Consider the following 115,343-nt stretch of genomic DNA (forward strand, 5'->3'; position numbering starts at 1 on the left):
CGGTGGTGGGTTGCCGAAGACGTCGACGGAGCAGGACGGTGTTCCGGGTCCGGTGATGTGGCAGCGGACGCAGAACTGGCTGCGGATCGAGTCCGGGTACTCCGGGCCGGTCGACGGTGTCCCGGGTCCCCGCACGTACGCCGCGCTCCAGCTGAACATGCGGGGCTGGGGCTATACCGGCCCCCTCGACGGCGTACCCGGAACGAACACCTGGGCCGCGCTCCAGCGACTGGCCGCGGCCCACGGCTACACCGGGCCCATCGACGGAGTGATGGGCCCCAACTCCTGGCGAGGCTTCAGCCGCTTCATCAACCAGGACGCATGGGACTGAGACCCCACCCACACCACGCCCGGCAAACCCGACAGACGGCACAGAAAACCCCCGGTCCGCAATTGTGGACCGGGGGTTTTCGCGGGTATATTGATTCTTTCTGTGCGCCCACAGAAAAGGCCCCTCACTGGGGGCCACTAAGAAGCACCGTATCCGGCAGGGAGCAATGTTGTCAACTCGGGAATTCGATGAACTGCAAAAGGAGCAGGAATTCATCGACCGGCTCTACGACCGTGTCGACGCGCTGCGTGGCGTCGCCGCGCAGCGCGTCGAGGATGCGCTGACGCCGGTCGGCAACGGCCTGCAGGCGCGTCTCGAACGCGATGTGCTCGTCGCCGAACGCTCGGGTCTGCTGGCCGCCCTGAATGCGGTGGACGGCTCGCTGTGTTTCGGCCGCATCGATCTCTCCGACGGCGCGGCGCACCATATCGGCCGCATCGGAATCCGCGAGGACGACACCGCGCACACGCCCCTGCTCATCGACTGGCGTGCGCCGGTCGCCCGCCCCTTCTACCTCGCCACCGGTCACACACCCATGGGGTTGCGCCGGCGCAGGCACATCACCACCGAGGGCCGCTCCGTCACCGAGCTGCACGACGAGATCCTCGACGTCGGGGACCGCCGGCGCACCGGATTCGAGGACCCGAGCGGCGACACCGTGCTGCTCGCCGCCGTGAACTCCGCCCGCACCGGCCGCATGGGCGACATCGTGCGGACCATCCAGGCGGAGCAGGACCGCATCATCCGCGCCCCGCACCGCGGCGTGCTCGTCGTCGAGGGCGGGCCCGGTACGGGCAAGACGGCGGTGGCGCTGCACCGGGCGGCGTTCCTCCTGTACGAACACCGTGAGCTGCTCGCCAAGCGCGCCGTCCTGATCGTGGGCCCCAACCCGGCCTTCCTGAGCTACATCGGCGAGGTGCTGCCCGCGCTCGGCGAGACCGGGGTGCTGCTCGCCACCCAGGCCGAGCTCTTCCCCGGGGTCCACGCCGGCGGGACCGACACGCCCCGCGCCGCCGCCGTCAAGGGCGGTGCGCCGATGGCGGAGGCGCTCGCCCTGGCCGTGCGCGACCGGCAGGTGCTCCCCGAGCCCGGCGCCCCGCTGGTCATCCGGCACGACGACGGGGACCTGATCCTCGACTGGGAGATCGCCTACGAGGCCCGGCAGGCTGCCCGCGAGACCCTGCTGCCGCACAACCTCGCCCGCCCGCACTTCGCGTTCCGGATCATCGACGCCCTCACCGCACAGCTCACGGAGCGCATCGGGGCCGACCCGTACGGCGGTCCCAACTTCCTCGGCCCCGACGACATCGCCCAGCTCGGCAAGGGTGTCGCCGTCAGCAAGGCGGTACACGGCGCCATCGACGAGCTGTGGCCGCCGCTCACCCCCGAGGAGTTCCTCGGCGACTACCTGGCCGACCCCGTCTACGTACCGGATGAGGACGCGGAGGCGATCCGGCGAGCACCGGGCGACGGACGGTGGACCCCCGCGGACGTACCGCTGCTCGACGAGGCGGCGGAGCTGCTCGGTGTCGACGACAGCGCGGAGCGGGCGGCCGCCGAGGCCGGGCGTCAGGAGCGGATCGCGTATGCGCAGGGCGTGCTGGAGCTGTCGAGGGGCTCGGAGTCGTTCGAGTTCGAGGACGAGGAGTCCGAGGTCCTGGCCGCCCACGACATCATCGACGCCGAGCGGATGGCGGAGCGGCAGGAAGAGGCCGATCACCGCAGCGCGGCCGAGCGTGCCGCGGCCGACCGCACCTGGGCGTTCGGGCACATCATCGTCGACGAGGCACAGGAGCTGTCACCGATGGCGTGGCGGCTGCTCATGCGCCGCTCGCCGACCCGCTCGATGACCCTCGTCGGTGACCCCGCGCAGACCTCGGAGGAGGCCGGCGTCGGCTCGTGGGAGAGGATCCTGGACCCGTACGTCGGAGACCGGTTCGAGCACGTCGCGCTCAAGGTCAACTACCGTACGCCCGCCGAGATCATGGAGCTGGCCGCCAGGGTGCTGCGCGCCCACGATCCCTCGTTCGAGCCGCCCGCCTCGGTGCGGTCCACCGGCGAGGTGCCGTGGGTGCGGGAGGCCGGGGACGACCTGGCCGGCGAGGTGGCGCGGGCGGTCCTGGAGCTGACGCCCGAGGAGGGGCGGCTCGCGGTGATCGCGCCCCGGGCACTCCACGGGGAGATCGGCGCTCCGCTGGAGGGCGTCACAGCCGGCGCCGAACCCGATCTGACCCACCCCGTGGTGCTGCTCGACCCGCGGCAGGCGAAGGGGCTGGAGTTCGACCACGTGCTCGTCGTGGAGCCCGCCCTGTTCGGGACCAGCGACCTGTACGTGGCGCTGACCCGGGCCACGCAGCGCCTGGGCGTCATCCACCGGGAGGAGCTGCCCGAGGCACTGCGCTGAACCCGCTCGGGCGGGACCGGGGCCGGTGAGGTCCAGGCGCAGCCCGCTTCTCCCGTCCTGGGCGAATACGCCGGTCGTGTCCTCCCGGCGCTGTCCGGACAGCGCTCAGTCGCGGTTCGCGCGGCGGAGCTGCGCCGAGAGGTGGTGCTGGAGCGGGCGGCCGACCGCGGCGAGGTCGTGGGTGAAGTCGAGCGTGTCGACGTCCGTCAGCGCATAGCGCCGACGGGTGGCGTCGACCTGCTTGGCCGTGGGTGTGAGGGCGACGTGGTGGGTGGCGAGGTCCACGGCGCCGTCGGCCGCGAGGCCGGTCATCATCTCCGCGACTCCGGTGGGCTGCGTGATCAGCGCCTCCACGCGCCCGTCCGGCTGCATCCGCCACCAGCCGCTCTCCCGCGCCGAAGGCCGCAGTGGGGCGCCGTCCGCGTCCAGCAGCCAGGCGCGCGCCTCGTACTGGAGGAACGGCCGTCCGTCATGGCTGAAGGTGACCTCCTGCCCGTACACGAATTCTGCGTCGAGGGTCGGATACCCTCCGCGGCCCCCACCCGTCCAGCTGCCCAGGAAACCGAGCAGGGGCTCCAACAGGGGGTGCGGTGCCGGCAGTTCGTCCGGCCGAAGGGCATCGCGATACGGGTGCTTCAGGGCCGGGTCGAACATGCGGTGCGCTCCTGGGTCGGGCCGTTGCCGGTTGGCAGCCTAACCTGGCACGGAACCGGTTCTCCTGCCACGCACGTGCCGGCGGAGCAGGCTGTCGAACCGGTCGAGCACGCCCGCCTCCTGCCGCTGGGCCCGTGGGCGGCGACCGTGCGATGGCGCACTGCGCGGTGCGTCACGGGGAGTCCGGTGTGCCGAGGTCATGGGCAGTGCCGGCGACGGCGGGCCCGCATCCGGGGGGAAGGTGGGCGACGACCAGGGCGACTGCGTCACGCGGGTTGTCAGCCTCTCCGATGTCCGCCGGTCCCCGAGGCGAGCGGGTCTTCCACCAGGTGACGCGGTATCGCCCGTTCACCGGAGTCACCACCGGAGCGTCGTGGGTGTAGGGGAAACCGGTACAGCGGCTGAAGGTGAGCGATCGGTGGCTGTGGAAGGGGAACAGGGCTCGCAGCTGCGGCTGGGCGTAGGAGGCTTCGATCAGGTCATGGTCGACAAATCGCGCCGCGGTCCGACGGTAGTCCGCCCATCTGGCCTCGGCCGCGGTGCCGCGCTCGACGCCCTCGGCGAGCGGGCTGAGGAGGATGAACGGGCATGCGGACCGCAGAGCCTCCAGCTCGGCGCCGGACTGCCAGAGCCCGGTAGCCGTGGCAGCCTCGTTCAACGTGGTCGTGGTGCCCCCGGCCCTCGCGACACCGCGTTCCCGGAAGGTCATGACGAAGCAGCGTTCCCGGATACCCAGGCGGACGCCCGTCGTCCGGCCGTCACTGTCCGCGCGGGCTGTTGACCAGCTCCGTCCAGTGCCTTCGTCGGGGAGCACCTCGCATCGATATCCGGCCTGGTGAACGGCGTTCTGCAGGGCGATCCGGAGCGTGCCGTCCTGGCCGAGTTCAGGGTAGAGACTGACGGGATGCGGGGCTGGCTGAGACGTCACGTCGCGTCCTTCAGTCGGTACCGCCGAGGGGAGCGGATCTCTGACACCGTGCATGAGCGGCCGGACGGCTCCACGATCCGGCGGAGCACCCGCCGAGGCCCGGTGGCCCCGTGGTGTGCCGGGCCGGCCCGTGTGGGGGCCGGCCCGGCACCTCACGCTCAGACGAGGTCGAACCGGTCCAGGTTCATCACCTTGTCCCACGCGGCGACGAAGTCCTTGACGAACTTCTCCTTCGCGTCGTCGCTCGCGTAGACCTCCGCGACCGCACGCAGTTCGGAGTTCGAACCGAAGACGAGGTCGGCGCGGCTGCCGGTCCACCGGACCTCGCCCGTGGCGGCGTCGCGGCCCTCGAAGGTGCTCGCGTCGTCGGAGGTGGCCTTCCACGTCGTACCCAGGTCGAGCAGGTTGACGAAGAAGTCGTTGCTCAGGGACCCGGGCGTCTCGGTGAGGACACCGAGTGACGACTGCTGGTAGTTGGCGCCCAGAACACGCAGACCGCCGACGAGGACCGTCAGCTCGGGGGCGCTGAGGGTCAGCAGGTTCGCCCGGTCGAGCAGGAGGTACTCGGCGGGGAGCCGGTTGCCCTTGCCGAGGTAGTTGCGGAATCCGTCGGCGGACGGTTCCAGCTCGACGAACGACTCCACGTCCGTCTGCTCCTGCGACGCGTCGACGCGGCCCGGGGTGAAGGGGACGTCGACGGCGAACCCGGCGTCCCCGGCGGCCTTCTCGACGGCTGCGGCGCCGGCGATCACGATGAGGTCGGCGAGCGAGACCTGCTTGCCGCCCGACTGGGCGGAGTTGAAGGCCTCCTGGATCCCCTGGAGGGTGCGCAGCACCGTCGCCAGGCGGTCCGGGTCGTTGACCTCCCAGCCGTTCTGCGGTTCGAGGCGGATGCGTGCGCCGTTGACGCCACCCCGCTTGTCGCTGCCGCGGAAGGACGAGGCGGATGCCCACGCGGTGGAGACGAGCTCGGACACGGACAGGTCCGACGCGAGGATCTGGGCCTTGAGGGAGGCGGTGTCCGCCGCGTCGACCAGCTCGTACGTCCGGGCGGGAAGCGGGTCCTGCCACACCAGGGTCTCGGCCGGGACCTCCGGACCGAGGTAGCGCACGACCGGGCCCATGTCACGGTGCGTCAGCTTGAACCAGGCGCGGGCGAAGGCGTCGGCGAACTGGTCCGGGTTCTGGTGGAAGCGCCGCGAGATCTCCTCGTAGGCGGGGTCGAGCCGAAGCGACAGGTCCGTCGTCAGCATCGTCGGCGCGTGGGTCTTCGACGGGTCGTGCGCGTCGGGGACCGTACCGGCACCGGCGCCCTCCTTCGGCCGCCACTGGTGGGCGCCCGCAGGGCTCTTGAACAGCTCCCACTCGTAGCCGAAGAGGATGTCGAAGAAGCTGTTGTCCCAGGTGGTCGGGGTGTCGGTCCAGATGCCTTCGAGACCGCTGGTGATGGTGTCGGCGCCCTTGCCGGTGCCGTACGTGCTCTGCCAGCCGAGGCCCTGCTGCTCCATCGGGGCGGCCTCGGGGTCGGGGCCGACGCTGTCCGCCGGGCCCGCACCGTGGGTCTTGCCGAAGGTGTGCCCGCCCGCGATCAGGGCGACCGTCTCCTCGTCGTTCATCGCCATGCGGCGGAACGTCTCACGGATGTCGCGGGCCGCGGCGATCGGGTCCGGAGTGCCGTTGGGGCCCTCGGGATTGACGTAGATGAGGCCCATCTGCACCGCGCCGAGGGGGTTCTCGAGCTCCCGGTCACCGGTGTAGCGCTCGTCGCCCAGCCAGGTGGTCTCGGGGCCCCAGTAGACGTCCTCGTCGGGCTCCCACACATCCGCCCGGCCGCCGCCGAAGCCGAAGGTCTTGAGACCCATCGTCTCCAGGGCGACGTTGCCGGTGAGGACGATGAGGTCCGCCCACGAGAGGTTCTTGCCGTACTTCTTCTTGACCGGCCACAGCAGCCGGCGGGCCTTGTCCAGGCTCGCGTTGTCCGGCCAGCTGTTGAGCGGGGCGAAGCGCTGCTGACCGGCTCCGGCGCCGCCGCGGCCGTCACTGATCCGGTAGGTGCCGGCGCTGTGCCAGGCCATCCGGACCATGAAGGGGCCGTAGTTGCCGAAGTCGGCGGGCCACCAGTCCTGCGACGTCGTCAGCACCTCGGCGATGTCCCGCTTCACCGACGGGAGGTCGAGGCTCTTGAACGCCTCGGCGTAGTCGAACTCCTCACCGAGCGGGTTGGCGACGGCGGGGTTCTTGGCGAGGATCTTCAGGTTGAGCCGCTCCGGCCACCACTGGCGGTTGCCGCCGCCCTGGGTCGGGTGCGGCGCGCGACCGTGCGCGACCGGGCAGCCACCGGCCTCCTCTGCCTTCGGGTCGGTGACGATCGCGTCGTGGTTCTCAGTCATGGAAATCCTTCCGGACGGGGCGGATCACGGTGCTGAGGAACTTCGGACGGTGGAAAGGCCGGGCCGGGATGCCGGGGCGAACCCGTCTCCTGACGTCACGTACTTTTCCGCGCTGCTGTCCTGTCCCTTGGCTTGTAGCCGGAACCGATCCTACGATGGACATAGTCCAAGTCAATACGAACGACAGGCGTGTACGGACCTATTCGTCGGACAACGCACAGTTAGGCTGGTGGGCATGAGTGACCTGCTGCAACGGCTTCGCGCACGTGGCTGGCGGATGACCGCTCAGCGCAGGGTGGTTGCCGAGGTGCTCGCCGGCGACCACGTCCACTTCACCGCGGACGAAGTACTCGCGCGCGCCACTTCCCGGCTGCCGGAGATTTCCCGCGCCACCGTCTACAACACCCTCGGCGAACTCGTCGCGCTGGGCGAGGTGATCGAGGTGGCCACCGACGGCCGTGCCAAGCGCTACGACCCGAACGCCCACCACCCCCACCAGCATCTGGTGTGCTCCGGCTGCGGCACCATCCGGGACGTCCACCCCGCCGGTGATCTCCTGGCGGAGCTGCCCGAGTCGGAACGGTTCGGCTTCACCGTCTCCGAGGCCGAAGTGACCTATCGGGGCCTGTGCCCGGGCTGCGGCCCCGCCTGACCCCCACGGGCGGGCGGGCCGCCCGGGCGTAAGCTTCGCTCACCATGGACGCGGCGGGGGCGGAGCACATGACAGCTGGATCAGCGACGAGGTGGGCGTCTGCCCTCGACTCCGTCGTCGTGTACGCGCAGGGCGCGCTCTGCCGTCGCCTGGCGCGGGGCGGCGTGCCGTCCGACGGCCTGGTGCGTGTGACGGGGCTGCCCCGCTCACTGGACCCGGGCTCGTTGCGGGTCCGGGTCGTCGGTGAGGCGGGGGTGCGTGTCACCGAGGCCCGGGTGGAGGTCGAGGCCGAGCTGCCGGCCACGGACGCGCCGGACACGTTGCGGCGCGCGTACGAGCGGCTGAGCGACGCGTACGCCGCGGCGCTGGCACGCCGGGACCGGCAGCTGAGCGTGATCGAGGAGGTCAGGGCGCTGCAACCGGTCCCGCCGCCCCGCAAGCGGGAGGACCCGCACCGCCGCACCCCGGCCGACGCGTGGCTGGAGCTCGCCGACTTCGTCGACGAGCGGCTCACGGGGCTGCACGACCGCCTCGCCGGGCTGGAGGAGGCGCTGCGCACCGCCGAGCACGAGCTCACGGTCGCCGCCGACAGGCTCGAACGCGGCTCCACCGACGCGCCGTCAGCCCATGTGGAGGCCACTGTCTGCGCACTCCTGGCCCTGCACGGTGCCGGTGACGCGGACGGCGCCGAGGTGGAGGTGGAGCTGGAATACGGAGTGCCCGGCGCCGTCTGGGTGCCCGCGTACCGCCTCGCTCACCAGCAGGGGGACGGCAGCGGCCGGCTGGTGCTGCGCGCCTCGGTCGCCCAGCGGACCGGTGAGGACTGGAACGGCGTACGGATCGCCCTGGCCACCGCCGACCTCCGGCGCCGGACCGACCTGCCGAGGCTCCGCTCGGTCCGGATCGGCCGGAGTCAGCCCGCTCCCGCTCCCTCCGGCTGGCGCGAACCCCCGGCCGGACTCGTCGACCTGTTCCACGGGTACGACGCGGCAGGCCCCGCCCCGGAGCGGAACACCGCACCCGTGGCCGTCGCCGCCGGGGCCGGTGCCGCGCCCGCGGGTGCGGTCGGCAAGTCCTCCTTCCACCCCGGTCCGCCCCCTCCCCCGCCGTCGCCGGTGGCACCGGGCGGTGCTCCCCCGATGGCCTACGGCGGCGGGATGCCCGCTCCCGCGCAGCCGCTGACGGGGGTGCCGCGCAACATGACACGATCCGCCGGGGCCGCCCCCGCGCCCCCGGCGCCCGGTATGGCCGCGCCGCCGCCCCCTCCGGCACCGGTGGCCGGTCCGCCGCAGCCGAGCGGCGCCGAGCTCGACTACGCCGCTCTCACGCTGAGCGGCCCGGACGGGCAGGGCGGTCGCAGGGGCCGGCTGTTCCCCGGCTCCCCCTTCGACCCGGTGGCGGCCGAGTTCCGCCGCCGCGCCGAAGCGGTGGCCGCGCTGCCGCTGCCCGGTCAGGCCGTGCGGCCCCGCGAGTCGGCGGGGTCCTTCGACCACCGCTTCGATGCCACCGCGCGCGCCGACATTCCGTCGGACGGCACCTGGCACACCGTCACCGTCGGCGAGATCCCGGTCGGGCTGCGCACCGAGTACCTCTGCGTGCCGTCCGTGGAGCCGGTCGTGTACGCCACGCTGCTGCTGTCCAACGCCACCGACCAGGCGCTGCTGGCCGGTCCGGTGGAGGTCACCGTCGACGACGAGTTCCTGCTGACGGCCGCGCTGCCCACGCTGGCACCGGGCGGGGTCCGCAGGGTGGGTCTCGGGCCGGCCGAGGGCATCCGGGTGACGCACCGTACGAGCGTGCACGAGTCGACCTCGGGACTGCGCAACAACACCACCGTGCTCGACCACCGCGTCCACGTCGAGCTGGCCAACCGGCTTGCCCGGCCCGTCACCGTGGAAGTCCACGAGCGGGTTCCGGTCACCTCCGAACCCGACGTCAGGATCGAGGAGCGGGCCGACTGGACGGCACCCGACGACGGCGTGGGACCGGACCGGCACGCCCCGGGCACCCGGGTCTGGCGACGGGACCTGCCCGCAGGCGCCACCGCCGCTCTCGACGGCGGCTACGAGATCCGCATCCCGACCGGCAAGGCCCTGGCCGGCGGCAACCGCAGGAGCTGACACACCCCATGTCCACGGAACCGAAGCCGGTCGCCCTCCCCGTCACCGCCGTCACCTGCCTGGAGGATCGCGCCCACATCGAGCGCGCCGCAGTACTCGACCTGAAAGCCGGGGTACAGCGGCTGCGTCTCGGGCCGGTCAGTGCGCTGGCCGTCGACCGGACCCTCCATGCCGAGCTGGCATCCGGTCACCCCGCGACCGTGCTCGACGTGCGGATCGTCCGCGACTGGACGCCGCGCGAGCCGTCGCCGCCCACGGCCGACGACTCCGCCCTGCGCCGGCGCGTACACGTCCTCGAAGAGGAGCAACTGGCCCTGGGACAGCGCCGCGACCGGCTCCACGCCCGCCTCGGCCTGCTCGACCGTCTCGCCTCCGATCTGCTGCGGGAGATCGGAGAGGGCGCCGGGTCCGGCGAGACGGAGCGGGAACGCTGGACCCGCGAGCTGGACCGGGTCGACGCCGAGCGGGACACGCACGGTGAGGAACTCCGGACGGTGGAGGTCCGGTTGGCCTCGCTCACCGCCGAACTCTCGGACGTGCAGCAAGCAGTGTGCCTCTCGGAGGAGGAACCGGCCGAGCTGGTCGGCCATGTCGAGCTGACCGTGGAGGCCGCGGTCGCCGGGCCCGTCGGGCTGCGCCTGACTCATCTCACCCCGTGTGCGCTGTGGCGCCCCGCCTACCGGGCCGTGCTCGAAGGGGACTCGCTGACGCTGGAGACCGACGCGATGGTCTGGCAGCGCACCGGGGAGGACTGGTCCGGTGTACGGCTGACCTTGTCAACGGCCCGCTCGGCGCTGGCGACCGAACCGCCACGGCTGGACGAGGACCGGCTGACGCTCAAGGACCGCTCCGCGGCGGAGCGCCGCACGGTCGACGTCGAACTGCGCGAGGAGGAGATCGGCACTCTCGGGCCGGCCTCGGTGCTCGGACTGCCGGGGGTGGACGACGGCGGCGAGACGCGGGTGCTGCGGTCCCCCACGCCGGTCTCGGTGCCCGCCGACGGCCGCGCCCACCGGGTGCGTCTCTCCGCGTTCACGGCGACCGCGCCCAGCGAGTACGCCTGCTCTCCGGAGTTGTCCCCCCTGGTCACCCAGGTGGTGCGGTTCGACAACCTGTCCGGCCACGCGCTGCTCGCCGGACCCGTGGATCTGGTCCGCGGCAACGGATTCAGCGGCCGCGGCACGCTGGACTTCACCGCCCCCGGCGCCCCCGCCGAACTGGCCTTCGGCAGCTGCGACGACTACCGGGTGGTCCGCCGTGCGACGGAGTCCCGCGACTCGGCCGCCCTGACCCAGCGGACCGTGGTCACCCGCACGGTCCGGCTGAACCTGTCCCGGTTCTCCGCCCCCGGGGAGCGCGGCGACCGGGTGGTCGCCCTTCGGGAGCGCGTTCCCGTCTCCGAAGTCTCGGCGGTGACCGTACGCGTGCACAAGGACTCCTGCTCCCCGCCGCCCGACGTGATCGACGCCGAGGGCATCGCCCGCTGGGACGTCGCCCTCCCGCCCGGCGGCCGGCGCACGGTGACCCTGGTCTACGAACTGTCGGCGAGCGCCAAGGTCACCGGCCTCTGAGGCCGGGGCAGGCCACCGCACACCGGCGCGGCGGCCTGCCGCCCCCGCCCCTCAGGACGGCGGCATCGACGCCCGTTCCGCCTCGCTGCGGAGCACACAGAACTCGTTGCCCTCAGGATCCGCCAGGACCGCCCAGCCGGCGCCGTCGGGTTCCCGGCGATCGGTGACGAGGGTGGCACCGATACCCAGCAGCCGCTCGACCTCCTCCTCGCGCGATGTCGTCGGGCGCAGGCACAGATGCACCCTGTTCTTGATCGTCTTCGGTTCCGGCACCTGGTTGAAGTGCAGCAGCGGACCCACCGGCAGCATCACCTCGGTCTCCAGGGCGCCCGGTTCGTCCTCCGGATGCAGGGGGCAGCCCACGACCTCGCTCCAGAACCGGGCCAGGGCGTAGGCATCCGCACAATCGATCGCAATGTTCTGCACTACCGAAATCATGGGGACGAGCCTGCCCCAGACCGCACCGTCCGCACCACCGCGTCGCGCCGGAACTCCGTCGGCGCAGCGGACGACGCCGCATCCGGCGACCCGGCCGTGTGCCCCGTACACGCACAGGGCAGGATCGTTCTCCGGGCGCCGCTGCCGGGAGCCGCCCCCGGACCGCCCAGGTCCGCCCCCGCCCAGCCCAGGAGAACGCATGCCCCTCGACGTCCCCGCGCTCCGCGCACAGATTCCGGCCCTGACGGCCGGGTCGGCCCGCTTCGACGCGCCCGGTGGCACCCAGACCCCGCAGCCGGTGATCGACTCGGTCGTGGACGCCCTGTCCCGGCCGCTCGCTGTGCGGGGCACGCAGAACGAGGGCGAGCGGAACGCGGAGGCGATCGTGGCCGGTGCGCGGTCCGCGCTCGCGGACCTGGTGGGTGCGGAGCCGCGCGGCATAGTGTTCGGACGCAGCTCCACCCAGCTGACCTACGACCTGGCGCGGACCCTGGCCAAGGGCTGGGGCCCGGGCGACGAGGTGGTGGTCAGCCGTCTCGACCACGACGCCAACATCCGCCCCTGGGTGCAGGCGGCCGAGGCCGTCGGCGCGACGGTCCGGTGGGTCGGCTTCGAACCGGACAGCGGGGAGTTGCCGCCCGCCCGCTTCGCCGAAGTGCTGTCCGCGCGGACCCGCCTGGTCGCGGTCACCGGGGCGTCCAACCTGATCGGCACCCGCCCCGACCTGCCCGCGATCGCGGATCTCGTCCACCGGGCGGGTGCCCTGCTGCACGTGGACGCCGTGCACCTGGCAGCCCACGCTTCTGTCCGGCTGGACGCACTCGGCGCCGATTTCCTCGTCTGCTCGCCGTACAAGTTCCTCGGCCCGCACCTGGGCGTACTGGCGAGCCGCCCCGAGCTGCTGGAGACCCTGCACCCCGACAAGCTGCTGCCGTCGACCGACGCGGTCCCCGAGCGGCTGGAACTGGGCACCCTGCCCTACGAGTTCCTGGCCGCGGCCCGGGCCGCGGTGGACTTCCTGGCCTCGCTCGCCGCCGGCGCCGACGGCACCCGCCGGGAGCGGCTGGCCGCGGCGTTCGAGGCGATCGAGGCCCACGAGGACGCTCTGCGGGACCGGATCGAGAAGGGTCTGTCCGCCCTCGACGGTGTCGTCGTCCACTCGCGTGCGGCCCGGCGCACCCCGACGCTGCTGGTGACCTTCCCGGGCCGGTCGGCGGCGGACGCCTCGCGGTTCCTGGCGGAGCGCGGGGTCGACGCGCCGGCGGGCTCGTTCTACGCCCTGGAGGCCTCGCGCCACCTGGGGCTGGGCGACACGGGAGGGCTCCGGATCGGTCTGGCCCCGTACAGCAGCGAGGAGGACGCAGACCGGCTGCTGGAGGGCCTGGCCGCCTTCCTCGCGGGGACCGCGCGCGGCTGAGCCCGGACCCGTACCGCCCGCCCTCCGCGGTCGCGGAGGGCGGGCGCGGGCAACGATGGCCGTGTCCTGACCCCGCCACTCGACCTGCCGGATGTCACACGCTTGGATGGTCACCGGCCGAAGGGCCGGTCGCGCACGATGTCCGAGTTGCACGGAGCCTGCGAAACGGAGCCGATGGTGGAGTCTGGGATGGCGACGGCCGGGGTGACCCTTGCCGACCGGTACACGCTTCGACGGCTGCTGGGACGCGGTGGCATGGGAGAGGTCTGGGAGGGCCGGGACGCGGTGCTCGGTCGCGAGGTCGCGGTCAAGGTGATGCCCGTCGCGCGGGACACCGTGTCGGAGCGGCGCTTCCAGCGGGAGGCCGAGATCCTCGCCGGGTTACGGCACCCGGGGATCACGGTGGTGCACGACGCGGGCCGCCACGACACGTTTCGCTTCATCGTCATGGAGCTGCTGACCGGCCACGACCTGGCCCGGCTGCTGGCCGAGCACCCCGGGCACCTGTCCTTCAGCCGTGTGGTGGATCTGACGAGCCAGACCGTCGACGCCGTGGCGGCGGCCCACCGGCACGGGGTGGTGCACCGCGACCTGAAGCCGGCCAACCTGTTCGTGCAGGCGGGCGACCGAGTGAAGGTCTGCGACTTCGGCATCGCCCGGGTCGCCGACACGTCCGAGACACTGACCTCCACGGGGCCGGTGCTCGGTACTCCCGCGTACATGTCGCCCGAGCAGCACCAGGGGCGGACGGCGGACGCGCGCACCGACCTCTACTCCCTGGGCGTCGTGATGTTCGAGATGCTCACGGGCATCCTGCCGTTCCCCGTCGACCAGCCCCTCTACGCGTTGATGCGCCAGCACGTGGAAGTCGTCCCGCCCCGCCCCGGCGCCATCCGTCCCGGCATACCGCGCGAGTTGGAGAAGCTGGTCATGGGGCTGCTGGCCAAGGATCCCGCACGACGGCCGGACACCCGGGAAGTGGCCGCGGGACTGGCGGAGCTGGCCACCCGGGACTCCCTGCCGACCGCGGCCGCCGGGTCCGTGCGCGGTTCCCGGCACGACCGCGGCCGTCGGCCCCGGACACCCACGCTCGCGGCCAACCCGGCGCAGGACGACACCGCGAGCCTCGCGTTCGGCCTGCTCCGTACCCTGAGGAGCGCGTCCGGCGGCTGCGTCGACGCGTTGGCGTTCAGCCCGGACGGTCGGGCTCTCGCCACCAGCCACAGCCAGGCCGGTGTCCGTCTCGTGGACCCGCGCACGGGCAGATTGCTCCACCGCCTCGCCGGGACCGAGGAGCGCGTCCACTCCCTGGCGTTCAGCTCCGACGGCCGCACACTCGCGACGGGGGGCGAAGGTCCGGTGGTGCGCCTGTGGGACGGCCGTGGGGACGCGCTCAGGGCGCAGCTCACCGGGCACGCGGGCACCGTCACATCCGTGGTGTTCGCTCCGGACGGTCACACCCTCGCCGTCGGCAGCTACGCGGCGCTGCGCCTGTGGAACGCGGACACCGCGAAGCACATGACCGACCTGCCCGGCGCCACGGGCCCGGCAGCGTTCAGCCCCGACGGCCGCCTCCTCGTGTCGGGCGGCGCCGAAGGCCTGGTGCGCCGTTGGAGCCCGCGTTCCGGCAAGTCGCACCGTCCCCGGTCCCTCAGGCCCAACGGCCGGGTCCGGCTCCTCGCGTTCGGCCCGGACGGCCACGGCATCGCCGCTGTCTGCGCACCGCTCGTTCCCCAGGACAAGGGGCTGGTCAACGTCCTGGACACGCGCACCGGGCGGGGGCACCGCCGGCTCACCGGCCACACCGACGACGTGGCCGCGCTGGCCTACAGCCCGGACGGCAGGCTGCTCGTGTCCGGCGACCACGGGGGCACGGTCATCGTCCGGGACGCCCGCTCCGGCGCGCAGCTCCTGATCCTGCCCGAGCGGTCCGAGCGGGTCCGCGCGTTGGCCTTCAGCCCGGACGGCGGAACGCTCGCCGTGGGCGGCTTCGACGGGAGCGTCCGCCTCTGGGCGACCCGTACCTGAACCGCTCGGACCGGTACGGCGGGCGGGGTGTCGAGCAGTGCCCAGCCCGCCGTACCGGTCTGCGTCTCAGCTCGGTTCGGCTCGCTCGGCTCAGCGCGAGCGTCGAGGCGTCAGCCGGAACGAACCCTCCGCCGAGGGGAGTTGCACCGTGTACTGGCGCAGGTAGGTGTCCAGGAACGGCGAGCGGGCGCCGGCCGTCGCGATGTCGTTCGCCGGGTCGGCCAGGGCCAGGGCGAGCCGGGCCCCCTTCACCGTGATCGTCTCGCCGGAGGGGGTGTCCCGCCAGGAGCCTGTCTGGATGGAACCGATCTCCACTGCCAGGGCGTGCCCGGCGGCCAGTGTCCAGTCGGTGGCCTTGAGGTCGACGGTCAGCCGACCCGTGCCCACCAGGGACACCTGCTCGTCGAACATGACGGCCTTCCCGTCCGGGCCGACGTCGTACAGCTTCACCATGACGTTGCCCCCGCCCTTCGCGGTCAGGGACAGCCGCGGGGTGCCCGTGACGCGGACAGCCCGGGTGACCGGTTCGGACCGTACGAAGAAGCTGGACGTCACCTCACCGGCGGCCTGAAGCCCTGCCGCACCCGCGGCGAGTGTCTTCGGTGCGGCCGGGTCCAGGGAGGGGGCGTTCTCCAGGTCCCACTCCCCGGTGGGCTGCGCAAAGGGCCGCAACGCCGGACCTCCGTCCTCGGCGGCGGCCCCGCGCGCCGACGCTCCCCCGTCGTCCACGTACGCACCGCTGCCGAGCGCGACGTTCACCGGCCGGGACTCCCCCGGCCAGGTGCGCTGGGCACGCCAGGTACCGGTGGAGTCCTCCACGGAGTAGGCCGGGTACGAGACCGTGGGCCGCTTGCCCTTGAGGTACTGGTCGTAGAAGGAGAGGGTCTCGTCGTACCACCCTTCGCGTCCCATGGAGAGGCGGCCGTCGGAGGTGCGGTCGCCGCCGCGGACGTGTTCCCACTGGCCGAGCCAGCCTCGCTCGGGGCCCTTGTGGTTGTCGAGGTACTCCTCCATCTCCTCGGGCTTGGTGTTGTTCTCGATGAAGCCCTGGGTGACGAAGAGCGGAGTATCGGTGCCCTTGGCCTTCCTGGCCAGGTCGCGGGAGGTCCAGTAGCTGCTCCGCTGATCGACCGTCCGGTAGCCCGCGGCGTTCTGGGTGAGGCATTCCGGATGGGCCTGCTCGTAGGCCGCGTTGGCCCGGTAGCGGGCGTCGTCGTCCGCCAGCGCGTCGAGCGTGGCGATGGAGTTGTACGCGTTGGCGGTGCCGGTGACGTTGGGGCGGGGCACCCCGTTGGAGTAGATGTACTGGTACATGTCCCAGACCGGTTCCTGCGCGACGACCGCCTTCAGCGCACGCTGGTCGAGGTCGTTGCCGATGAGGCCGGTGGAGGCGTCGTAGGACTTTCCGTACATGCCGACGGCGCCGGTGGACCACGACCGGTCCGCCGCCCAGTCGACGGCCGCGCGGACGTCGGCCTGTTCACCGGGGCCCGCCCAGTCGAGGCAGCCGGTGGAGCCGCCGAAGCCGCGCAGGTCCACCATGACGAAGGCATAGCCGTGGGCGAACAGGTCCGTGCCCTCGATGAAGTCCTGGAAACGGGACGAGGGGCCGCTGTGACTCCAGCCCTCGGGGCCGGTCTGCCCGGAGTGCCCGAAGTAGGGGCCGACCGACAGGATGACGGGGACGCGCGCCGCCTTCGGCAGACCTTCGGGGAGCAGGACGTCGGCATGCAGTTCGGTGCCGGAGTGATCCGACGAGGGGAAGTAGTGCTGTGTCCAGACGGCCCCTTCGGGGACCCGGTCGTTCTCCTCGTGGGTGACGGGGTCGGAGGGAACGGCGGCGCCGCGGACCGCGGCGGGCTCTGCCGCCGCGGCGAGGGTGACGGGGCCGGCGAGGGCGCCGGTCAGTGCGAGGGTGGTGACGAGGACCGAGGCAGCCAGGGCTGCCGCGCGATGTGCTCTCACATGCTCCTCCGGTGTGTGGTGAGCCATGGTGCGGTGGTGCCGACCCCTGCCGGACCGCGGCCCGCGGCCCGCGGTCCGCCGAGGTTGCGTCAGGGAGCGCGTCACACGTCCACAGACGGGCGCGGACATGTCAATAACTCGACGTCGAGCGAGCCTATGATCACCACGTTCACGGATCAACGCCCGCGCGTGTACGTCTTGTTACCGATGGGCGGGCCCGCGAGTCCGGGCCGTGCCCCGCCGACGATGCCTCCCGGTCGCGGCAGAACGTCAGTCACGCGACAGATGTGGCGTTCTTCCAGCGGCGTCAAGCTCGCTTCAGGAAGCAGTCACGACCGATCGCGAGGAGGGCTCATGCGACGCCCCAGCCACCTGACCCGGCTCAGCCCCGTGGGCGACCTGTGGGACTGGCAGCGCCTGGCCGCCTGCCGAGGCATGGACAGTTCCGTCTTCTACTCCCCCGCCGGGGAACGCGGCGGCCGGCGTCACGCACGGGAGGAACGCGCCCGCCGGATCTGCGACGGCTGCCCCGTCCGCCGGGAATGCGCTCGCATGGCGCTCAGGCACAAGGAGACGTACGGCGTGTGGGGAGGCCTGTCGGAGGCGGAGCGCGATCGTCTGGGATGACGGGCGGTCATGCCCGCGCCGGCCGGCGCGCCGCGGCCGATCAGCGACGGCGGTCCGGCGACCACGCGGCGGACGAGGCGGAGGAAGCCGTCGTGCAGCACGGGACGGACGCCGGGGGTTACGGCCGTGGCCCCGGCGGCGGGCGGTGGCCGGGGCCGGCGGCGCAGCCGGACTGGCTCCGGGCACCGCCGCCGGGCCGTCAGATCTTGAGGCCCAGGGCCCGGTACACGTTGATGTCGGCGTCGGTGGCGTCGTTGATGTCCTTGTACCTGACCTTCTCGATGTCTTCGAGGCCCGCCAGGTAGGCGTCTTCGGGCTGCCCGGGCACCGGAGCGGCGTCGTCCGGACGCCAGTGGTGCACCGGCACGACTCCGGGGGTGGCGAGCTCCGGTCCGGCCTCCGTGAAGAAGCGAAGTGCAGGACCGCGACGAGGCACAGCGCGACGGGGCGGATGAAGTCCAGGGTCCGCGCGGCCTGTTCGAGGATCCGTGCCGGGCTCGTCAGGTCCGCGTCGATGCAGTCCGTACGCCCTTCGGGACCGCTGGTGAGCAGGGCGTGGGCGAGGACGACCGGATCGTTGTCGACGTGGACCACCCGTGTTTCGGGAGCCGTGTTCAGGATCCCGGCGGTGCGCCGGCTCCGGCGGACGGGTCACCGTCCGGGTCCCCTGCCATGAACTCCGCCACGAGTGATGCCGGATTGGCAGCCGCCGTCAGCCGGAACATCGTGTCCGGGTCGAACATGTCGTAGAGGATCACCGGAAGCGGCTGCCCCAGCGCCTCCACGATCCGCCCGCTCCCGTGGAGGCGCCGGGCCGCCCCGACGCACACCTCGTAGAACCACGCGCCCAGCAACTCGTCGCGCTCGCCGGACTCGTCCTCGTCCTCGTACCAGAGCCCCCGGCGCTCCGCTTCCCGCCGGTGCGCCGTGACACCTTCCGGTTCACGCCCGACGACCCGCACGCCTTCGAGCCCCGTCTCGGCGAAGTAGGCGTAACTCCAGCGCGCCTCCCAGGCGTCCACCGCGGTCCGCGCCACCTTCGCGGCGTCCGCCTCGGTCGTGTAGCCGACCGCTACGTAAGGAAACCTCGGATCCTGATCGGTACTGTCGATCCGGAACGTCAGCGCGTAGATCCCGGCCTCGGCCGGGAACTCTCCGACGACTTCACCGACGACCCGTTCCACATGCCCTGCGAATGTCATACACCCCTCCTTGACCAGGTCAAGGATGACAGGGACGGATCACGTAGAAACACGTCTCCTGCCGGCCCGGCCACGATTCCGTCCGCCGACGGTTTCTCCGGCCTCGCGGCGAACGCCCGGGGCACCGTCCCTCCCCCGGGTTCCGATCGGCCCGCCCGGACTCGGCAGGAGGCGGCAGCGCGGAGTCGTCGCTGTCGGTCCGCATGGTGCTTCGTTGCCGGATCACCCCACCAGGTCCGGGGCGCGCAACATCTCGGACGGGATGCCCCAGGCGTCGACGAGGTCGACCGCGAGGGGCCGTACCTTGCGGCAGAGGCCGTTCACCTCGCGGCTGATCGCCTTGGAACGCTGGACGGTCAGGCGGCCGTGTTCCATGAACCAGGCCCGGTCCGCCTCGATCGTCGACAGGGCGAACAGATCGCACAACAGGCTCAGCGCGACCTTGTTGCCGCTCTCGGGCAGCGCGCGCACCTTGTCGACGAACGCCTCCAGCACCAGCCGCTCGACGTGCGCGTGGGCGACCGCGATGACGTGGTCCTGCACCTGCGAGAAGACGGCGCCGGGGTCGCGCTTCTGGTCGATTCCCCGCTTGAGCCGCCGGGCCACGCCGGCGAGCATGTGCTCCTCGCGGTAGCGGAGCATGGCGAGCTGGTAGTCCGAGTCGAGCAGGCCGGCCTCCTGGTCCCATTCGTCGCCGCCGGGCAGCAGGTCACGTACCCGCTCCAGCAGCTTGTGGGCGGAGGTCTTCTCGATGACCGTCTCGACGGCGAGGCCGGCGACGTAGCGGACCATGCCGAGCTGGTCCAGGTCCTCGAACTCGTCGGCGTAATGGGTGAGCAGCCCCTTGGCCACGAGCTGCATCAGGACGTGGTTGTCGCCCTCGAAGGTGGTGAAGACATCGCTGTCGCCCTTGAGCGCGGCGAACCGGTTGACGGTGAGGTAGCCGGCGCCGCCGCACGCTTCGCGGCACTCCTGGATGACCCGCGTGGCGTGCCAGGTGGCCAGGGCCTTCGTCCCGGCGGCCCGTGACTCCAGCCGGCGCCGCGCCTGCGCGTCGTCCTCGATGCCCGAGAACACGTCGTGCAGGTGCGTGCGCACGACGTCCTGCGCGAAGTGCAACGCGTACGTCCGCGCGATGAGCGGCAGCAGACGACGCTGATGCAGGCCGTAGTCGAGCAGCAGCATCTCCTCCGCGTCCGGGGCCGCCTTGAACTGCCGCCGCCGCACGGCGTACTTGGTGGCGATCGCGAGGGCCACCTTCGCGGCGTTGACTCCGGCGCCGCCGACGCTGACCCGGCCCTGCACCAGGGTGCCGAGCATGGTGAAGAAGCGCCGGTCGGGGTTCTCGATCGGGCTCCGGTAGACGCCTTCCACGGTGACGTCGGCGAACCGGTTGAGCAGCGCCTCGCGGGGCACCCTCACCCCGTCGAACCGGATGCGGCCGTTGTCCACGCCGTTGAGTCCCATCTTGCGGCCGTCGTCCTCGATCGTGACGCCGGGCGCCGCCTCGCCGCCGGCCCGGATCGGCACGACGAACGCGTGCACGCCCTCGGACGTGCCGCCCACCTCCAGCTGGGCGAAGACGACCGCCAGCTCGGCGTGGCGTGCCGCGTTGCCGATGTAGTCCTTGCGCGCCTGCTCGCCCCGGGTGGTGATGACGAACTCCTGGCGGGCGGCGTCGTAGCTCGCCAGGGTGCCGAGCGCCTGGACGTTGGAGCCGTGCCCGGTCTCGGTCATCGCGAAGCACCCCATCAGCTGCCCGGTGATGAGGTCCGGCAGATAGGCGTCGTGGTGACGTTCCGTGCCCAGGTGCAGGATCGCGCCGCCGAAGAGTCCGAACTGCACGCCGACCTTCACCAGCACCGACAGGTCGCCGAAGGCGAGCGTCTCGAACGCGGCGATCGAGGCTCCGATGTCGCCGCCCCCGCCGTACTCGGTCGGGAAGCCCATCCCGGTCTGGCCCGTCGCGGCCATCTCGACCACGAGTTCACGCACCCGCTCGCGAAACGCGTCCATGCCGAGCACGTCGGCCTCTTCGAGAACGGAGGCATACGTCACCAGGTTGGTCCGGACGAGATCGCGGATTTCGGCGTAGTCGCCGTCGAGCACCCCGGTCAGCGCCCGGACATCGATCTCGGGCCGCACGTAGCCGCTCGCGGGTGTGGAGGTGTTGTCATTGGCCATGTCCTGTCGCTACCCCGCCCCGGGACGATCAAGCGGCGGCGAAGAGGCTCACGGCCCGGGATCCGGCCCGGGCCGCGCGCACGCACGCGTGGTCCGGGCCGGGCAAACGCCGGGTCAGCAGGCGCCGAGGTCCTGCCAGACCCCCCATTCACCCGTGGTGCCGGGCGTCTCGTTCTGCGTCCACCACTTGGCCTTCCACGTGTGGCCTCCGTACGAGACGGTGTTGCCGGCCGTGTAGACGGCACCGCTGTTCCACACGGCAGCGGTGCAGCTGCCGCCCGGCGGAGGGGTGGTCGGCGGTGTGGTGGTCGGCGGGGTGACGCCGGCGAACCTCACCGAGTACTTCGCGAAGTCCCAGTCCGACTGGGCCACACTGCTGCACGTGCCGGACGTCTTGCCGTTGTTGTCGGGCGGAGTGCACTGGCGGTCGCGGTTGAGGGACCAGAAGGTGAAGCGGTCCATGTGGTGGCCGGTGGCGTAGTCCAGCACCGTCTGGAAGTCGGCCTGGCCGAAGTACTCACCGGTGTCGCTGCGGCCGTTCATGCCGGAGAAGCCTTCGTGCGCGTACGCGGTTGCCTCGTCCCATCCGAAGGTGGACCGGAGGATGGAGTTGAAGTTCGTCAGGGCGCCGGTCTGGGCGGCCGCGCCGTTGAACCCGCCGTCGAAGGGCATGATGGAGAAGTTGTTCGGTGTGAAGCCCTGGGCCTTGGCCTCGTTGAGCATCTGCTTGCCGAACCAGCCGGTGCCGTCGGCGGTTCCCGCGGTGGTGACCGAGACGTAGAGGCCCGGGTTGTTCTGCTGAAGGATCTTGGCCGCGCCGATCTCGCGGGCGATGGCGGCCGTGTTCTCGTACTCCGGCTCCTCCAGGTCGAAGTCGATGGCCTTCAGCTGGTACTTGGTGATGACCTGCTGGTAGGCGGCCGCGGTCGACGCCGCGTCGGAGCAGGTCTGGCCGAGTTTGGTCCCTCCGTATCCGCCGATGGAGACCGACACGTCACCGCCCTTGGCTCGGATGGCGCCGATGACGGATCCCACCGCGGTGTCCGTCGAGACCGGCGACGTACCGTCCCAGGTCGGGCTGCAGCCGCCCCCGTTGGGAGCGAGGACGAACGCGAGCTGGAAGCCCTTGAGGCCGGTGGCATCCATGATGGCGCCCGCGTCCGGCGGGTTGTTGTCGTGCGGCATCAGATAGGGCGCGGCGGCGTACCACCGGTTACTGAGCGCCGTGGCGTCGGCGGACGCACCCGAAGCCTGCTGCGCGGCGAAGGCGGCGAGTCCCGCGGTGGCCAGTGCGGCGGTGGCGGCACCACAGAGCAGCGCGCGAAGACGCTTCATGGAGACTCCTGTCGGAAGAAGGTGCCGCCAGAATCGAGCGATGACGCATGCACGTCAATGCGTTGGCCTAGACCATTGCCCGCTCTTGAAGATTGGCGCGCGGAGGCGGGCGGCGCCCGCGCTCCCCACGGGGCCGAGTCGCGCTCCGCCGCACACCCCGCCCGGCCGCCCTTCCCAGCGGCCCCGCACCCCCGGTGTCACTCCCCCAGGGAGTACGCACCGTCCACGTGTACGGCGTTGATGCCGCTGATGTGCCGCGCGCCGCAGCGGTCCTGCGGGAGGACGAGCTGCGGGCCCGCGCGGTCGAGCGGGGTGCCGTCGATCGTCACGGCGAGCAGCACCCGGGCCCGTCCGAAGTCGGGATCGATCTCCGCCCAGGACAGCAGGGCGCGATGGCCGTCCGCGCCGGACACCGCGATCAGGAAGCGCAGCCGGTCCTTGCGGCGGGCCGGGTCAAAACCGGGCCCGGCGCCCACGAGCACATCATGCAGCAGCGGGCCGGTGAAGCGGTGGCGCCGGGTGCCGCTGGTGGCGCACTCGAAGCTGACGCCGGCCTCGTGCTGCGGCCAGGCGAGCAGATCAAGAACCGTCAGACGGGCCGGGCGGGCCAGGTCGCCGCTGAGGACGAGTTCCGGCACCACGCCGGGGGCCGTGCCGGCAACCGAGAGGGACTGACTCACGGGCTACCACCTCCCGGGTGACCGTACCCGCACGCCCTGCCCGTACAAACGCACATACCAGCCACGACAATCACGATTCCGACTCATGCAATCCAACAGGAGACTTTTCCCTTGCATCTGCGGAAGTATGATCAGCGCATGCGCACCCCCGACCGGGGACGCCGCGCCTTCCCGGTGTCAGCGCCGACACCGTGAGGCGCCCGGCCGACGACGGGGAACCCACCGGGCCGTTCCGGACGGTGGCACCGGTCAGCCGTGAGTCGGTTGAGGAACCGGCGCCGGAGCCCGGCGCTCCGGCGATTGCCGTGATCAAGTCGGCCGACATGGCCGTCGAGAAGCCGTAGAGGGTTCGCGAGGACCCCAGGCGATGGTGTCCGTCAGGACAAGAGGGAGCAGACCCGTGATGACCCGTACCGCGCGCCGGACCCGCCGGACCCTTCAGGTGGCCGGCGCAGGAGCCGCCGCCCTGCTGGTGCTGAGCGCCTGTTCGTCGTCCGACGACACCTCGTCGACGACCTCGGACTCCTCGGCGTCCGCCTCGTCCCAGAAGCTGTCCGGGACGGTCACCGTGTTCGCCGCCGCCTCTCTCAAGGAGAGCTTCACGGCCCTGGGGAAGCAGTTCGAGGAGGACCACCCCGGCACGACGGTCACCTTCAGCTTCGGCGGCAGCGACTCCCTCGCGGCGAGCATCACGGGCGGCGCTCCGGCCGATGTCTTCGCCGCGGCCAGCCCCAAGACGATGAAGATCGTCACGGCCGCCGGGGACGCCTCGGGCACGCCCGCCACCTTCGTCCGCAACCAGCTGGAGATCGCCACCCTTCCGGGCAACCCCGACAAGGTCGCCTCCCTCAAGGACCTCACCGGGTCCGGCCTCAAGGTGGTCCTCTGCGACAAGGAGGTGCCCTGTGGCGCGGCTGCTCAGAAGGCCCTCGACGCTGCCGGGCTCAAGCTCACGCCCGTCTCCTACGAGCAGGACGTGAAGTCGGCCCTGACCAAGGTCGAGCTGAAGGAGGCCGACGCGGCCGTCGTGTACAAAACGGATGTGCACGCGGCGGGTGACAAGGTGGAGGGCGTGGACTTCCCCGAGTCGGCAGACGCCATCAACGACTACCCGATCGTCCAGCTCAAGGACACGAAGAACGCCGAGGCCGCCAAGGCGTTCATCGCTCTGGTGCAGTCCTCCGACGGCCAGAAGGTCCTGACCGGGGCCGGGTTCCTCAAGCCGTGACGAAGTCCGACGGGTCCGGTGCCGCGACCAGCTCTCTCCGGGGCGGGCCGCGGCGCCGGCGTGTCCGGAAGGGCGGCAGCGGAGCCGTGCCGCTGCCCCTTCTGGTGCCCGCGTTGCTCGGCCTGGCGTTCCTGGTGGTGCCGCTGATCGCCCTGCTCGTACGGGCTCCCTGGCGCAGCCTGCCCGAGCTGCTCACCAGCGCCGAGGTATGGCAGGCGCTCCAGCTGTCGCTGGTCTGCGCCACGGCCGCCACCGCGGTGAGTCTGGTCATCGGTGTGCCACTGGCCTGGCTGCTGGCCCGCGTCGAGTTCCCCGGCCGCGGACTCGTACGGGCCCTCGTCACCCTGCCCCTCGTCCTCCCTCCCGTGGTCGGCGGTGTGGCCCTGCTGATGGCCCTCGGGCGCAACGGCATCGTCGGGAAGTCCCTGGACGACTGGTTCGGGATCACCCTGCCGTTCACCACGGCGGGAGTCGTGATCGCGGAGGCGTTCGTCGCGATGCCGTTCCTCGTCATCAGCGTCGAGGGCACCCTGCGCGCCGCCGACCCGCGCTTCGAGGAGGCTGCCGCCACGCTCGGCGCCTCCAGGTTCACCGCGTTCCGCCGGGTCACGCTGCCGATGATCGCTCCGGGCATCGCCGCGGGCGCTGTGCTGGCCTGGGCCCGCGCCCTGGGCGAGTTCGGCGCGACGATCACCTTCGCCGGCAACTTCCCCGGCCGTACCCAGACCATGCCGCTGGCCGTCTACCTGGCACTGCAGAGCGATCCGGAGGCGGCCATCGCCCTCAGCCTGGTCCTGCTCGCCGTGTCCGTCGCCGTGCTGGCCGGCCTGCGCGACCGTTGGATGACAGCAGGATGACCCCGCACCCCGATTCCGCCACCGGCGCCCGCTCCGGCGCATCCGAAGAGGGCCTCGACGCCCGTCTCGTCGTCGAGCGGGGTGCCTTCCGTCTCGACGTGACGCTGACCGCCGCGCCCGGCGAGGTCGTCGCCCTGCTCGGCCCCAACGGCGCCGGCAAGACCACGGCCCTGCGCGCCCTCGCCGGCCTGACGCCGCTCACCGATGGTCATCTGCGGCTGGACGGAAAGGCGTTGGACCGTACGCCGCCCGAGTCCCGCCCGGTCGGTGTCGTCTTCCAGGACTATCTGCTCTTCCCCCACCTCACCGCTCTGGACAACGTGGCCTTCGGACCGCGCTGTCACGGCGTGTCCAAGGCCGCGGCCCGAGCCCAGGCCGCCGAGTGGCTCGGCCGTCTGGGTCTGGCGGACCACGTCGGCGCCAAGCCGCGCAGGCTGTCCGGCGGCCAGGCCCAGCGGGTCGCCCTGGCCCGGGCGCTGGCCACCCGCCCACGCCTGCTGCTGCTGGACGAGCCGCTGGCGGCGCTCGACGCCCGCACCCGCCTCGAGGTCAGGTCACAGCTCCGGCGGCACCTGGCCGATTTCGAGGCCGTCGCCGTTCTGGTCACGCACGATCCGCTGGACGCCATGGTGCTGGCCGACCGCCTGGTCGTGGTCGAGGACGGCCGGGTCGTCCAGGAAGGCGCACCGTCCCACATCGCCCGCCACCCGCGCACGGACTACATCGCCCAGCTGGTCGGCCTGAACCTCTACCGGGGCACAGCCGACGGCCACACCGTCCGGCTGGACGCCGGCCCCGGCATCAGCACCACGGAGGCCATGTCCGGCCCGGTCTTCGTGGCCTTCCCGCCGAACGCGGTCACGCTCCACCGCGACCGGCCCGCCGGCGCCAGTGCCCGCAACCTCTGGCACTGCGAGATCGCGGGCCTGGAGACCCACGGGGACCAGATCCGCGCCGACCTCACCGGAGAGCTCCCGCTCGCCGCCGACCTGACCACGGTCGCCGCGGCCGAACTCGACCTGCACCCCGGCGCCACCGTCTGGGCGACGGTGAAGGCCACACAGACCCACGCCTACCCCGTCTGAGGGCGCGCCGCAGCGGCGGGACGAGCCGGCCCCGCCCTCACACGGCGGCGCCGCGGCGTGTGCGTGAGGCGTAATGCCCCGCGATCCCAGCGCGTGACCGAGCGGAAACCGGATCTTTCTACGGTGCTGGTCATGGGGTCGGCCACCGCACACCGCACCGGCCCGCTCAAGCGGCAGCAGGCCGGAAAGTGGGGGTTCGGTGCCAGCTGGCTCGAAGAAGGACGGGGTCCGTACGGTCTGTTCGTACTGCGGGGTCGGCTGCGGAATCGTGCTCGACATCACCCGGGACCCCGCCGACGGGCGACGCCGGGCGTCGAAGGTGTCCGGGGACCAGGACCATCCCACCAACGCGGGCCGCCTGTGCACCAAGGGCTCGACGAGCGCGGACATGATGGCCGCGTCCGGGCGCGCCGCCAGGGCACTGGTGCGCGCGGAACGGGGCGCCCAGCCCGCCGAGGCGCACGTGGACGAGGCGATCGCGTCGGTGGCCGGCAGGCTGAGGACGATTCTGGACGAGCACGGGCCGGACGCCCTGTCCTTCTACGTGTCCGGGCAGATGTCCCTGGAGGCGCAGTATCTGGCGAACAAGCTGGCGAAGGGCTTCGTCCGGACGAACCAGATCGAGTCGAACTCGCGGTTGTGCATGGCTTCGGCGGGAACCGGCTACAAGCTGTCGCTGGGCGCTGACGGCCCTCCCGGCTCGTACCAGGACCTCGATCACGCGGACGCGTTCTTCGTGATCGGCGCCAACATGGCCGACTGCCACCCGATCCTCTTCCTGCGCATGATGGACCGGATCAAGTCGGCCGGAGCCCGGCTGATCGTCGTCGACCCGCGCCGCAACGCCACCGCCGACAAGGCCGACCTCTTCCTCCAGATCAAGCCCGGCACCGACCTCGCCCTGCTCAACGGCCTGCTGCACCTCCTGGTCGCGAACGGCCACACCGACGAGGCGTTCATCGCCGAGTTCACCGAGGGCTGGGAGGAGATGGCCGATTTCCTCGGGGACTACCCGCCCGCGAAGGTCGCGGAGATCACCGGCATCCCCGAGTGCGACATCCGGCAGGCCGCACAGTGGATCGGTGAGGCAGGTGAGTGGGTGAGCTGCTGGACCATGGGCCTGAATCAGTCCACGCACGGCACCTGGAACACCAACGCCCTGGTCAACCTGCACCTCGCCACCGGCGCTCTCTGCCGCCCGGGCTCCGGGCCCCTCTCCCTCACCGGCCAGCCCAACGCCATGGGCGGGCGGGACATGGGATACATGGGCCCCGGCCTGCCCGGTCAGCGCTCCGTCCTGGTCGAGGCCGAGCGCGCCTTCATCGAGGACCTGTGGAGGATCCCCGAGGGTTCCCTGCGTACCGAGGTCGGACGCGGCACGGTCGAGATGTTCGAGCGGATGGCCGCCGGCGACATCAAGGCGTGCTGGATCATCTGCACCAACCCCGTCGCCTCGGTCGCCAACCGCAGGACCGTCATCGCCGGCCTGGAGGCCGCCGAACTCGTCGTCACACAGGACGTGTTCGCCGAGACCGAGACCAACGCCTACGCCGACGTCGTGCTGCCCGCGACGCTGTGGGCGGAGTCCGACGGCATCATGATCAACTCCGAGCGGAACCTCACGCTCGTGCAGAGCGTCGTCGACCCCCCTGAGCAGGCACTGCCCGACTGGCAGCTGATCGCCCGGGTCGCCTGCGCGATGGGCTTCACCGACGCGTTCACGTACGACAGTGCCGAGGAGGTGTTCGAGGAGCTCAAGCGGGCGTGGAATCCCAGGACGGGATGGGACCTGCGTGGCGTGACCTACGAGCGGCTGCGCACCACACCGGTCCAGTGGCCGGCACCGGCCGTCGACGGACCGGACCGCAACCCGGTCCGCTATCTCAACGACGGTGTCAGCCAGGCCCTGCTGGAGCGCGAGGACGGTACGCGCCCGCGGCTGGCCTTCCCGACCGCGAGCGGGCGTGCGCAGTTCTTCGCCCGCCCGCACCTCCCGGCTGCGGAACTCCCCGACGACGACTATCCGTTCGTCCTCAACACCGGCCGCCTGCAACACCAGTGGCACACGATGACCAAGACCGGCAAGGTCGCCAAGCTCAACAGGCTCAACCCCGGTCCGTTCGTGGAGGTCCACCCCGAGGACGCCGACGCCCTGGGGATCACGGAAGGCGATCACCTGGAGGTCGCCTCCCGCCGGGGGCGCGCCGTACTGCCCGCCGTGGTCACCGACCGCGTCCGTCCGGGCAACTGTTTCGCACCGTTCCACTGGAACGACCTGTTCGGCGAGTACCTCAGCATCAACGCCGTCACCAACGACGCCGTCGACCCGGTCTCCTTCCAGCCCGAGTTCAAGGTGTGTGCCGTCACCCTCGCCAGGACGGCCGCCCCCGTACCTGCTGCCCGCCCCAGCACCCAGCCGGAGGCCACGCCCGTGAGCCCCGCCCCCGTGCCGGCAGCGGCCGCCGCGGACTCCCCCGTCCAGGCGCTCGCCACCCTGTTCGGCATCGCCGCACTGGCCCCCGCACCCCTGGCCGAGCACGAGCGCACCTATCTGTCCGGCTACCTCTCCGGTCTCGCCCAGGCGCCCCCCGACGGACACGTTCCCGTCCTGCCGCGGGACGCCCCCTTCGACCCGGGCCACGCTCGGTGGGTCGACGGGGTCCTCGCCGGAATGTTCTCCCGCGCCGCCCTGCCCGCCACCCCGGCCCCCGCCGCCGCCGGCATAACGGAACCGAGCCGCCGCCTGCTCATCCTGTGGGCGTCGCAGACCGGCAACGCCGAGGAGTTCACCGAGAGTGCCGCCGCCCGCCTCGCCCAGGCAGGCCACGCCCCCGAGCTGCTCCCCATGGCCGACGCGTCCCCGGCACACCTCACCCCCGATACGGACCTGCTCCTCGTCACCAGCACGTTCGGCGACGGCGACGCCCCTGACAACGGCGCGGACTTCTGGCAGACGCTGTCCGACCCGGACGCCGGACGGATGGAAGGAGTCCGTTACGCGGTCCTCGCGTTCGGCGACTCCCACTACGCCGACTTCTGCGGACACGGCCGCCGGCTCGACGAACGCCTCGACGCCCTCGGAGCCACCCGGCTCGCCCCCCGCACCGACTGCGAACCCGACTTCGAAGAGGCCGCCGACCAGTGGCTCGGCCATGTCCTCACCGCCCTGGCCACAGCCGGCGATCCGCTGCCCGTGGCCACAGGTGCGGCGGGGCCAACCTCACCCGCACGGGCCGGGTCCCTCATCACCACGGCCGTCGAGGCTCTGCCGGCGGACACCTCCGCCGCTCCGGCTCCCGCACCGGCCGGCTCCAGCAAGGCATCACCGTTCGCCACCCTGCTCGTCGGCAACAGACTGCTGAGCCTGCCCGGCTCCGCGAAGGAGGTCCGGCAGTTCGCCTTCGACACCCGCGACGGCCGGCTCGCCTACGACGCCGGGGACGCTCTCGGCATCCGGCCGACCAACGGCACCCCGCTCGTCGCCGAATGGCTCGCCCTCACCGGACTCGACCCCGGCGAGCCGGTCGACCTCGGCGACGGCGCACCCATCGCCCTGGAAGAAGCACTGCGCACCCGCCTGGACATCGCCCGCATCACCACCGGCCTTCTCCGGTTCACAGCGGAGCGCACCGGAAGCCACGAACTGAAGCGCCTGCTGCGCCCCGACAACAAGGACGCCCTCGCGAAGTGGAGCTGGAGCCGGCAGGCCGCCGACGTCGTCGCGGCGTTCCCCGTGCGGGCCTCGGCAGCGGAATGGGCGGGCGTCCTCAAGCGCCTCCAGCCCCGCCTCTACTCCATCTCCTCCAGCCCGCTCGCCCACCCCGGCGAGGTCCGCCTCACGGTCTCCGTCGTCCGCTACACGAACGAGCTCGGCCGTGACCGCAAAGGGGTGTGCTCCACCTACCTCGCCGACTGCGCGGACGACGGCCCGGTCCAGGTGTTCGTCCAGCGCTCCCCGCACTTTCGCCCACCCGCCGACCCCGCCACCCCCATGATCATGGTCGGACCCGGAACCGGTGTGGCCCCCTTCGTCGGCTTCCTCGAAGACCGCCGGGCCCGCGGCCACACCGGCCCCAACTGGCTCTTCTTCGGTGAGCAGCGCCGGGCCACCGACTTCTACTACCGCCAGGAACTGGAGGCGTACCTGGCCTCCGGCCACCTCGACCGCCTCGACCTCGCGTTCTCCCGCGACCAGCGCAACAAGATCTACGTCCAGGACCGGATGCGTGAGCACGGCCCGCGCCTGTGGCAGTGGCTCCGCGACGGCGCCCACTTCTACGTCTGCGGCGACGCGGCGCGCATGGCCAAGGACGTCGACCAGGCACTCGCGGACATCGCCGTCGCCCATGGAGGCATGAAGAACGACGAAGCCGCCGCCTACGTCAGGCGCCTGGCCGCGGACAAACGCTACGTCCGCGACGTCTACTGACGAGCCGGCACTCGGGGCGGGCACCCGGTCGCGGGTGAGCCGCCCTCAGCCGAGCAACGCGGACCGCGGCCAGTCGGCCGGCGGGTGCGGCCACCCGCCCCCGTGTTCGTCGAAGACGACCACGCGTTCCACGGCCTCGGGGGCGTCGCCGTGACGGGCCCGGTAAGCCAGCGCCATGCACAGCCCCGGGAAGACCGGCAGGTCCCCCACTGCCCACCCGTCCGGGGCGATGGCCGGCGCGTGGTCCACCAGCGCCCATGGAGCGGTCGAGGTCATGACCTCGACCGTGCGCAGGTTCGCCGACAGCCCGTGGCCGCTGGCCTTCACCACGGCTTCCTTCCTGGTCCAGCAGCGGAAGAAGGCCGCCTGTCGGTCGCTCTCGGCGAGGCCTGCCAGGAACTCGCGCTCGGCGACGGACAGGGCGAACTCGCCGATGCCGTGCACGTCGACCTCGCGGCGCTCCTCGATGTCCACACCCAGGTCGACGGTGGAGACCGCCAGGGCCCAGAACGGTCCGCTCCGCGAAAGGCTGAACCGCAGCGGTGTCGTATCCGGCTGTACGACCACGGGCTTCCCGTGAGCGGAGCTCCGACAGGTGGCGCAGGCCGCGGTGCCGAATTCGATGTCGGCGGGCGCTGTTTCGAGATACCGGGCCAAGACGCGTCGTACCGACGCGTGCGCGCCGGCGTAGTGAGCCCCTGCGGCGCCTCTCAGTGTGCGATGGCGGTCCCGCTCCCCGGGCGAGAGGAGGGCGAGGCATGCCTCCTCGGCCTTGCTCCGGGACCGGCCCACCCACACGTGAACGGCTCGGCTCGCCGTCAGTTCCCGGTGACCGTGCCGGGCGGTCTGGAAGGTCTGTTCCACCGGGGCGCTAGCCGATCGTCAGCCCCGTCACGGCACGGCCGATGACGAGGCGCTGTATCTCCGAGGTCCCCTCGAAGATGGTGAAGATCTTGGAGTCCCGGTGGAAGCGCTCCACCGGGTGGTCACGGGTGTAGCCCGCGCCGCCCAGGATCTGAATGGCCTGCTCCGTCACCCAGACCGCGGTCTCACCGGCGACCAGCTTCGACATCGAGCCTTCGGCTTTGTCGAACGCCTTGCCGTTACGGGCCATCCAGGCGGCCCTCCAGGTGAGAAGCCGTGCCATGTCGACCCGGGTCGCCATGTCCGCCAGCAGGAAGGCGATGGCCTGGTTGGCTCCGATCTTCCGGCCGAACTGCTCGCGCTCGCAGGCGTAGTCACGTGCGTACTCGTACCCTGCCCGTGCGATGCCCACGGCCATGGACGCCACCGTGGGCCGCGACGACTCGAAGGTCTTGAAGGCGGCCTGACTCCCGGAGGACCTGCCCTCCCGCGCACGGGCGAGCCGCGTGTCCAGCTGCTCCTTCCCGCCCAGCAGGCAGGACCCCGGCACGCGTACGTCGTCGAAGAACACCTCGGCCGTGTGCGAGGCCCGGATCCCGTGCTTGCTGAACTTGCGGCCCTGCGACAGACCCGGCGTGCCCGGGGGCACCACGAACGTCGCCTGGCCTCTGCTGCCCAGTGCCGGGTCCACCGAGGCGACGACGACGTGCACCGCGGCTATGCCTCCGTTGGTGATCCATGTCTTGCCACCGTTGATGACCCACTCGTCCTTCGCCCCGTCGTACCGGGCCGTGGTGCGGATCGCTCCGACATCACTGCCCGCACCGGGCTCGGAGGCGCAGAAGGCGCCGAGCTTCACGTCGTCGGCCGTGCCGAACATGGGCGGGATCCACTCCACCTGCTGTTCCGGGGTGCCGTTGGCCAGTACGGACACGGCGGCCAGGCCGGTCCCCGCGAAGGCCGTGGCGATTCCCGCATCGCCCCAGAAGAGCTCTTCGAACACCACCGGCAGGCTGAGGCCGGTCTCTTCGAGCGACTGGGTGAAGAAGAAGTCCAGGGAGTACAGACCGATCTTCGCGGCCTCCTGGATGACGGGCCAGGCGACCTCCTCCCGTTCGTCCCATTCCGACGCCGCCGGCCTGAGCACGTTCCGGGCGAAGCCCCGCGCCCAGGTGCGCATCTCGACGAGGTCCTCGTCCAGCTCCATGTTCATGATTCTCCAACCAGCGTGGGCCAGTGATTCCCGATGTCCTCGGCGGTGAACTTCACCTGGTCGAAGAGCGGTCCCTCGGCATAGAGGATGCGGGTGATCCGTCCGCCTCCGACGTTGAACACATCGCCCGTGGAACGGCAGTTCTCGTGGGAGAGCCAGGTGGCGAGGGCGCTGACCTGGTCGGTGGCGAAGAGGTCTCCGGAGTCGGGCGGGAGCATGGCCTCGGTCATCCGCGTCCTGGCGATCGGCGCGATCGCGTTCACCCCGATGCCGCGCCGGGCCCCTTCGATGGCCAGGGTCTTCGTCAGGCCGATGACGCCGGCCTTCGCCGACGCGTAGTTCGCCTGGCCGAAGTTACCGAAGACGCCCGCGGGTGAGGACGTCATCACGATGCGGCCGTAGCCGCGCTCCCTGAGATGCGGCCAGGCCTCCCGGGTCACCAGATAGCTGCCCTTCAGGTGCACGGCCAGGACCCGGTCGAAGTCCTCCGGCTCCATCTTGGCGAAGGAGCGGTCCCGGAGTATCCCGGCGTTGTTGACCACGATGTCGATGTGGCCGAACGTGTCCAGCGTCCGCGCCAGAAGGCTCCTGGCGCCTTCGGGGACGCTGATGTCGCCGGTGTCCGCGATCGCCTCGCCGCCCGCGTCGCGGATCAGGCCGACGACCTCGGCGGCAGGCCCCTGCGAACCTCCCCCGCCGTCCAGCCCCGAACCCAGGTCGTTGACGACGACCTGGGCGCCCCGCCGGGCCAGCTCCAGGGCGTGCGCCCGGCCCAGGCCGTTGCCCGCGCCGGTGACGACGGCCACCCTGCCGTGAAAGTCAAGTTCTGCCATGCCCGCCGTCTCTCCACGTCGTCGCGTCTGCCGGTCCCCTGTGCGTGCTGCCAGTCACCGGCGCTCCGACCGGCAGTGCCCGGCCCGGCGGGGCGCAGGGTGCCGGGAGGGGCGCCCTGGAGCCCTTCGGCCGGGGCCCTTCGTCCGGATCATGCGGGGCTCACTGTGTCCTGTGTCGCCCCGGAGTGCCCGATGATCAGGCGCTTGGGGCCGCGAACGTTCACATGCGACCTGTACTCGACGTCGATCAGCCGGGGTTGCTCGACCCGCTCGGCGAACGCCCGGAGCAGGAGGGCCGCTTCGAGGCGGGCGAGGGGTGCGCCGAGGCAGAAGTGGATGCCGGCCGCGAAGGCCAGGTGGGGCACCCGTTCACGGGTGATGTCGAAGTCGTCGGGACGTTCGAAGTGTGCGGGATCCCGGTTCGCCGCGGCGAGCAGGATGAGCACCACGGCGCGCGGGGGCAGGTCGTGGCCGGCGATGCGGGCCGGCTCATTCACCGTCCGGGCCGTGATCTGGACCGGGGGGTCCCAGCGGAGGGTCTCCTCCACCGCACCCTCGATGAGGGAGGGGTCGCGCCGCAGTGCCTCCAACTGGTCGGGGTGGCGCAGCAGCGCCAGCAGCGCGTTCGACGTCAGCGAGGCGGTCGTCTCGTGCCCCGCCACCAGCAGCAGACCGCACGTGGTCATCACTTCGAGCTCGTTGAGGGTGTCGCCGCTCTCCTCGATCTGCACGAGCCGGGTGAGGAGGTCGTCCTGGGGGTCGGCGCGCCTCTCGGTGATCTTCTGGGCGAAGTAGTTGGCGAACTCGTCCCGCGCGTCCCTGATGGACTGGAGCTGGCTGTCGTCGGCCTGGCGGAACGTGATCACGGGGTCCAGCACCATCGTGAAGGCCCTCGACCAGCGTTCCAGCTTCGGCATGTCCTCGTGCGGCACGCCCAGCATGTCGCTGATGATCGTGAGCGGCAGGGTGTAGGCGATCTCTCCCGCGAAGTCGAACTCCGGCTTGACCAGTGCCTTGGTCAGCAGCTTGTCGATGACGGCCTGAATGTTCGGGGCCAGGGCCGTCACGCTCTTGGGGGTGAACGCCTTCGACACGAGGCCCCGCAGCCGGGTGTGGTCCGGCGGGTTCATGGACAGGAAGGTGGGTGGCCGCAGCCGGTCCCGGCCGGTGGCCTCGCCCTCCACCACGGAGCGGTCGGTGCCGAGCCGGGGGTCTCGCAGCAGACTCGCGCAGGTGTCGTAGTCGCCCACGACCACGCCGTCCCTCCCCTGCATGGGGATCGGCTTCTCCCGCAGCTGCGCGTAGAGCGGGTAGGGGTCATGCCTGCTGCCGGCGTCCAGCAGGTCCATCAGCAGGCTGTGCTCACGTATCGTCACGTGGATTCTCCTCTTGGCTTGTAGGCGCTTGTCAGGGGGATGCCGGTGGGACGGCCGTGTGGGGCACATGCGACCGGGTGTGCCCCGTACCGCCCTGCCGGGACGCGCCCGCCGTCGGCCGACGGCGCTTGCGCCTGGCCGTCTCATGCTCGTTCGGGCACCGTTTCGCTCGTCACCGGCTGCCCGGCCCCGGATCCGGCCGTCCGCGGCACGGGCATGACCAGACCGAGCAGGGCGACGGCCACGGCGACGGCCCCGGCGGTCAGCAGCGCGTGATGGAAGTCGCCGATGCGTGCCGGCCCGTCGCCCGGCAGGATGAGGGCCACCAGGGCGACGCCGAACGCGGTGCCCAGCTGCCGGGCCGAGGTGTTCATCCCGATGGCGCCCGCCAGCCGCTCCGGCGCGCTGGACAGCAGGACGCTGCACGCGGTCCCGGTCACCACCGCGCCCATACCGACACCGACGAGCACCCCGCACGGCAGCCAGAAGTCCAGGAAGTCGGGCTCGGCGTCCAGGGCCAGCCAGGTCCACACGCTCGCCCCTGCCATCGCAAGCGATCCCGAGGCGATGGCGTACTTCGGCATGCGGGCCGATCCGATCCGGCCGACCAACAGCGCGGCGGCCCCCGCGGCCAGGGCACAGGGCGTCATCGCGAAGCCGGTCTTCAACACCGAGTAGTGCCAGACCTGGTTGAGGATCAGGACCCCGGCCAGGAGCCATATGCACATCACGATCCCGTAGAGGGCGGAAGCCCCCACGGAGAAGGAGAACGTGCTGTCGCGCCACAGGTCGACCTCGAGCGCGGGGACGGGATGACCCACCGAGCGCCGGATCGCCACCGCCACCACGACGGCGCCGCCCACGATCGAGACGGTCGTCCTGGTGTCCCCCCATCCCCAGTACTGGGCGTTGCTCACCGCGAGAACAATGGCTCCCAGACCGAGGCCCAGGAGGAGGGCACCGATCCAGTCCGGCATGCCGGCACGTCCGCCGGCCCGCTCGGCCCGCGACGACCTGCCGCCGCGGGCCGCCAGGAGCAGCAGCAGCCCACCGAGCGGGAGGTTGATGTAGAAGATCGCCCGCCAGTCGAGGGAGCTGACGAGGGCACCCCCGACCGTGGGTCCGACGGCCGCGGCCAGTGCGGTGGCGGCGCTCCAGATGCCGATCGCCCGTGTCCAGCGCGCCACCGGCACCCCGTGCAGCAGCAGCACGAGGGAGGCCGGGATCATGACCGCGGAGCCGATGCCCTGCACACAGCGGCCGATGAGCAGCGTGGGCAGGTTCGGGGCCGCCCCGCACAGTGCCGATGCCGCCACGAAGAGGCCCACGCCGGACATGTACAGAGGTCTGCGCCCGACGATGTCGGCGAGGCGTCCCGCCGGTGCGAGCAGGGCCGCCAGGGGTACGGCGTAGATCGTGATGACCCACATGACGTCGGACAACGACTCCGAAGGGAAGCCGGAACGCAGCTCGGGAACGGCGAGGTTGACCACGGTCGCGTCGAGCATCGCCAGGAACGTCGCACCGGCCGCGAGGATCGTGATCACGACGCGGCCTCCCCCCGCACCGGCCGGTGGTTCAGTCGTCATGGTGTGCAATCCCCTCGGTTGCTCAGTCACCGTTCGGCACGACGTAGATGAGGTGGCGTGCCTGCAGGGCGAGGCGCTCCTTGCTGTCCCAGATCTCCACGTCCTGCTCCAGGAAGCCGCCGGCGTAGTTCCTCGTGCTCTGCGTGAGGCGCAGCCAGCCCGGGGCGGGCTTCGCCCGTACGTACGCGGCCATCTGCACGGTCAGGGGGAACCCTGCCGCGCCCAGGTCGAAGCTGACCGGTGGCAGGACGTCGGAGGCGAGGAGCATGGCGAGGGCGTCGGGTTCGCGGCCGTCCCTGAACCGCATCCAGCCGCGCGCCACTCCCGCGCCGGACGGCCCCTGTTCGTTGGACCATCCGGTGGTGCGGGGGTCCAGCCGCAGGTCGAGGCGCTCGTGCAGCCCCGACAGGGAGAGCATCTCGGCCGATGCCGTCTCGGTGCTGACGCATTCCTCGACGGGGGGCAGGTCCGGGCAGGTCGCGGTGGTGAACACTTCGTCGTTCAGCGTGTCCAGGTCGCGGTACGTGCCGACGAGACGGACCCGTTCGGACTGCGCTCCCTTGTGGTCGGTCTGGATGAGGGAAGCCGTGCCGGTGGACAGCTGGCGTCCCTGGCGGACCACCGAGGTCTCGATCTCGACCGGTCCGGGAGCCGAGCCGCTGAGGAAGTGGGCGCTCAGCGCGAACGGGTCCACATGGGGCGAGCCCTCCTGGAGCCGTTCGCCCAGAGCCCGGGCCGCGACGGCGAGCAGCAGCCCGCCGTTCACGATTCCGCGGTTGAGCCATTCGGTGCGCAGTTCGGCCTGGAACCGGTCGCCCGTCTCCCCGACCCGGCGGACTGCCGTGCCTCGGTCGAAGTCTGTCTCGGGCTTCATCAGTGGAACTCCTGGAGGTTGATCGGCCGGGCCGGGTCGTACTGCGGGTCGGTCACCCGGCGGTCATTCGAAGGTGATGCGGAACAGGTTGGCGAAGCGCTTCTCGAAGGACTGGGCGGTGACCTCCAGATAGCGCTCGTACTTGAGGACGGTCTCCGGGCCCGCCACCGCCTCGGCGGCGGCCCGGTTCTTCTGCAGGCGCTCCAGCCAGGTCCTGATCGTGCGCCCGTAGTGGGCGCCGTCGAAGCGCACCGCGATCGGGTCGAAGATCAGCTCACTGGCTTCCAGGATCTCGGAGAGCCGGGGCGGCTCGGTCTCCGGGAAGATGTCGTCCGAGACGAACGCGATGTCGCGGATGTACGCGCGGTCGAGCTTGACCACGTTGCCCTTGCCGACCGTCTGGAGGCCCAGACGGCCGCCCGGGCGCAGCCAGGAGCGGCAGCTCTCGAAGAACGCCCGGTAGCCCGCGACGCGTTCGGCGCGTGACAGTCCCCGGCGGGCGAAGTGCTCGAACGCGCCGATGGAGATGATCGCGTCGTACTTCTCGGTGGGCCGGTGGTCCATCCAGTTCTCCAGGCGCACCTCGGCGCCGGGCAGTCCGAGGGCGCGTGCGGCGTCGGCCTGTTCCTCGCTCAGTGTCAGTCCGACGGTGGACTCCACCCCGTGGACGTCGCTCATGCGCTGCAGGAGACCGCCCCAGCCGCAGCCGATGTCGAGGACCCTGCCGCTGCCGGCGGCGTCGGTCTGCGCGACGAAGTAGTCCAGCTTGCGCAGCTGGGCGCTCTCCAGGGTGTCGCCGTCCTCCCAGAGTGCGCAGGAGTAGATGCGGTTCTCGTCCAGCCAGACCCGGTAGAACTCGTTCGACACGTCGTAGTGGTGCTGGATGGCGTCGGGAGATGCGCCGTTGTAGCTCTCCTGCGTGCCCGCTGTTCCCATTCCCTCTTCAACCCTTCGTTTGATTGCTTCGATGTGGACGGCCGGTTCAGCGGGTCACCATCGGACGACCACGGCGCCGAAGCTCAGTCCGCTGCCGAGCCCGATGAGACAGACCAGGTCGCCTCCGTGCAGGCGCCCGGACGCCGAGGCGGCCGCCAACTGCTGAGGGATACTTGCCGCGTTGGCGCAGCCGTGCTCATCGACCGTGATCAGGACCTTGTCGTCCGGAATGCCCAGGCTCTCGCAGAACTGCCGGGTGTACGGCACCGAGATCTGACTCACGCAGACGAGGGCGAAGTCGTCCATGGTCAGGTCGTTCTCCGCGAGGAGTTTGGTGATCAGGCTGAAGTCGGTATCGGCCAGCGCCCTGAGCATCTTCATCGGCTTGACCTTGAGCCGGCCGATCTCCAGCCGTCCTTCGGCGTTGGTGGTCATCGGAGTGACCGAGGCCCGCCAGGCCCGGGAGTTGGCACCCATCCTGTGGGCGAGGACACCGGGCTCGTCACTCGCTTCCAGGAGCAGCGCGGCGCCCACGTCCGACATGGTCAGGGCGGCACAGCTCTCCACGTAGTCCTGGACACTGGTCACCGTGTTGCCGAGCAGCCGGGTCGGAGCCTCTCCGCAGGCCACCAGGATGCGCCGGTAGCTGCCCGCCCGGATGAGCGTGTCGCCGATCTCGATGGCGTTGAGGACCGAGTTGCAGGCGTTCTTGAGGTCGAAGACCGGGCAGGTCGCGCCCAGCCGCTCGGCGACGATGTGCGCTGTGGCCGGTTCGAGGACGTCGCCGCTCGCGGCGGCGAAGACGATGAGGTCGACGTCGCCGACACCGAGGCCGGTCTGATCGAAGAGGTTGTGTGCGGCCGCCACCGCAAGGTCGGACGCCTCCCAGTCCGGCGGTGCGACGTAACGGTTGCGTACCCCGGTGAACCGTTCGATCAGGCCCCGGGGCAGGTCGAGGTCCGGGTTCCGGGCGGCCATCTCCTCCTCGACGTCCGTGATGGCCAGGCGCCGCTCCGGCAGATGGACGGCCACGGCCGCGATCCGTGAGCGCAGCGTCACGACTGGTCGCTGTTCACGGCTTCCGCGACCAGCGCGGCGACCTGGGCGATGCTGCGGACTGCCGGGGCCTCGTCCTCGTCGAAGGTGATCCCGAAGTGGTCCTCGACCGCGAGCAGCCCCTGCAGCAGCTTGAGCGAGTCGACTCCCGGCAGGTCGAGGAGCTGGGTCTCGGGCGTCACCTCGTCCAGGGGGACCTTGAGGTGGTTGGCGATCAGTTCCCGTACTTCTTCGAGCACGCGTGCGTAGTCCGTGTTGCCGCCGCCGACCGTCTCGGCCGTGTGCTGGGTCACTTGGGTCATCTCCATCGCTTCGCTTCGGATCTGCTTCGGGTCGGTCTCGGGTCGTCAGCTCGGCAGCGGGGCCGGCCGGTAGTCGTTCAGCGAGCTCGCCAGCACGGCGCCCGTGGCGCCGATCTGACGCAGCCGGGACACATAGGCGGCACCCCGCATGAGCTGCTCGGCCACGTCGGCCACCGTCCGGTTCTCCACCGGGAAGAGACGGCTGTCCTTCGCCCAGTCGTTGAAGGCGCCCATGGCCGGGCCGCACCACACCTGGTAGTCGCGGACGCGGTCGGCGTCCCCGTGGACCGCCCACCGGGCCGACAGGCCCAGGTACCAGCGGAACACCAGCGCCATCTTGACCTTGGGGTCCTTGGCCGCGCGGTCGATCTGCGCGGGCTCGCGCGTACGGAGGTAGTCGGCGCACTCCCGCCACACCTCGTCCACGGGCATGCGGAACATGTCCTTCTCCAAGCGGCGCAGCTCGGCGTCCGGCAGGGCGCCGAGGCCGTCGTACGTCCGGTACAGCTCGCGCAGCCGGGAGGCCCGCATGGGGTACATGGTCCCCCTTCTGAGGACCTGGACCTCGGCCCCGATCTCGAACATGTCGGCGGCGGGCGCCATCGCGTAGTCGGCGACACCGGCACGGGCCAGCAGTTCCTTGGCCTCCGGTGACGTTCCGGCTTCCACGCAGCTCTGGTTGACCGAACCGGTCACCACGTAGTCCGCGCCCATCGCGAAGGCGGCGGCCAGCCCCTCGGGGCTGCCCAGCCCGCCGGCCGCTCCGACACGGGGCACCGACACGTAGCCGAGCTCCCTGGTGATCCGGTCCCGCAGTCGCAGCACGGCGGCGGTCACCACGGCCGCGGGGCGCCGGTCGGTGTGTCCGCCCGAGTCCGCCTCGACCGTGATGTCGTCGGCGAGCGGCACCCGGGCTGCCAACTCCGCCTGGAGGGAGCTGATCCGGCCCTCGGCCACGAGCGTGTCGAGGATCTCCCGAGGCGCGGGCCGCAGGAACAGCGCGGCGACCTCGGGCCGGGAGACCTTCGCGATGACGCGGTTGCGCGCCACGACCCGGCCGTCCTGGTCGCGTTCTAGGCCCGCCACCCGGTAACGCACCACTTCCGCGGTCAGGCCCAGGAAGGCGGAGGCCTCGACCAGACGGACCTCCCGGTCGAGGTAGAGGTCGACCGTGGCCCGCTCCAGACCGGCCTCGGCCGGGCTGTGGATCAGGTTGCAGGCGAAGGGCAGACCGGGGATCTTCGACTCGAAGACGTTGAGCGCGGAGGCGATCCTGTCCGGCGCAAGACCTGCCGCTCCGAACGATGCGAGCAGGCCCGCTTCCGCCATCGCGATGACGAGTTCCTCGGAGGCGATCCCGTTCGCCATCGCACCGGTCATATAGGCCAGCCGCACGCCGTGCGCCTCGCGGAACGCTGCCGAGCCGAGCACGGCCGACGGGAACGGCGGTACGGATGCCAGGAGTTCGAAGCCTCCTTCGTCCGCCTCCCCTCCGCCGGACACCGCGCCGACCGCGTCGCCGTCGGCGACGATGTGGCAGGTGTCCTGGAGCCGCCGCAGCTCGCCCCGCACTCCGTCGACATCGAACCTCGGGACGCGCTCCCCCTGCCAGTTCGGTATCCGGCTCACTTCTGACCACCCCCCGTGACCACCGCGATGGCGATGTCCTTGAATTCGTAGACGCGCAGTTCGCCGCGCCAGACGCTGGCGTCCGCGATCAGGAGAACCTGACCGTCCTCCTGCCGCAGCTCCTTGATGTGCGCCTCGAAGTCCAGCCGGCGGTGTGTGGTCGCGAACTCGCCCCGGTAGGTCCACTGCACCTTGACACCGGGCGCGTGGTCGAAATGCGCGTCGGGCCGCCCCCGGGCCACGTCGGTGGACATGGCGTAGGCCCGCAGGCCCGCGTACACCGTCTCCGCGCCGAGCGAGCCCGGCATCACGGGGTCCTGGTGGAAGTGCAGCGGGAAGTACCAGTCGTCCGGACTCAGATCGCGGTGGCCTCGCAGATAACCGGCGCCGTGCACGCCACCCCCGGGGACGTACGTGAAGCCGTCGAGCATGTCCAGGCGTCCGGTGCCCAGGCGCAGCGAGCCGGTCCGTGCCCGGAGCTCGTCCAGGTCGGTTTCGATGGCCGCGCCGGCCGGCAGCTGTGCCTGGTCCAGCCAGAGCGGGACGGCCTGGCCGCGGTCCAGGCCGACACTGCCTGCCCGCAGGTCGCCGGTGAAGTAACCGGAGAGCTGCTCCCCGGTGTAGAAGACCTCCCCGTCCACGGAGAGTTCCCAGTCGGCGCGGTGCAGGATCGCGCCGCCCACGGCGTCGTTGGACAGGATGTTGACCCGCTGACGGACCGTCTTCCCGCGCAGATCGACCTGGCGCAGCGCGGTGGCGTGCCCGCCGAGATTGCGCAGGTAGTACTCGGTCTCCGGGAACCTCAGAGTGGTCCCGAGGAAGTACGGTCCGAGCACCCCGGGCTGGACTCCGGCTTCCATGTAAGCGAAGTGCGGCATGTACCGCTGGTTGTTCTCGGTGAAGTACCAGCTGTCCGCCGGGACGTCGTACTCGGACTCGATCACGTCGCCGGGCTTGATGGCACCGCTGACTCCGTCGATGCGCACCACCCGGTCCACGAAGCAGAGTTCACCGCTGGGCAGCCTGGGCACCCGGGGCAGTTCGCGGCAGACCTCGAACTGCTCACCCAGCATGGCGTGGTCGCCCTTGGCCACATGAGCGACGTGCATCTCGTTCAGCAGCGTGGGCTCGTCGGACGCCCCGCGCCGGCCGAGCGCCCGCGGGGTGTGTCCCTCCCGGTCGGGACGGAACGGCGTGCCGGGCTTCTCGACGATCCGGAAGCCCACGTTGCTGATCTTCGCGACGGGCAGTTCGTCCGCGTGGACCAGAACGTCGGCGATGATGAAGGGCCGGGGCACCAGGCCGATGTCGACGATGTCGATCTCGTAGCGGATCCGGCTCGTGGCCGGGTTGATCTGGCCGCGCACCTTGGTCGTGGTGGTCAGCCCCTTGATGGGCTGGTATGTGGCGTCCGGCAGGCACAGGTGGAGGCCCGCGTGCAGCCCGTACACCTGGAGTGCCTGCATGGCACCCTCCGCGACCAGCGTTCCCGGCATCACCGGGTCGCCGACGAAGTGGCTGCTGAAGTACCACTCCTCCGGGTCGAGGCGCTTGATCGACGTGCAGGAGCCGAGGCCGTGCGCGCCGCCGGTGAGGTCCATACGAGGCACCTCGTCCACCATGAGGAGCCGGGTGGGGTTCAGCCGCAGCGAGTGGTTGGCGCCCGGTTCCTGCTGATAGCCGGGGCCGAACACCTCCGCGAAGCGGCCTTCGGTGAGCTTGGCGATGTCGTCGCCGTCCAGCTTCGTGCGGTCCGTCCTGGCCAGCGGTTTGAAGGCGGAGACCCGCGCCGCACGGCCTGACGGCTTCGCCTTCGTCCCGGTGGACTTGGCGTCGATGATGCCGCCCGCCTCGGCGAGCTCACGGTCGGTGAAGAAGCCCGCGCAGCCGTTGCGCATGGTGAAGGCGAGCTCGCCGTCGACGAAGCAGTCGTAGTGGAAGAACGTCAGGGTAGGCCCGTTGGTGCGCAGGACGTTGCTGATGTGGATGTCGCACTGGATCCGCTGGCCCTCCCGGACGGAGGAGCCGTACGCGGTGAGCGACCCGTCGAGCAGCCGGTAGACCCGCTCGCCCTGGTTCTCGAGGTCGATCCCCATGTAGCTGATGAGCACGAGGTCGCACTGGCCGGCCTCGGCGAGCACCCCGAAGGGCATCTGGCCGTCGACGCTGTACCAGGCGCCGGCGGGCACGTCGTACTCGGTGCGGATGAACGACGGTTCGAACGTGCCCAGTTCGGCGTCCAGGGCGGTGACCCTGCTGACGAAGTGGTAGGGCTCGGCGGGCAGCCGGACCCGGCGCTCGTACTGGTCGATCGGCGCGTACGCCGCCCCGAACGCCTTGCCGATCTCGCCGTTGGCGAACTCGTGCAGGTCCTGCTCGTCGAGGATCACGCCCGGCGGCTTCGTCCGCACGGGGGCCTCGGGAGCGTCCCCGGCCGGCGGCCGGGACCGCGGGACCGCGTGGGCCGCGGTCCGCTGCGGACGGCCCGGGAAGGTGATGGCCGGGTGCTCCTCGGGAGCCCTGCCTTCCGGCCGCAGCCGCTGTATCGCTGCGCGGCTCTCTTCGGCCACGGACTCTGCCACCGGAGGTCCTCCTAGAGTGATCTGACGCACGGACAGCGTCCGCTTGGTTTCCGTGGGCGGCGCGGGCAGGTAGGGCGAGAGGTCGACCGGCAGGCCGTGGGCGGCGAGCCGGGCCAGGACACGGCCGATCCCGGATGCCGCGCTGGTACGGCGCCGGTCCACGGATGCCGCTACATGGCTCCGGCCCGGCAGGATCTCCTTGATCCATCTGCTGCAGGTGCCGCCGGGGCCCGCCTCCACGAAGTACCGGTAGCCGCGCGCGTACAGCGTCTCGACCAGCCGGGGGAAGTCGATCGTCTGGCGCAGGGTCGCCGCGTTGTTCTCGGCGATGTGCGCAGCGTCGAAGTCCTTCAGCGGAGCGTAACCATTCGCCGAATACAGTTCCACGGCGCCGACCGGCCGCGTCTGCCGGCGCAGACAGTCGGCCAGTTCGGCCGCGTCCGGGATCGGACAGTGCAGTACATGGCTCACCCCGCTGGGCAGGCTCTGGCAGCCCAGCGCGTCCACGACGGCCTGGCACTGCTGAGGGTCACCCGAAATCACCACCTCTTTCGGGGTGTTGACGTGGGTGACGTAGACGCGGTCGTAGCGCTCGACGGCGTCGCGTACCTTCACCGAGTCCTCGAAGAGGACGAACCCGGACCAGACGTCGTCGTCCGCCGTGCCGGGCGGGAGGTGCCACGCCTCGCGGACGGCGGACTTGGGTCCGCTCAACCGGCCCTGGAACACCTCGGTGAGCCGGGCGCGCTGCTCCGGCCCGTGCGACGCGGGCGAACAGGCGCCGAGCGCGTACAGCATGCTGGACTCGCCGAGGCTGTAGCCGAAGGCGCCGTGCACGGGCACGTCCAGGAGCTGCCTCAGTGCCTGGGTCTGAAGCCACGCGAACGAGCTGCCGATGTCCACCATGGAGGAGAAGTCCCGCATGAGCGCCGTGGTCGCCGCCGCCTCCTCGTCCGGGTCGGCCGGGCGGATGCGGCGCGGATGGAGCAGATCGGCGCGCATCAGCTCGCCCGCGTCGTCCACCGCGGCCTCGGCGACGGGCAGCATGCCCGGCAGGGCGCGGAACAGTTCCGCTCCGACACCCGGGTACGCGCTGAGCATGCCGGGAAACACCAGCGCGACCTTGCCCTCGGCTCCGATCGGCGCGGGTGTGTAGTAGCTCCCGGCCGGGGTGGTCCACTCCGTGCCCGCCCCGTGTGCCTGCGGCACCATGGCCAGCGCGCGGTCGGCCTCGCGCCGCAGGACGGCGTGGTCGGCGGCGCAGAGGACCAGCCGGTGGCCGTGCCCGGGCCGTACGGCGACGTCCCGGGCGACCCGCCCGAGTTCGGCCCGGTCTGCCGCCGCGTCGCGTACCGCGGCGACGCGGCTCATGAGTTCGGCGAAGTCCGCTCCGCCCACCGCCACGATCATCTGACCGTGGATGCCGGGGCCTTCGGCTGCCGTGACGTCGCCACGGAGCGAGCTGCCCGAGAGCACGACACCGACGTGCGCGCCACCGGTCCCGAGGCCGCTCACCAGCGCCCGGCGCGGGCCCTGGTGCGCGGCACGCAGCCAGGGGCGGCTCCGCTCGGGCACGAAGAACGCCGAATCCGACAGCAGGCCGAGGAAGCGGTCCGAGGGGCCCGACCAGTGCGGGACCGCCGGGAGGTAGGCGTGGTGCAGACACAGCGCGGCCTTGACGATGCTGACCAGGACCGCTGCCAGCTGGGTGTCCCCCACGTTGGCGGAGACCGCCCCCAGCGCCGTCGTCCGTTCCCCGTCACCGGCCGCGTCCCAGATCCGGGCCAGGCCCTCCAGCTCGGCGGCGTCCTGGGCGGGGACGCCCGTCGAGTGCAGTTCGACATAGTCGACGTCACCCGGCTCGGCCCCGGCGCCGGCCAGCGCTTCCAGCGCGGCGGCCCTGACCTGCTCGCCGTCGGCGGCCGGACCCACGGTCGGGGCGGGCGCGTACCGTATCGCCAGCGAGTCGATCGTGGCGTACACGGGACGCCCGGCCGTCCGCCGGTCGCCCGCGCGGGTGACCAGCAGTGCCGCGGCGCCTTCGCCGGCCCGCCAGCCGCCCTTGCCGCCGAGCCCGAGTCCGGGCTCGGCGCCGTAGGCCGAGAGCCCGAAGCGCGCGAGCATGTTCTCCACGTTGCCCGTGAAGTCGACCGCCCCGACCAGCACCGCTTCGACCGAGTCGTCCAGGAGCATCAGCGCGGCGGACTCCAGTGTGGTCGCCGCGCCCGCGCTGTCGGCCGCGACCGTGAACGCCGGCCCGGTGAAGTTCCACAGCGACGACACCCTGGTGGCGGTGATGCCCAGATAGCTCAGCACCGCGTTGGGTGACCAGCCGTCGCCGATCCCCCGCTGCGCCGCCTCCATCAGCTCCGCCACGGCTTCCGCGTCGCCGGTCTGCCCGAGCTCCTCGCAGCGCCGGCGCAGCACCTCGGCCACGTCGTGCCGCGCTGCGTAGGAGTGCCCCACCGCGTTCATGTCCGCGGCTACGATCACCGCCACCCGCCGGGCGGGCGGCTGGCCCCCGTTCTCGCCGTGCCGCCGGTAGCCCGCGTCCAGCAGGGCCTCCTCCGCGACGCGCACGAAGAGCAGCTGCTGGTCGTTGAAGCCTTCCAGGTCGATCGGCGGGATGCGCAGGCGTGCCGCGTCGCAGTCGAAGGAGTTGACGTACGCGCCGTCGGGCAGGGGCCGGTCGGGGGCGAGCCCGCGCCAGCGCCGCTCGGGCAGGGGCCCGAATCCGTCGCGCCCTTCGTACACCGCGCGTTCCAGCTCGCCGACGTCGGTGAAGGGGCCGACGTGGCATCCCAGGCCCACGATGTCGAGCTTCGGCAGTGCGCGCGGCTCTTCCGGCCCCTCCGGTGCCGTGGCGTCCGCGGTGGGAGGCTCGGCGAGGACCACGTGGGCGTTCGTGCCGCCGAATCCGAAGGACGACACCGCAGCAGTGCGCGGTCGCCCGTCCTGCGGCCACGGGGTGCACGCCCGCACGAGGCGGCCCTGCGCGCCCGCGAGCGGTTCGGTCACCCCCGGGGTGGGCGGTATGACTCCGTGCCGCATCGCCAGGATCGTCTTGATCAGTCCGGGCATGCCCGCCCCGGTCAGCAGGTGCCCCAGGTTGGACTTGACGGAGCCGAAGTACGGGATGGTGCCGTCGGCGCCGAAGTACTCGGTGATGCCGGACAGCTCGACGCCGTCCCCTACCTGTGTCCCGGTGGCATGGCACTCCAGGTACTGCACGGCGGACGGGTCCACGCCGGCGTCCTGGTAGGCACGCCGGTAGGCGTCGACCTGGCCGGTGCGCTGAGGTACGAGCGTGTGACGGCCGGCGCCGTCATTGGTCAGGGCCGAGCCCTCGATGACCGCGTGGATCCGGTCGCCGTCGCGTCGGGCGTCCGCGAGCCGCTTCACCACCAGCATGCCGGCGCCCTGGCCGGTCAGCGCCCCGCTGGAACGGGCGTCGAACGGCTGGCTCCGGCCGTCCTCGGGGTAGGCCCGCAGATCCGAGAACGCCAGGTGCAGGCCCACCAGTTCCTGGCCGCCCACCGCACCCGCGAGCATCACATCGGCCCGGCCGACGGACAGGTGGTCACAGGCCAGTTTGAGTGCGTACAGCCCCGAGGCGCAGGCACCGTCGACCGCGAGCTGCGGACCGCCGATGCCCAGCGCCGCCGCCACGACCCGGGCCGGCATGCCCCCGACCCACAGGTTGTGCGCGGCGGCCAGCGGGTCGCCGTCACCGCCTGCCCCGCCCGAAAGCGCCTCGCCCGGGTCGAACCCGGCCTCGGTCAGGCCGCGTCCGACCGAGGCGAGCCATCGGTCCGAGCCGCGCCGGGTGGACAGGAGCGAGGGGAAGCCCGCGTTGCCCAGCACGACTCCCGTACGGCCGCCGGCCGCGTCGCCGAGGTCGTATCCGGCGTCGCTCAGAGCGTCGCGGGACGCATGGAGCGACCACTGGAAGATACGGTCGAGCGCGGAGAGGTAGTCGGCCGGCAGCCGGTAACCGGTGGGGTCGAACGTGAAATCGCGTACGAAGCCCCCGCGGGTGTTGTAGATCCGGTGCTTGTCCCCCGGCCGGGCCGCCGGGCCGCCCGGCCGGCCCCGCTCGAAGATCTCCTCGGTGCCGTCGGTGCGGCTGTCCCGGCCGTCGTTCAGATTCCGCCAGAACTCCTCCACCGTCGCGGCTTCGGGGAACAGACACCCCATGCCGACGACCGCGTACCTCTGCCCGTTCGCCATGGCGATCAGCTCCCGGCCACGGCAGCGGTACCGGCCCGCCGCGCTGTACCGGACCCGCCGTCCACGGACGTGGACATCAGCGGGTCGAGGCCCGCGGGCCCGACCGTCGGACCGATCATGACGATCGTGTCCCGGCTCCGCCCCGGGGAGAACTGCTCGGCGAACATCTCGGCTCCGACGCGTTGCGGTATGAGGACGACACCGCGGTCCTCGAACATCTTGCGAAGCTCCGCGGTGACCATTCCCCCGTCCCACGCGCCCCAGTTGATGGAGAGGACACGCTCGGCGCGTCCCTCGCGCCTGAGTGCGGCCACCGTCCGGTTCAGCGCCTCGTTCGCCACCGCGTAGTCGGCTTGGCCGCGGTTCCCGAACAGCCCCGCGACCGACGAGAACAGCACGATGTGCTTGAGGCGCTGCGCCGAGAGCGACGTCAGTACGTTGTCGAGTCCGACCAGCTTGGTCGCCAGCACGGCGGTGACCTCCTCGGCCTTCTTCTTGACGATGAGCCGGTCGGCCAGCAGGCCCGCGCCGTGGATCACCCCGCTGATCCGCTCCTGGTAGGGCCCCAGCGCCTCCTTGACCGCGCCCGCGTCCAGGATGTCCACCGCGTGGTACGTCACCCGGGCGCCACCGGCACGGAACCGGGCCAGGTTGGCCGCGATCTCGCGCTGGGCGAGCAGGGTCCGATAGCGTCGCTCGATCTCGGGGAGGCTGACCTTCGCGCCGCTCCGCTTGGCCCGCCCGATGATGCGCCCCTTCAACTCGGCGCCCTCACAGCCCGTGGCCCACTCCGGCTCCCCCTCCAGCGCGGTACGGCCCAGGACCACCAGCTCGCAGGGGTACTCGGCGGCGAACGCCGCGACGCACTCAGCCGTCACTCCCCTGGCCCCTCCGGTGATGACGAACACGTCCGACGCGTTGGGCGATCCGCCGTCCGCCCGGCCGCTTGCCTGCGCCGGCACCCCTGCCGGGGCGAACGTCAGGGCGGTCCGCCGCCGGCCGTCCCGCCCGACCTCGCGCAGCGCGGTGTCCACGTCGTTCAGCTCACCGTTCACGATGGCGCGGACCGTCTCGTCGTCGAGTCCCGGCGCGATGTCGATCGACCGGCAGAACAGTCCGGGGGACTCGACGGCCAACGTCTTGGTCAGGCCGGTCAGCCCGCCCAGCATTCCGGCCGGCAGCGAGCCGCCGTCGAGGCCGGCAGCACCGTCCAGGTTGGTGATGACGACGAAGCCGGAGCGCTCGTCCCCGGCGGTCGCCAGAAGGTGCTCCTGCGTCAGCTTCGCCAGGAGGACCACGTGGGCGAGGCGTTCGACGGCGTGCGCGACGGTCGCCACTCCCCCGCCGGCCATCTGCACGCACAGGTCCAGCCGGCCTGCCCGCCTGACCACGTCCTCGACGGCTTCGGCGAGCGCCGCTTCGTCCCACGATCCGAGGCGGGTGACCGGTACGCTCCCGGCGCCCGGCGAGACCCCCGGCAGCGCGACGAGATGCGGCCGCAGGCCCATGCTCAGGAGTTCGTCGACCACACCGCGGGTGTGCGCGGAACCGTCATCGACCAGCAGCGCCGCTGACCGCGGCGCGAATGCTTTTCCCTGGGTCACCACCTCGCCCACGGTGTCGTAGGCGACTTGGAGACGGCCGACTCCCGATCCGGGTTCGTCCTCGGCCACTGCTTCCGTCCCGCCGGGTTCCGGCTCCGCCCCGTCCGCTTCGGTATCCGAGGCGATCAGCACGTTCACGACGTCGTCGAGCGTCCTCAGCTCACCGATCCGCTGGGTATCCATCTCACGGATCCTCGGGAACATCCCCTGCAGACCACTCACGATCTCCACCCGCTTGATGGAATCCACACCGAGGTCCGCCTCGATGTCCATCGACGCATCCAGCATGTCCACCGGATAGCCGGTCTTCTCCGACACCACCGCCAACAACGCCTCACGCGCCCGCACCACCGCAGCCGAATCAACCACCGGAGCTACCACAGCCGGCACCGCAGCCGGCGCAGGCGTCTCCACCACAACCGGCGCCTCCACCACCGCCACCGCTGAGACCGCAGCCACCGACTCGGGCTCCGCCCCGTCCGCTTCGGTATCCGAGGCGATCAGCACGTTCACGACGTCGTCGAGCGTCCTCAGCTCACCGATCCGCTGGGTATCCATCTCACGGATCCTCGGGAACATCCCCTGCAGACCACTCACGATCTCCACCCGCTTGATGGAATCCACACCGAGGTCCGCCTCGATGTCCATCGACGCATCCAGCATGTCCACCGGGTAGCCGGTCTTCTCCGACACCACCGCCAACAACGCCTCACGCGCCCGCACCACCGCAGCCGAATCAACCACCGGAGCTACCACAGCCGGCACCGCAGCCGGCGCAGGCGTCTCCACCACAACCGGCGCCTCCACCACTGCGGGCGTCTCCACCACAACCGGCGCCTCCGCCACCGCCACCGCTGAGACCGCAGCCACCGGCTCGGGCCGCGGTTGCCTTTCGGGGGTCGGCTGCTGCGGCACCCGCACGGGGCTGACCGCCGAGAGCGGCGAGGCCACCGGGGCCGCGGGGGGTGTCACCGGCACCGGCACCGGCACCGGCACCGGCACCGAGAAATCGGTTCCGTTGAGCAGGGCGGTGATGGCGTGGTTCCCTTGCTCCTGCCCTTCGAGAATCAGGGAGTTGTAGCGTTGCAGCAGATGCAACGACTCCCGGACGTCCTCGGCAGGGGCGGTGGAAACCTGCCCGGCTATATCGGCGATCATCTCCTGGGCAACGCGCAGCTGCCCGTTGAGGTACCCCTGGGACAGCGCCACATGCTTCGCCAGCAATTGGCTCGTACTGATCGACACTTCAGCTCCATCGTCGTAAGTGGCCGGCCCGCTGTCTGATTCCAGAGAAACCCCCACGCGTTCGTCCTGGCCGGGAGGAACGGCGGCCGGTCCGGACTCCGATGACGCCTCTGCGGCGGCGGAGGTCAACACATGAGGTGTGGCGAGCAGTTGCTGATACGCAGCACTCTTCTGCTCCGGTACGAAGTTCTTCGCGGTCAGGCGGACCGCACCCTTTGTGACGGGCCGCGTGTCCACGCTCCGGTCGTAGCGGCTGATGGCGTCGACGGGCTGTCCCAGGACGCGCAGCTGGAGTGCGAGCAGCTTGAGGGACCGGTCGGCGTCGGCGCGCGGCCCCTTGTCGGCCGAGAGGCACACGACCTGCTTGTCCGCCAGGGTGCGCTTGACCAGCCCGGAGAGCACGGACTTGGGCCCGAACTCGACGAAGACCCGGAACCCCGCGTCGTACATCTCGGTGATCCGCCCCGAGAAGTCGACCGGGTTGCGCAACTGCTCCACCAGGACGGACTTGTTCCGGGCCGGGTCCGCACCGTAGGAGGCTCCCGCCGTGTTCGCGTAGACGGGCCGGTCGGGCGCCTGGAAGTCGGTCGACCCGACGGCCTCACGGAAGGCGTCCACCGCGTGCTCCACGAACGGGGTGTGGAACGCGGCCGACACCGGGAGGAGCGACGCGGTGATCCCCTGGGCTCCGGCCTCGGCCACGAGCTTCTCGATCTGTCCGGTGGCTCCACCGACGACGAACTGCTCGGGAGCGTTGATATTGCAGATCCGGGTGTCGGGGTGAGCCCGCACCAGTTCGTCCACGGTGCTCCTGGGTGCGCTGAGCGCCGCCATGGCGCCGGAGTCGCCCGTCGCGGGAGCAGCCATCGCCCGGCCTCGCGCACCGGCCAGCTTGAAGAACCTCTTCTCGGTGAGAACGCCCGCGGCCCACAGGGCCGTGAGTTCGCCGAAGCTGTGTCCGAGGAAACCGTCCGGGGAGAAGCCGAGTTCGCGCAGCCAGTTGTACTGGCCGACGGAGAGCGCCCCGATCGCCGGCTGGGCGTTCTGTGTCTGCTGCAGAAGCTCGCTCTGCTGCTGATCGCCCTTGCCGAAGGTGGGAGGCGGGAAGACCGCGCGCGACACGGCCGACCGGCCGGACACGTACATGGCCATGCTGTCGAAGGCTTCGCGCACCGGGGGCACGGCCAGAGCCGCGGTCCGCCCCATGTTGACGTACTGGCTCCCCTGACCGGCGAACAGGGCCGCGACCTTGGCCGACCCGGGAAGCGCCCCGCGCCTGCCTGTGATTCCGGCCGGATCGCTCCACGTCTCGGCTTCCGGTCGCTCGCGCACCATGCGTTCGGCACTCGCCCGAAGCTTCTCGAACTCCTCCTGCCTGCGGTGGACGAAGCCGATCCTGAGGTCTCCGGCCGGAATGGCCGCGCCGTCGGCGGCCGGGGGGTGCCCTGCGAGCCTCTCCGCCAGTCGCCCGGCGTCCGGTGCGTGCCACAGGGCCGTGCGCACAGCCGGTGCCAGAACGGACGGCCGCTGACCGCGGGTCGTGTACTCCTCCAGTACGCAGTGGTAGTTCGTCCCGCCGAACCCGAAGGCGGAGACGGCGGCCCGTCGGATCGGGCGTCCGGGCTCGTAGATCCACGGTCGCGCGAGCACGTTGACGTAGATCCCGCTGTCCTCCTCTGCGGTCGCCCCCAGCGGCTGTGTGACGTTGATGGTCGGGGGCAGGATCTTCTGGTTCAGTGCCAGCGCCGTCTTGATGATGCCGGCCGCGCCCGCCGCGGCTTTGGTGTGGCCGATCTGCGACTTGACGCTTCCGATCGCGGCGAATTTGGGTTCCGAGGTGGTTTCCCGGATGAATTCCGTGAGCGCCGAGAGTTCGACGCTGTCACCCGTCTTGGTGCCGGTTCCGTGCGCCTCGAAAAGGCCGACCGACGATACCGGCACGCCGGCGTCCTCGTAGGCGCGGCGCAGAGCCAGGATCTGCCCCTTCTTCTGGGGGGCGTAGATACTTCCGGACCGGCCGTCGTTGGCGGTGCCAAGGCCTCGTATCACCGCGTAGATCTTGTTGCCGTCGCGCTCGGCGTCCTCGAGCCGGCGCAGGGCGAGCATGCCTATCCCATCACCGAGGAGGGTCCCGTCGGCGGATTCATCAAAAGGCCGCACGTTTCCCGAAAGGGAAAGTGCGGGAGTCTTGGAGAAAGCCATATAGGCAAAGACCGTGTTATCGACGGTACAACCGCCGGTCACCATCATGTCCTGCCGCCCGGCCGCCAGTTCACGCACCGCGACTTCGATCGCCGCGAGGGAACTCGCACAGGCGGCGTCGACCGTGCAGTTCATTCCGCCGAGGTTCAGCCGGTTGGCGATGCGCCCCGCCACCACATTACCGAGCAGCCCGGGAAAGGACGCCTCGTCCCATTCGACGAACGCCCTTGTGAAACGCTCGGCGATCTCGCCGGCATCGCGCTCGGACAGGCCGATGCTGCGCGCCGCGTCGGCCACGATCGGTGCCTGCATCCGGGAGCTGAGCGGGATGGTCGCCGACAGGGAACCGCTGATGCCCAGGACCACGCCCGTCCGCGAAGGCTCGTACCAGGACGAGCCCTCGGTCCCCGCGTCACGCAGCAGGTCCCGGGCGACGACGAGGCTGAGCAGTTGAACGATGTCGGTTGACGGCAGGAGCGTGGGGGGAATGCCGAGGCCCATCGCGTCGAACTGCACGTCGGGCAGAAAACCCCCGCGCCGCGAATAGGTTTTGTCCCGCGCCATGGGATCCGGATCGAAGTACCGATCGGTCGACCATTGCGAATCGGGAACGTCCCGTATGCAGTCCTCTGCCTCGACCACCCTTTGCCAGAAGTCACCCATGTCGCTGGAATTCGGGAAGACGGATCCGATTCCGACGATGGCGATCGGAGTGTCCGCGAGCCGCAGTTCACTTGATTGGGAGCGCATGTTTTCCCTACATAGATTCCGTTTCGCGGCGCCATGAAGGCGCTCCAAACTAGTCACTCCGAAACGGCGGCAACGGCCACGCGATTGCGGCCCCCGCCGTTTGCAGTGCGAGCTTGACACAGCCCGAGGCCAGTCAGCAAGACCATTCTTTGAATATTACTCAGGGTCAATAGGATGCCGCCGCAGCGCGGCCCTGCATCCAGTTACCCTAAGTAATCCAAAGAGGGCATACAGAGCTTGCACATGGCCGTACGGCCAGATGCACAAGACTCCATGGGTCTGGAATGCACCCTTCTCCGCAAGAGAAATCTCGTAAATTCCCGCCCGGTCGGTAACCCGGTCGGTAACCGCGAATCCAAGGAAGACGGTCCGGTCACAGCGGGCAGTGTTCCGGTCATGACCACCCCTCGGTCACGGTCTGGCGCGCGGTGCGGAAGCATGCCTCGATCGAGCTGCCGGTCCAGTAGTCGCCGGTCAGGTGCAGGCCCGGGCACCCCCGCAGCAGCTGTCCGATCCGCGCGAGGCGTGCCTCGTGCCGGCGACTGTAGGAGCAGAGTCCGTCACTCCAGACCCGGGCGGCGGAGTCGACGACCTGTCGCCGCACCGGGATGTAGCGTCCCAACTCCGTTTCGCCCACGGCGAGCAGCCGATCACTCGAGACGCCCTCGGCGAGCAGCGCACGGGCCTCCACACCGCTGAAGGTGTAGCGCACGATGTGCCGGTCATCGACTCCGTACGAGCCCGCGTTGACCAGCGGGCCTCCCTTGGGAAGCACCAGAGCACGCACGCGCTCGTCGAAGACCGGGCCGTCGTACTCCGCCAGGACGACCGCCACCGGGTTGTATCTGATCCCCCGCAGTTCCGCGGCGAGTTCCGGCGCCTGGTCTTCCAGGAGCGATGCCGCTGCGCCGGCCGGAATCGCCAGGACCACGGCCGAGGTCCGCAACTCTCCCTCGGTACCGTCCGAGGTCCGGTACCGCAGGCCCGCTATCCGTGACCCCTCCCCCACCAGTCCGCGCACGGTGGTGCCCAGCCGGACCGGCACCTGAGCGCCGAAGGTCTTGAAGAGGGGCTCGAACCCGCCGGTCAGCTGCTCGAAGCTGTCCAGGAACATCCCGAGGTTGGAGCCGAAGGTGCCCAGGAACGACTCCTCCGGCTCGGCGCCGTTCATGCGCAGAACCATCGGGCGGACCAGCACGCTCCGGAGGTACTCCCCGAAGTACTCCGACAGATCGGGGTCACCTGCCGCGTCCGCGAGTCCCCGGAAGTAGGGGCCGCCGATGAACCGGTTCGCACTGTCCCTGCGGGTCCGCAGGATCATGCGGCACAGGCGCACCACGTCGCGCGCACCGGCCTTGCGCAGGAAGGCGTAGCTGTTCCAGAGGCGGTCCTTCTTGTCGAAGGTCTGGATCCTGCCGTCCTCGATCCGCGATGTGTTGACCCCGAAGTACTCGAAGTCGAAGCCGCCGAGACCGGCCACGAACTGGCGGAAGTGGTGGTATTGCTGCCCGATGTTCTTGCCGCCCGCCGTCACCGTGCGGGGTCCCAGGGACTGACTCGCGGACCGTCCGCCCAGGCTCTCCCCCTGGTCCAAGAGCACGACGTCGACCCCGGCGTTCTTGAGGTACCACGCAGTCGCGATGCCGGACCAGCCGCCGCCGACCACTGCTACCGGTTCGTCAGTAGGCACGCTGTTCACCCTCGTCCTTCCCTTCCGAGCCGTTGACCGACGCCGTCCAGGCCGCCAGCCGCTGGGCGAGCGGCATACTGCACCGCACCCATCTGAAGTGGTCCAGCGGCGCTCCTTGCGCCTCCGCCTCGGTGAACTGCCACCGGACGACCGGCGCGTTCCGCACCTTGTCCAGGAGGTGGTCCACGGATCCGGGGGGTGCCAGCGGGTCCGCCTCCACACTCGCCGCGAAGACCGGCAGCCGCAGCTCCGCGAGGAGCGCCTCGTAGTCGGCGGCGGAGCGGTCGACGGAGTAGCGCCCCGTGCGCTGCTGCCGTGTCCACTCCCGGATGAGGCCGGTCGGCTGGAGTCCGCCGAACCGCAGGCGCTCCCCCGGCCAGTGCCCCAGGCACAGGGAGATCACCAGCGCGAGCTGGCCCCGCACGAGGATCCTGAGCGCGGCCGTTCCGCCGAAACTCCGGTACCAGCCCGAGCCCGAGGCGACGATCGCCACCCCCTTGAGCCCGGGACTCCGCCCCGATGCGCCGTGCAGCAGGCTCAGTTGGCCGCCCAGGCTGTGCCCCGTGAGGAACAGAGGAGCGTCCGGAAAGAGGCCCTGCGCGGTGCGGACCACCGCGGGCAGGTCCACCTCGACCAGTTCGCGGTAGCCGTAGCGGACGCCGCGGACGAACTTCGGCTCGCACTCCCCCTGGCCGCGGAACTCCATGGTGAGCGCGGTGAGGCCGGCCCGGTAGAGGTTCTTGACGAACTTCCGGTAGAACCGCGCGGGTGTGCCCATCGCGGGCGCGATGAGCAGGACGGGAGCGTGCGGGGCACTCTGGACCAGGCCGCGCAGGGGTATCGCGGCCCCGTCCGTGCGCACGATGCCCAGCAACGGGAGCGCCTCGTCAAGGGACTTCATGGGGGACCACCTCCGCACATGCGCTCCGTCGGGCGACGGCGGAGTGGTACCCGTCGAGGAGTCCGACGTCCGCGGGAGTCCACACGGTGCGGGACAGGCCCGTCGGCCTCGCCGGCCTTCGGGCGCACCGTACCCACCCCACCCGGCCGGCGGGCAGGCCGAGGTGGCGCGCCACCACCTGGACGGACCGCGGGTGGGCATCCTGGCTCCGCCGGCCGGAGAACCGGCCGAGGCGCACGTTGGCAGTCGGCATCAATGCGGTTCACCTCCCGGTGAAGACGGGCCACTCTCCGGTGAGGCGTGCCGCGATGCCGCGGCGGATGTCGTCGGTGTAGAGCCCGGCGACGAAGACGTCCGCCTCGGCGGCCAGGAACTCCTCCAAAGGCATCTGCCAGCCCGAGCGGACCAGACGCTTGGCGTTGCGCACCGCGTGCGGCGCCTTGGCGGCGAGTTCCTCCGCGTACTCCCAGACCGCCGCCAGGAACGCGCCCTCCTCCACCACACGGTTGACCAGACCCGCGTCCCGGGCGGCCGGTGCTCTCAAAACGGGTTGTTCCATCAGAAGTTCGACCGCTCGGGCGTGACCCACGATCCGCGGCAGGAACCAGGACATCCCTGCGTCCGTGGAGGCGCCGATACCTCCGTACGCGAAGTTGAAGGCAGCCCGTCGGGCCGCGATCCGGATGTCGCAGGCGAGCGCCAGCGCGAACCCTGCGCCCGCGGCCTGGCCGTTGACCGCCCCGATCACCGGACAGCGCAGCTCCTGCAGACTGCGGACGATGGACGTCAGGGGCAGCTGCCACCGCTGCCAGTACTCCTCAGGCGTCAGGCGCTGCCCACTGTCCAGAATCGCCTGGTGTTCCCTCAGGTCGGCGCCGACGCAGAAGCTTCCGCCCGCTCCGGTGATGACGACACCGCGCAGCTGCGGCTGACACACGAGCCAGCCGGTCGCGTCCTTCAACGCGAACATCAGCTCTTCGCAGAGAGCGTTTCCCTGCTCCGGCCGGTTGAGCGTGACCAGGGCGAGGTTGTCCCTCATCTCGACGTCGAGCACATCGCTCCGGGGAGGGCTCTCACTCATTCGGGCCCTCCGCATGTGACCTCGGTTTCGACGATGACCTCGTCCGACTGCGTCAGGCGGGCCATGCACACGACGGTGGATCCGTCGCGCGCTAGGACGCGGGCGGAGCAGTGGACCGGCGCGGAGAACTCACCGAACCCTGTGAACCGGGTCTTCCACGCCAGCGCCCGCACGAGTCGGGGCGGGCTGCCGAGGACCCGTGCGGTCAGGGCGACCGAGGCCTGGCGGCACGCTTCCAGGAGCGCGGTCCCCGGGTAGTGGTCGACCTCGTGGTCGAAGAAGAAAGGGTGGTCGACGGCCAGGGCCAGCTCGGCGGTGGCGTCCTCCCCAGTGACGGACAGGTGATCGACGAGTACGTCCTGCGGGTGGGTACGGCCCACCCTCTCGGGTGCGAGCCGCGAGCCGGTCAGGGAGGGGTGGGCGGAGTTCGGCCGCGCACCCTCACGCATCGAGTCGTATGCGTCCGCGTCCAGGAACTGGGTGGTGCCCGCGAACGTGGCCACCCGCCGGTCCCGGTGCCAGAAGTCAGCGGTGCCTGCGATGCTGCGCGGACTGCCGTCGCTGCGCTTGCGGACGTTCGCCAGGCGGAGGTCGACCCGGAGCTCGGGACTGCCGTGCCACGGCGGGGCGGACGGCTCCCGGGCGAGATCGACGGACCGGATGATGAACCGGGTGTCCGGGCCGACCCCGAAGTGGAGGTGCATCATCACCTCACCGGCCTGGCGGATGATCTCGGTGAGCGCGAGGAGGTCGAAGGGCGAGTCCGGTGAGTCGTTCAACAGACGGTTGAGCAGCGGCAGCCGGGCCGTTGCCGCGTAGACGTCGGCGCCGGTGGCCTCGACGCCGGTGATGAACACGTTCTCGACGGACGCCTTGTGGACGAGACCCCACGGCACGGTGCGGTCGGAGCCCTGAACGACTGTCACGCCATCTCCAATCCGACAGCGTGAACCCCGCCGTCCGCGTGCAGAATCTCCCCCGTGACCCCCCTGGCCAGGTCGGACAGGAGGAAGAGGACCGGACCCACGATGAGCTCGGCGGATGTCCCCGGCCAGGCCAGGGGGGCCTCCCTGTGCCATTTGGTGAGCAGGTCGGGCAGGCAGTCGAGGCCCGTCCCTGCCACCGTCTCCACCGGTCCCGCGGCGACGAGGTTGGACCGGCACCCGGAACGCCCCAGGTAGAGCGCGAGGTAGCGGTTGACGGCCTCCAACGCCCCCTTGGCGACACCCATCCAGTCGTAGCGCGCGTAGGCGACCGTGGCGTCGAAGGTGATCCCCACGACGCTTCCGCCGTGCGGGCTCCTCTCCAGGAGCGGGAGCAGGGCCGTGGTGAGCGCGTGGAAAGAGTAAGCGCTCACCCGGAAGGCCGCTTCGGCACTCGCCGCCGGTGTGGTCAGGAAGTTCCCGTTCAGGGCGTCGGAGGGGGCGGCCGCGATGGCGTGCACGGCCCCGTCGAGCCGCCCCCAGCGCTCGGTGAGCGTGGCGCGCAGCCGCGTGAAGTCGCCCTCGTCGGAGGCGTTCAGCTCCAGAATCTCCACGGGGTCGTGCAGTTGGGCAGCCGCACGCTCCGTGAGCCGGCGTGAGCGGCCATGGGTCGTGAGGATGACCTCCGCGCCGAGGTCCTGCAGCCCGGCGGCGACGTGCCAGGCGATGGAGTCCACCGTCAGCACGCCCGTGACGAGGTAGGTGCGGCCTTGCAGTCGCAGGGTCATCGTTCCGGCCGCTCCGGACCGCTCAGAATGAGAACGCTGTTGTGACCGCCGAAGCCGAACGAGGTGGAGATGGCCGTGTGACCGCCGTCCCCTCCGGCCCGCAGTGGGGTCGCGTGATGTACGTGGGCAAGGGGTTCGAGTTCGTCGTCCGGGTTGCACAGGCCCACCGTCGGCGGGGCGACGCCGGCCGCCACCGCCCGCAACGTCACGATCGCCTCCACGGCCCCTGCCGCGCCCATGAGGTGGCCGACGCACGACTTCGTCGAGGAGATGGGGATCGAGGCGAGCGCGTCGCCGAAAACGGTCCGCAACGCGGCGATCTCCAGGCGGTCGTTCATCGGCGTCCCGGTGCCGTGCGCGTTCACGTAGTCGATGTCGCCCGGCTCGAGACCGGCGTCCTCCAGCGCGACGCGGATGGCGCCGACCGCGGCCTGCCCGTCCTGCGCCGGTGCGGTCAGATGGTGCGCATCACAGGTGGCGCCGTACCCGATGACCTTGCCGAGCGGCCGCGCGCCCCGTGCCGCGGCGCCTTCGGCGGACTCCAGGACCAGGATGCCGGCCCCTTCCCCCATCAGGAATCCGTCCCGGTCCTTCGCGAAGGGAACCGACTCTCCGGTCGGCGACATCGCGCCCGCGTTCAGGAATGCCGCGCGGGTGAAACCCGACAGCGAGGCTTCGGCGCCGCCGACGATGGCCGCGTCGGCCTCGCCGCTCCTGATCGCCCGCATCCCCGCGCCGATGGCCTGGGCACCGCTCGCACAGGCCGACGTCACGCAGTACGCCTCGCCGTGCAGGCCGTGTCGAATGGCGATCTGAGCGGCCGGGGCGTTGGCCATCAGCATGGGAACGGTCAGCCCTGACACATAGTCCGGGCCCTGCTCCCGCATGAGTGCCATCTGCTGCTCGGCTGTCTCGATACCCCCGACCCCGGAGCCGATGATCGACATGACCCGTTCGGACCGGTACGGCAGACCCCTGTCCCATCCGGCCTGCTTGACCGCCTCGTCGCAGGCCACGATCGCGAACTGGGAGAAACGATCCGTCCGATGGACTTCCTTCCGGGTGAGCACCTTCGTCGGCTCGAAGGCCGAGCACCTGCCCTCACCGTCACGCAGCCCGCTCTCACCTCTGAGCGACCGTTCGTACAGTGCGGCAACTCCGTCGCCGAGCGCGGTAACAGCGCCGATCCCCGTGACTACGATGTCCCGGCTCACTCCAAGCCGGCCTTGAGATAGACGACCGAGAGCGCGTCATCGATCGTGGTCACATCACGGAAATCCTTGGGCTTGATATCGACGGAGAACTCCTTCCTTACCGCCTGACCGAGTTCGGCCAGGTCGAGGGAGTCGATGTCGAGGGATTCGAGGGTCGCCTCGGGTGTAATACTCGAAGCCTCAAGGTCAAAACGTGCCAGAGAGTCGATCACGAACTCAAGAATCTGCTCCTTGGTCGCCACGTCATATCCTCCAGGAAGTAGGTTGCGTCAGCGGTTTCGACGCGGGAGAGAGAAAGCGGAACACGATAGGCCGCCGTCCACGGCGATGGTCGATCCGGTGATGTAGCCGGCTTCGGCCGAGGCCAGGAAACGCGCGCACGAGGAGATCTCGTCCGGTCTCGCCGCCCGCCGCACCGGAATGGTGTTGCGTATCCATTCCTCGGTGAGGTCGAGGTCATCGACGAATTCGGTGTCCACGAGACCCGGCGCGATGACGTTCACCGTGATGCCCCGGTGGGCCACCTCCAGCGCCACCGACCGGGCGAATCCCTCCAGTCCGGCCTTGGACGCGGAGTAGCTCGCCATACCGGGCAGGGTACGGTCGCCGAGCAGCGATCCCAGGATGATGATGCGCCCGAACTGGGCACGCGCCATGGGCCCCAGCGCTCGCCGGGTGGTGTAGAAGGCCGCCGACAGATTGGTGTCCAGCACCTCTCGCCAGTCGGCTGTGTCCACCCCCAGGAGCACCCCGTCAATACGCCGTCCCGCGTTGCCGACCAGCACCGACACGGGGCCCAGCTCCTGCTCCACGGAGCCGAACAGCCGGTCGACCGCCTCCTCGTCCGACACGTCCGCCTGGAACGACGCGGCCGCACCGCCGCGCTCGACGATTTCCGCGACGACACGCTCCGCGCCTTCGGCGTCCTTGCGGTAATTGACGGCGACGCGATGACCGTCCCCGGCCAGCGCCTTCGCGATGGAGGCCCCGATTCCACGGGAGCCCCCGGTTATCAACGCACATCCCCGTTCGCCAGAATTCGGCGCGATCACAGGAGGCCGTCCGCTCGAATCGGAGGGCATGACTCCCTTTCCGTGATTCCGTTGCATGGTGCATGTACTTACGCTGATTTTATTTCAGTCACACCCGCAGAAGAAGGAGACTCCACTCAAAGCAATCCCCCGCCCCTCACGAGACCGAATCGTGACACACCAACTTTTGGACTACAACCCCTCGCCATGGAGAACTTCCCGCACCGACGGTTTCAAATGGTCGACCCCGTTCCAACAACCAAGACTTCACACGCGCACGGCGATTGGTTCGCCCTGGTTTGCTCCATGCGGTCATGGGCGGGACATGGCATCCGACTACGGGGTGAACGCGGTTTCACGACAGGAGGGAATGTGCATCTCCACGTCAACTGAGCGATTCGACACCGTTGCGTCTGGTTAATGGGCGATGTGTCCGGCCGGTTTTAGCGGGGCTTAAGTCTCTTTCCATTGATCTTCGACGATCCGACCGCCGGACTTCGTCCAGGTGAAAGGGGTGCGACGGCAGTCGCGGCCCTCGGCGACGGCGCGGATCGCGCCCCCGGCGCCAAGGGCGGACTCGCCCGGCACGTACATCCGCACCCCGGCCGGCGAGCGGCCGAAACGGCCCCTCCGAAGTGGTCCGGCCGGACGAGGGGCCAGGTTCCCCGCCGCCGTGGACACCAGCCGAGTCACGTGCGGCACCAAGGCCGCACCTCCGGCTCCAGAACTCTGGGGAACAGACACATTTCCGCCACATGCTGAACCGCATCGACACGCCGGCGTCACGCCGGCCGACGCGGCCCCGGCGCTGCCGGGGGGGGGCGAAACGGCTCGGGCGGTGCGCACCGGCCAAGGGCTGGCCCGCAGGGGACAGCCTCAGCGCGTTTCACCGCGCACCTTCGATTGAATAACGCCACCCGCAGCACGCACGCCCGGGACCCGGAACAACAGCGTTCCACTCAACGGCATTTGGGATTAAGCGTCCCTTTAGAGTCGCAGTGGGGGCCCCTTAACTACAGCGTGGTTGTGTTCAGTTGCGGCACTTCCCGACAGGCATGCAAGATGAAGGGATTATGGATGTCGAAAGTTCTGGTAATCGGCGGCGGGCCGGGGGGCTCACTGACGGCGATGCTGCTGGCCCGCGCCGGCATTGATGTCACATTGCTGGAGCGGGAGACGTTTCCCCGATATCACGTCGGCGAATCTCTCACCTCGTCCTGTCGCGTCATGATGGATATCGCCGGCGTCCTGGAGAAAGTGGATGCAGCCGGTTTCACCAGTCGGCGCGGTGCCCTGCTGAAATGGGGGGCCGAGGACTGGACCATCGACTGGGCCGAGCTCTTCGGTCCGGACGTGCGCGGCTGGCAGGTGGAGCGGGCCGAATTCGACGAGATCCTGCTGCGGCACGCGCAGGAGCAGGGGGTCGAGGTCGTCGAGGGTGCCCACGTGAAGAGGATCGTCTTCGACGCGGACCGCCCCGTCGCCGCGGAATGGGTGGACACGAAGGGCGGCAGCGCCCAGCGGGTGACCGAGTTCGACTTCCTCGTCGACGCCTCCGGCCGGTCGGGCGTGCTCGCTTCGCAGCACTTCCGCAATCGCCGGGCCCATGAGATCTTCCGGAACGTCGCGATCTGGGGATACTGGGACGGCGGCGAACTGCTGGAGGGCACCCCTCCGGGCGGCCTCAACGTGGTATCCACGCCGGATGGTTGGTTCTGGGTCATTCCCCTGCGGGACGGAAAGTTCAGCATCGGGTTCGTCACACACAAATCACGCTTCATCGAGCGGCGTAAGGAATTCGCCTCGGACGACGAGATGCTCCTTGCTCTCGTCAAGGAATCCGAAACGGTGAGCGGCCAACTGGCCGATGCCGAATTCTCCGGGCCGACCCGGGTCGAGCAGGACTACTCCTACGTGGCCGACAGCTTCTGTGGCCCCGGATACTTCCTGGTCGGGGACGCGGCGTGTTTCCTCGATCCGCTGCTCTCCACCGGCGTGCATCTGGCGATGTACAGCGCGGTGCTTGCCGCCGCGTCCGTGATCAGCACCGACAACGGGCAGATCACCGAGCGTGAAGCGCAAGGGTTCTACGAGTCCTTGTTCCGCAATTCCTACGCCCGCCTCATCGTGCTGGTATCCGGGGTCTACGAGCAGTACAAGGGCACCGACAGCTACTTCTGGCTCGCGCAGCGACTGGTGCGGGAGAAGGAGCGGTACGTCAGCCCCAACGGAGCCTTCGCCGAGATCTCCGCCGGGCTCACCGACCTCAGGGACGCCGCCGACTCGCGGGGAACGAGCGTGATGCCGGAGCTGCTCGAGGAGGCGGACCAGGCGCGGCAGCGTGCCGATGCGAACGCTCCCGCGGGGCAGCCCGCCAATCTCAGCGCGCTCCGCATCGAACCCGGCGATCTGCACGACGACGCCTCGGGGCTCTATCTGGTCACGCACCCCGACCTCGGCGTCAAACGGACCCGCCCGGCGAACGCGCCCTCCGGCGAGGGCGCGGAAGCCGTCCACCAGGGCCTCGACGCCTGACTCCGCCCGCGAGCCGTCCCGTACACAGTGAGGAGAACAGGCATGTCTGCGCTGCCACCCGAGGTGATGACATGGATCTACGAACAGAACCCGGATATCGAGGACATCGACCTCGATCTCGATCTGTTCGACACCCGGCTGATCAACTCCCTCTCGCTGATCGAGTTCGTCGTCGTCATCGAGAGGGCCAGCGGACGGGTCATCGACCGTCGGCAGCTCAAGACCGAGGACTTCCAGACCCTGCGCACGGTGCGGGAGAAGTTCTTCGACGGAGCCGCGGACCCTGCCCCGGCCGAGGCGAGGACCTCCGTGACGGAGGCCGGCTGAGCCGTGCCCACGACCGGAGTCAACGGAGTCCGGATCTCCTATCGCGTCCAGGGCGAAGGAGACCCGCTGCTGCTGATCGGGCCGGCCGCGTCACCGGCGACCATCTGGGACCGGCATCAGGTCCCCGAGCTCCTGCGGGCCGGATTCCAGGTCATCACCTTCGATCTCCGCGGGAGCGCCCCCTCGGACGTCCCGCCCGGCCCGTACGTACTCGATGACCTGGTCACCGACACGGCGGAGCTGATTCGATTCCTGGATGTCGCCCCCTGCCTGGTGGCGGGGGTCTCGATCGGCGCGATGATCGCCCAGGAGCTGGCCCGTGCGCATCCCGGGCTGGTCAGGGCACTCGCGCTCATGGCGACGCGTGGGCGCGGGGACGTCTACCGTGACGCGCTGGCACGGGGCTGCGCCGACGCCATGCGGGCCGGTGCCTCGGTGCCGACGGGGTATTCGTCGGTGGCCACCATGAGTCAGTTGTTCGCACCGGGGACCCTGGCCGACGACGAGTTCACCCGCGACTGGCTGACGACCCTGTCCCTCTTCCCGCAGCGGGGGGAGGGGTTAGCGGCCCAGTACGAGGCCACCGTCACCGGCGATCATTTGCCGGGGCTGGCCCGCGTCCGGTGTCCGTCGCTCGTCCTCGCATTCGCCCACGACTTCGTCATGCCGCCCCCCATGGGGCGCGCGGTGGCCGATGCCATCCCGGACTGCCGCTTCGAACTGCTGCAGGAGTGTGGGCATTTCGGATTTCTGGAGCGTCCCGGGGAGGTCAATCGCTGCCTGGTCGACTTCTTCCGCAGCGTCGTGTGACGCAGTCCCAGGAGGGATCCATGGAGCACGTGTATTCGATGGCGGCAGACAGCCGCCGGGCCTCCCGGGTGGAACTGCGTCAACCACACCCGGGCCTGCTGGAATTCGAACTGGCCGCCGTCGCGCCTGAGCCCCCGGGCCCTGGCGAGGTGACCGTTCAGGTGTTCGCGGCAGGACTCAACTTCCCGGACCTGCTGACGGCGATAGGGCTTTCCGCAGCGTACTTCGAGGATCCGCCGCGTCCGGGCCTGGAGTGCGCCGGTGTCGTGGTCGCGGCCGGGCCGGGCGTCACGGAGTTCGAGGCCGGTGCCCGTGTCGTGGGCGTGGTGGAGGGGGCGTTCGCCTCCACGGTCAACGTCCCGGCGACCTCGGTCATGCCGGTGCCCGACCAGATGGACTTCGCGCAGGCCGCCACCCTGCCCGTCGCTTTCCTCACCGCTTGGTACGGGCTGGTCCGCCAGGCCGGTGTCCGCCGCGGGGAGCGGCTCCTGATCCACTCCGCAGCCGGCGGAGTGGGATCGGCGGCGCTGGCGATCGCCCGGCTGCGGGGGGCCGAGGTCCTGGCGACCGCGGGAACGGACGAGAAGCGTAAGCACCTGCGCGAGCTGGGCGTCCGCCATGTCATGGATTCCCGCAGCCCGGACTTCGGTGACGAGACGATGGCGGCCACCGGCGGCGAAGGGGTCGACGTCGTCCTCAACTCCCTCACGGGAGAGATGCTGCGCCGCGGCCTGGAGTTGCTGCGGGTACGGGGCCGGTTCGTCGAGATCGGCAAGCGCGACATCATGGCCGACTCCGCACTCGGCCTGGCGCCCTTCCGTAACAGCCTCAGTCTGCACAGCGTCGATCTCCGGTTGCTGATCAGCCACTGCCCGGACCTCATCGGCGAGTTGCTGGGCGAGCTCGCACCGCTCTTCGCCGCGGGCGCGCTGGCGCCGCTGCCCTACACCCCGTTCCCGGTGACCAGAGCCGACAGCGCGTTCCGGAAGATGATGAGCGGACGGCACATCGGGAAGATCGTCCTGACGTTCGCCTGAGGGCTGCCCCGTCGCGCACCCGGCGCGGGGCCTGCCGTCCTCCCGGCCGGCCGGGACCGCTTCGGGCAGCCGCGGCTGCCCGGAGCGGTCCCGGTCCTACGGCCTGCGCAGCAGCATGTTCATGATGGTCATCGTCAGCACGGGCTCGCCGTGCTGATTGAGCACTTCCACGTCGGTGTGCACCAGCCCGCGGTCGGGCTTGGAACGCGAGACGCGGGCCGCGGTGACGGTGGCCCGGACCCGCAGGGTGTCGCCCGGCCGCACCGGCCGCTGCCAGCGCACTTCGTCCACCCCGGGCGACGCGAGCGACGCGACCTTGCTGAGGTAGTGGTCGGCGTAGAGGCGCATCATCACGGCCGTGGTGTGCCAGCCGCTCGCGATCAGCCCCTGGAAGGGGCCGTCCTGCGCCGCCGCGGGATCCGTGTGGATGCTCTGCGTGTCGAAGCGCCGGGCGAAGTCGAGGATCTCCTGCTCGGTGACGGTACTGCCGCCGAAGACATGCACGGTTCCCGGTACGTAGTCCTCGAAGTACCGGTCTTCGACGGGGGTGGTGAAGTTGTCGGTCGCGGCCGGGGTGGTCGTGGTCATGGGGGCCTTTCTCGCGGGTCACGGATGCGTCTGGCGGGGCTCCGGTTTCCGCGTACGGTAACGGACCGCGGCGTCCTCGAAGACACCGAGTGATCCAGGATTGGCCAAAGCCCCCTGGGCCACTACCAGTTCGGGATCGGCGCCGGCGAGTATGCGCTTGACCGGCACTTCCAGCTTCTTGCCCGACAGGGTGCGGGGGACGGCGGGGATCTGGACGATGTGGTCCGGGACATGGTGCTCGGACAGTGTGGCCCGCAGCGCATGGCTGATCCGCTCGCGCAGCCGCAGATCGAGCGTGCTCTCCCCGCGCAGTTCGACGAAGAGCATCAGCTTGTCCATGCCGGTCGCCGTCCCCTCCACGTGGACGACGAGGGAGTCGGCGACATCGTCGAGTTCCTCCACCACGGCGTAGAACTCCGACGTGCCCAGGCGTACCCCGCCGCGCTTCAGGGTCGCGTCCGAACGCCCGCTGATCACGCACGTGCCCCGGTCGGTGATGCTGATCCAGTCCCCGTGGTGCCACACCCCGGGGAACCGCGCGAAGTACGCGGCGTGACGCCGGGAACCGTCGGCGTCCCCCCACAGGGCGACGGGCATGCTGGGCATGGGCCGGGTCAGGACGAGTTCCCCGGTGCGGCCGGTGACCGGCCGCCCGGCGGGGTCGTACGCCTCGATCCGTGCCCCCAGGCAGCGACAGCTGATCTCGCCCTCGATGACGGGCAGCAGGGGAACTCCCCCGACGAAACCCGTGCACACGTCGGTGCCGCCCGACAGGGAGGTGAGCAGGGGGGAGGGGGCCCCGCTGCCGGCCGATGCCTCGTACACCCAGCGGAACCCTTCCGCGGGCAGGGGGGCACCGGTCGACCCGATGCCCCGCAGCCGGGAGAGGTCCAGGTCCCGCCACGGGCTGATCCCCGCCTTGCGGCAGGCCATCAAGTACGGTGCCGAGGTGCCGAAGTACGTCGTTTCGGACTCCGCGACGAGCCGCCACAGGGCACCGAAGTCGGGGAAGGTGGGGTTGCCGTCGAAAAGCACCACCGCGCTGCCTACCGCGAGTCCCGAGACGAGGTAGTTCCACATCATCCAGCCCGTGGTGCTGAACCAGAGGAAGCGGTCCCCCGGGCCCAGGTCGTGGTGGAGGGCCAGCATCTTCAGATGCTCCAGGAGGATGCCGCCGTGGCCGTGCACGATGGGCTTGGGCAGTCCTGTCGTCCCCGACGAGAACAGCACATACAGCGGATGCACGAAATCCACCTGCTCGAAGACGAGGTCGCCGGTTTCGGTGAGCAGTTCGTCCCAGGACAGCGCGGACTCGAGGTCCGGACCCGCGTACGGCACGGTGACGGTGTGGGTGAGGCTCGGCAGGGCGGCCCGTATCGCCGCGACATCGGACGCCCGGTCGACAAGGCGGTCACCGGAACGGTAACCCGTGACCGTCACCAGGACCTTCGGAGCGATCTGGCGCCAGCGGTCCTGGACCGAACGGGATCCGAACTCCGGGGAGCACGAGGAGAACACGGCCCCGAGGCTCGCGCAGGCGAGCAGGAGCACCAGAGCCTCGGGGATGTTGGGCAGATACGCCGCCACCCGGTCCCCCCGACCCACTCCGAGGTCGCGCAGTCCGCGCCGGGCCCGCGCGACCTGGTCGCGGAGCTGGTCGGCGGTGAGTGTCACGGGCTCCCGGGTCTGCGAGTGCCCGAACACCATGGGCGCCGAGCCCAGGACGCCCGGCATCTTCAGGACCCGCTCGGCGTAGTTCAGCCGAGCCTCGGGAAACCACTGGACGTCCGGCATGGAGGCCGCGTCGACGAACGCGGTGGCCGGGACGTCCGGGGTGACCTCGAAGTACTCCCACAGGGACGACCAGAAGCCCGCCAGGTCCGTCACGGACCAGCGCCACAGGGAGGCGTAGTCGTCGAAGTGGAGCCCGTGACGGTGTTCCAGCCATCGCAGGTACGCGCCGATGCGGGACCGGTCGAGTACGTCGGAGGGCGGGCGCCACAGAGGGGTGTCAGCGGTCATACGGGTTCACCTCGCGGAGAGTGAAGGGCGGGGAGGGTCTGAGCAGCACGAGGCAGCCCGCAAGGCCGGGCGCCGGCTCGAAGGGGATGTCGGTCCAGGCCGAGCCGCGGCCGTGGTGGTCTCCCCCTATGTCCCGCAGCCCGGCGCCGGTCGCCTTCACGAACGCTTCGCGTCGGGTCCAGGTGCGGTACCAGAGTGCGGTCCTGTCCACGGCCCCGGCCGTGGACCAGCGGTCGTACTCGGACGGGGAGAAGAAGCCCGCCGCTATGCCTTCGAAGTCGCGTTTCTCCGTGGTCTCTTCGATGTCGATGCCCACCCGGCCTTCACAGGTCAGGGCGAGGGCTGTCAGACGTCCCGAGTGCGAGAGGTTGAAATCGATCTCCGGGCAGCGGGGTTCGCACAGATACGGTCTGCCGGCCGCCGTGGACCCGAAGCGAACACGCGAGGCCGCCACCCGCAGTCGGCGCGCGAGAACCCGCCGGGCCAGGGAGCGTCCCATCACGTACTGCGCGCGTGCGGCACGAGTGGCGATGCGGGCGGCCTGCGCACCTTCGTCCGGGTGCAGTTCCGCCGCCCGGTCCTCCAGCTCCGGTTCGTACGATTTGGGAACGCTCGCCGTCCACACCTGTACCGCGCTGCCGAACGGGCGGTACTCGCCCAGCAGTTGTTCGGTGTGGCCGGTGTTCACGAGGCGTAGGCCGAGGTGAGGGGCCGGGTGTGGTCGTCCAGCCACGGCTCCCGGGCGAGGATCGCGCCATGCAGATTGCGCAGCCGACTACAGGGTTCCATCCCCAGTTCCTCCTGGAGTGTTCTGCGGATGCGCTGGTACGCGGCCAGGCACTCGGGTATTCGGCCACTGCGGTACAGAGCGATCATCAGGTTGGAGTGCACGTTCTCCCACATGGGGTGCTCCTGCACGAGTCCGTAGAGCTCTCCGATGAGCTGGGCGTGGCGACCCAGCCGGAGTTCCAGGTTGAGACGCTGCTCGTGCAGGGCGTTGCGCCGTTCGTCCAACTGCTGGGCATAGCCGTCCAGAGAGGGTGTGGTGCGCACGTCGGCGAGCGCCGGCCCTCGCCAGAGTGCCAGCGATTCGGACATCAGCCGGGCGGCTTCGAGGGGCCGTCCGGCGTGAACGGCCTGCTCCGCCCCGGCCGCACTGGATTCGAAGAGGGCGAGGTCGAGCGCTTGCCCACAGAGCCGCATCGTGTAGCCGGACGGTGTGGTGGTGATGAGAGCGGGGCTTGCGCCCGCCCGGATGAAACCGGCGCGCAGCTGGGAGATGTAGACCTGAAGCGCGGCGGCCGCGGTGCGCGGAGGCGTCTCGTCCCACAGGGCACCGATGAGCCGTGCGGGGGATATCACGTGCTCCGCATGCATGCAGAGCATGCCCAGCAGCGACCTGACCTTGAGCGCCTGGGGGGTGACCTTCTCCCCGGTGTCCGTTTCCACTTCCACCGGACCCAGAATGCTGAATTTCATACACCCTCTTAATTTCCCAAATTCCATTTCCATCGGATTGAAACATTGCCGCATCAAACGAGAAACATCATGGGCGGAGGCTCATTTGACGTCAAGCCCCCGAAGTTCATCCAAAACCGCCGTACTCGATCCCCACCGATAGCGCGTCGTGTATGATGAAATCCACGAGTGCCTTAAATTTAGCGATTTCGGCGCATTTAATCAGAAAATTCACCGAGATATCGAAGAAACTCGATGGCCGGCACATGCATGATTTTCACATCCTCCGGAATGCGGGCACCCGTACTCGCCGGTAAGCCAAATCCTCGCAAAGTTCATCAGCGGGTGTTACGGGGGTGGCGCGGTGCGCATCGCGACTCGTTTAAGTCAGCCTTAGGCGAGGCTTTGGCGAGCGCCCCGAGGCGGTGACACTCTCCGTCACATGTGCGACTTCCACACCATTCCCGCCTGCAAGTCCTATTTCTTTAGAGGTGCTTAGGCTGCCCTTCAGTGCAGGATGCCAGGCTCGTGAGCTGTCTCTGACGAGCGAGCCAAGGGGTCTTATGCAGCATCTTGCATTCTATTCACCGAGCGATCCCAATCTCCAACTCACTCTCAAGGTCCTGCTCGCCATACTTGCCATTCTCGCAGCATCCGCGCTCTGCGGGAAACTTGCCCTCATGGTCAAGCAGCCGCGTGTTCTCGGCGAAATGGTGGCCGGTGTCCTGCTCGGCCCCACTCTTCTCGGAGCCCTGTTTCCAGGGACACAGAAGGCGCTTTTCCCTGCCGATGTGAAGCCCATTCTCTACGTACTGAGCACCATCGGGCTCGCCCTGTACATGTTCCTGGTGGGCGCTGGAATCGAACACGGCAAGACGGACAGCAGCGCGAAGGGGGCTTCGCGGCCGGGCGGCGGCCATTCGGCCACGCAAGGCCGGCACGCGGTCCTTCTTTCCCTGTCCGGCATCGTGCCGGCGCTCCTCCTGGGCGCCGGAGTAGCACTGCTGTGGTATTCGCGACTCTCCAGGCACGACGTCTCGCGTGTGGAATTCGCGCTGTTCGTCGGTGGCGCGCTCTCACTCACGGCGTTTCCCATGCTGGCCCGGATCCTGTACGAACGAGGCCTGGAGAACTCCCCGCTGGGCAGGCTGACCTTGGTCGCCGCCTCCGTGGACGACGTGACCGCCTGGTGCATGCTCGCGGTGTTGTCGGCGGTGCACTCCGGATCGGGCCCCATGAGCGCACTGCAGAGCATCGCGCTCGCCGCGCTCTTCGCCGGCGTCATGCTTTTCGGGGTCGCGCGACTTCTTCGTCCCCTCGGCGAACGGGTGGCACGGACGAGGACCTTCACCACCGGACAGGTGTACATCGTCGCGTTCGTCGTTCTCGCGGCGGCGTGGTTCACGGACCGTATAGGTATCTACTCGGTGTTCGGCGGATTCATCGCCGGACTCGCCATGCCACGGAACGCAGCCTTCCGAGAGGCGCTGCACGCCAGGATGATGGACTTCGTCAGTGTCTTCCTGCTGCCGATCTTCTTCGCGTTCTCCGGTCTCAACACCGAACTCAACAGCATAGCCGGGGGCGCCACACTGCTTGCCTTCATCACACTGCTGGCTGCCGGATTCATCGGAAAGTACGTCGGCTGCGGGCTCGCGATGAGGACCGTGGGATTCTCCTGGCGGGAGTCCTGGGCCGTCGGCGGCCTCATGAACGCCAGAGGTCTGATGATCCTGATCTTCATCAACATCGGTCTCAGCCAGCACATCATTTCCCAGGAGATATTCTCGATCCTGGTCCTCGTCGCCGTGGTCACCACAGCCGGAGCCGTGCCGCTCTACCGGTGGGCCCTGCCGGAGCGCATAGAGGAACAGCTCATCCCCCGCGCTGCCGGCGGCGCGGCGATATCCCGCGGGGAAGAGGCCGAATCACGCGCTATGGCGAGCGAGGCCTCATGACGACGGACCTCACGACAACAGCCTAACGCCGGCGGCGGGACTCCACGGGCGGCGGGCTGACCGGCTGTCTCCCGGGGTGTGGGTGAGTTGCCGGGACTCGCCGGTCACACTCCGCGCCGCACCCGACGTGCCGCAGAGTGCGCCGCGCACGTCGCGCTATTCCGCACCCGAGAACTTTCAGGTAACTCCACCTATCCAAAGGTGAGTTGATCCCCACAGGCTTCGCCTGCCCCGATCCATCCGAATCAAGAACGCGATGCGGCCCCCTTCACAGGCTTCCGATGCCCTTGGGGCCACGATTCCACGACCCGGGAGACGCCATGCCGGACCACACCACTGCGACGGGACCGCACACCACGGACGGCACGGGAGGAGAACCGGATGTCCGGCGCTGCGCTCTCGTGACGGGCGCGGCCCGCGGAATCGGCCGGAGCATTGCCCTCAGGCTCGCCACGGAGGGTTACGACATCATCGGTTGTTACCGGTCCGAGAGCAAGGCGTCGCAGGAGACCCGGGAGGAGGTCGAATCCTTGGGCGTGCGCGCGCTGTTCACCGAATGCGACGTCCGTGATCGTGACGCCGTGGAAGAGATGGTGGACCGTACCGAGCGCGAGATGGGTCCGGTCACGGCGCTGGTCAACAATGCGGGTATCACCAGGAACGGCGCCATGCCCCTGCTGACCGGCGAGGCATGGGACGACGTCATCGACACCAATCTCAGCGGCATGTGGAACGTGTGCCAGTCGGTCCTGTACCGCTTCCTTCGACGCAAGTCCGGCGCCTGCGTCAACATCTCGTCCATCGTTGCCCTGAGCGGCTTTGTGACCATGAGCAACTACGCCGCCAGCAAGGCGGGCATCATCGGCATGAGCAAGTCGCTCGCACGGGAAGTCGCGGGCCACGGCATCCGGGTCAACGTGGTCGCTCCCGGAATCACGGACACCCAGATGATGGAGGACATCCCCGTACCCATGCGGGAGAAGATGCTCGAGCGCATCCCGCTCAAGCGATTCGGCCGTCCCGAGGACACGGCCGAGCTGGTGGCCTACCTTCTTTCGGACCGTGCGGCGTACATCACCGGCCAGGTCATCCGCGTGGACGGCGGCGCGGCGCTGTGAGCCCGCACATCACGAGGCGCTGACAGGGCCGGGTCCCGCGGCGCCGACGACGTCCGGGGCGGCTGTCCGACGACGGGCGCACGGCCCGGTCGTCCCGCAACCGACCGGGCCCCCGGCCTGCTCCGTTCACACCGCCGGTACCCCGCCCCGAACGACGGACTGTCCGAGGCCCGTCGCCGCCACCTGCACGCGGCGTACGCGGAGGTGGTCCTGCGCAGCAGGCCGGACGCCGGAGACACATTCGCCTCGCACCTGACACGCGCCGACGATCCGCGCGCCACGCACTGTCTGCGACAGGCAGTCGCGCACGCGCTCCACCGCTGATACTGCCGTGCCCGATCAGATCGCTCCTTCACCTGTTCGGGTTACAGCGTGCGCGCCCGGCCGGACGAGAAGGCGTAATGAACAGGACGCCAGGTCGGAGTGCGGCGTCCCAGGGCCGGGTGGTGGGGTGTGTGCGGGCCCCTTGTCGTGAGGGAGTTGCGCGAGGATGTGGAACACGATGGGCACGCTGTCGCCGGTCGCGGCCCCGGTCGTCTCCCCGGACCCGATGCCGATCTCACCGTGTGCGGCGGTCGTCGGCCCTCGCCTCCCCGCGGGGCGGGGCGTGATGGCCACCGGCGCCGCGCCCCGGTCCGTTCGTCTCCCGCCGCCCTGCGGTCCTGCCGCGCGCGCTCCTGAGGGAGGGTCCGCATGAGCGCCGGACCGGCCCGGCGTCACCTGCCGGTCGCCGGCTGGCTGGGGAACTACCGCAGAGCCGGGCTGCGGGGCGACCTGCTGGGAGCACTCACCGCATGGGCTCTCATCGTCCCCGAGAGTGTCGCCTACGCGCAGATCGCCGGCGTGCCTCCGCAGAACGCTTTCTACGCGGCCCCGGTGGCGCTGCTGGTGTACGCGCTGTTCGGCCGCTCCAACTTCCTCATCATCGGGGCGACATCCGCGGCGGCTGTGCTGTCTGCCGCGGCGGTGTCGGACATCAGCGGCGACCCCAACGACGCCGTCAGCCTGTCGGCCGCTCTCGCGGTCGTCGTCGGAGTGGTGCTGCTGGTCGCCGGTATCGCCCGCCTCGGGTTCATCACCAACTTCCTCGCGGAACCCGCCCTGGTCGGCTTCCTGTTCGGGATGGCCCTGACCATCGTCGTGCGCCAGGGCGCCAAACTCGTCGGCGTCTCCGGCGGGGACGGCGACTTCTTCGAGCGGCTGTGGACCCTCGTGGGCAAGGCGCCCGACTGGTCACTCACCACACTCTCCGTCGCAGCGGCCGCCCTGGCCCTGCTCATCCTGCTCGAACGCGTCGTACCCCGCCTGCCGGCCGCGCTGATCGTGCTCGTCCTGGGACTCGGCGTGTCGGCCGCGCTGGACCTGGAGAGCCACGGCGTGGACACCGTGGGCAAGATCCCCTCCGCCGTCCCTGTTCCCCGGCTGCCGGGTATCCCGGCCGAGGACTGGATCGCCCTGGCCGCGGGTGCGCTGGGCGTCGCCCTGGTGGTCTTCGCCGAAGCGTTCAGCATCGCCAACCGCTTCGCCCGGGAGCACGGCCAGGAGGTCGACGCCGACCGGGAGATGGCGGCGGTCGGCCTCAGCAACATCGCCGCCGGCCTGGTCCGCGGCTTCGTCGTCTCCGGCAGTGCGTCCCGAAGCGCCGCCGCGACCGGCGCGGGTGGCCGCACCCCGATGGTGTCCCTGATCGCCGCCGCCCTCATCCTGCTGACCGGGGCCTTCCTCACGCCGCTCTTCACCGACCTGCCCGAGCCGGTCCTGGGCGCCATCGTGATCATGGCCGTGCGCAGCTTCATGAGGGTGGGCGAACTGCGCCGCTACGCGGCGAACGACCGGCCCGGTCTGTGGGTGGCGCTCACCGCGCTCATCGGGGTCCTGCTCTTCGACCTGCTGCCCGGGCTGCTCCTCGCCGTGGCGCTCTCCCTCGTTCTGTTCATCGCCGCGGCCAGCCGCCGCAACGTCGCCGTCCTCGGGTGCCTGCCCGGAACCCGGCTGTATGCCGACACGGCACAGCACCCCGACGCCGCCACGACGCCCGGCGTGCTGGCCCTGCGGCCCGACGGCTCCCTGTTCTTCGGCAACGTCAGCCGCGTCCGCCTCGCCGTCGTCGACCGGGTAGCGCGCACCACACCCGCACCGCGAGCCGTCGTCCTGGACCTGACCGGCAGCTACCGCCTCGGCATCCAGGTCCTCGACACACTCGACGAACTGAGGGAGGAGCTGGCGGGGAAGGACATCGGCCTGTACCTGGCCCACGTACGGGCACGCGCCGACCAGGACCTGAACCGGCACGCCCTGGCGGACCGCCTCGGACCGTACGGCCGGAACCGCACCGTGGACGACGCCGTCTCGGCGGCGTCCGGCGACCCGGTGTGACGCACCCTGCGGATGCCGGCCGGTCAGCTGACGGCCCTGGTCATCGACTGCGTCCGCCGGTCGGGGCCGTGCGCGGTGGATTCCGCGCCCTGCCCCGATCCGCCGGCATGTGGGACGGCCGTCCCCTGCGCTTTCACACCGGCGGTGGCCCTGCGTCGATGTCCTCCGGCGGGCCGTCCACGCCGACGCGGAAACGGAACAGCAGCCGGGTCCTCCGCTCGACGAGGTCGAAGCCGAGCCTCAAGAGGTAGACCGTGTCGGGGGCGCCCTCGTGGTCGGTGGTGTACACCGTTTCGACGTGCGGGACACAGCCTTCCGGCAGGGCGAGGCGGGCCCGTGCGGCCGTTCCGGTCCACACCGCCCCGTCCGCGTGCAGTTCGGGCCGCAGCCGGCTGACGAACACCTCCTCCAGCGGCATCGGGCGTGCCGTCTCCACCTCGTCGACGAGGAGCAGTTCGCCCGTGTCACGGTGCCAGGAGAAGGCGCGGCGCAGCGCTGTCAGTCCGTTCACCTCGTAGGCGTCCGCGAGATCGAGGGTCAGGTCCGCGCCGTGCGTGTGGCGGTGGGCCTTCAGGACCCGGGCCGCGCGGGTGCCGCCCGCCGACTGCTCGCGGTTGTCGACGCGGGGAACGGAGTGGGCGCGCGAGGAGGCGTGCAGGAACGCGTAGCGGGTGGCCTCGTCGAAGTACCCCTTGCGGTACTCGCCGGCGCCCAGGTCGGCGAGCAGCACCTCACCCCCGGCCGTCAGCACGAACTGTCCGAGGTCGTTGTGGTTGTGCGGCTCGGCGTTGTGGCCGCCCTTGGCCGCGAAGGCCACGCCCTGTCCCCGGTCGGCCAGCCAGGCGAGCTCGGGGAGGTAGCAGCCGGTGGGCGCTTGCGGTTCCCCTTCCGGCGCGGCCGTGGGAGGCGCGGCGCCCCAGCGCAGGATGCGCGAGAGGTCGGCCCAGTCCCGTGGGAGGTCCGCCCCGCCGTCCGCGGCCTCCACGGCCTCGGCGGGCACCCGGACCCCGAGCCTTCGGTGGAGCTGCCGGGCGAGACCGGCGGGCACGCGGGGCCGTTCCTCACCGTCCGAGAAGGCGGGGAACAGTCCGCCGCCCAGATGTACCGCGCCCGGGAAGCCCGCGATGGCCGGCACCTTGGGGTGCGCGAGCAGATCCTCGCCGGTGGACTCCCGCAGTCCCTCGGCGAAGTACACGAAGTGGGCGAACCCGAACGCCCAGTAGCCCACTCCTTCCGCGCAGCCTCCGTCGTCGCCGAAGCCACTGAGGTACGTGAGCTGAGCGCGTCGGCACCGGTCGAGGACGCGGGTCAGGCGGGGTCCGGGATCCCACAGGGCCAGTGCCGCGAGCCCCGCGCATCCGCCGCACACCGCTGCCCAGTTGTGTGCCCAGCCCTCCCACAGCAGCGGGCGTTCGTCGTCGGCGAGCAGGGACAGCACCCGGTGGTCCACCTGATCGCGTACGCGGGCGGCGACCCGGGGATCGAGCCGGTCGCCGCAGACCTGGACCGTCTCGGCGAGCAGCTGTGCGGTGAGCGCGGCGAACAGGTCCAGGCACTGGTCCATCCCCCGGCCCAGGCGGGTCGCATGCATCTCGTGGGCGGGCAGCGCCCAGGTGTACTCGTCGCAGACGGACCACAGCGCGTCGGCCAGAGCGTAGAGTCGGACCGTCGGGTCGACCAGGACCTCGGCGGCGAGGGCCGTCACCGCCGCTCGGCGCCGGAAGTACAGCTCCTCGTAGGCCAGCCGGTCACCGTCGTCGTCGAAGCGGCGGTACACGGAGAACGGCAGGTCCGGCAGGCGCGTGCTCCGCGCGGAGTCCGCCGCCAGGCGGATTCGGGCATGGAGTCCTTCCAGCCCTTCAGCGTCCAGCGATGGCTGACGGTTCCACGCCCCGCCCGAAGCTGTCGGTGACACCACGCCTCCCCTCTCGTACGGCAGGCGCGTGCGGCGCGACCGGATCGCTGAGGACCGCCATGACCCGGCAGTTGCGCCACCACACGAACAGTACGCACCCGGGCAGCACCGCGAGCCCCAGCAGCGGCGCCTGGTTGACGAGCAGCAGGGCCACGGCCCCCAGCGAGAGGTTCATGAGGGTCAGCAGGCCGTGCCGGATCACCGCGTACGGCGCGAGCAGGAAGAGCCGCCGTCCGGTACTCCCGCCCCCGGCCACCTGCGCGAGCGCGACCGGCCAGGCGGCGACGGCCACCAGCGCGACCACCGCGGCCAGGGGCACGACCGCCGCACCCGTCGCGGATGTCCGCAGGGTCACGGCATCCGCGACGGCAGCGATCGCGAGCAGCCCGAAGGGGGCGGAGACCAGTAGCGCTCGCCGGAACAGCCGCCGGTACGCCTGGGCGAAGAGCCGCACCGGGGCCTGCTCGTCACCGGTCGTCGCACCGAGATACGCGAACGCGGCGGCGAGTGACGGCCCGGGCAGTGCCAGCAGCAACAGCCCGAAGAACACGGGGTGCCGCCACGGCTGGTGGGTTGCCTGCAGCGCGGCCAGCAGGGGCAGGTTCGTCACGGCGATCCCGAGGTTGACGACCAGCACACGGTGGACGTGCGCCCAGATCAACTCCCATGAGCCGTAGGCGACGTTGAGCCGCGGACGCCGGCTCGTCTCCGTTGTCTCCATCCCTCAGCCCTTCACACCGGTGGTCGCGATGCCCCGCACGAAGTAGCGCTGGCCGAGCAGGAACACCGCAAGGACGGGCACCACGGAGAGCACCGAACCGGTCATGATCATCGCCGACTCCGCGTCGTACTGCCCGATGAAGGCGCGCAGCCCCAGCTGCACCGTCCACAGCCGGTTGTCGGTGAGGTAGATGAACGGGCCCATGTAGTCGTTCCAGGTGTTCACGAAGGTCAGCAGCGCGAGGCTCGCGAGGGCCGGCTTGGACAGCGGAAGCACGATCCGCGCCCAGATGCCGTACTCGGTGAGCCCGTCGAGGCGGGCGGCCTCACTGATCTCGTCCGGGATCGTCAGATAGAACTGCCGCATCAGGAAGACACCGAACGCGCCGAACGCCTGCAGCAGGATGAGCGACGTGTACGAGTTCACCAGGCCGAGCTTCTGCATGATCACGTACTGCGGCACCATGTACGCCTGCCACGGCACCGCGATCGTGGCGATGTAGCCGGTGAACAGCAGATCCCGGCCCGGGAAGCGCATCTTGGCGAAGCCGTACGCCGCGAAGCTGCCGGTGAGCACCTGCAGGAACGTGATCACGATGCTCAGGAAGAACGAGTTGCCGAGGTAGGCGGCGAAGGGCACCCGCGTCCAGATGCTGGTGAAGTTGTCCCACTCGAACTCTTCGGGGATCCACTGGATCGGCACCGTGAAGACATCACGGTCGTCCTTGACCGACGAGATCAGCATCCAGATGAACGGCAGCAGAACCGCCAGGGCCACGACGGCGAGCAGCACGTACAGGGCGATCTGCCCCGTGACCACCACCGCGCCGCCGCGGGTGCGGGGCTCCGCGGGCGGTCCTGCGGGGGACGGTGCCGTGGGCGCGCCGCTGTCCTTGCGCAGCACGGTGGTACTCATCGTTCGCTCCTTCGCTGCATCCGGAACTGGATCACCGTGATCACCAGGCAGATCACGAAGAGCGCGAGGGACACCGCCGAGGCGTAGCCGAAGCGGCCCTGCGTGATGCCCTCGCGGAAGATCAGCTGGGACAGGACGAGAGTGGACCGGCCCGGCCCGCCCTCCGTCATGACCTGCACCAGGTCGAAGACCTTGAAGCTGGAGACCGTGATCATGACGGTGACGAAGAAGGTCGTGGGGCGGAGCCCCGGCAGGGTGACGTGCCAGAACCGCTGCCAGGGACCCGCGCCGTCCATGCGGGCCGCCTCGTACAGCTCGGCCGGGACGGTCTGCAGCCCGGCCAGGAACAGCACCATGTAGTAGCCCATGTCCCGCCACACGCTCGTGATGATCAGCGCGGGCATCGCCCAGTCCTGTGAACTGGTCCAGCCCGGCGGGTGGTCGATGCCCAGGAACGTCAGGAACTGGTTGACCGGCCCCGACTCGGGGCTCAGCAGCATGTTCCACACCACGGCGACGGCGACGAGCGAGGTGATGTACGGGAAGAAGAAGGCGGTCCGCAGGACGTGCACCCCGCGCAGTTTCTGGTTGAGCAGCACGGCGAGGCCGAGCGAGACCAGGAGGGTGAGGGGGATGTGCCCTGCCGCGTAGTACAGGGTGTTCTGCAGGGCGGCCCAGAAGTTGGAGTCGTTCCACAGCCGTTCGAAGTTGTCCAGGCCCGCCCACTTCGGAGTGGAGTAGGAGTCCCAGTCGGTGAAGGAGATCGCGAGGGCGCCGATCACCGGGACGAGAGTAAGTGCGGCGAACCCGAGGAAGTTCGGCAGGATGAACGACCAGCCGACCAGGAGGTTGCGGCGCCGTCGGCGCTTCGCGGCGGCCTGGTGGGCCGCGGAAGCGCCGTCGGACGTGTGCGGGGTGACGGGGGGTGCGACAGCACTCACTGGACTTCGTCCTTCACGCGCTCGTCCATCTCCTTGATGCCCTCGTCGACGGACTTCTCGCCGCTCATGACCATCTCGTGCTCCTCCTTGAGGATCTGGTCGATGTCGGAGGTCTTGTCGCTGACCGGCATCTCCAGCCGCACCGTGCTCGGCTGCATCGCCGTGCGGGACAGGGCGTCGTCCGGCATCCCGTCGACGGAGAAGAAGGTGTCGAGGATCTCCTTGCTGGTGTACGCGGGCGTGACGCCGATCTTCGCGACGGCGGCGGCACCCTCAGGCCCCGAGGCCCAGGTCACGAACTTCTTGGCGGCGTCGGCGTTGCGGGCCTTCTTGTTGACGGCGAACGCGGTCGGCGAACCGAACGTGACGGTCTTGCCGTCGTTCCTGACCTGCGGCATCGGCGCCATGCCCCAGTTGATGTCGTTCTTGCCCTGCGCCTTCTCGGCGAGCAGCGCGGCCGCCCACCACGAACCCATCGGGACCATGGCGGCCTTGCCGGTGGTCAGCTGCGAGTCGTAGGTGATCTGGTTGCTGGAGGCGGTGGAGAACGGCAGGGCCGCCTTCGCCTTCTGCAGGCCGAGGGCCATCTCGTACTGGTCCTTGAAGAACGCGTAGTCGCCGCCGAGCTGGTCGCCGCCGGTCTGCGCGGCGGAGACCGCCTGGATGACGGAGCGCCAGGTGTGCAGGTAGGTGCCGTAGACCTTGTCGGAGCCGGAGCCCTTGGTGAACTTCTTCGCCAGCTGCGCGTAGTCGTCCCACGTCAGCTTGGACAGGTCCTCCTTGCCGGCCATGTCCTTGTTGTAGAAGAGGACCCAGAAGTCCGAGCGGTAGGGCAGCGCGTAGTACTTGCCCTTGAGGTCGTAGTCGTCCAGACCGGAGTACGACGCCTTGTCCAGTGCGGCCGCCTCGTCGGTCAGGGGGAGGAGCTGGTCGCGGGTGGCGTAGCGGGCGTAGTCGGTGACGTTCTTCATGGTCAGGACGTCGGTGGTGTCACCGCCCGCGAGCATGGTGGTGACCTTCTCCGGGTAGTTGTCGGCGAGGATGTCGACCGGCTGGACGTCTATGCCGGGGTTCTCGGCCTCGAATCCGTCGATCAGGGCCTTGAACTCGGGCGTGGTCTTGTAGTTCCACAACGCGATCTTCACGACGGTCTTGCCCTCGGACGAGGAGGTGCTGTCCGTGCCGCTGGCATCGCAGGCGGTGGCGGTCAGGGTCGCGGCGACGACCAGTGGCGCGATCCGGGCGAGGTTCTTCGTCAACTTCATTGCGGCTCTCCTTTGAGCGGTTGAGGACGGTGGAGCAAGCGGGTCGGGGGTCAGGCGCTCAGGCCCAGGGCCCAGCTCTCCGCGGTGATCTCGGCCCGCAGCGGCCTGCCGGCGACCCAGCGGTCGAGTTCGTCGAGGACGTGGTCGGTCAGCCGGCCGATCTCGGTGCCCAGGGACCCGGCGATGTGAGGCGTGATCATCACGCGGGCGAGGCGGCGCAACGGCGAGTCGGCGGGCAGGGGTTCGGGGTCGGTGACGTCGAGGATCGCGAAGAGCCGGCGGGCGGCGCACTCGGCGGCCAGTGCGCCGGGGTCGACGAGCGTGCCGCGCGCGGTGTTGATGACCGTCGCGAAGTCGGGGAGCAGGCGCAGCTGTCGGGCGCCGATGAGGTGGTGGGTCTCGGGCAGCTCCGGGGCGTGCACGGAGACCACGTGGACCTGCGGCAGCATCTCCTCCAGCGGTACGAGTCGCGCACCGGCCCGCGCGACCTCCTCCGGGTCCGCGTAGGGGTCGGCCACCAGGCAGGTGGTGCCGCGCAGCACCTGCAGGAGTTCGACGACCTGACGGCCGATCCGTGAGAAGCCGACGATGCCGACGGTCCGCCGGAAGTTGGACAGGTCGCCGTAGCCGGTGACCGAGCCCCAGCCGCCGTACGCGCTCTGCTCGTCGGCGGCGAGGAACGGGACCTTCTTCCCGGCGAAGATGATCGCGGCGAGGGTGTATTCCGCCACCGGCACGGCGTTGGCGTCGGCGGCGCTGGTCACGCGGATCCCGCGCCGCCACAGCTCCTGGCCGACCAGGTCGCGCACGCTGCCCGCGCCGTGCAGCACGGCCCGCAGGCGGGGTGCCGCGGCGAGCCGCTCCGGTGTGAGCGCGGGCGCGCCCCACGACGTGATCAGCACGTCGGCGCGGGCCAGCCGTTCGCGCGACCGCGGGCTGTCGAGGTCGTCCGTCCAGCAGGGCTCGTCCAGGGTCACGAGGTCGGCGAGGCGGCGCAGCCGGCCCTGATCGAAGTGTGCCTCGAAGCTGGGCCTGCTCATCACGACCAGAGCGCGGGCCTTGGTCTGCATGCGGTGCGGGCTCCTCTGCCTTCGGGCGCCCGCTCAAACAGCAGGTGCCATCCATGTTTCCGGCGAGTTCCAGCCAGAAGACGCTGAGTCAGAGATAGTGGTCACCCACACAGACCCACCAGAGCTCGACCATGAACGAAACGATCCGAACACACTCGAACATCGCCCGGGCTCGGCACCGGACGGGAGAGGACGCGCCATGACGCCGCCACGGCTCATCGGTCCCGAGGAACCCGCGGGGTCCTCCGCGAGGGCCGACCAGCTGTTCGCGCTGCAACGCCGCGAACGTCTGATGGACCGGCTGCGGCTGCACGGTGCCGTTCGCGTACGCGATCTCGCGCTGGACCTCTCGGTCAGCGAGCTGACGATCCGGCGCGACATCGCCGCGCTGGCCGAACGCGGCCTGCTGACCAGGGTGCACGGCGGGGCGACGCTGCCCTCGGCCCTGGAGCAGGAGCCGGTGCGCCGCAGGCGGCTCGCGATGCCCGCGTTCACGATCGGGATGGTGGTGCCGTCGCTCGACTTCTACTGGCCGCACATCGTCAGTGGCGTTCGCAACGCCGCGGCCGCCCACGGGGTCAACGTCCAGCTGCGGGGTTCCAGCTACGACCAGGCGGAGGACCGCCGGCAGATCGTCCGGCTGACCGAATCCGGGCAGGTGCAGGGGCTGCTCCTCGCGCCGAACCTGGAGGGCCCGGGCATGCACGAGATGATCGACTGGATCGGCAAGCTGCCGGTCCCCGTGGTGTTCGTCGAGCGCAACACGCCCCACTGGACGCCGACCCCGCACCAGCTCGAATGGGTGCGCAGCGATCACGCGACCGGCCTGGAGATGGCGGTCCGGCATTTGCACACGCTCGGCCACCGCAATATCGGGCTCGTGCTGTCCAAGGGCAGCCCCACCTCGGCACACCTCGCCGTGGGGTGGCAGCGTGCCTGCTCGGAACTCGGCCTGCCCGCCGACTTCCTGATACGCGAGAGCGTCGCCCTCGATGTGCCGGGCCACCGCCGGATCATCGGTGACATCCTGGAAGGCTGCCGCCGCTCCCGCATCACCGCGCTCATCGTGCACAGCGACCCCGACGCGCTCTCGGTGGTCCAGTACCTGACCGAGCAGGGCATCCGCGTCCCCGACGACCTGGCCGTCGTCAGCTACGACGACGAGGTCGCCCATCTCGCCGATCCGGCCATCACCGCGGTACGGCCGCCCAAGGCGCTCGTGGGCCGCACGGCCGTCGAGATGATGCTGGCGCGCCTGCTCGAAGGCAGTCGCCGCCCGGCCCAGCGGGCCCTCATCCTGCCGGAGTTGATCATTCGCGCCTCGTCGCTTCCGGCCGCACCGCACTCCGTGCCCCCGCCCCTGACACGACGCCGCGAACCTGCCTGAGCGGCCCCGGTGGGACATCCACCGGGACCGCTCGCCCTGGGCACGACAGCCCGACTACCGCGCGGCATCCTCCTTGCGCTCCAGCCGGGCGTACGCCGTTCGGAGCCTGCTCGCGAGCTGCTCGACGCCGATCGTGTCGAGGCCGCGCTGCCGCCCGGTCACGGCGGACTCGGCCGCGGCGACAGCGTGCGCGTACGGGCCCCACGACGTGGCCGTGTACGCCCCCGGCTCCCGCGCCGCGGTCTCGGCGAGGGCACGGCGGATCGGCGCCGTGCCGACCGTGCCGCTCACCTCGTGCGGGGCGGAGAAGGTGTTGAGGGCGTCGAGGACGAGCGTCCCCGACTTCAGGACGAACCTCACCCGGTGCCCGCCGTCCGGCAGACCGCGCAGCGTGTACGTCGCCAGACGCTTGTCGGTGGCGGCGGTCTTCGCGTTCCTGGCGACCGGTTGCCCGTCGACGTAGACGTCGAGGACGGCGCTGCCGTCGTTGCCGCCGATGACGTCGACCCCCGTGCCGCGGAACGGGACGGTGAAGGAGGCGCCGGCCGTCGCGCTCGTCGACGTCGTGCGGTACCAGTCCATCGCGTCGCCGAACGCGGCCTTGCGGCTCCACGTGCCCTCGTACGCGACCGCGCTGTCCATGTTGTCCAGCTGTGCCCCGGCGTACGGCGTGTAGCCGTCGACTCTCTCGACCTTCAGGTTGTCGAAGCCCGTCCGCTGGAAGCCGCTCCCGAGCTTGACGCGGCCCTCGGTCTGCGGAGTCGGGTCGTCGTAGACCGCGACCGGCTCACCGTCGACGAAGGCGGTGACCCTCGCCCCCTTCGCCTCGACGGCGAGGTGGTACCTGTCGGCCGCCGCGACACGTCCCTGCGCGCGGGCTGTGCCGTACTCGTAGAACGTCCAGGCGCCGTCCGGACCGATGCGCAGGTTGTAGGCGGCGTCACTGATCGCCATGCCCTTCTGCTGGCGCACCCCCAGGGCCGCGAGACCGCCGTCCGGGTCGGGGAAGGAGACGTCGACGGACGCCTTGTAGTTCTCCCAGCGGAAGTCGCCGACCGTGGTGTTGGGGGTGTTGTTGTTCCAGGCGGCGGTGTCCTTCATGGACTGGTCCATGTACTGGTAGAGCGCTCCGTCGCCGCCCACCTCCCACGCGCCCGTCTGGTCGACCATGTAGCGGGGCTGGTTCCCGCGCGAGGCGAGGTACGGCCGGAACGTCCCCCCGACCTTGACCCGGCCCTCTTCGGCGTACCCGAAGTCGTCCGCGTACAGGTACCTGTCGCGGGTGTCGCCCCGCTTGCCGCTGCCGTCGCTGTCGAGGACGGCGCGTTCCCCGGACTCGGGCAGGCGCTGCTTCGTGGCCGCGTCGGCGCTCTTGTCGAGCGTCGTCAGGGTGGTGATGGAACGCGGTTTCACGGTGTACACGTACGCGCCGTCGGCGGCGGCGGGCCGGATCTCGGCGGCCAGATGCTTGAAGTTGGCGTCGTAGCGCTGTCCGGCGTCGGCCGCCCGGGTCTCCCACACCTCCATCGTGGGGTCACCGCCGAGCCGCAGGTTCTCGGCCTTGATCCGGTACGACTTCGGCTGGTCGCTGTCGTTGACGACGACGGTCGAGAAGTTCCTCTTCCCGGGATCGGCGAGCGTCATGTAACTGGGGGCACCGTTGGAGCCGTCGAGATTCTCGGTGCCGCTCACTCCGCTGTAACTGGCCTCGGGGACGGTGCGCCAGATGCCCGCCGTGTTCGTGTCGTTCTCCCAGCCCGTCTTCGCGAACCCGGTGAACTGTTGCATCACGTACAGCGCCGCGTCGTAGTGGAGGTATCCCGACCACGGGTCGCGTGCGCTGACCAGTTCCTTGTGGCTGTACTGGGCGCCCTCGTAGAAGGAACCGATCGCCGGCTGGAAGATGTAGTGGGTCCGCCTGGAGTTCGCGTAGCTCTTGACGAGGCGGTTGGCGACGTCGAGAGCGCTCTGCACACCGCCGATCCCGGTGCCGGCACCGTTCGGGCCTTCGGTGTTGTTGACGCGGTAGTCGGTGTATCCGAACGAGGCGGTCCCCTCGCTGTACCAGACCTCCTTGTCCTGGCCGTACGCGTTGTCGCCGGTCGCCAACTTCGTGTACGGCAGATAGGTGGAGCTGTCCGCGGCGCCCTCGCGCCGGTCCTCCGTGGTGTAGTGGTAGCCCGTCGCGTCGACGATCCCGAAGAGATCGGCGTCGCTGAGCATCGCCGGACCCATGTTGAGTGTGTTGTTCTCGTCGGAGGCGACGATCTTGATGCGGTGGTAGGCCCGCGCGGCGGCTTCCCGCTCGCCGGCCGGAATTCCGTACCGCTCGTTCGCGAAGTCCGTGTCGTTCACGACCGCGTTCTTGTACCACTTGACGAACGAGATGTCCGGGGTGCGGGTCTCGTTCTTGTCCGGGTTCACGTAGTCGACCATGTACCCGTACTTCTCGTAGACGTCGAGAATGGTCTCCTTGTACCAGCGGTACATCTCGTCGGTGCCGGTGCCCTTGTTCCATTCCTGCTGGACCCATTGGGGCATCTCCCAGCGCAGAATCGAGACCCTGAGCTTCGGATTCACCGTCCTGGCGTCCGCGGCCAGCTGGAAGCCCGGGGACCGGGAGGCGTCGGCGAGCTCGTCCCGTGTGCGCATGGTCGCCGGATCTGCGCCGGTCGAGGTGTTCGTGTCCGACCCCATCTCGACCTTGACGTGGTTGACGAGGGGATTCTCACCGCCGAACAGCACGCGGACAAGTTGCCAGTACCGCTCCGGGTGCTCCGCCTTGTAGTCCATCAGCAGATTGCTCGTACTGTTGCAACTGAGCACGCCGAGGCCCTTGTACGTCAGGCCGTTCACGTTGTCGGCCCGCACGTCGTCACCGTCGACCACGACCTCGACCGGGTCGTCCGCCGCGTGCGTGGGAGGCGCCGCGACCAGTCCCGTCCCCAGTGTCACGGCGGCGGCCGCGGCGAGCGACGCCCATCTCAGCCGGCCCTGCGCACCCTTCTGTGTCCGCGTGGTCGTTCGCATCCGTGTGCGTGTCTTCTGTGTACGCATCCAGCTCGATTCCTTTGCCTCGTCTGCCTCGTCCTGGCTCGGGCGCGGGAACATGACACAACGACGCCGTTCAGGCCCTCTACGGATCAACCCGACACGACCACACTCGTCCGGACTCGAACATCGGAGCCGGGTGCCGCGTTACGCGCCTTCGGACGGTCAGCCCCGGGCGGGAATGCCGGGGTTGTCACACCCCGTGGACACGCGAAGCACGTGAGGCAGGCAACCATCCGTGGCTGCCGACCGTCATGTACGGCATGAAAATCTCATTCCTTATACACAACGCGTATGGGATAGGAGGGACGATCACTACTACGTTCAACTTGGCCCGGGCACTGGCCGATCGACACGACGTGGAGATCATCTCGGTACTCCGGACCCGGGAACGGCCGAACCTCACACCCGACCCGCGCGTGCGGCTGCGCCCCCTGGTGGACCTGCGGCACGAGAAGACCGACCCTCGGCATCTGACGCCGTCGAAGGTCTTCCCCTCGTCCGAGTACCGCTACCGGGAGTACAGCGCGCTGACCGACGAACGCATCGGCGAGGCGCTCGGGGCGCTCGACGCCGACGTCGCCGTCGGCACCCGCCCCGGCCTCAACGTCCACCTCGCCCTCCAGGCCCCCGCGCGGACGGTACGCATCGGACAGGAACACCTCACGCTCGACAACCACCCGCCGCGGCTGCGCAACGCACTGCGCCAGGCCTATCCGCGGCTGGACGCGATCACCCCCGTCACGGAGACCGACGCCGCCGCCTACCGGCGCAAGATGCGACTGCCGGGCGTGCGGGTCCAGGCACTGCCCAACAGCGTCCCGACCCCGGCCCTCCCGCCGGCGGACGGCCGCGAGCGCGTCGTGGTCGCGGCCGGACGGCTGGTGCCGGTGAAGCGGTTCGACCTGCTGATCGAAGCGTTCGCCCCGGTCGCCGCGCAGTACCCCGACTGGACGTTACGCGTGTACGGCAGGGGTGAGGAACGGGAACGGCTGCGTGGGCTCATCGACCGGCTCGGGCTGTACAACAACGTCTTCCTCATGGGCGCCGTGACCCCGATGGAAGCGGAGTGGGTCAAGGGCTCGATCGGGGCGGCGACGTCCGACTTCGAGCCCTTCGGCATGACGATCGTCGAGGCGATGCGCTGCGGGCTGCCGGTCGTGAGCACCGACTGCGCGTACGGACCCGGCGAGATCATCACTCCCGGCCAGGACGGCCGGCTGGTTCCCGTCGGAGACCGGGACGCGCTGGCCGGCGCGCTGCTGGACCTCGTCGGCGACGACGAACTGCGCCGGCGCATGGGGCGCGCCGCGCTGGAGAACTCGCGTCGTTACGCGCCGGCCCCTGTCGTGGCCCAGGCCGAGCGCTTGTTCGAGGAGCTGCTGGCGGCCCGGCACGCCGGCCGGTCGGTGCGCGGGACGGACCACTCCCTGATGAGCGGCGGTTACGCGGCCAGGGACACCATGCTCGTCGCGGCCGGCAGCGTCGTGAGGGCCGTACGGAAGGCGCGGCGATGAACGACGGCGTGGACGGGCCGGTGGAGAAGCCTCGCGGGGACGTGACGGTGGAGGCGGAAGGGCGGCTGACCGTGAGCGTGCTCCTGTCGCTGCCCGCCTCGGCGCGTCCCGGGCTGCTGCTTCAGCCGCGCCCGAAGAAGGGGAAGCCGGAGGGCGCCGCGCGCTACGTCGAGCTGGAACCCGCGGGGCAGGATCGGTGGCGGGCCGTAGTGGAGGCGGCCCCGGCTCTTGAGGAGGGCCACTGGGACGCCTACGTCATGGGTGTGCCGGGCGAAGAGCGCACACCGCTGACGCCCGGCCTGCGCGACCTGCGTGCCCTGGTGTCCGGCGGGCGCGACGACCGGGCCACGCCCGTGGCGGTCCGGATCCCGTACGCCACCAAGGACGGCCGGCTCGCCGTGCGTACCTGGTGGCGGGCCATGCACGCGGAGGCCGGCCCGATCGTCCTCACGGACGACTCGATGACCGTCACGGCGCGCCTGTTCGGTGCCCGGCTCGGGGAGGACGCGACAGCGACGCTGCGCCGACGCGGGCAGGGCTCCGCCGTGCGGCAGGTCGCACTCCGGGCCGAGGACGGCCAGGACTTCTCGTTCACCGTCGACTACGCGGATCTGGTGGCGGAAGGCGGAGGCCGGCCAGCCCGGGAGGCACCGGAGTTCTGGGACGTGTACGTCCACCCGGCCGCCGGCGCACCGCGGATCAGGGTGGGCCGGCTGCTGGACGACATCGCGGAACGCAAGGCGGTCTTCGTCTACCCGGCCGCTCTGCTCGACGGGGTGTCGGTACGTCCGTACTACACGGTCGACAACGACCTCTCCGTGGAGGTCGCACCGCGGCGGACAGGGTAAACCCGGTGCGCGGCGGCGGGGTTGATGCACCGACGCCGCCGCCCGCTGGCTGCGGTACACCGCGACGGGGCCGCCACCGGTGAACAAGCCGCTGCGCGGCAGTAGCCGGGGGTGGCCCCGAGCCTGCGGGGCGGGGCAGAACGGCCGACACCCCGACGGCGGTCCCCGTGGCGGGCCGGGACGGACGTCGCGTGGACCGACGTCGTGATGCACCCTTTCCGAGCGGGGGCCCGGCGCCGTCGGCCGTGGGCGAGAAGCGGCGGCGACGGGCTGACGGACTCCGCCCTCCCGGAGCCGTCGCCGGCCCGTCGTCGCCCGTACTCCTGTGTTCGCAGGGCAGCCGGTCGTCAGCAGCCGACCGGCGAGGAGCCTACGACCACGTCGTCGAACCACAGGGTGTCGTCACCGGTCCCGTAGCTCTCCCAGCCCAGCCGCAGGGAGGTCGGCCTCGGCGGGGTGGACCGGGCGAGCCACTGCTGGTCGACGTCCTGTGTCGGTACGCCGTCGGCGTGCAGCCCCGGCACCTGCTCGTCGTCGAGCCAGGTGTCGAGTGCCGGTGCCGAGGTGTCGACCGCGAATCGCAGGCACTGCCAGCTGTCCGTCGGCAGGGGTTTGCTCAGCCCCACCCCGACCGGACTCTGCGCCGGGAGTGTGGCGTCATCGGTCTCCCGGTTCCACTGGAGGGCACCGTTCTGTCCCCCGATCCGCAGCGCCTTGCCGCCCTGGGAGCTGTCCGGCATCGACACGAAGGTGACGTGCGCGGCCGGGAGCGCGGTGGTGTGCCGCACCCACATGCGGATGTACAGCACCGGGCCGACCGACGACAAGTCAGCGGTGGCGGCCGCGAAGGCGTGGTTGCAGTAGCCGGCCCGCCCGTCAAGCCGCAGCGACCGCGTACCGCTGTGCGCGACTTCCGTGTCGACGGCTGCCGTGCCCGTGCCCTGGCAGTCGGGCGCCGTGAACCGCCAGTCCCCCGCCGGGGCAGGGCCGGCCTGGTCCTCGAAGTCCTCGCAGACGGCGGCGTCGCCGCACTCCGCGGAGGGCGGCGTGGTGGGGGGTGGCGTCGTGGGAGGTGGTGTGGTCGGCGGCGAGGTGCCGTCACCGCCGCAGGACACGCCGTTGAGGGTGAAGTCGGTGGGCGCCGACGCGGCCGACTGCCCGGCTCCTTGCAGTCCGAAGTCGACGGTGCCGCCGGCGGCCAGCACCCCGTTCCAGGCAGTGTTGACGGCGGTCACGGAGTGGCCGGTCTGTGTGACGGTCGCGTTCCAGGCGGAGGTGACGTGCCGGTCGCCGTCGTACGTCCACGCCAACTGCCAGTCGCTGAGCGCCGAACCGGTGTTGGTGATGCGCACCTGGGCCGTATAGCCGCCGGTCCACTCGTTGACGGTGTAGTCGACCCGGCATCCGGACGCCGTGGCCGAACCGCTGGCGGGCACCACGACGAACACGGAGAAGACCAGCGCGAGAGCGGCCGCGGCCGCCGTCCAGGGTCTGCGCGGTAATCGCGGGAGAAGATTCGGCATGTGCGCCTCCTCGGGGTGGGGAACCGTGGGACCGTGCGATGGGAGCGCTCCCATTCATCACATCGACATGACGGCGTACTGTCAAGATGGGGATCCGTCCGAGTTCACCCGGCCCACCGGCCGGCCCCACCGGTGCGGGGCGCGGCACGGTCGCCGTGGGCGGGCGGACGGCGGTCCGGCCGCGGATGCCGGGAACGTGACGGCGCCCCCGCTCCACGGGCGCCAGATGTCAGGGCCCGTAGGAGATGTGCACGTCCTTGAAGCCGAGGGACTGCAGCAGGCCCTCCAGCATTCTGGTGGTGTTGGTTTCGGCTCTCGTGGTCAGGCCGCTGTCCTTGGCCGCGTCGCCGATGTGCGCGACCGCGAGTTTCTGCACGGCGTGTTCGCTGTTGGGGTTGTCCGAGAACACGTCTCCGAGGCGGTCGAGCAGGCCGCGTTGTTTGGAGACGGCGTAGGAGTGGTCGGCGTCCAGGGCCGGCTTGCCGAGCCGCGCGTGCGGGAGCCGCAGTGTGGCAGAGGTGCGGTCGTCGTTCACCGTCACACCGTTCGCGCCGACGTTGCCGAGGTCGACGTACGCCTCCACCGTGCCCGCACCCACATAGAGCGTGCGGGAGCCGCGCACCGCGTCCGGCAGGTACTTGGCGTCCTTCTCGAGGTCGACGACCACCTGGAAGTTTCCGGAGGCGGCGTCGAAACGGCTCATGTCCTTGATGGACTTGAGGACAGCGGGGCCCGAGCGGTCGGTCGTCTCGGTTCCGAACAGGTCCTTGATGCCCGGCAGTACGGCCAGCCTGATTCCGGCGAACAGCACCGCGAGCACCAGCACGAAGGCGGTCACCACCTTCGCCCAAGCGGGCATGCGTCTGGGCAGGGGCCCGGGGGGATTCGTCATCCGATGGCCCTCCTTTCCTGTACTTCGGATGCCCCCGGAAACCCTTACGAGACAGACGAGTTGAGGAACGTACGAGGAAGTCGCCCGATTCGGGCGGAGGAAGGGACGGTGGGGACGCCTCCAGCCGCCGGATGCCGTGCCGCGCGGAGCCGACCGGCGGGCACGCGCGAGAGCGGTCGGGAACAGGACCATCGGCGCGGTGCCGTCCCCCGGCCCACGGCCGAATGAGGTCAAGGGGCCCCGGGCGCGTGATGGACCGCTCGACCCGGGGAACCCTATCTCGCGTCCCATCGCGGCCCCCGACGAAAGGACCCGGCCATGTCCGCCCGACCGACCACGCTCGACTCCAGCACCGGCCTGCCCCAGATCTTCGAGCTCGCCCAGCAGCTCCGTGTGGACTCGGTGCGCTCCAGCACGTCCGCGGGGTCCGGGCACCCCACCTCCAGCCTCTCGGCGGCGGACCTGATGGCCGTGCTGCTCGCCCGTCATCTCCAGTACGACTGGTCCGCGCCGGACAACCCCGCCGGCGACCACCTCATCTTCTCCAAAGGACACGCGTCACCTCTCCTCTACGCCATGTTCAAGGCGGCCGGAGTCATCAGTGACGAGGAGCTGATGACGACCTACCGCCGATTCGGCCACCGCCTCCAGGGCCACCCCACCCCGGTCCTGCCCTGGGTCGACGTGGCCACCGGCTCTCTGGGCCAGGGCATCGCCTACGGCGTCGGCATCGCACTGGCGGGCCGCGACCTGGAGAAGCAGCCCTACCGGGTCTGGGTGCTCTGCGGGGACAGCGAGATGAGCGAGGGGTCCGTCTGGGAGGCGCTCGACAAAGCGGGCCGGCACCAGCTGGCCAACTTCACCGCGATCGTCGACGTCAACAGGCTCGGTCAGAGCGGGCCCACCGAGCTCCAGTGGGACACGGCCGCGTACGCGCGGCGTGCCGAGGCATTCGGCTGCCGCGCCCTCGTGGTCGACGGCCATGACCTGGAAGAGGTCGACCGGGCCCTGACCACCGCCGCCGACGGGCAGGCACCTACCGTCATCGTCGCCAGGACCGTCAAGGGCCAGGGCGTCAGCGAGGTCGCCGACCGGGAGAACTGGCACGGCAAACCGCTGCCCGAGGATCTGGCCGAGCGCGCCGTGGCCGAACTGGGCGGAGTCCGCGACCTGCGGGTGCGCGGCCCCCGCCCGCCCGAGGCCACCGCTGTCGCGGCCCCCGAGGCGGGCACGGTGGAGCTGCCTCACTACGACGTCGGGGACGTGGTCGCCACCCGGGTCGCCTTCGGCAAGGCACTGGCCGCTCTCGGCGCCCGCCCGGAAGTGGTCGCCCTGGACGCCGAGGTCGGCAATTCGACGCACGCCGAGGACTTCCGGAAGGTCCACCCGGACCGGTACTTCCAGATGTACATCGCCGAACAGCAGCTGATCGCCACCGCCGTCGGTATGGCCGTCCGCGGATACCGCCCCTACGCCACCACGTTCGCCGCCTTCCTCACCCGGGCGCACGACTTCATCCGGATGGCCGCCGTCTCCGGGATCACCATGGCGCTGTGCGGAACGCACAGCGGTGTGGAGATCGGCGCCGACGGCCCCTCCCAGATGGGCGTCGAGGACCTGGCGATGATGCGCGCGATCCTCGGGTCCACCGTCCTGTATCCGTCGGACGCGACCTCGGCCGCCGCGCTGACGGCCGCCATGGCGGACATCGAAGGCATCTCGTACCTGCGCACCACGCGAGGCGCCTACCCGGTGCTGTACGCCGAGGGCGAAGCCTTCCCGCCGGGAGGTTCGAAGACCCTGCGCGGAGGCGGCGACGACGACCGGGTCACCCTGATCGGCGCCGGTGTCACCCTGCACGAGTGCCTGGCCGCCGCCGAGGAGCTCGCCGCCGACGGGATCCCGGCCCGCGTCATCGACCTGTACTCGGTCAAGCCCCTCGACGCCGACGCCGTGGTCCGCGCCGCCGCGCACACCGGCGCCCTGGTCGTCGCGGAGGACCACCACCCCGAAGGCGGTATCGGCGAAGCGGTCCTCTCGGCCCTCGCGGCGTCGGGCAGCCACCCCCGCTTCGCCCACCTCGCCGTCACCGCCCTGCCGGGTTCCGGCACCCCCGGCGAACTCCTCGATGCGGCCGGTATCTCCCGCTCCCACATCGCCGGGGCCGCCCGCGCCCTGGTCAAGGATCACTGAAGCGGTCGGCGTACGCTCCCCGGTCGCACCGGCGGGGTCCCGTCCGGCCCGTCGGGGGCGGGACCGGGCGGACGACCCGGCCGTGGCACCGCCCGCACGCTCCCTGGAAGCACGGGTTCCCGGCACCCCTGCGGCCACGGCCTCGCAGCCGAACCGGCGATGACGGGGACGACAGGGACGACCGCTGCGGTGTCAGTCGGCTGACGTATCGTTCCCGCCACCACACACCCCGACTCGGAGGACCAAGAGAATTGACCGGCATGTCCGCCTTCCCGCTGCCCTTTCACGCTTCCCGTCCCCTGTCGTTCGCGACGCCCCGGACGCTGCGGGAACTTCAGATGATGCAGTGCAGCTCACACATTCGGGCGAAGCCGGGATGGTTCGCCAAGATGCACGATGCGGACATCGTCGCCAGGTGGACGCAGGAAGCGGTCGCCCAGGGGCTCACCGAAGCGCAGGTTCGTTACGTGGTGGCCGAACTCGCGCACTACGCGGCGCTGCGGGACGAACGGACCGGCATCGAGGTGTCGGCCGTGGACGGGGTGTGGCAGTCGGACACACTGGTCGACGACGAACTCGGGTCCCGGCTGCGCCAGGCGGTCCGGGTTCTGGAACAGGTCCCCGAAGCCGATCAGGACTGGCATCCCGGATCCGACGGCCAGGTCATGGATCTGGTTCATCCCTCACTGTTCTGTCTGGTGAGAGAGGTGAGCGGCGCGCCCGAGCGAGCTTGGCTGAACGCGGCCGTCCGCTATGCGAAGTACGAGTTCTCGGACACGTACCAGTGGCTGCCCACGGACGTCGACGTCCGTTCGGACGGCGGTGTCGCGTTCCGGTCGTACGTCAACAACGTCCACCCCGAGACTCATCATGAACTGGCCTCTGTTCTCCCGGACTTGTTCGCGCGCGTCCGCCCTCTGTTCGAGAACGTGCTCACCGACCTGCGTCATCCTCGTCCCCTGCGGATCGAGGCCGATCCCTTTGGGTGGTACGACGCGGAGCCGGAGTATCCGGAGCGGTCCTCCTACAGTGATGACGAGGCCTACGCGACAGCGGTCGACGCATGGGAGGAGGCCCAGGAGGACTGGTGGGAGAACCGCCGACCGGTCATACCCGACGCACCGGCCTTCGTCGCACCCGAGTTGCCCGGGGAATCTGACCGCGTCGACCTGCTCGGCCGCCGTCTCCAGGTCATCGTCAAGCTCGCCACCCTTCACCTCACCCCGGACAAGCCCGAGTACACCGGCGGTTCCTGGCATGTCGAGGGGATGCTGAACGAGCGGATCGTGTCGACCTGCATCTACTACTGGGACAGCGAGAACATCACCGAGAGCCGGCTGAGCTTCCGGGCGGCACTCGGCGACCCACGCTACGAGCAGAACGACGACACCGGTCTGCGGGAGGTCTACGGCCTGGAGGACGAGGACGCGCTGAACCAGGCACTGGGGTCGGCGCCGACGCCGGCAGGCCGCTGTCTCGCGTTCCCGAACATCCTGCAACACCGCGTCGGATCGTTCCGCCTCACGGACCCCACCCGCGCGGGACATCGCAAGATCCTCGCGTTCTTCCTGGTCGACCCGTCGGAGAAGATCGTCTCGACATCCGATGTGCCACCGCAACAACCGTGGTCGGACACCTCGACCATGACGCTTGAACAGGCCAAGGGGTTCCGCGAACAGCTCATGCGGGAACGGAAGTTCTTCGTCGACGAGCACAACGGGCAGCTCTTCGAGCGAGAGTTCTCGCTCTGCGAGCACTGAGCCGCGCCGCGTCGGCACCGAGTCCCCTGTGGCGTCCCTGACCGACGGGCCGGGGGGCGGGCTCCCGTTCGGCCCCGTCCGCCGGGCAGGTGCCTTCCCCTGGGCAGGTCGCTCGTCAGAGGCACAGCGGAAGCACACTCCGTGCCGCTACGGGCGGCCGATGGTCACGGCGCCCCGGAAGCGGTCCGGCGACAGGGTGGACATCGTGTCGAGCGACGCGTCGGGGACCGGCAAGAGGTGGGCGTCGACCCAGGTGTCCCCCGTAGCCGCGTTGGCCCACGGATCCTCGATCACCACAGCTCCGGGCACGACGCCGTGGCAGAGCACCCAGTGCGGCACGTCGAACCCCTGCATATCGGCGAGCGAGAGCAGGAGCAGCACGTGCTCCCGTCGGCCGATCGCGTCCCGGATCGCGGTCATGGAGAGGTGGCCCGGATCGATGGGTACGCCGATCCGTCCCGCGTCCGTACGCGAGGCCCGCTGGAGCAGGGCACGCCACTCCTGGTCCTTCTCCGGGTGGTGGTCGACCAGGACGGGCCGCTCCGTGTCGAGGTGGATCTCGACCGGGGACGACGGCCAGGCGCGGCGCACGGCGACGCCCAGTCCGACCGGCTCGCATGCCAGGAAGTTGTTCGCGTCGCGCCACAGCGTCAGCTCGGCCTGACGGTCGAGGGCCTCCCGGGGCAACGCCCCCGCGTGGGCCTGCGCGACCAGGGCGGTGACGGCACCGCACGTGAAGTGCGTGGTCTGCCCGTAGTACGGGGGCTCGGCGACCACGGCGTCGCTCAGCCAGCGGACGTACCCGGAATCGGGCCCGTCCGCACCCTCCGACTGTGTGAGCGGAGGACTCAGGGAGGCGAAGCCGGCGGCAGCGGCGTCCTCGGGATCCACCGTCCAGCCTTCCCACTTGACCTGTGCGAGCTCCCGGTGGCGAGCGTGGGCGACGACTGCCGCCACGGCTGCCCGTACGTCGCCGACGGCATCGACGATCTTCAGATAGCCCGTGTTCGGGCGAGCCGTCACCAGTGCGGCAGCCGTCCACTCCGCACCGTCGTCACCCGGAACGGCGACGATACGAGGGGCGTGAGCCGAGCGGTCGACCGCCTGCCAGCGCTCCGGCACCCGGTGGTCCCCGAGCAGCCTCGACAGGGCGGGCGACTCACCGGCCACGAACGGGACGACGATGCTCTTCACGGGCGTTTCCTGTTGGGACGTCATTCCGGTGCTCCTGGCGGGAGGTTGAGGGACGGGGGGAAAGACGGGCAGACGCCCGTGGGCACGTGGACGTGCGGACGCGGGCCGCTGCCCGGTGTCAGGCGCGGGATTTCCGGAGCACCCAGACGAAGTACGGGGCGCCGACCAGAGCGATCATGAGGCCCGCCGGCACCTGGGACGGGGCGACCACGGTGCGGCCGAGCGCGTCGGCCACACAGACCAGCAGTCCGCCGAGCAGCATCGCGACCGGGATCGACCGCCCGTGCCGAGCGCCCACGAGTGACCGGGCGAGGTGCGGGGCGACGAGCCCCACGAAGCCGACGACGCCGACGGCAGCCACGCTGAGTGCCGCGAGCACCGCGGCGATCCCCAGCGCGGCGAACCGTACGCGTACCGGCCTGATGCCGACGATGCGTGGGGTGTCCTCGTCGACGGCGAGCAGGTCCAGCCGGTCGCGCATGGCGAGCAGCACGGGGAGCGCGAGCGCCAGCGCCACCGCGACCGGAACGACGTCGGGGAACGTACGCCCGTAGGTCGTACCGGAGAGCCAGGTGAAGATCCGGGGCGTGTTCCACGGGTCGGCGCGCAGCAGGAGGAAGGTGGTGACGGAGCTGAGGCCGTATCCGCAGCCGATGCCGATCAGTACGAACCGGTCGGGCAGGAAGCCGCCGCGCCAGGACAGCAGGGCGATCAGAGCGAACGTGGCGAGCCCGGTCACGACGGCGGCGACGATGAGCAGCGGACGGCCGCCGGACACCCCCGACGTGACGATGGCCACGGCACCCAGGCCGGCGCCCGCCGTGATGCCCAGCACACCGGGCTCCGCCAGCGGATTGCGTACCGCGCCCTGCACGACGCATCCGGCGAGACCGAGTGCCGCTCCGGCGAGGATGGCGGCGGTCACGCGCGGGATCCGGTCGTCGAGGGCCTGTCCGATCAGGTCGGGGGCGGCGCCCTGGATCCAGAGCGCGATGTCTCCCGTCCGCAGCCAGAGGCTTCCCGCCAGGACGGCCACGACGGCTGCCACGACCAGGAGTGTCACCGCGGCGCACAGGACGAGGAGGTACGCGCGGCGCGACCGTGCGGCGACCCGTGCGTGCGGTGGCTGACGGAGTTGGCCCGTGTCTCGGAGACGAAGGGCGAGGACCACGATCACGACGGAGCCGAGCAGCGCGGTCGGCACGCCGGTGGGAATGGAGGCGGCCCCGTCCGCACCCTGCACCGCACGCAGTGTCGCGTCCGCGAGCAGGATGAGCAGCGCGCCGAGGAGTCCGGCCGCGGGGACCAGGAAGAGGTGGCGGCGCAGCGCCCGGATCCGTCCCGCGATGAGCCGGGCGAAGACGGGGGCGCCGAGGCCGACGAAGGCGATCGGGCCCGCGAGGGTCACCGCCGTGCCGGTCAGGACCACCGCGCAGATCACGACGATCACTCGGGTCGACCGGATCGGCACACCGAGGGTGGAGGCGGCGTCGTCGCCGAGGTTCATGACGTCGAGCCGCCGGGACAGCGCCAGGGCGACGCACAGCACCACGACCACGACCGGGAGGGCGCGCACCGACGCGTCGATGTTCATCTGGGCGAGGGAACCGCTCCCCCAGGCGAAGAGACCGGTGGTGTTCTCCTTGAACAGGATGAGGACCATCGCGGTCGCCGAGTCCAGGGCCATCGCTATCGCCGACCCGGCGAGGATGAGCCGGGTACCCGAGGTGCCCGCTGCCCGGCCCGCGAGGAGGAGTACGAGTGCCGCGGCGGCCAGGCCGCCGGCGAAGGCGACGGCGCCCGACGCCCAGAGGGGGACGGTGAGACCGAGGGCGGCGACGAGCGAGAGCGTGAAGTAGGACCCCGCCGTGACCGCGAGGGTGTCCGGGGAGGCGAGCGTGTTGTGTGTGACGGACTGCAGCAGCGTGCCGGCCGATCCGAGGGCGAACCCCACGGCCACGCCCGCGAGCAGGCGTGGCAGGCGTGAGCCGATGAGGATCTCGCCGACCGGTGCTCCGCCGGTGTTCTCCCGTTCCCCGGTGAAGTACCGCACCAGGTCGCCGACGCCGACAGCCGACGTCCCCTGCGTCAGGTGCCACATGCCCACCAGGACGGTCAGGGCGAAGAGGGCTGCCAGGACGGCCGCCCCGGTGGGACCGCTGCCGCGCTCACCGCGCGGCAGCGCTTCCCGCCGGGACACCGATGTCTGTGAGGTGCTCACGTGCTCACTTCTTGTCGAGTACGTCGACGTAGGCGTCAATCGCCTGCTCGCAGGAGAGCGGGCCGCCGGCGCCCCACACACCCGACGGGAACGCGTGCGCGCGGCCTTCCTTCACGGCCGGGATGGTCTTCCAGAGCGGGTTCTTCTCCAGGGCGGCGACGTATCCGCCGGCCCCTTCGTCGTTGGCGTAGAAGAAGTTGGCGTCCCCCACCGCGGTGAGACCCTCGACGTCGGTCTGCGCGAGTCCGTAGGAGGGGTCGACGCCTCCGTCGCCGTGGGCCTTGTTGACGTCGTCGGTCCATACGGGGTTCATGCCGAGCTCTTCACCGATCTGCGTGAAGAGGGCGCCCTTGCCGTAGGGGCGGACGGTGAGGTTGCCGCCCTCCAGCCATCCGTCGAAGAACAGGAAGTCGTTCGTCGGCAGTTCGGCGTCGGTGACCTGCTTCTTCGCGGTCGCGAGGTGGGCGTCGAACTCCTTGAGCACCTGGTCGGCCCGCTCGGTGCGCCCCGTCGCCTTGCCGATCATGCTGAACACGTTCTTCATGTTCCCGATCGGGTCCTTCGGGTCCGCCCCCAGCGTGGCCATCACGGGGACACCCCGCTTCTCCAGCTTCACGAGGGTCTCGTCGTCCGCCTTGAACGCCTCCACGACGATGAGGTCGGGCTTCGCCGCGTAGAGGGTGTCGAGGTCGGGCTCCTCACGGGTGCCGATGTCGGTCACCCCGCTGGGCAGCTTCTCCGCGCTGACCCAGGTGCTGTACCCCTTCGCGTCGGAGACCGCGGTGGGGGTGACGCACAGGGTCAGCGCGTCCTCGACCTGCTGCCACTCCAGGACCGCGATCCGTTTGGCGGGCTTGTCCAGCTTCACCTGTCGGCCGACGCCGTCCGTGAAGGAGACCGGCTTCGTCGAGGTGGCCGTGGTGTCGTCGGCGCAGCTCGCCGACGCGGGCGCCGCGGAGGCACTGCTGCCGGCGGCTTCGGTCTTGTCGACGGAGGTCGTACCGCAGGCCGTTGCGGCGAGGACGATGAGCCCCGCGGAGGCTGATGCCGCCAGGCGATGGGCACGGTTCATGAACGATCCTCTTTCTTACGATGAGTTGCGGCGGCGGATGTCGTGCCACCGCGGCTGCGGGCGGGGACGGGGTACTGTCCGGCCGCCTCGGGGCAGGGATTTCGGGCAGGGTGAAGCTGCGCCGGAGCCCGGCCGTCCGGACGGGACGGGCGCGTCACCCTGGCACGGGACGGAGCTCGGCACGTTCGGACCGGATGACCCGGCGGTCCCGGACCGGATGACCCGGCAGTCCCGGGCGGGCGGTTTCAGACTGGATGGCGTCCGATCGGGTCGATGCGGAGACGGCCGGTGCGGGGGTCGATGCCGACGTCGACACGGATGTCGTAGACCTCGCCGATGTTCTGCGCGGTGAGGACGTCGGCGGGTGCTCCCAGCGCGTGGACGTGGCCCGAACGCATCAGGACCAGCGTGTCCGCCACGCGGGACGCGTGGTCGAGGTCGTGCAGCACGATGCCGACGGCGATGCCGTGCTTCTCGACGAGATCGCGCACCAGGTCGAGGGTCTCGATCTGGTAGCGCAGGTCCAGGTGGTTGGTCGGTTCGTCCAGCAGCACGACGCCGGTGTCCTGGGCCAGGCAGGCCGCGAGCCAGACCCGCTGCATCTCACCGCCGGAGAGTTCCCCGACCGGCCGGTCGGCCATGTCGCGTACACCGGTGACACCCATGGCGTGGTCGACGGCGCTCCGGTCCTCGGCCGTCGGCCCGGAGAAGCCGCGCCGGTAGGGGTGGCGTCCGAAGGCCACGACCTCCCTGACCGTCAGCCCTTGGGGCGCGGGCCTCGACTGGGAGAAGAGCGTGACCTCGCGGGCGAACTCGCGGGCGCTGAGCAGTGAGGTGTCGCGCTCGTCCGTTCCGCCGGGGGCGCCGAGCGTCATCCGTCCGCCGTCCACCCGGTGCAGTCGTGAGAGCGCGCGCAGCACGGTGGACTTCCCGCTGCCGTTGGGTCCCACCAGTGCGGTCGCGCGGCCGGGCTCCAGGGCGAGCGAGACGCCGTGGACGACCGGTTTTCCGCCGTAGCTCAGCACCAGGTCGTGCCCGTTGAGCGCGGACACCGGGGCGTCGGAGTCGGCCGTGGGGGCGGCGGCCTGCCGGAAGGGGCTTGTGAACATCGGTGCGTCCGGAGTTTCGAAGGGGATGAGGACTGCGGCACCCTCCGTCCGGTCTTCACGATCCGGGCAGCGAACTCCTCCGCGCACGGGCAGCACCGTTCGCGGCAAGCAACAACTAAGGGTTACCTAACTCCGAGAAGGTTATATTCCGCTTGCCGTGTCGACAACCAGGAGTTCTGGACATGCGATACGGGATTCCGGACATTTCACGAGGCAGCGTCGGCCGCTGCGAAGAAGGCGCCCGGCGTGGTCCCCATGACTCGCCGGAACGCGGCGATGAAGGAGCTGGGCTGCGCATAGCCCAGCGTCTCGGAAACCGTCATCACATCGAAACCCTCGGAGAGGAGCATCAGCGCCCGGTGTACCCGCAGCATCTGCCGCCACTGGGCGAAGGAGAGACCCGTCGTCTGGCGGAACGCGCGGGTGATGGTGCGCTCGCTGGTTTCCAGCAGCCGCGCCCACTCCTCCAGTGAACGGCCGTCGGCAGGATCGTCCAGCAGGGCCTCGGCTATCACATCGATCCGGGGATCACCCGGCAGCTGCAGGGCGAACTGGCGCGCCGACGGCTGAATCACGTCGAACACCACCGACTCCGCCCGCGCCCTGGCCGGTGGGTCGAGATCGGTGCGGGACAGGTGGGCCAGCAGCGATTCGAGCAGCGGCGTCATCGCGATCGCCTTCGGCTCCCCGAATGCGATCGGGGTGCGGTCGGGAGCGAAGAGGGCGTCGTGGAACTCCGCACCCGCCGTCGCCCGGCCGCTGTGCACCACTCCGGCGGGCATCCACAGCCCGTTCCCCTCGAACACCGTGAAGATGTGGTCGCCCACACGGGACGTCAGTGTTCCCCCGCGTACCCAGACGAGCTCGTGCAGAGGATGAGCGTGCGGCGCCCACTCCGTGGGGACGTGCGGAATCCGGAACCCGGCGCTGATGGCGAAGGGGCCCGTCCCCCGTTCCGAAAGCGCCGGGGCCCCGCGCACCACCGTGCCCGCCTCGCGCCGCCACATCCCGGGCATCGCTTCACCACAGGACGATCGCACCATGCGGTCGAGTCTATCCCCGGCCCCCGGCCCCTCCCCGGGCCGTGACCCGCTGCCCGCCCGGCGGGCGCGGCAGCCCATGCGTCCCGTAGACACCGGCCCTCCACCGGTCGCCGGCAACCGTGGATCCGGAGGGGCCGGCGCGACCGCACCGTGCTGCGGCCAGGGCCCGGGTGCGCGGGGCAGCGGCCGGGCAGGCTAGTTTGCTCGGATGAGTCTCCTTGATGATGTGGCCGAGCGCGACGGCTGGCGATGCTGGGTCTGTGACGAGGCGGTCGACCCCGACGAGTCGGTGAACGATCCGCGTGGCCCCAGCGTCGACAGCCGGACCGCCGACCGGAAGGCCAAGGTCGCCGAGCGGCTCGCGCACCGCGGATGCAACAGCCGCAAGGGTGCGGTCAAGGTGGCCATCGCCTGGCCGGACCACGTGTACGTGGTCGAACCCGCGCCGTTGATCACTGTTGCCGGGAGGCTGGAGCGCAAGGGGGGCCGCGAGATGGTGGGCCGTTGTCCGACCAGGCGGGATGCCCAGGAGGCGGCGGACTGGCTGGTCGACCGGTTCTCCCGGCTGGTACCGGGACTGCCTGTGACGGCCGACATCGAGCCGGGCGGCGGCCAGTTCCTCGTCATCCTGGCTGCCGGACGCCGCTGACCGGGGAACACCGGCACCCACTCGCTCCGAGCTGAACCGCCGGGCCCCGCAGCGCGGCGGGACCGCACTGCTCTCCTGTGCCCTGCTACGGCTCGGTGTCGCCGGTTTCCCCCGGCCAACCGCCGCTGCGCCGCGACACGCCCGCCCCGTGCCGGAGGCGTGTGGCGGCGGGGACACGTCCTGGTGTCAGGAACGGGCGCCGCTCCGTCGTGTCAGGAACGGCCGGCGCTCCCTCCTGTCACGAACGGGCGCCGCTCCCTCGTGTCACGAACGGGCCATGAGGGCGGCGAGGGCCGCGCGGGTGGCGACGTCCGTCTTGCGGAACACCCGGGAGAGGTGGGTCTCGACGGTACGCGGACTGAGGTAGAGCCGGGTGGCGATCCCCTGGTTGGTGAGGCCCTCGGCCACCAGTTCGGCCACCTCCCGTTCGCGGGCCGTCAAGGAGGCCAGCCACGGCGGGGCTGTGGAGGACGTACGAGGTTCGGACGGCCGGGTCATCTCCGCCAGACCGATCAGGAGCCCCGCGCCTCCGCCCGTGGCCAGCCGGTGGCCCTGCTCCCACATGACGGCACCGCGCGCTCCGGACCCGGCAGCCGCCATCACCGGTGCCGCGAGCAGCAGCGATCTCGCCTCCCAGAACACCGCACCGGACCGTGCGCACAGCGCAGCCGCCTCGGAGAGCAGCGTCGCCGCGCCGGCGTGGTCGCCGTCGTGAACTGCTAGCTGTGCCGCGCTCCGCATCGCGGAGGCACGCTGCACGGGCAGGCCGAGCTGCTCCGCTTCGTCGCGGGCCCGCCCGGCCCATGCGGACGCCGAGTCGACATCCCCTGTGAAGAGCGCCGCCGTGATCAGGAGTTCCGACAGAAGGGGGCGCATCGAGGGTTGCAGGCCGGCCAGGTCGTCGCCCCCGGCCCGGAGGAGGGCGTCCCGGGCGCGGTGCGGATCGCCGCCGGTGAGCGCGGCGTAGCCGAGCATGCACCAGGCCATGGAGGCCCGCCAGTTGTCGCTCGGCCCCATGGCCGCAACGGCCTCCTCGGCAGCCGCCAGTGCCTCCGGATCACCGGGGGCGGACGCCGCGATCCGTACCTGGGCCTTGTTGGCCAGGACGAAGGCAAGCAGCTCACTGCTGCCGATGCCGCGGGCGATGTCCTCGGCCTCGTCCGCGAGTTCGCGGGCCGACGTCAGCCGGCAGGTCTGGATGCGTACGTGGGCCTTGCACAGCAGCAGGAGCGGCAGGAGGTAGACCTGGCCGCTGCGCCGGGCGATCCCGAGACCCCGCTCGGCATGGCGCTCGGCATCGGCGAAGCGTCCGAGGAATGCCTCCGCCCATCCCAGTCTGCCCAGTGGTTCACACAGCGCCGTCAGGTAGTCGTCGGGCAGCCCGTCCAGTAACCCGGCCGCCTGCGCGGCGTACGCGGTCGCCACGGCCACCCGGCCCTCGTAGGCCTCGCCGAACGCTGCGACCGCCAGTGCCCCGGCCTCACCGCGTTCGTCACCGAGGGCGCGGGCGTCCGCGAGGGTGCGGGCGACCTCTCCGCGCATCTGCGGATAGGCGGCGTTGTGCGGTGCGGACGAGCTCAGTTCGAGACCGATCGACACCCGGTCGGACGGCGATGGTTCCGGCTGCCTGCTCAACTCGCGGCGCAGGAGCGCGATCGCCTCCGGATACCGGCCGAGGTGCCGCTCCGTCAGGGCGCACAGGACGACCGCCGCCGTCCGGACGCCCGTCTCGTCGGGACCGGCCGTGCTGATCACCTTGTGCAGCAGGTCGCGGCTCTCCCGCAGCCCACCGGCGACACCGAGGGCGCGTGCGCGCCGCAGCATCAGATCGCGGCGCTCCGCCCCGCGTTCGGCCGTGTCGGGCAGCAATCGGAGTGCGGCGCTGAGCCAGTGCGCGCAGCTCGTCGGAGCCGTCGACGCGGTCTGCTCGGCCGCCTGCCTCAGTACGGCATACGCGTACGGGTCCCACGTGGTCACCGACCGCTCGATGTGCTGGGCCTGCTCGACAGCCGGTGCACCGGTGCGGGACAGCTCGGCGGCGGCGGCACGATGGATCTCGACGCGCCGCCGGGCCGAGGTGGACTCGTGGACCAGGGTCCGGATCACCGGGTGCCGCAGCATCGTCCGGCCGCCCGGCCCCGGCCGCACGAGGTCTCGTCGTGCCAGAGCGTCCAGATCGTCGTCGAGCTCGGCATCGGTACGTCCGGTCGCCCTGCGGATCACCGGGGCCACGGCGTGATCGCCGAGCACGGCGACCGCCTCCAGGGTCCGGCGCTGCGACGGGGTCAGCGGGGCCAGCTCGTTCAGCAGCAGCGCCGCGAGTCCGGTGGGCAGTTCACCGTGACCGCTCCCGGCGGGGGCCGGGGAGGACGTGGAGCGACGCGCCGCGTCCTCGCGGTACGCGTGCAGGAGGGCGAGGAAGTAGAGCGGATTGCCCTCGCCCTCGGCATGGAGTCGCGCGGCCCGCTCGCGCGGCAGATCGGGGGCGAGCCCCTCGACACAGTCCTGTTCCGCGAGCGGTGCCAGACCGATCCGGAGCACCGCGTCGGTGTCGGCCTCGCGGGTGAGCGCCGCGGTGAGTGAGGTCGGCGTCTGCCGGTCGCGCCGGGCGACGACGAGGACGACCGGGCCGGGGACGGGATGCCGGACGAGATGGTCCAGGAGTTCCAGTGACGCCGGGTCCGCCCAGTGCACGTCGTCCAGCGCCACCACCAGGCCGCCGCCGGTCCGGCCGAGCTGCGTCAACAGCGCCGCCACCGACCGGTGGAGAGCGAAACGGTCCGCGGCTGCGTGCACCGGCGCGGGGGACGGCTCGGCACCGCGGCCGCCGAGGGTACGGGAGACCGCGTCCAGCAGACCGGCCGCGAGGGGCGGGCGGGCGTCCAGGTCGGCGAACGCGTCGGCGAAGGGATGGAACGGGAGATGGCGCTCGTACTCGGTCGCCCGGCCGCGCAGCACGGTCACCCCGCGTCGCCTCGCGCGCAGGCAGAGCTCGGCCATCAACCGGCTCTTGCCGATTCCCGCCGCGCCGGTGAGGTCGACGAGGGACGGGGCCCCATGGCCCAGTCGGTCGATCACCGTGTCGAGAAGCCTCAGTTCGGCCGAGCGGCCGACGAGGGGACTCCCGTTGCCGTGCCGCCCGGCAGCGTCTTCCGATGCTCCCGGGCGTGAGATCTCTCCACCGAACTCCACGGCATTGTCTATCACGTTGAACGCGCGGCCGATCGGGAGTCGTGCCCACGCATGTCCAGCGATTCCGCCGTAGCCGCTGGGCCTGCATCGTCCCGCCCGCTCAGCCGGACAGGGCGAGGACGATCGAGACGAGGACGCCCACCAGGAAGCCGAGGACGAGGGCGGCGAACTCGGCGACGATGAAGACCAAGACGTAGTCACCGCCGTGGCTCCACGTGGCGTCACGCGCGCAGGCACGGAACGAGAGCGACAGGGCGAGGAACGGTCCGAGGATGAGGCCGGTGACGGTGACCCACGTCCCCAGCGCGTAGCCCGACAGCTCATGGGCTCTGCCTCTCGCCATCCGCACCTCGACCGTGCTGCCGGGCTCGTGCGACTCGGCGGCCTTGTCGAGCGTGACTTCACGCCGGGGCTCCCCCGCCGCACGCGGTGCGTACGTGCCCCGGCAGTCGGTGCCGACCTGATCGCCCTGCGCGTCCGTGGCGTCGTAGCACGAGGTGATCGTCATGACGCCGTCCACGGGGCCGATCCCCAGGACGGCCGCCAGGTGGGGTGCCGGAATCAGCCAGATCAGCCACCCCGCGACGGCGAGACTGACCACCGCTCCGGTACGGCCCACCCTCCGCTGCCATGTCCCTGCCGCACGCGCCACTGTCCGCCCTCCCGGTGGCGGCCGTCACACAGACCGTCTGTGCTGTGTGACGGCTCCCCCGACCGGCATGACCCTCCCACTCGCCACGGTGCGGCGCGTCCGTGGTTTCCCTGACGTGCCCTACGTAGTCGGAGACGTGCACGGCGGGCCAGGCATTGCGTAGCGGACGTACGTGGTGACACCGACGCCACCGAAGGCGGGCCCTGCGCGCATCGGCCCTCGTGTCGCAACGCGGCCCGGTGCCCGTCGCTGTCGGCGTGCGGACCATCCGCCCATCGGACAAGAGTCGCTCTCGTGTCCCTCCGCGTCCTCGTTTCCTACCGGCTCGGAGTGGTCGTGGCGCTGCCCCTGGCCGGCTGCGGGTCCACGGGCGGACAAGGGCCCAGCCGTTCCGGGCTCGGCGTCCCCGGTCCGCGCACCGGACGGGGTGCGGCCGGCAAGGGCGCGTCCGGGGACTGCCCCGACACGCACGCGGTGACCGTGGAGGACGACACATTCGGGGGACCGCGGACATCGATCTGTGTGCGCGTCCGCAGGTGCACCCCACAACCGTCGGAGCGGCGTGGGTCAGTGTCTACAGCCGCCCCGTTCGCCGGTGCCCCCGTCACGGCGCATGAACGACTGGCGGCTCCCGGGCCGTGAGGGGATGGATCGCGGCCGCGGGTACGGGCCGGAAGGGCAGCGCCCGAAACAGACCCGGCCGGGACCGCTGTGGCGGTCCCGGCCGGTGCGCACTGCGCGCGACATACCCGCGTGGGTGGTGCGCGCTCCTATGGCTGTGTTCGTGTCGTCACGAGCCACTTCATCCGTGGTGACGGGTACGCCGGGAGTACATGACGAACGCCGCCTTCAGCAGTAGTCCCGCGGCGGCCAGGCCTGCACCGCTCGCCAGCAGCGTGGTGCCTGAACCCGTGTCGGCCAGGTGACCGCCACCCTGGTGACCTGTGTGGCTCGGGTGAGAACTGGGCACCGGGTTCGAGGTGTGTGTCGGGGTGGGGGCCGGGGTGTGTGTCGGAGTGGGGGTCGGAGTCGGCTTCGGGCAATGCCCACCGTGACACGGATCCGGCTTCGGGCAGTGCCCACCGTGACACGGATCCGGCTTCGGGCAGTGCTTACCGTGACACGGGCGCTCTGCTTCGACCTGGAGGGTGACATCGGCGGGCGGCGAGACGACTTCGGTTCCGCCGGACTCCCCGCGCGCGGAAGCCACGTTGATCACGGAGCCCCTGGCCGCATCCGCTTCGGTGACGGTGTAGGTGCCGGTGCAGGTGGTGCTTGCTCCCGGAGCAAGCGTGGTGGACCGGCAGGTGACGTCGGGGACGAGGTCGTCCGAGACCGCGATGTCCGTCAACTGCCCGTCGCCGGTGTTGGTGACGGTGTAGGTGTACGTCACCTCGTCCCCGGTCCGGTAGACCCTGGTGTCGTCGGCGGACTTCTCCAGACGCAGGCTCAGTTCGGAGGCGACCACCAGCGTGACGTCGTCGGGCGGCGACTGGACGGCTGTTTCCCCGGCCCTGCCCTGCGCGGTGGCGACATTGGTGACGGAGCCCTGGGCGGCGTCCTGATCCGTGACCGTGTAGGTGCCGGTGCAGGTGGTGCTGTCGCCCGACTCGCCGGCCGGGGCGAGGGTCGTCGCAGCGCACGACACACCGGTGACGTGGTCGTCGGTGACGCCGACCCCTGTCAGTTCCTGAGGCCCGGTGTTGGTGACGTCGTACGTGTACGTCACCTCGTCACCGGCTCGGTACACCCGGGTGTCGTCGGCCGACTTCTCCAGGCGGAGTCCCGGACCGGCCCGGACGGGCAGCGTGACCTCGTCCGGTGGCGACACGACGGGCGTGCTGCCGTCCTGTCCCTGCGCGGTGGCCGTGTTGGTGACCGAGCCGGCCGCCCCGTCGGCGTCGGTGACGGTGTACGTACCGGTGCACGTCATCGTCTCGCCCACAGCCAGCGTCGTCGTCGGGCAGGTGATCCCGGCGACGCGGTCGTCGGTCACCGTCACACCGGTCAGCGGGACGTTGCCGCTGTTGGTCGCCACGTACTCGAACGGCACCTTCATGCCCGGCGTCAGCGGGGTGGGCAGCGGCGGCTCCTGGGACACCTGCTTGACCAGGTTGAGCTGGGGCAGCGCAGCGGCCGGATGGACGGAGACGTTCCGGATCAGGTGGACGTCGGTGAACAAGCCGGTCGACGCGGCGAAGCCGAACTTGTACGTGTCCGGTACGGGCTGCGGCGCCGGTGTCGAGAGCACCTCCTGGGAGCCGTTGCCGTCGTGGAAGTCGATCGAGACCGTGATCACCGGATCGGGCGAGGGTGAGATCTCCACCGTCACGGTGCGACGCGAGGGTTCGAGCAGCGCCTCCGCCTCCGCCGGGGTGGAGCCGGCCGGGATCGAGGTGGTGGGCCCGTGCAGTTGTCCGGGCAGCGTGGAGGGCCAGGGGCCGGTCGTCGAGAAGTTGTTGGTGGTGGCGTCGAGGAAGCAGTAGCCCTCGATTCCGTCCCCCGGGCCGCGCAGGGTCACCATGTTCTGGCCCGGCGCGGGAATCCGGAAGGAGGTGCCGGCCGGGGACCTGGTGTCGCAGCCGTTGCCGCGGTGTTCCCAGTCCCCGAAGTAGTTGCCCAGCACGTCCAGACCGACGCCGACGTAGCCTCGGTTGACGCCCGGGACGAACGTCTGAGAGGGGTCGTCGTCGGGAAGTTTCTGCGCGTAGCCGAGGCTGCCGCCGAAGGCTCCCGGTGACGTCAGCGAGGCGGCACCGTCGATGAGGAAGAAGGAGATGCCGTCGGCGGGAGGGTTGGTCGCGCCGCCGTACTGCCACTGGTCGAACGTGGTGACCAGCCCCTCGTTCGCCGGCAGGGCGTGGTTGTAGAGGACCGCGGCCGACTGGTCGTTCGATGCGTCGGTCAGCCGCAGGTATCCGTGCGGTGCCCCGTTGCCCGGGGGGACGGGCCCGGTCGCACCGGCCGGGCACCCCGTCAGGGGGTGTGTCCCCGTCCCGGCGGCCGGGGCCTGCGGGGCACCCGTCAGACACGCGGGCCCGAACGCCTCGAACTCCGCCTGCGCGTCGGCCCCGGTGAACGTCTCGTCGACCAGCGGGACGCCCACGGGCTGGGCGAAGGCGGCCTGGCCCGGCAGGCCCAGACCCGCAGCCACCATCCCGAGAACACCGAGGCCGGTCGCAGCCCACCGGGCCTTCGCTGTACGCCCGGTTCCTGTGCCAGTGGTGCGTAAATCTCTCAGACTCATACCAAGAAATGTATGTAAAGCTGATTATTCATACTCACGAGACACGCATCGCGCCCCGTGTCACCAACCCGGACGGCCGCAGCGCCACGATCCCCCGCTCCGCCGGACCGTGATGGAGCCTCAGCCGACGTCACTTCGGTAGCGGACCGGGGTGACGGACGGGAGAAAGTGCTCCGGTGGGTCACCCCCGATCCGGCCGTAGAGGAACCGGTCGTCCGCCCGGGCCCATGGCTCGCGCAGAGGGGTCTCGATCCGGCACGGCGCCGTGGATGTGAGACTACGAGGATGCTCATACAGTTCGTGACCGCCACCGGTGTCCTGGCGGTACTGACCATGGTGCCGGGACCCGACATGGCCGTCGTGACCAAGCGGGCCGTGGCCGCCGGTTGGCGGGACGGACTCCGGACAGCAGGTGGCATCACCGCGGGACTGCTGGTCTGGGGCGTCCTCTCGGTGGCCGGCCTCGCCGCCGTTCTGGCCGCGTCCGCCACCACGTACACCGCCGTCAGACTCGCCGGGGCCGGCTACCTGCTCCTCCTCGGCGTCCAGACATTGCTCCAGAGCCGTCGCGGTCGTCCTCGGACTCCGGCAGCAGGCTCCTCCGCCGCACCCCGCGGCAACCCTTGGCGGACCGGTCTGGTGAGCAACATCTTCAATCCCAAGATCGCCGTCTTCTACACCGGTCTGTTGCCGACGCTCGCCCCGACCGGCCTGTCTCCGCACACCGGCATGGCCCTGCTGGTCCTCGTGCACGCGGCGCTCACCGCGCTCTGGCTCGGCGGGTACGTTCTGATGCTGGCCAAGGCGAGTGCCTACTTCACGAAGCCGGCCGTGCGCCGTGCCATGGACCGTGTCACCGGGGTCGTACTGATCGGCTTCGGCCTGAAGGTCGCCACGACCCGGCCCTGAGCCCCCGTGGCACGAATCGCGACTCCGACGCGGCCCCCTCCCCCTGACGACAGACCGCGCCACCGGCACCTGCCCGGACCGCCTGACCGGCGCACCCTGCTGCAAAGGAACAACACCATGACACATGACGATGCCTCAGTGCTCGACGATCCGGTGGGCCAGTCGCTCGGCGGTCGGCACGCGCATCTCGGCCGGCGGGTCGGCCGGGCCGCCACGTATCTCCCCGGGGTGGCCACCTTCTCCTCCCTGCCCACCGATCCGGATACGGACGACTGGGACGACCTGGCCGCGCTGCTCGGCCCGAACGCGTTCGCCGACATGTTCAGCTGCCCGGCGGTCCCTCCGCCGGACTGGAAGCCCGTGTTCCGACTCGAAGGCCGGCAGATGATCCCGTCCTACGACGACCGGACCGGTCGCCCTCGGACCGCGTCCGACACCGGTGTGATCGAACTGGGCGCGGACGACGTGCCCGAGATGCTCGGCCTCGTGGCACGGACCGAGCCGGGTCCCTTCTGGCCGCGCACCCACGAACTCGGCACCTACCTCGGTATCCGGGTTCGGGGCACCTTGGTGGCGATGGCGGGAGAACGGCTGCGCCCCCCGGGGTGGGCCGAGATCAGCGCTGTCTGCACGGCACCCGAGGCACGTGGGCAGGGATACGCCGCTCGCCTGGTCCATACGCTCGCCGCCCTCATCGAGGCACGCGGCGAGCGCCCCTTCCTGCACGTGGCCGAGGCCAACACCGGCGCGATCGCGTTGTACGAGCGTCTCGGCTTCAAAACCCGCACACAGGTGACCTTCCAAGGCTTCCGTACTCCCTGACAGCCCACCGCCCCCGCCCGCCCCAGCCCGGGAGCCCGCAGGGAGAAACGGCCACCGGGCAGGCCCGTCACCGGCCTTGGGGCTTCCCCACCATCGCCCGGACCCGGCGCCAGGGCGTGTCCGGGCGGGCTCCGCGTGGGTGGTCGGGCCCGCTGGAGGGCTGTCGGCCCTGGGCCGCAGGCGACGTCTGCGCCCATGGCCGACGCCGCTGGGGGTGCTTCGAGCGGACGGGGCGGTCTGCTTCAGGTCCGCGGGCCGTCCGCGTCGGCGGCCCGGCGCAGCCGCTCCGGTTCCGGGCAGCGGGCGCCCTCCGGCGTCCGGTGTGTCGCCGCCAGGTCGCCCGCACCACATGCGCGTGTGCGATTCCTGTCGAGTCAGGCGCCGAGTGCGTGTCCGGTGGTTGCGTCGACGTGCTCTGGGATCTCGTCGTGGCGATCGCCCACGGTCGGCGTCCCGGTGGGCTCGAACATGAGGATCGCGGCGCCGGACGGGGCGTGCGGCTTGTGCTCCGTACCTCGGGGGACGGTGAAGACCGCGCCCTGCGGGAGCAGCACCGTGCGCTCCCCGGCGGGCTCGCGCAAGGAGATGCGCAACTCGCCGTCGAGCACCAGGAAGAACTCGTCGGTGTCGTCGTGGACGTGCCAGACGTGTTCGCCCTCGACCTTGGCGACGCGGACGTCGTAGTCGTTGACGCGCGTCACGATGCGGGGGCTCCACAAGGCATCGAAGGAGGCCAACGCCTTGCTGAGGGAGATGGGTTCGCTGCTCATGGGCTCATCCTGAGCCGTTTCGCAGGGGCGCCGCGAGTGCTAGGAATCGCATATGACGAAAGAATCCTCGCACACGGCAGAAACGGCCGCCGTACACCGCGTCGTCGTGATCGTGGACGAGAACTCGAACCCCTTCGAGCTCGGCTGCGCGACGGAGGTCTTCGGTCTGCGCAGACCGGAGATCGGCCGTGACCTCTACGACTTCACACTCTGTTCGCCCGAGCCCCGCACCCTGATGCGGGACGGATTCTTCACGCTCACGGGAGTCGCCGGCCTGGAGGCGGCCGACGCGGCGGACACCTTGATCGTCCCCAACCGGCCGGACGTCGAAGTGCCCCGCCGTCCCGCCGTGCTCGATACCGTCCGCCGGGCACACGCCCGGGGTGCGCGCCTGATCGGCTTCTGCAGCGGCGCCTTCACCCTGGCCGAGGCCGGCGTCCTCGACGGACGCCGGGCCACCGCCCACTGGCAATGGGCGGATTCCTTCCGGGCCCGATTCCCTTCGGTCCGGCTCGAAGCAGATGTGCTGTTCGTGGATGACGGTGACATCCTCACCGCGGCAGGAAGTGCCGCCGCGCTCGATCTCGGACTGCACGTGGTCCGTCGCGACCACGGCGCGGAGGTGGCCAACTCGGTGAGCCGCCGGCTGGTCTTCGCGGCGCATCGGGACGGTGGACAGCGACAGTTCGTCGAGCGCCCCATGCCCGACCTGCCGGACGAGTCCTTGGCCCCCGTCCTGGCCTGGGTTCAGGAGCGGCTGGACGCATCGCTCACCGTGCCTGATCTCGCGGCGCGAGCGGCGGTCAGCCCGGCGACGCTGCATCGCCGCTTCCAGGCGCAACTGGGCACGACGCCGCTCGCATGGCTGACGGGGGAACGTCTGGCTCTGGCCTGCCGGTTGATCGAGCGGGGCGAGTCACGCTTCGAGGTGGTCGCGCGCCGCAGCGGCCTCGGCACCGCCGCTCATCTGCGCACCCTGATGCGCCGGGAGACCGGCATCACGCCGTCTGCGTACAAGCGCCGGTTCGGTCCGGAGGCGAACTGACAGCGGCATCCGCCGACGCAGACCACATGCGCGGCGGGACGGCGAAGTGGTGCGCGGCCAGGGGGACGCCGTCCACGCGGAGGCGCTCCCGGCCGACCGGCCTACGGTCCCGGCTACCGCAACTACAGGGCCGCAGGCGCCTTCTCCGCCAACTGGACGCGCCTCGACACCATGCTGCACGAGGGCCTCAAGCGGGTCTGCGCCAACCACTCCGGCGCCGGCGCCACCTGTTGCAAGGGCCTGGCCTGGACGTACTACGGGCCGGTCGACAAGCTCCGCTCGGTCGCCCCGCCCGACGCCCGGGTGGGCTGATACCGGCCGTGTCCGCTGAGCGGACACGGCCGCCCGGATGCCGTCTTGACGGTGCGCCATCAAGAGTCCACGATCGGGCACGCACCGCGCCCCTTCCCGCCCCGTGGGAAGGGGCGCACGGCCAGTTCCACACCCGATCCCTTCGCGCGTACGGAACCCGGAGCCCCCACATGACTCTCTCCTTCCCCAGACGCACGGCCGTGGCAGCAGCGGCCTCCCTCGCACTCGCCGCCCTCCTCGCTCCCGCTGTCCCCGCATCCGCGGCCCCGTCGTCCGCCGCCGCCCTCGCGGCCCCGGACATCCCGGTCGCCAACGTCAAGGCGCACCTCGCCCAGCTGCAGTCCATCGCCACCGCCAACGGCGGCAACCGCGCCCACGGCAGGGCCGGTTACAAGGCCTCCGTCGACTACGTGAAGGCCAAACTCGACGCCGCCGGATTCACCACCACGCTCCAGACGTTCACCTCCGGCGGGTCCACCGGGTACAACCTGATCGCCGACTGGCCGGGCGGCGACGCGAGCCAGGTCCTGATGACCGGCGCGCACCTCGACTCCGTCACGGCCGGTCCGGGGATCAACGACAACGGCTCCGGGTCGGCCGCGGTCCTGGAGACCGCCCTCGCCGTCTCGCGGGCCGGCTACCAGCCGTCGAAACACCTGCGCTTCGCCTGGTGGGGAGCGGAGGAGCTCGGCATGGTCGGATCGACGTACTACGTCAACCACCTCGCCGCGGCCGACCGCGCGAAGATCACCGGATATCTGAACTTCGACATGATCGGCTCGCCCAATCCCGGCTACTTCGTGTACGACGACGACCCCACGATCGAGAAGACGTTCAAGGACTACTACGCCGGCCTCTCGATACCGACCGAGATCGAGACGGAGGGCGACGGCCGCTCCGACCACGCTCCGTTCAAGAACGCCGGCATACCCGTCGGCGGCCTCTTCTCCGGGGCCGACTACACCAAGACCGCAGCCCAGGCGCAGAAGTGGGGCGGCACCTCCGGCCTGGCCTTCGACCGGTGCTACCACGCGTCCTGCGACACCTCTGCCAACATCAACGACACGGCGCTCGACCGGAACAGCGACGCGATCGCCTACGCGGTCTGGGGCCTGTCCGCCGCGACCACCCCACCGCCCTCCGGCACCGTCTTCGAGAACACGGCGGACGTGGCCGTACCTGACAACGGCGCTGCCGTGACGTCGTCCGTCTCCGTCACCGGCCGCACCGGCAACGCACCTGCCACGCTCAAGGCGAGCGTCGACATCAAGCACACCTACCGCGGCGACCTGGTTGTCGACCTTCTCGCGCCCGACGGCTCCGCTTACCGGCTCAAGAGCTCCAGCTCCGGCGACTCCGCGGACAACGTGATCGCCACCTACACGGTCGACGCGTCGAGCGAGGCCGCCAACGGGACGTGGAAGCTGCGAGTGCAGGATGT

General features: G+C 70.6%; 80 protein-coding genes and 2 pseudogenes (1 of these 82 running past the window's edge). 30 read left to right on the top strand and 52 right to left on the bottom strand.

Annotated elements, in window-relative coordinates:
• The coding region (locus ACGFZA_RS28835; RefSeq protein ID WP_385287079.1) for a peptidoglycan-binding protein at positions 1–331 on the top strand (331 nt) is incomplete at its 5' end.
• Between the two features lie 193 nt (positions 332–524).
• A complete protein-coding gene (locus tag ACGFZA_RS28840; protein ID WP_393683321.1) occupies positions 525–2,735 on the top strand; it encodes a HelD family protein in 2,211 nt (736 codons plus the stop codon).
• A gap of 105 nt (positions 2,736–2,840) precedes the next feature.
• On the opposite strand, the gene ACGFZA_RS28845 is transcribed toward ACGFZA_RS28840, so the two are convergent.
• The 3 genes from ACGFZA_RS28845 to katG form a co-directional block, all read right to left on the bottom strand.
• On the bottom strand, positions 2,841–3,389 hold the full coding sequence (locus ACGFZA_RS28845; protein ID WP_385288575.1) for an FABP family protein: 549 nt from the start codon (positions 3,387–3,389) through the stop codon (positions 2,841–2,843).
• 172 nt (positions 3,390–3,561) lie between these two features.
• Entirely contained in the window at positions 3,562–4,317 is a 756-nt protein-coding gene (locus ACGFZA_RS28850) for a DUF6193 family natural product biosynthesis protein (RefSeq protein ID WP_393682919.1), read from the bottom strand.
• Positions 4,318–4,475: 158 nt separating this feature from the next.
• Positions 4,476–6,707: a catalase/peroxidase HPI gene (gene katG / locus ACGFZA_RS28855; protein WP_393682921.1), complete on the bottom strand. Its 2,232-nt coding sequence runs from the start codon at positions 6,705–6,707 to the stop codon at positions 4,476–4,478.
• A 235-nt stretch (positions 6,708–6,942) separates the two neighbouring features.
• Between katG and ACGFZA_RS28860 the strand changes: the two genes are divergently transcribed.
• The 3 genes from ACGFZA_RS28860 (at position 6,943) to ACGFZA_RS28870 (ending at position 11,050) form a co-directional block, all read left to right on the top strand.
• Positions 6,943–7,359: a Fur family transcriptional regulator gene (locus ACGFZA_RS28860; RefSeq protein WP_385288567.1), complete on the top strand. Its 417-nt coding sequence runs from the start codon at positions 6,943–6,945 to the stop codon at positions 7,357–7,359.
• Between the two features lie 68 nt (positions 7,360–7,427).
• Positions 7,428–9,479 carry a DUF4139 domain-containing protein gene (locus tag ACGFZA_RS28865; protein ID WP_393682924.1) on the top strand — a complete coding sequence of 684 codons (2,052 nt, stop codon included), beginning with the start codon at positions 7,428–7,430 and terminating at the stop codon, positions 9,477–9,479.
• Positions 9,480–9,487: 8 nt separating this feature from the next.
• The gene (locus ACGFZA_RS28870) at positions 9,488–11,050 is read left to right on the top strand and encodes a mucoidy inhibitor MuiA family protein (RefSeq protein ID WP_393682926.1); all 1,563 of its coding nucleotides are present in this window, start codon (positions 9,488–9,490) and stop codon (positions 11,048–11,050) included.
• 51 nt (positions 11,051–11,101) lie between these two features.
• On the opposite strand, the gene ACGFZA_RS28875 is transcribed toward ACGFZA_RS28870, so the two are convergent.
• A complete protein-coding gene (locus ACGFZA_RS28875) occupies positions 11,102–11,488 on the bottom strand; it encodes a VOC family protein (protein WP_385288559.1) in 387 nt (128 codons plus the stop codon).
• 199 nt (positions 11,489–11,687) lie between these two features.
• On the opposite strand from ACGFZA_RS28875, the gene ACGFZA_RS28880 reads away from it, so the two are divergent.
• Together ACGFZA_RS28880 and ACGFZA_RS28885 are read left to right on the top strand one after the other, a co-directional pair.
• On the top strand, positions 11,688–12,905 hold the full coding sequence (locus ACGFZA_RS28880) for a cysteine desulfurase-like protein (RefSeq protein ID WP_393682928.1): 1,218 nt from the start codon (positions 11,688–11,690) through the stop codon (positions 12,903–12,905).
• A gap of 189 nt (positions 12,906–13,094) precedes the next feature.
• On the top strand, positions 13,095–14,933 hold the full coding sequence (locus ACGFZA_RS28885; protein ID WP_393682930.1) for a WD40 repeat domain-containing serine/threonine protein kinase: 1,839 nt from the start codon (positions 13,095–13,097) through the stop codon (positions 14,931–14,933).
• Between the two features lie 90 nt (positions 14,934–15,023).
• Here ACGFZA_RS28885 and ACGFZA_RS28890 read toward each other — a convergent pair whose 3' ends face one another.
• Positions 15,024–16,925 (bottom strand): CocE/NonD family hydrolase, encoded by a 1,902-nt coding sequence (locus tag ACGFZA_RS28890; RefSeq protein WP_393682932.1) that lies wholly within the window; start codon positions 16,923–16,925, stop codon positions 15,024–15,026.
• A gap of 327 nt (positions 16,926–17,252) precedes the next feature.
• Between ACGFZA_RS28890 and ACGFZA_RS28895 the strand changes: the two genes are divergently transcribed.
• A complete protein-coding gene (locus tag ACGFZA_RS28895) occupies positions 17,253–17,525 on the top strand; it encodes a WhiB family transcriptional regulator (protein WP_385276750.1) in 273 nt (90 codons plus the stop codon).
• A 199-nt stretch (positions 17,526–17,724) separates the two neighbouring features.
• Here ACGFZA_RS28895 and ACGFZA_RS28900 read toward each other — a convergent pair.
• The 5 genes and pseudogenes from ACGFZA_RS28900 to ACGFZA_RS28920 form a co-directional block, all read right to left on the bottom strand.
• Positions 17,725–18,134 (bottom strand): annotated as a pseudogene (locus tag ACGFZA_RS28900) (SAM-dependent methyltransferase); the annotation flags it as partial.
• 5 nt (positions 18,135–18,139) lie between these two features.
• Positions 18,140–18,727 carry a hypothetical protein gene (locus ACGFZA_RS28905; RefSeq protein WP_393682934.1) on the bottom strand — a complete coding sequence of 196 codons (588 nt, stop codon included), beginning with the start codon at positions 18,725–18,727 and terminating at the stop codon, positions 18,140–18,142.
• A gap of 222 nt (positions 18,728–18,949) precedes the next feature.
• Entirely contained in the window at positions 18,950–20,911 is a 1,962-nt protein-coding gene (locus ACGFZA_RS28910; RefSeq protein WP_385276744.1) for an acyl-CoA dehydrogenase family protein, read from the bottom strand.
• Between the two features lie 114 nt (positions 20,912–21,025).
• The gene (locus ACGFZA_RS28915) at positions 21,026–22,246 is read right to left on the bottom strand and encodes a chitinase (protein WP_393682936.1); all 1,221 of its coding nucleotides are present in this window, start codon (positions 22,244–22,246) and stop codon (positions 21,026–21,028) included.
• 197 nt (positions 22,247–22,443) lie between these two features.
• Positions 22,444–22,926, bottom strand: a complete 483-nt coding sequence (locus tag ACGFZA_RS28920; RefSeq protein WP_385276739.1) for a molybdopterin-dependent oxidoreductase — start codon at positions 22,924–22,926, stop codon at positions 22,444–22,446.
• Positions 22,927–23,329: 403 nt separating this feature from the next.
• Between ACGFZA_RS28920 and modA the strand changes: the two genes are divergently transcribed.
• From modA to ACGFZA_RS28940, 4 genes are all read left to right on the top strand, one after another.
• On the top strand, positions 23,330–24,154 hold the full coding sequence (modA, locus tag ACGFZA_RS28925) for a molybdate ABC transporter substrate-binding protein (RefSeq protein WP_385276736.1): 825 nt from the start codon (positions 23,330–23,332) through the stop codon (positions 24,152–24,154).
• Positions 24,151–25,011 (top strand): molybdate ABC transporter permease subunit, encoded by an 861-nt coding sequence (gene modB, locus ACGFZA_RS28930; RefSeq protein WP_385276733.1) that lies wholly within the window; start codon positions 24,151–24,153, stop codon positions 25,009–25,011. The genes modA and modB overlap by 4 nt, the downstream gene beginning before the upstream one ends.
• A complete protein-coding gene (locus ACGFZA_RS28935) occupies positions 25,008–26,096 on the top strand; it encodes an ABC transporter ATP-binding protein (protein WP_385276730.1) in 1,089 nt (362 codons plus the stop codon). The genes modB and ACGFZA_RS28935 overlap by 4 nt, the downstream gene beginning before the upstream one ends.
• Positions 26,097–26,295: 199 nt before the next feature.
• On the top strand, positions 26,296–30,525 hold the full coding sequence (locus ACGFZA_RS28940; protein WP_393682940.1) for a molybdopterin-dependent oxidoreductase: 4,230 nt from the start codon (positions 26,296–26,298) through the stop codon (positions 30,523–30,525).
• 45 nt (positions 30,526–30,570) lie between these two features.
• On the opposite strand, the gene ACGFZA_RS28945 is transcribed toward ACGFZA_RS28940, so the two are convergent.
• The 20 genes from ACGFZA_RS28945 to fabG (ACGFZA_RS29040) all read right to left on the bottom strand — a co-directional run bounded on the left by ACGFZA_RS28945 (position 30,571) and on the right by fabG (ACGFZA_RS29040) (position 61,423).
• Positions 30,571–31,092, bottom strand: a complete 522-nt coding sequence (locus ACGFZA_RS28945) for a 4'-phosphopantetheinyl transferase family protein (RefSeq protein WP_393682942.1) — start codon at positions 31,090–31,092, stop codon at positions 30,571–30,573.
• Between the two features lie 304 nt (positions 31,093–31,396).
• Entirely contained in the window at positions 31,397–32,602 is a 1,206-nt protein-coding gene (locus ACGFZA_RS28950) for an acyl-CoA dehydrogenase family protein (RefSeq protein WP_393682943.1), read from the bottom strand.
• Complete coding sequence (locus tag ACGFZA_RS28955) at positions 32,599–33,435, bottom strand: SDR family NAD(P)-dependent oxidoreductase (protein ID WP_385276718.1); 837 nt, start codon at positions 33,433–33,435, stop codon at positions 32,599–32,601. Before ACGFZA_RS28955 ends, ACGFZA_RS28950 begins: the two co-directional genes overlap by 4 nt.
• A gap of 149 nt (positions 33,436–33,584) precedes the next feature.
• Entirely contained in the window at positions 33,585–34,811 is a 1,227-nt protein-coding gene (locus tag ACGFZA_RS28960) for a cytochrome P450 (RefSeq protein WP_385276715.1), read from the bottom strand.
• A gap of 143 nt (positions 34,812–34,954) precedes the next feature.
• Complete coding sequence (locus ACGFZA_RS28965) at positions 34,955–36,400, bottom strand: MFS transporter (RefSeq protein WP_385276712.1); 1,446 nt, start codon at positions 36,398–36,400, stop codon at positions 34,955–34,957.
• 22 nt (positions 36,401–36,422) lie between these two features.
• Complete coding sequence (locus tag ACGFZA_RS28970) at positions 36,423–37,274, bottom strand: thioesterase family protein (protein ID WP_393682946.1); 852 nt, start codon at positions 37,272–37,274, stop codon at positions 36,423–36,425.
• Positions 37,275–37,337: 63 nt separating this feature from the next.
• Positions 37,338–38,210, bottom strand: a complete 873-nt coding sequence (locus tag ACGFZA_RS28975; RefSeq protein WP_385276706.1) for a class I SAM-dependent methyltransferase — start codon at positions 38,208–38,210, stop codon at positions 37,338–37,340.
• A gap of 54 nt (positions 38,211–38,264) precedes the next feature.
• Positions 38,265–39,269, bottom strand: a complete 1,005-nt coding sequence (locus ACGFZA_RS28980) for a 3-oxoacyl-ACP synthase III family protein (protein ID WP_393682949.1) — start codon at positions 39,267–39,269, stop codon at positions 38,265–38,267.
• Complete coding sequence (locus ACGFZA_RS28985; protein ID WP_385276700.1) at positions 39,266–39,559, bottom strand: acyl carrier protein; 294 nt, start codon at positions 39,557–39,559, stop codon at positions 39,266–39,268. The genes ACGFZA_RS28980 and ACGFZA_RS28985 overlap by 4 nt, the downstream gene beginning before the upstream one ends.
• A 54-nt stretch (positions 39,560–39,613) precedes the next feature.
• On the bottom strand, positions 39,614–41,197 hold the full coding sequence (locus ACGFZA_RS28990; protein ID WP_393682952.1) for a PfaD family polyunsaturated fatty acid/polyketide biosynthesis protein: 1,584 nt from the start codon (positions 41,195–41,197) through the stop codon (positions 39,614–39,616).
• Entirely contained in the window at positions 41,194–48,009 is a 6,816-nt protein-coding gene (locus ACGFZA_RS28995) for a beta-ketoacyl synthase N-terminal-like domain-containing protein (RefSeq protein ID WP_393682954.1), read from the bottom strand. Before ACGFZA_RS28995 ends, ACGFZA_RS28990 begins: the two co-directional genes overlap by 4 nt.
• Positions 48,010–48,014: 5 nt before the next feature.
• Entirely contained in the window at positions 48,015–53,858 is a 5,844-nt protein-coding gene (locus tag ACGFZA_RS29000; RefSeq protein WP_393682956.1) for an SDR family NAD(P)-dependent oxidoreductase, read from the bottom strand.
• Positions 53,859–54,204: 346 nt separating this feature from the next.
• Positions 54,205–55,500 (bottom strand): protoporphyrinogen/coproporphyrinogen oxidase, encoded by a 1,296-nt coding sequence (locus tag ACGFZA_RS29005; RefSeq protein ID WP_385276688.1) that lies wholly within the window; start codon positions 55,498–55,500, stop codon positions 54,205–54,207.
• The gene (locus ACGFZA_RS29010; RefSeq protein WP_385276685.1) at positions 55,490–56,401 is read right to left on the bottom strand and encodes an alpha/beta fold hydrolase; all 912 of its coding nucleotides are present in this window, start codon (positions 56,399–56,401) and stop codon (positions 55,490–55,492) included. The genes ACGFZA_RS29005 and ACGFZA_RS29010 overlap by 11 nt, the downstream gene beginning before the upstream one ends.
• A gap of 262 nt (positions 56,402–56,663) precedes the next feature.
• On the bottom strand, positions 56,664–57,482 hold the full coding sequence (locus ACGFZA_RS29015; protein WP_393682959.1) for an enoyl-CoA hydratase/isomerase family protein: 819 nt from the start codon (positions 57,480–57,482) through the stop codon (positions 56,664–56,666).
• Entirely contained in the window at positions 57,479–58,408 is a 930-nt protein-coding gene (locus ACGFZA_RS29020) for an AfsA-related hotdog domain-containing protein (RefSeq protein WP_393682961.1), read from the bottom strand. Before ACGFZA_RS29020 ends, ACGFZA_RS29015 begins: the two co-directional genes overlap by 4 nt.
• Entirely contained in the window at positions 58,405–59,193 is a 789-nt protein-coding gene (locus tag ACGFZA_RS29025; protein WP_385276677.1) for an SDR family oxidoreductase, read from the bottom strand. Before ACGFZA_RS29025 ends, ACGFZA_RS29020 begins: the two co-directional genes overlap by 4 nt.
• Complete coding sequence (locus tag ACGFZA_RS29030) at positions 59,190–60,407, bottom strand: beta-ketoacyl-[acyl-carrier-protein] synthase family protein (protein WP_385276674.1); 1,218 nt, start codon at positions 60,405–60,407, stop codon at positions 59,190–59,192. The genes ACGFZA_RS29025 and ACGFZA_RS29030 overlap by 4 nt, the downstream gene beginning before the upstream one ends.
• A complete protein-coding gene (locus ACGFZA_RS29035) occupies positions 60,404–60,649 on the bottom strand; it encodes a phosphopantetheine-binding protein (protein ID WP_385276671.1) in 246 nt (81 codons plus the stop codon). Before ACGFZA_RS29035 ends, ACGFZA_RS29030 begins: the two co-directional genes overlap by 4 nt.
• Positions 60,650–60,676: 27 nt before the next feature.
• Entirely contained in the window at positions 60,677–61,423 is a 747-nt protein-coding gene (gene fabG / locus ACGFZA_RS29040; RefSeq protein ID WP_385276668.1) for a 3-oxoacyl-ACP reductase FabG, read from the bottom strand.
• 1,035 nt (positions 61,424–62,458) lie between these two features.
• On the opposite strand from fabG (ACGFZA_RS29040), the gene ACGFZA_RS29045 reads away from it, so the two are divergent.
• The 4 genes from ACGFZA_RS29045 to ACGFZA_RS29060 are packed head-to-tail and all read left to right on the top strand — an operon-like array spanning position 62,459 to position 66,147.
• Complete coding sequence (locus ACGFZA_RS29045) at positions 62,459–63,973, top strand: NAD(P)/FAD-dependent oxidoreductase (protein ID WP_393682964.1); 1,515 nt, start codon at positions 62,459–62,461, stop codon at positions 63,971–63,973.
• Positions 63,974–64,015: 42 nt separating this feature from the next.
• Positions 64,016–64,300 carry an acyl carrier protein gene (locus tag ACGFZA_RS29050; protein WP_385276662.1) on the top strand — a complete coding sequence of 95 codons (285 nt, stop codon included), beginning with the start codon at positions 64,016–64,018 and terminating at the stop codon, positions 64,298–64,300.
• Positions 64,301–64,303: 3 nt separating this feature from the next.
• Positions 64,304–65,110 carry an alpha/beta fold hydrolase gene (locus ACGFZA_RS29055; protein ID WP_393682967.1) on the top strand — a complete coding sequence of 269 codons (807 nt, stop codon included), beginning with the start codon at positions 64,304–64,306 and terminating at the stop codon, positions 65,108–65,110.
• A 20-nt stretch (positions 65,111–65,130) separates the two neighbouring features.
• Positions 65,131–66,147 carry a zinc-binding dehydrogenase gene (locus ACGFZA_RS29060; protein WP_393682969.1) on the top strand — a complete coding sequence of 339 codons (1,017 nt, stop codon included), beginning with the start codon at positions 65,131–65,133 and terminating at the stop codon, positions 66,145–66,147.
• A gap of 96 nt (positions 66,148–66,243) precedes the next feature.
• On the opposite strand, the gene ACGFZA_RS29065 is transcribed toward ACGFZA_RS29060, so the two are convergent.
• Genes ACGFZA_RS29065 through ACGFZA_RS29080 form a run of 4 tightly spaced genes read right to left on the bottom strand, consistent with a single transcriptional unit; the run spans position 66,244 to position 70,236 of the window.
• The gene (locus ACGFZA_RS29065) at positions 66,244–66,735 is read right to left on the bottom strand and encodes a MaoC family dehydratase (RefSeq protein ID WP_393682971.1); all 492 of its coding nucleotides are present in this window, start codon (positions 66,733–66,735) and stop codon (positions 66,244–66,246) included.
• An 18-nt stretch (positions 66,736–66,753) separates the two neighbouring features.
• Positions 66,754–68,757 (bottom strand): acetoacetate--CoA ligase, encoded by a 2,004-nt coding sequence (locus ACGFZA_RS29070; protein WP_385276650.1) that lies wholly within the window; start codon positions 68,755–68,757, stop codon positions 66,754–66,756.
• Positions 68,747–69,445, bottom strand: coding sequence for a 4'-phosphopantetheinyl transferase family protein (locus ACGFZA_RS29075; protein WP_393682973.1), 699 nt, complete (start codon positions 69,443–69,445; stop codon positions 68,747–68,749). The genes ACGFZA_RS29070 and ACGFZA_RS29075 overlap by 11 nt, the downstream gene beginning before the upstream one ends.
• Positions 69,442–70,236, bottom strand: a complete 795-nt coding sequence (locus ACGFZA_RS29080) for a BTAD domain-containing putative transcriptional regulator (RefSeq protein WP_393682975.1) — start codon at positions 70,234–70,236, stop codon at positions 69,442–69,444. Before ACGFZA_RS29080 ends, ACGFZA_RS29075 begins: the two co-directional genes overlap by 4 nt.
• A gap of 470 nt (positions 70,237–70,706) precedes the next feature.
• Between ACGFZA_RS29080 and ACGFZA_RS29085 the strand changes: the two genes are divergently transcribed.
• The 3 genes from ACGFZA_RS29085 (at position 70,707) to ACGFZA_RS29095 (ending at position 75,667) form a co-directional block, all read left to right on the top strand.
• On the top strand, positions 70,707–72,173 hold the full coding sequence (locus ACGFZA_RS29085; RefSeq protein ID WP_393682977.1) for a cation:proton antiporter: 1,467 nt from the start codon (positions 70,707–70,709) through the stop codon (positions 72,171–72,173).
• Between the two features lie 320 nt (positions 72,174–72,493).
• Complete coding sequence (gene fabG / locus ACGFZA_RS29090; protein WP_385276639.1) at positions 72,494–73,291, top strand: 3-oxoacyl-ACP reductase FabG; 798 nt, start codon at positions 72,494–72,496, stop codon at positions 73,289–73,291.
• Positions 73,292–73,984: 693 nt separating this feature from the next.
• Positions 73,985–75,667, top strand: a complete 1,683-nt coding sequence (locus ACGFZA_RS29095) for a SulP family inorganic anion transporter (protein WP_393682979.1) — start codon at positions 73,985–73,987, stop codon at positions 75,665–75,667.
• Between the two features lie 133 nt (positions 75,668–75,800).
• Here the strand turns inward: ACGFZA_RS29095 and ACGFZA_RS29100 are convergent, their stop codons facing one another.
• Genes ACGFZA_RS29100 through ACGFZA_RS29125 form a run of 6 tightly spaced genes read right to left on the bottom strand, consistent with a single transcriptional unit; the run spans position 75,801 to position 82,494 of the window.
• On the bottom strand, positions 75,801–77,582 hold the full coding sequence (locus ACGFZA_RS29100; protein WP_393682981.1) for a heparinase II/III family protein: 1,782 nt from the start codon (positions 77,580–77,582) through the stop codon (positions 75,801–75,803).
• On the bottom strand, positions 77,527–78,303 hold the full coding sequence (locus ACGFZA_RS29105) for a hypothetical protein (RefSeq protein WP_385276630.1): 777 nt from the start codon (positions 78,301–78,303) through the stop codon (positions 77,527–77,529). Before ACGFZA_RS29105 ends, ACGFZA_RS29100 begins: the two co-directional genes overlap by 56 nt.
• 3 nt (positions 78,304–78,306) lie before the next feature.
• Positions 78,307–79,218 (bottom strand): carbohydrate ABC transporter permease, encoded by a 912-nt coding sequence (locus ACGFZA_RS29110; RefSeq protein WP_385276627.1) that lies wholly within the window; start codon positions 79,216–79,218, stop codon positions 78,307–78,309.
• Positions 79,215–80,159 carry a carbohydrate ABC transporter permease gene (locus tag ACGFZA_RS29115; protein ID WP_385276624.1) on the bottom strand — a complete coding sequence of 315 codons (945 nt, stop codon included), beginning with the start codon at positions 80,157–80,159 and terminating at the stop codon, positions 79,215–79,217. Before ACGFZA_RS29115 ends, ACGFZA_RS29110 begins: the two co-directional genes overlap by 4 nt.
• A complete protein-coding gene (locus ACGFZA_RS29120) occupies positions 80,156–81,424 on the bottom strand; it encodes an ABC transporter substrate-binding protein (RefSeq protein ID WP_385276621.1) in 1,269 nt (422 codons plus the stop codon). Before ACGFZA_RS29120 ends, ACGFZA_RS29115 begins: the two co-directional genes overlap by 4 nt.
• Before the next feature lie 50 nt (positions 81,425–81,474).
• A complete protein-coding gene (locus ACGFZA_RS29125; RefSeq protein WP_385276618.1) occupies positions 81,475–82,494 on the bottom strand; it encodes a hydroxyacid dehydrogenase in 1,020 nt (339 codons plus the stop codon).
• Between the two features lie 199 nt (positions 82,495–82,693).
• Here ACGFZA_RS29125 and ACGFZA_RS29130 point away from each other — a divergent pair, with 199 nt between their 5' ends.
• A complete protein-coding gene (locus ACGFZA_RS29130) occupies positions 82,694–83,881 on the top strand; it encodes a substrate-binding domain-containing protein (protein ID WP_393682985.1) in 1,188 nt (395 codons plus the stop codon).
• A gap of 54 nt (positions 83,882–83,935) precedes the next feature.
• Here ACGFZA_RS29130 and ACGFZA_RS29135 read toward each other — a convergent pair whose 3' ends face one another.
• Positions 83,936–86,911 carry a GH59 galactosidase gene (locus ACGFZA_RS29135; protein ID WP_393682987.1) on the bottom strand — a complete coding sequence of 992 codons (2,976 nt, stop codon included), beginning with the start codon at positions 86,909–86,911 and terminating at the stop codon, positions 83,936–83,938.
• A gap of 284 nt (positions 86,912–87,195) precedes the next feature.
• Between ACGFZA_RS29135 and ACGFZA_RS29140 the strand changes: the two genes are divergently transcribed.
• Positions 87,196–88,449: a glycosyltransferase family 4 protein gene (locus ACGFZA_RS29140; RefSeq protein WP_385276609.1), complete on the top strand. Its 1,254-nt coding sequence runs from the start codon at positions 87,196–87,198 to the stop codon at positions 88,447–88,449.
• On the top strand, positions 88,446–89,297 hold the full coding sequence (locus ACGFZA_RS29145) for a hypothetical protein (RefSeq protein ID WP_385276606.1): 852 nt from the start codon (positions 88,446–88,448) through the stop codon (positions 89,295–89,297). The genes ACGFZA_RS29140 and ACGFZA_RS29145 overlap by 4 nt, the downstream gene beginning before the upstream one ends.
• 347 nt (positions 89,298–89,644) lie before the next feature.
• Here ACGFZA_RS29145 and ACGFZA_RS29150 read toward each other — a convergent pair whose 3' ends face one another.
• On the bottom strand, positions 89,645–90,820 hold the full coding sequence (locus ACGFZA_RS29150) for a cellulose-binding domain-containing protein (protein ID WP_393682989.1): 1,176 nt from the start codon (positions 90,818–90,820) through the stop codon (positions 89,645–89,647).
• 229 nt (positions 90,821–91,049) lie between these two features.
• Positions 91,050–91,712: a DUF4230 domain-containing protein gene (locus ACGFZA_RS29155; protein ID WP_385276600.1), complete on the bottom strand. Its 663-nt coding sequence runs from the start codon at positions 91,710–91,712 to the stop codon at positions 91,050–91,052.
• Between the two features lie 318 nt (positions 91,713–92,030).
• Between ACGFZA_RS29155 and ACGFZA_RS29160 the strand changes: the two genes are divergently transcribed.
• Both ACGFZA_RS29160 and ACGFZA_RS29165 read left to right on the top strand, forming a co-directional pair.
• Positions 92,031–93,905, top strand: a complete 1,875-nt coding sequence (locus tag ACGFZA_RS29160; protein WP_393682992.1) for a transketolase — start codon at positions 92,031–92,033, stop codon at positions 93,903–93,905.
• Positions 93,906–94,156: 251 nt separating this feature from the next.
• Positions 94,157–95,665 carry a DUF4246 domain-containing protein gene (locus tag ACGFZA_RS29165; RefSeq protein ID WP_393682994.1) on the top strand — a complete coding sequence of 503 codons (1,509 nt, stop codon included), beginning with the start codon at positions 94,157–94,159 and terminating at the stop codon, positions 95,663–95,665.
• Between the two features lie 147 nt (positions 95,666–95,812).
• Here the strand turns inward: ACGFZA_RS29165 and ACGFZA_RS29170 are convergent, their stop codons facing one another.
• The 5 genes from ACGFZA_RS29170 to ACGFZA_RS29190 all read right to left on the bottom strand — a co-directional run bounded on the left by ACGFZA_RS29170 (position 95,813) and on the right by ACGFZA_RS29190 (position 102,304).
• A complete protein-coding gene (locus ACGFZA_RS29170) occupies positions 95,813–96,883 on the bottom strand; it encodes a peptidase C39 family protein (RefSeq protein WP_385276591.1) in 1,071 nt (356 codons plus the stop codon).
• Positions 96,884–96,977: 94 nt separating this feature from the next.
• Positions 96,978–99,080, bottom strand: coding sequence for an iron ABC transporter permease (locus ACGFZA_RS29175; RefSeq protein WP_393682996.1), 2,103 nt, complete (start codon positions 99,078–99,080; stop codon positions 96,978–96,980).
• Positions 99,081–99,084: 4 nt separating this feature from the next.
• A complete protein-coding gene (locus ACGFZA_RS29180) occupies positions 99,085–100,152 on the bottom strand; it encodes an iron-siderophore ABC transporter substrate-binding protein (protein WP_385276585.1) in 1,068 nt (355 codons plus the stop codon).
• 245 nt (positions 100,153–100,397) lie between these two features.
• Positions 100,398–101,261 carry an ABC transporter ATP-binding protein gene (locus tag ACGFZA_RS29185; RefSeq protein ID WP_385276582.1) on the bottom strand — a complete coding sequence of 288 codons (864 nt, stop codon included), beginning with the start codon at positions 101,259–101,261 and terminating at the stop codon, positions 100,398–100,400.
• A 206-nt stretch (positions 101,262–101,467) separates the two neighbouring features.
• Entirely contained in the window at positions 101,468–102,304 is an 837-nt protein-coding gene (locus ACGFZA_RS29190; RefSeq protein WP_393682999.1) for a helix-turn-helix domain-containing protein, read from the bottom strand.
• A 208-nt stretch (positions 102,305–102,512) separates the two neighbouring features.
• Between ACGFZA_RS29190 and ACGFZA_RS29195 the strand changes: the two genes are divergently transcribed.
• Positions 102,513–102,953, top strand: coding sequence for a hypothetical protein (locus tag ACGFZA_RS29195; protein WP_385276576.1), 441 nt, complete (start codon positions 102,513–102,515; stop codon positions 102,951–102,953).
• A gap of 264 nt (positions 102,954–103,217) precedes the next feature.
• Here ACGFZA_RS29195 and ACGFZA_RS29200 read toward each other — a convergent pair whose 3' ends face one another.
• The 3 genes from ACGFZA_RS29200 to ACGFZA_RS29210 form a co-directional block, all read right to left on the bottom strand.
• Positions 103,218–106,127, bottom strand: coding sequence for an AAA family ATPase (locus ACGFZA_RS29200; RefSeq protein WP_393683323.1), 2,910 nt, complete (start codon positions 106,125–106,127; stop codon positions 103,218–103,220).
• 118 nt (positions 106,128–106,245) lie between these two features.
• Positions 106,246–106,764 carry a hypothetical protein gene (locus ACGFZA_RS29205; RefSeq protein WP_385276570.1) on the bottom strand — a complete coding sequence of 173 codons (519 nt, stop codon included), beginning with the start codon at positions 106,762–106,764 and terminating at the stop codon, positions 106,246–106,248.
• 835 nt (positions 106,765–107,599) lie between these two features.
• Positions 107,600–110,044 (bottom strand): hypothetical protein, encoded by a 2,445-nt coding sequence (locus tag ACGFZA_RS29210; protein WP_385276566.1) that lies wholly within the window; start codon positions 110,042–110,044, stop codon positions 107,600–107,602.
• Between the two features lie 285 nt (positions 110,045–110,329).
• On the opposite strand from ACGFZA_RS29210, the gene ACGFZA_RS29215 reads away from it, so the two are divergent.
• Entirely contained in the window at positions 110,330–110,953 is a 624-nt protein-coding gene (locus tag ACGFZA_RS29215; RefSeq protein ID WP_385276563.1) for a LysE family translocator, read from the top strand.
• A 117-nt stretch (positions 110,954–111,070) separates the two neighbouring features.
• Positions 111,071–111,775, top strand: a complete 705-nt coding sequence (locus ACGFZA_RS29220; protein WP_385276560.1) for a GNAT family N-acetyltransferase — start codon at positions 111,071–111,073, stop codon at positions 111,773–111,775.
• A 374-nt stretch (positions 111,776–112,149) separates the two neighbouring features.
• On the opposite strand, the gene ACGFZA_RS29225 is transcribed toward ACGFZA_RS29220, so the two are convergent.
• Positions 112,150–112,545 carry a cupin domain-containing protein gene (locus tag ACGFZA_RS29225; RefSeq protein WP_393683003.1) on the bottom strand — a complete coding sequence of 132 codons (396 nt, stop codon included), beginning with the start codon at positions 112,543–112,545 and terminating at the stop codon, positions 112,150–112,152.
• 52 nt (positions 112,546–112,597) lie between these two features.
• Between ACGFZA_RS29225 and ACGFZA_RS29230 the strand changes: the two genes are divergently transcribed.
• From ACGFZA_RS29230 to ACGFZA_RS29240, 3 genes and pseudogenes are all read left to right on the top strand, one after another.
• Positions 112,598–113,590 carry a GlxA family transcriptional regulator gene (locus ACGFZA_RS29230; protein ID WP_385276554.1) on the top strand — a complete coding sequence of 331 codons (993 nt, stop codon included), beginning with the start codon at positions 112,598–112,600 and terminating at the stop codon, positions 113,588–113,590.
• Between the two features lie 123 nt (positions 113,591–113,713).
• A pseudogene (locus tag ACGFZA_RS29235) lies at positions 113,714–113,902 on the top strand (hypothetical protein); the annotation flags it as partial.
• A gap of 170 nt (positions 113,903–114,072) precedes the next feature.
• On the top strand, positions 114,073–115,343 hold the 5' portion of the coding sequence (locus ACGFZA_RS29240; RefSeq protein WP_393683005.1) for a M28 family metallopeptidase. Its footprint extends 49 nt past the window's final position; only the first 1,271 of its 1,320 coding nucleotides appear in the window; the start codon lies at positions 114,073–114,075; its stop codon lies off the right edge, out of view.

The organism is Streptomyces sp. NPDC048211, from assembly GCF_043202315.1.
Taxonomy (GTDB): Bacteria; Actinomycetota; Actinomycetes; order Streptomycetales; family Streptomycetaceae; genus Streptomyces.

Coding starts and splice junctions, on each gene's coding strand:
- ACGFZA_RS28845 (WP_385288575.1), bottom strand. CDS start 3,389: ATGTTCGACCCGGCCCTGAAGCACCCGTATCGCGATGCCCTTCGGCCG.
- katG (WP_393682921.1), bottom strand. CDS start 6,707: ATGACTGAGAACCACGACGCGATCGTCACCGACCCGAAGGCAGAGGAG.
- ACGFZA_RS28860 (WP_385288567.1), top strand. CDS start 6,943: ATGAGTGACCTGCTGCAACGGCTTCGCGCACGTGGCTGGCGGATGACC.
- ACGFZA_RS28865 (WP_393682924.1), top strand. CDS start 7,428: ATGACAGCTGGATCAGCGACGAGGTGGGCGTCTGCCCTCGACTCCGTC.
- ACGFZA_RS28870 (WP_393682926.1), top strand. CDS start 9,488: ATGTCCACGGAACCGAAGCCGGTCGCCCTCCCCGTCACCGCCGTCACC.
- ACGFZA_RS28875 (WP_385288559.1), bottom strand. CDS start 11,488: ATGATTTCGGTAGTGCAGAACATTGCGATCGATTGTGCGGATGCCTAC.
- ACGFZA_RS28880 (WP_393682928.1), top strand. CDS start 11,688: ATGCCCCTCGACGTCCCCGCGCTCCGCGCACAGATTCCGGCCCTGACG.
- ACGFZA_RS28885 (WP_393682930.1), top strand. CDS start 13,095: ATGGCGACGGCCGGGGTGACCCTTGCCGACCGGTACACGCTTCGACGG.
- ACGFZA_RS28890 (WP_393682932.1), bottom strand. CDS start 16,925: ATGGCTCACCACACACCGGAGGAGCATGTGAGAGCACATCGCGCGGCA.
- ACGFZA_RS28895 (WP_385276750.1), top strand. CDS start 17,253: ATGCGACGCCCCAGCCACCTGACCCGGCTCAGCCCCGTGGGCGACCTG.
- ACGFZA_RS28905 (WP_393682934.1), bottom strand. CDS start 18,727: ATGACATTCGCAGGGCATGTGGAACGGGTCGTCGGTGAAGTCGTCGGA.
- ACGFZA_RS28910 (WP_385276744.1), bottom strand. CDS start 20,911: ATGGCCAATGACAACACCTCCACACCCGCGAGCGGCTACGTGCGGCCC.
- ACGFZA_RS28915 (WP_393682936.1), bottom strand. CDS start 22,246: ATGAAGCGTCTTCGCGCGCTGCTCTGTGGTGCCGCCACCGCCGCACTG.
- modA (WP_385276736.1), top strand. CDS start 23,330: ATGACCCGTACCGCGCGCCGGACCCGCCGGACCCTTCAGGTGGCCGGC.
- ACGFZA_RS28935 (WP_385276730.1), top strand. CDS start 25,008: ATGACCCCGCACCCCGATTCCGCCACCGGCGCCCGCTCCGGCGCATCC.
- ACGFZA_RS28950 (WP_393682943.1), bottom strand. CDS start 32,602: ATGAACATGGAGCTGGACGAGGACCTCGTCGAGATGCGCACCTGGGCG.
- ACGFZA_RS28955 (WP_385276718.1), bottom strand. CDS start 33,435: ATGGCAGAACTTGACTTTCACGGCAGGGTGGCCGTCGTCACCGGCGCG.
- ACGFZA_RS28965 (WP_385276712.1), bottom strand. CDS start 36,400: ATGACGACTGAACCACCGGCCGGTGCGGGGGGAGGCCGCGTCGTGATC.
- ACGFZA_RS28970 (WP_393682946.1), bottom strand. CDS start 37,274: ATGAAGCCCGAGACAGACTTCGACCGAGGCACGGCAGTCCGCCGGGTC.
- ACGFZA_RS28975 (WP_385276706.1), bottom strand. CDS start 38,210: ATGGGAACAGCGGGCACGCAGGAGAGCTACAACGGCGCATCTCCCGAC.
- ACGFZA_RS28995 (WP_393682954.1), bottom strand. CDS start 48,009: ATGGCGAACGGGCAGAGGTACGCGGTCGTCGGCATGGGGTGTCTGTTC.
- ACGFZA_RS29010 (WP_385276685.1), bottom strand. CDS start 56,401: ATGAAGTCCCTTGACGAGGCGCTCCCGTTGCTGGGCATCGTGCGCACG.
- ACGFZA_RS29015 (WP_393682959.1), bottom strand. CDS start 57,482: ATGAGTGAGAGCCCTCCCCGGAGCGATGTGCTCGACGTCGAGATGAGG.
- ACGFZA_RS29025 (WP_385276677.1), bottom strand. CDS start 59,193: ATGACCCTGCGACTGCAAGGCCGCACCTACCTCGTCACGGGCGTGCTG.
- ACGFZA_RS29050 (WP_385276662.1), top strand. CDS start 64,016: ATGTCTGCGCTGCCACCCGAGGTGATGACATGGATCTACGAACAGAAC.
- ACGFZA_RS29060 (WP_393682969.1), top strand. CDS start 65,131: ATGGAGCACGTGTATTCGATGGCGGCAGACAGCCGCCGGGCCTCCCGG.
- ACGFZA_RS29065 (WP_393682971.1), bottom strand. CDS start 66,735: ATGACCACGACCACCCCGGCCGCGACCGACAACTTCACCACCCCCGTC.
- ACGFZA_RS29070 (WP_385276650.1), bottom strand. CDS start 68,757: ATGACCGCTGACACCCCTCTGTGGCGCCCGCCCTCCGACGTACTCGAC.
- ACGFZA_RS29080 (WP_393682975.1), bottom strand. CDS start 70,236: ATGAAATTCAGCATTCTGGGTCCGGTGGAAGTGGAAACGGACACCGGG.
- fabG (WP_385276639.1), top strand. CDS start 72,494: ATGCCGGACCACACCACTGCGACGGGACCGCACACCACGGACGGCACG.
- ACGFZA_RS29095 (WP_393682979.1), top strand. CDS start 73,985: ATGAGCGCCGGACCGGCCCGGCGTCACCTGCCGGTCGCCGGCTGGCTG.
- ACGFZA_RS29105 (WP_385276630.1), bottom strand. CDS start 78,303: ATGGAGACAACGGAGACGAGCCGGCGTCCGCGGCTCAACGTCGCCTAC.
- ACGFZA_RS29110 (WP_385276627.1), bottom strand. CDS start 79,218: ATGAGTACCACCGTGCTGCGCAAGGACAGCGGCGCGCCCACGGCACCG.
- ACGFZA_RS29120 (WP_385276621.1), bottom strand. CDS start 81,424: ATGAAGTTGACGAAGAACCTCGCCCGGATCGCGCCACTGGTCGTCGCC.
- ACGFZA_RS29125 (WP_385276618.1), bottom strand. CDS start 82,494: ATGCAGACCAAGGCCCGCGCTCTGGTCGTGATGAGCAGGCCCAGCTTC.
- ACGFZA_RS29130 (WP_393682985.1), top strand. CDS start 82,694: ATGACGCCGCCACGGCTCATCGGTCCCGAGGAACCCGCGGGGTCCTCC.
- ACGFZA_RS29135 (WP_393682987.1), bottom strand. CDS start 86,911: ATGCGAACGACCACGCGGACACAGAAGGGTGCGCAGGGCCGGCTGAGA.
- ACGFZA_RS29140 (WP_385276609.1), top strand. CDS start 87,196: ATGAAAATCTCATTCCTTATACACAACGCGTATGGGATAGGAGGGACG.
- ACGFZA_RS29145 (WP_385276606.1), top strand. CDS start 88,446: ATGAACGACGGCGTGGACGGGCCGGTGGAGAAGCCTCGCGGGGACGTG.
- ACGFZA_RS29150 (WP_393682989.1), bottom strand. CDS start 90,820: ATGCCGAATCTTCTCCCGCGATTACCGCGCAGACCCTGGACGGCGGCC.
- ACGFZA_RS29155 (WP_385276600.1), bottom strand. CDS start 91,712: ATGACGAATCCCCCCGGGCCCCTGCCCAGACGCATGCCCGCTTGGGCG.
- ACGFZA_RS29160 (WP_393682992.1), top strand. CDS start 92,031: ATGTCCGCCCGACCGACCACGCTCGACTCCAGCACCGGCCTGCCCCAG.
- ACGFZA_RS29170 (WP_385276591.1), bottom strand. CDS start 96,883: ATGACGTCCCAACAGGAAACGCCCGTGAAGAGCATCGTCGTCCCGTTC.
- ACGFZA_RS29180 (WP_385276585.1), bottom strand. CDS start 100,152: ATGAACCGTGCCCATCGCCTGGCGGCATCAGCCTCCGCGGGGCTCATC.
- ACGFZA_RS29185 (WP_385276582.1), bottom strand. CDS start 101,261: ATGTTCACAAGCCCCTTCCGGCAGGCCGCCGCCCCCACGGCCGACTCC.
- ACGFZA_RS29190 (WP_393682999.1), bottom strand. CDS start 102,304: ATGGTGCGATCGTCCTGTGGTGAAGCGATGCCCGGGATGTGGCGGCGC.
- ACGFZA_RS29195 (WP_385276576.1), top strand. CDS start 102,513: ATGAGTCTCCTTGATGATGTGGCCGAGCGCGACGGCTGGCGATGCTGG.
- ACGFZA_RS29210 (WP_385276566.1), bottom strand. CDS start 110,044: ATGAGTCTGAGAGATTTACGCACCACTGGCACAGGAACCGGGCGTACA.
- ACGFZA_RS29215 (WP_385276563.1), top strand. CDS start 110,330: ATGCTCATACAGTTCGTGACCGCCACCGGTGTCCTGGCGGTACTGACC.
- ACGFZA_RS29220 (WP_385276560.1), top strand. CDS start 111,071: ATGACACATGACGATGCCTCAGTGCTCGACGATCCGGTGGGCCAGTCG.
- ACGFZA_RS29225 (WP_393683003.1), bottom strand. CDS start 112,545: ATGAGCAGCGAACCCATCTCCCTCAGCAAGGCGTTGGCCTCCTTCGAT.
- ACGFZA_RS29230 (WP_385276554.1), top strand. CDS start 112,598: ATGACGAAAGAATCCTCGCACACGGCAGAAACGGCCGCCGTACACCGC.